This window comes from Streptomyces sp. NPDC003247 (assembly GCF_042888135.1).
Lineage (GTDB): Bacteria > Actinomycetota > Actinomycetes > Streptomycetales > Streptomycetaceae > Streptomyces.
This window is the reverse complement of the sequence record NZ_JBIAPF010000004.1, coordinates 368670-482548: the sequence shown is the minus strand read 5'-3', so window position 1 is coordinate 482548 and position 113879 is coordinate 368670. Positions and strand designations below refer to the sequence as shown.

The following is a 113879-nucleotide window of genomic DNA, read 5'->3' as shown; positions in this document are numbered from 1 at the left end:
TCTTCGAGCACGGAGGTAGCACGTCATGACCACGCCCACCGAGCAGTCCCTGACGGCCGAGTCGATCGGCGAGAACCTGACCGCGTTCCTGCGGCGGCGTACCAGGACGGACGTCGCCCCCGACGTGGACCTCTTCGCCTCCGGGCTGGTCACCTCGCTCTTCGCCATGGAGCTGCTGGTCCACGTGGAGAGCACCTTCGGCGTGCAGGTGACCGGCCCGCACCTGAACATGGACAACTTCCGCACGGTGGAGCGGATGACCGAGCTCGTGCTGCGTCTGCGAGGCGGTACGGGTGAGTGAGCCTCAGCTCCGGGAGCCGGTCCCGGCGACGGCCCACGACACGGCGCGGTCGGAGCTGGAACGGCTGGCCACCGATCTGGTCGCCGACCGGGCCGACGCCTGGGACCGGGCGGGGGAACTCCCCCGCGACCTGCTGCGCGAGCTGGGCGGCAAGGGCCTGCTGGCCGCCCAGGTCCCGGCGGCGTACGGCGGCCCGGGGCTGACCGGCGTCGAGAACGGCGAGCTGACCGCGCACGTCGGCTCCCTCTGCTCCTCCGTGCGCAGCGTGATGACCTCCCAGGGCATGGCCGCCTGGACCGTGCAGCGCTTCGGCGACGAGGAGCAGAAGACCGCCTGCCTCAGCGCCCTGACGTCCGGTCGGCTGGCCGGCGTGGCCTTCAGCGAACCCGGCGCCGGCAGCGACCTCGCGGCCATGGCCACCACCATCCGGCGCGACGGTGACACCGTCGTCGTGGACGGCCGCAAGGTCTGGGTCACCGTCGGCGCCTACGCCGACCTCCTGGTGGTCTTCGGCCGCTACGGTGCGGGCGCGGCCGTCGTCGTCGTACCGGCCGACGCCCCGGGAGTCACCGTGGAGCGGGTGGCCGATCCGATGGGCTGCCGGGCCGCCGGCCACGCCGGCATCCGGCTCGACGGCGTACGGCTGCCCGCCGACAGCCTGCTCGGCGGCGCCGGCCTGCCCACCGACTGGCTGGTGACGTCGGCGCTGACCTACGGCCGGATCTCGGTGGCCTGGGGCTGCGTCGGCATGCTGCGCGCCTGCCTGCGGGCGGCCTGCGGGCACGCCGCCACCCGCGAACAGTTCGGCGCCCCGCTGGCCGAGCACCAACTGGTCGCCCGGCACCTCGCGGAACTCCACGTCGCCCAGGAGGCCGCCACCCGCTGCTGCGAGTACGCCAGCCGCTGCTGGGACGAGGGGGACCCCCGGTTGGTGACCGCCGCCGTGACGGCCAAGCACCTGGCGGCCGGACAGGCCACGCGCGGAGCCGCCACGGCGGTTCAGGTGATGGCCTCGGCCGGGGCCCGCGACGGCGGCCCGGTGGCCCGCGCCTACCGCGACGCCAAACTCATGGAGATCATCGAGGGCAGCAACGAGATCAGCCAGCTGCTGCTGGGCAAGCACGCCCTGGCGGTGTGGTCATGACCATCGGCATCGGCACCATCCACTGCGTGCTCCCGACGGAGCCCACGAGCGTGGCCTCCCTCCCCGAGTACTCCGGACTCGGCGAGGAGGAGGCCGAGTTCGTCCAGGGCAGTGGCATCGCCACGGTCGGCGTCCTCGACGACCGCAGCGCCGGGGACCTGGCGCTCGAGGCCGTCCGGGGCCTGCTGGCCCGGCTGGACGAGGACGACTCCGGTGCCCCGCCGCGGCCGGACACGCTGATGCTGGTCGGCCCGCGCGCGCCGGACGTGCTGCTCGGCTCCGACGTGTGCCGGATCCAGGCCGACGCGAAACTCGACGGCGCGTTCGCGTTCACCGTGGATGGCCTGGGCTGCACCGGCTCCAGCGCGGCCTGGGCACTCGGCCGCGACCTGCTGCTGGCCGACCCCTCCCGGCAGAGCGTGCTGATCGCCCACGGCAGCCGGCCCACCGGCCTGGACCGGGTCCGGTACCCGGTCACCGTGATCGGCGACGGCGCCTGTGCCATGACCCTGGTGCGGGGCGGCCGCCCCGTGCTGCGCGCCCACCGCATGGAGACCGACGGCTCCTTCCACGACCTGTTCCGGGTCGACTACAAGGACGTCCCGTACTACGAGTGGCGCGAGGAGTGCCGGTCCGCGGACCGCTACCGCTTCGACCTGGCCCTGCACAGCCGGATGCGGCTGGGCCGGATGGTGGACGAGGTCCTCGACGATGCGGGCGTGGCCAAGGACGACGTCGCCGCGACCCTCATGCAGAACGTGACGGCGAGCGCCTACCAGTTCTACGCGTCCCTCCTCGGCCTCCCCGTCCACCCGGTCTGCAACGAGCACCTCGCCGCCTACGGACACCTGGGCGCCATGGACGTCGTGCTCAACCTCGACCGGCTGCTGGCGCGGGGCGAGCTGCGCCGGGGCGATCTCGTGCTGGTCCTGAACAACAGCCCGGTCGCCGCCTGGGCCGTGACCCTGTGGGAGGTCTGAACCGTGTCACCGGCGGAAGCAGGAGCAGGAGCAGGAGCAGGAAGCAGAACGGAGAAGGGCAGGATGGACGCGACGGACGCGACGGACGCCTCCGCCCCGACGGGAACGTCCCCGACCGCCCCGACGGGAACGTCCCCGGCCGCCCCGACGGGAACGCCCCCGGCCGTCAAGTGCCTGGTGTGGGACCTGGACAACACCCTGTGGAACGGGACCCTCCTGGAGGACGGCGAGGTCACGCTGCCCGAGCCGATACGCGACGTCGTGCGCGTCCTGGACGAGCGCGGCATCCTCCAGGCGGTGGCCAGCAAGAACGACCACGACCACGCCTGGGGACGGCTGGAGAAGCTCGGGATCGCCGAGTACTTCGTCCTTCCGCACATCGGCTGGGGCCCCAAGTCGGAGTCCGTGCGGCGGATCGCCGAACGGCTCGGCTTCGCGCACGGGACCATCGCCTTCGTCGACGACCAGCCCGCCGAGCGGGCCGAGGTCGCCCACCACCTGCCCGCGGTGCGGTGCTACCCGGCGGAGCAGGCCGCGCAGCTGGCCTCACTGCCGGAGTTCAGCCCCGTGGTGACCCCCGACTCACGGCGCCGCCGCGAGATGTACCAGGCCGGCTTCAGCCGGGAGGCGGCCCGCGAGGAGTTCGCCGGGCCGGACGAGGAGTTCCTGCGCACCCTCGGCCTGGAGATGACCATCCGCCGGGCCACCGAGCCCGACCTGGCCCGGGTCGAGGAACTGACCCTGCGCACCAGCCAGATGAACGCCACGGGCGTCCACTACGGCGACGAGCGGCTGCGTGCGCTGCTGGCCGACCCGGCGCACGAGGTGCTCGTGGTCCAGCTGCGCGACCGGTTCGGCGACCACGGGGCCGTGGGCATCGTGCTGCTCCAGAGGCATCCCGGCGCCTGGCTGCTCAAGCTGCTCGCCACGTCCTGCCGGGTGGTCTCCTTCGGCGCCGGCGCCGTGCTGCTGCGCTGGCTCATCGACGAGGCGGCCCGCTCCGGGGTGCGGCTCCTCGCGGACTTCCGGCGCACCGAACGCAACCGGATGATGGAGGTCGCCTACCGCTTCGCCGGGTTCGCCCCGTACGAGGGCGAACGCTCCGACGTCCTGCCCGGCGAGGCCGGTGCCGCGGACCACGAGGGCGTCGAGCTGCTGTCCATCGAGCCCGTACGGCAGGAGCCGCCCACCACCATGCGCCTCGACGCGCCCGGCCTGGGCACCGACGAGGCCGCCGGGGGGACGGGCCGTGACTGACGTGCTGACGATGTACGAGTGGTTCGAGCGGTCCGCCGCCCGCCACCCCGGCCTGCCGGCGCTGGAGGCGGGCGGCGAACGGCTCACCTACGGAGAGCTGCGCACCGCGGCCGAGGCGGTCGCCGGCCGGCTCGTCGAGGAGCACGGCGCGGTACCCGCCCGTGTCTCCGTGATGGCGACCCGCAGTGTGGTGTCCCTGGTCGGCTACCTGGCGGCCCTGCGCCTGGGCGCCACGGTCACCCCCGTGAACCCCGCCTTCCCGGCCTCGCGCAACCGCATGATCTGCGAACTGGCCCGGAGCGAGGTGCTGATCGCGGACGCCGCCGACGCGGCCCAGCTCGACAAGGAGCTCGGCGGTGTCGTACCGACCGCGCTGCGGCTGGCCGCGGACGAGGTGGCGGCCGCCGGGCGCGCCGGCGCCGCGCCCGCGCACCCGCTGCCCGCACCGGCCTCGTCCCCGGACGACGTGGCGTACGTGCTGTTCACCTCGGGGTCGACCGGACGGCCCAAGGGAGTGCCCATCCGGCACCGCCACGTCTCCCCGTACCTCGCGCACAACATCGCGCGGTTCGGCGTGGGACCGGGCTGCCGGATGTCGCACACCTTCGACCTCACCTTCGACCCGTCGGTGTTCGACCTGTTCGTCACCTGGGGCGGTGGTGCGACCCTCGTCGTGCCCGGCCGGGCCGAACTGCTGTCGCCGGTCGACTACGTGTCGGACAACGGGATCACGCACTGGTTCTCGGTGCCGTCCGTCGTCTCGGTCGCCGCGGAGCTGGGCAATCTGCCGACCGGACGGGCGACCGGGCTGCGGATGAGCGTCTTCATCGGCGAACAGCTCTCGTACGACCAGGCGGACTCCTGGCGCGCGGTGGCGCCGCAGGCGACGCTCGTGAACGTCTACGGCCCCACCGAACTCACCGTCGCCTGCACCGAGTACACCCTGCCGGCCGACACCGGACAGTGGCCGAAGACCTCCAACGACACGGTGCCGATCGGACCCGTCCACGGCTTCCTGGAGCACCTGGTGCTCGACGAGCGGGGCCGCCCCGCCGAGGAGGGCGAGCTGGTGGTACGCGGCTCCCAGCGCTTCGACGGCTACCTCGACCCCGGCGACGACAAGGGGCGCTTCCTGCTGTACGGCGAGGACGGCGTCACCGTGTACGACGGTGAGGGCGGGGTGACGGCGGAGCACTACTACCGCACCGGTGACCGGGTGCGGTGGGAGGACGGACACCTCGTGCACCTGGGCCGGCTGGACAACCAGGTGAAGGTGCGCGGCTACCGCGTCGAACTCGGCGAGATCGAGGCCGTCCTGCGACGGCACCCCGCCGTGCGCCAGGCCGTCGTGGTCGCGCTGCGCGACGGGAACGACACCGAGCTCGTGGGCTGCTACACCGGCGAACCGGCCGAGCCGGGCGTCCTCGCCCGGGCCCTGCGCAAGCAGTTGCCCGTCCACATGGTGCCGCGCCGGTTCCGGCTCCTGGAGGCGATGCCGCTCAACGCCAACGGCAAGATCGACCGGCCCCGCATCACGTCCGACCTCAGGTCACTTCGCCCGGCGCCCACGGCCGGCTAGGAGATTCCGTGTCATTCCTCGACAACATCGTTCCGCCCAAGGGCGTGGTGCGCACCCTGTGTGTGAGCAACCTGGCCAAGACGGCGGGCCACGGCATCCTCATGTCGGTCAGCGTGCTGTTCTTCATCCGGACCGTGGGCATCCCCGCCGAACGGGTCGGTCTGGCCATGACGATCGGTGCCGCGCTGGGCATGGCCGCCAGCATCCCGGCGGGCCGGCTGGCCGATGTGACCGGGCCGCGCAACACCACGGTGGGCTTCCTGCTGCTGCTCGGCGTGTTCGTCGCCGGCTACGGCTTCGTCGACAGCTTCGCCGGCCTGGTGGCCGTCACCAGCCTGGCGCTGATGGCGGAGTCCTCCACGGACGCGGCCCGCGGCGCGCTGATCGCCGGGCTGATCCCGCAGGAGGAGCGGGTGCGCGCCTGGTCCTACATGCGGGCGGTCAGCAACCTCGGTGTGTCGCTGGGGGCCGTGGCCGGGGCGGTCGCCCTGTACGTCGACAACCGCGGCGGCTACGTCGGCCTGCTGGTCGCGGGCGGTGCGATGTTCGTGGTGGCCGGACTGGCCTACCTGGCGGTCCCCCAGGTGGCGCCGGTGCCCAGGGAGCGGTCCGGGTCGGAGTGGGTGGTGCTGCGCGACGCCCCCTACGCCGTGGTGGCACTGCTCAACTCGGTCCTCGTGATGAACGTCGCCATCCTCACCGTGGCACTGCCCGTCTGGCTGGCGGACCGGACGACGGCGCCCGAGTGGCTGTACTCGGCGATCATCGTCCTCAACACCGTCGTGGTCGTGCTGTTCCAGGTGCGGGCGAGCAAGGGCAGTGACGACGTGCCGGGCGGGGCCCGGACGCTGCGCAGGTCGGGAGTCCTGCTCGCGGTGTGCTGTCTGCTCTTCGCCCTGGCGGCGGACCGTCCCGTCTGGCTCGCCGTGCTGATCCTGCTGGCGGGCGCTGCCGTCCACGTGGTCGGCGAGATGTTCTACAGCGCCGGCTCCTGGTCGCTGGCCTTCGGGCTGGCCCCGGACCACGCCCAGGGCCAGTACCAGGGGATGTTCGGCATGTCCACCCAGCTCGGCACGGTGGTGACGCCGGCGCTGGCCACCGCGCTGCTCGCTCGTCTGGGCGCGGGCGGCTGGATCGTCTTCTCGGTCCTGCTGCTGGGCGCCGGCCTGGTCGCCCCGGCGGTGGCGTCCTGGGCCGCCGGGACCCGCCGGACCTCGTCACCCACCGCCGAGGAGCCGGTCGCCTGAGTCCGTCCGCGGCCCGGTCCGTTCGTCGCCCGGTCCGTCCGCGGCCCGGTCCGTTCGTCGCCTGGTCCGTCCACGGCCCGGCCGTTCGTCGCCCAGTCCGCCCGCAGACCGGTCCGCCCGCCGCCCAGTCCGTCCACCGCGTCGCCGCGCGGATCCGTCCGCCGGACGACCCGGTCCCGGCAGCCTGAGGAAGCACCATGGATGTCAGCCTCTTCTACTTCGCCAACGACAGCACCGAGAAGGAGAAGGATCGCTACGAGCTCTTGCTGGAGGGCGCCCGCTTCGCGGACCGCAACGGCTTCTCGGCCGTGTGGACTCCGGAACGGCACTTCCACCCCTTCGGGGGCCTCTACCCGAACCCGTCGGTGACCGCGGCGGCGGTGGCGGCGGTCACCGAGCGCGTCGGGATACGGGCCGGCAGCGTGGTGGCACCGCTGCACCATCCGCTGCGGATCGCCGAGGAGTGGTCGGTCGTGGACAACCTGTCCAACGGCCGGGTCGGACTGTCCTTCGCCTCCGGCTGGCACGCCACCGACTTCGCGCTCTGCCCGGAGAACTACGACGACCGCCGGCAGATCCTCCTGGAGCGCGTCGAGCAGGTACGGGCGCTGTGGCGGGGCGAGAAGCTGTCGGTGACCGACGGCGTCGGGACCACGCGCCGGCTCGGCGTCTTCCCGCCGCCGGTCCAGTCCGAGCTGCCCGTATGGGTGACCAGCTCGGGAAGCGTGGAGACCTTCCGCAGCGCGGGGCGGCTCGGTGCCGGGCTGCTGACCCACCTCCTCGGCCAGGACCTGGACGACCTCGCCCTGAAGATCACCGAGTACCGCAAGGCGGTCTCGGAGCAGGGCAGGGACGGGTGGACCGGTCATGTCGCCCTCATGGTGCACACCTACCTCGGGGAGGACGAGGACACCGTCCGCGAGGAGGTCCGCGGTCCGCTGAGCGACTATCTGCGCAGCTCGCTCGGCCTGCTGCTGGGCTCCCAGCTGGACGGCCGCCGGATCGACGCCTCGAAGCTCGGGCCGGAGGACGTGGAGTTCATCGTCGGCCGTTCCTTCGACCGCTACTTCGACGGCGGCGGTCTGCTGGGAACGGTGGAGAAGGTGCGCGGCAGCATGGCCCGCTTCCGGGAGATCGGGGTGGACGAGGTGGCCTGCCTCATCGACTTCGGACTGCCGACCCCGTCGGTCCTGGCCGGGCTCACTCACCTGAACCGGCTGCGCCTGCTCGTCGCACAGGACGAGGAAGCGCGGTGAGCGGCCGTGCGCCGACGGGCGGACCGGAGCCGGACGGCACGACGACGGAGAGGGCCATGGGCGGCATAGTCGACTTCGAGGTGCGCTTTCCCGCGTCCCGTGTGGACGTGCACCACCTGCACGCGGCATCCGGGGTGGCGGTCGAGGACATCCTCGCCATCACCCACACCGAGCGGTTCCCCGTCCTGGGGGACCACGAGCAGGCGTGGGAGCTGGCGGCCGAGGCCGCACGGGCGGTGCTGGAACGCAACGAGGTCTCGCCCGACGACGTCAGTCACGTCGTCTACGCGGGCTCGGGGGAGTGGGACCTGCCCTTCTGGTCGCCGGCGGCCCGGGTCGCGCAGGAACTGGACATCTCCCGCGCGCACTGCTTCGAGGTGACCAACTTCTGCAACGGCGCCATGACCGCCGTACGCACCGGTCTGAACGAACTCGCCCTGGGCGGCGGCCCGTTCGTGCTGGTGATCGTGGGGGACCGGCTCAGCACGCTCGTCGACCACGAGGACCCCGACTCCAAGGCCCTGTTCAACTTCGGCGACGCCCCCGCGGCGGTTCTGCTCGGCCGCCGTGACCCCGCCTTCGAGGTGCTGGCCTCGTCGATGCGCACGGACCCGTCCTGGGCGGACTACTACTCCGGGGACATCGAGGACGACCGGATCCTGATGCGCCGGCGCGGCCGTCGCCCCGGTCTCGCCGACGCCTACCTGGAGAACTTCCCCGCCCGGGTCCGGGACGTGCTGGACACGCTGGGCAGGGATGTCTCCGACATCGCGTACTTCCTGATCAACCAGGGCGACCGGGGCATGCACGAACGGCTGCTGGGGAGACTGGGCATCCCGGCGGAGAAGAGCGTCTTCAACTACGACCGGCTCGGCCACATGGGCGGTTCCGACCTGCTGATCGCCCTGCGGGACCTCCTGGACGACAAGCGGCTCGCCGAGGGCGACCTCCTGCTGCTCGCCAGCAGCGGCATGGGGTTCACCTGGGCCGTCACGGCCGTGGAGTACCGGGGCCGATGAACACGACCTTCGGGGCGGGGGTGAAGGACCTCCGGCGCCTGCTGGCACCGGTGCCCGCCGGGGACGGGACGGGGAGCGAGGCGTTCACCCTGGTGCTCCTGCACCATGCCGGGGGGTCGGCGGCGTCCTTCGCGCCCTTCGCCCGGTGGCTCCCCGCCGACTGGAACCTGTGGTCCGTCGACCTGCCGGGGCGGCTGATGGCCACCGGGGAACGGGCCTGCCGCACCTCGGCCGAGGCCGCCGCGTACCTGGTGCCCGAGCTCCGCTCCCTGCTGCCCGGCCCCTACGCGGTCTTCGGGCACAGCATGGGCGCGCTGGTCGCCTTCGAGACGGCCCGTGAGCTGTCCGCGCAGGGGCTGACGCCGCGGTGGGTGGGGCTCTCCGGGGCGCCCGCGCCCGGACACCGCCCGGACCGGGCGCAGCGTCACCTGTGGCCGAGAGACCGGCTGATCGCCTTCATGCGGGGTCTGGGGGGCACCCCGGAGCAGGTCTTCGAGATGCCCGACCTGCTGGAGCTCATGGTGGAGGTGCTCCGCCACGACCTGTCGATCGTGGACACCTACGAGGTGCACGCCGGCCCGCCGCTCCAGGCCCCGCTCACCGTCCTCACCGGAGAGGACGACCCCGTGGCCGGTCCGCGGACCGCCGCTCCCTGGGGCGAGCGCACCACGGCGCGGACCACCGCCCGCTCCTGGCCGGGCGGCCACTTCTACCTGTTCGACCACGCGCAAGAGGTGTGCGCCGCCGTACGCGACGAGATAGCAGCGGTGTCCCCCGCGGGCGCCCGCGTCCCCCTCCCCCGTTCCGTCGGACTCCCCTCCCTCAGGAGCACCTGACATGTCCTGTCGCCCGCGCACCCCGGAGTCCGTGACCGAGGGCCACCCCGACACGATCGCCGACCAGGTCAGCGCCAGGCTTCTCGACGCGCTGCCGCACGAGAAGGTCCCGGAGACCGGCTACGACTCCTCCGCGAGGGTCTTCCCCGGGACGGAACCTACGGACGGCCGTCACCTGGCGCCTCCCCGGGTAACTCGGGGGCGACGGGGACGGCGAGCATCTGGTCGGGGAGCAGCCCATGGGTGGCGATGAGATAGCCGAGCTGCGCCCTGCTGACGCTGCCGAGCTGACGCGAGATACGGCTGATGTACTCGGCCACCGTGCGCCGGCTGACGCCCAGCCCACGGGCGATCTTCTCGTCGGTCTGACCGGCGACGAGGAAGCGGATGATGCTCTGCTCGATCTCGGAGACGACGACGCGCGGGCGGCTCCTCACGTTCGGGTCGACCGGCGTGCCCCGCGCCCAGGCGTACTCGAACACGTTGGTCAGGAACCAGACGATCGCCGGATCACGGACCTCCAGCGCCTCGTCGGAGTAGTCCGGGTTGGTGGGGATGTACGCCACCTCCCGGTCGCAGATGATGAGCCGGTCGAACATCTCGTCCACCGTCCGTATTTCCCCGCCGGCCGCCGCGACCTTCTTGATGTATTCGACGGTCGGCGGGTGCGACCACACCGAGTGCTGGTAGAGGGTGCGCTGGCGTATTCCTTTCGCCAGGAGCGCGAGATTGCGTTCCGCCACCGCCTCCAGTATTTCCGGGGGCCGGCGACCTCCGGGCTGCGCGGTGAGCAATGCGGACCGGCAGGCGGCCACCGAGGCGTCGACCGTCCGCGCGATGAGCTCACCGCCACGCAGGATCGTGGCGCTGGGCAGGTCGCCTTTGCGTGCCGCGGCGAACACCTCTCCCGCGGCATGGAAGGACTCCCCGAGATGCAGGAGCCGGCGGCGATCGGCCGCCACTTGCTCCTCGAGGGGGGACATCACCCGGTGGGCGGCGACGCAGGGCGGCACGGGAGCCAGGTACCCGGGGGCGTTCACCGCCGGCTCCAGCAGTCCGAGGGCGATGACGCAGTGTTCGGCCGCCCCTTCGGCGACCGCCCCCGCCGATGTCGTCTCCCGGTACCGGCGCAGCCCGGCCTCGCACAGTTCCGCTCCGCAGTTCATCCGATCGCACCGGTTGGATTCGGATGCGTGCCCTGCGTGATCGTGTGACATGCGTGCATGTTAATGCGGGCTTGCATTGGGCCAATCTGTCCAGAAATGGGAAGATATCGATTTGAGTATTCCGGTATTTCCCGGCGGTTTTCCGAGGATATTCACTGGTATGCCTGACGCAGAAGAAGGACGGGATATGACCCAGAGGCTGCACACCGAGGAGTTCCACAAGGCGGTGGCCGGGCTGAGCGTCCCCGGCATGGGCACCGAGGTCGTGGGCCCGCTGCTCGCGAACCTGATCCAGCTGCTGCGGCCCGAACGCGTCCTGGAGGTGGGCATGGGGTACACCACGCCCTACCTCGCCGCCGCCCTGGCGGACACGGAGGACGCCGTGCGGCAGGAGTCCGTCGCGCTCGCCGCCAAGACCCGGGAGCACCTCGCCCGGGGGGCGGAGCTGGACGACTCGTGGCTGCTGGCCGACCCTCCGCTGGTGTCCCCCTCGCACCACCTGGAGCCCTACCGGCCGCGCCTGGTGGCCGTGGACAACCTGTCCATCGCCGACTCCTCCGCCGGCCGCGTCCAGGAGGTCCTGCGCGAGCTGCACCTCGACGGGTGGGTGACGGTGGTGAACGCCGACCTCAAGGACGCCGCCGAGCGCCTCCCCGACGACTTCCCGCCCATCGACCTCGCCTGGGTCGACGCCTGGGAGTGCCTGTACTTCTTCGACCACTTCTGGGAACTGATCAACCCGGACGGCGGGCTCGTGGTCATGCACTACCTGATGACCTACCCGGAGGGCGAGGCCCTGCTGCGCTACATCGCGAAGTTCCAGCAGGCCCACCCCGGCGAGCTGGAGGTGGTGAACCTCCTGGAGTCGCAGAAGCTGATGCAGAACAGCATCACCGTGCTGCGCCGCACCAGCGGGGTGCGGGCACGCCGCTACGCGGGACCGGGCGGCGCGGTCCGGTACACCGACGAGCTGCGCCAGGACGCCGAGCGCCACCTGGACCTCGTGGCACGCCCCGGTGCCGACTCCGGTGCCGACTCCGACTCCGGCTCCGGCGCCGACTCCGGCTCCGGCGCCGACTCCGGCTTCGGCACCGGTGCGGCCGTACCGGCCCATGGCTGAGGCCGCGCCGGGCAGGGCGGCGGGCCGGGCGCTCGGCCAGGACCGCGCGCGGAGCTTCGCCTTCATGCTGGGCAGCCCCCGGCCGGGCGGTGCGTCCGAGCGGCTGGCCCGCCGCGCGGCCGAGGGGCTCCCCCCGCGGGCCGAGCGGAGCTGGCTGTCGCTGAGCGGGCTGCCGCTCCCCGGAGCGGAAGGCCTCGGCCCCGCCTCCTCCGCCCCGGCCGAGGACGGCTGCCCAGGGGCGGCGGGGCACGAGAAACTGCTGCTGGACGCGACCCTGGAACACACGGACATCGTGGTCGTGTCCCCCCTGTACTGGTACAGCGTCACCGCGCAGGCCAAGCTCTACCTGGACTACTGGGCCCGCTGGATGAGCAGCCCCGAGCTGGGCTTCCGCACCCGCATGGGCGGCAAGACCCTGTGGGCCGTCAGCACCTTCGCCCGCGGCCAGGTCCACGACGCCGAGCCCCTGGTGGGCATGCTCCGGCGTACGGCCCGCTACCTGGACATGGCCTGGGGCGGCGCGCTGCTGCACCAGGTCCGCAGCACCGGCGAACCGGCCGACCCCGGCACCGCGCACGAGGCCACCGCCTTCTTCGGCGCGGCAAGGCCGGACGTGGCCCGGCTCGGCGTGGAGTGACCGAACGGACGGCGGACCCGAGCGGCGCGAAGGGTGCCTGACCCGGGCAGAGGCCCAGGTCAGGCACCCTTTTCGGCCCGTCGAGTGCTACGGCGAGGTGGGCAGCTGCGGGGAGCGGAGCACGAGCAGGGTGATCTCGCTGGGGGCGAAGACACGGAACGGCGGGCCCCAGAAACCGGTGCCGCGGCTGGTGTAGAGGAGGGTGCGGGAGCCGTGCCGGCTGAGGCCGGCGAGGGCGGGCTGGTCGAGGCGGACCAGGTGGTGGAAGGGCCAGATCTGGCCGCCGTGGGTGTGGCCGGAGAGCTGGAGGTCGATGCCGGCGGCTGCCGCCCGGTCGACGAACTTGGGCTGGTGTGCCAGGAGCAGGACGGGCAGGTCGGGGTCGGCGCCGTCCAGGGCTCCGGCGAGGTGGGCGCGGTGGCCCGCCAGGCCGGAGGACTCGGCGGTGACGTCGTCCACGCCGGCGACCACGAGGGTGTCGCCCCCGCGTTCGAGCAGCAGATGGCGGTTGCGCAGCGGCTCCCAGCCCAGCTCGTCCATCAGGTCGACCCAGCCCTGGGCCTCGCTGTAGTACTCGTGGTTGCCGGTGACGTACACCCGGGCCCGGGTGGCCCGCACGGTTCCGAGCGGGGCGGCCTGGGCGCGGCGGCGTTCGGCCGTGCCGTCCGCGATGTCGCCGGTGTGGCAGACCAGGTCGGCTTCCAGGGTGTTCACCGTCTCGCACACCCGTGCCGACCAGCGGGCGCGATCGAGCGGGCCGTAGTGGGTGTCGGTGATGAGGACGACACGGATGCCGTCCAATCCGGCACCCAGCCGCGGGAGTCGCACGTCGAGTCGGCGCACGCGCGGCACGCGGCGGGCCTCGGCGTACCCCCAGGCGAGCAGGACGGCGGTCACGCCGAGGACGGCCCAGGTGACGATGCGGGCCCGGTCCTGACTCCCGCCGACGCCGGCCACGGTCAGGGCGAGCCGCAGGAAGACGCCGAGCAGAACGGACCAGGTGAACAGAACCCAACTGGTCCCCAGCAGGGTGTCACCGATGATCGCCGCCCGGTCCTGCTGACGCCGGCCGTGGCCGCGCACCATCGCGAGCGGCATACCGACGAGGCCGAGGGCGAACAGGGCGGTGCCGACCGGCGTGACGGGCAGCGGCCAGTGCTGGCCGGCGTACAGGAGCACCCAGCAGGGCACGGCCCACAGCAGCACGGGGGCGATCAGGGGGATGGAGCGCATCAGGCGGTGCAGTCGGCTCTGCCGCGGAGCTTGCGCCGCACTGTCGGCGGGTCGGGTGTCGCTGGTGTCGGTCACGCTTCCCCTCACAAACCAGGCTGCCGTCCCGCGCACTGTATCCGGTCGCCCTCGAACCGGCCGGACCGGCGTTCACGGGCGCGGGCCCCTCGGGGCGAAGGGGCTCGGCGCTGCCCCCGGCTGGTGACTGCCACCAGTGGAGCGCCCGCCGGCGGGACGATGGCGCGCCTTGAAGGGCGCCTGCCAACGCAAGCAACTCGCTGACCTGCGAATATGGCAACCGTGGGGATCTTTCCGGGACCGCCGGCCCGGGAATGGTCCGGATCTTGACTGATGCGGACCTTGAGGCAGCGGCACTGTTGGATCGGCCGTAGCCGCCCGCTCCGAGCTGACGGTCCCACCTGGCACAGGTTGTAGAGACCGTCCGGAGGCGTCTACGGCAGTCCAATGCGGGCATGAAATCCCAGGTCAGGGCCCCCTGGTCCTAGAAAGTCCGCCCAGTGCGTGATAGCTGTGTGTAGCGATGCCGGTCTCACCCGCAGGTGAGCCGGAATCCGTGGAAGTCGGCCGTGAAGGCGGCGTCGACGAGGTCCACGGCGTGGATGCCCGCCATCGATCCGGTGAAGCGCAGCTTGCCGCCGTGGTCGTCCGAGAGCCGGGTGAAGTCCAGCGGAGGGCCGATCGGCGTGCGCACTCCCTCCCGCAGCCACCAGAAGCTCGCCTCCGTGCGGTCCACGGTGGCGCCGAGGGTGACCGGGCCGGTGGTGTCCACGTCGGTCACCGCGACCTCCCGGGCCCCGTGCTCGTCGCGTTCCAGCAGACGGAGCACGGTGCGGCCCGAGCCGGCCCACTGCTGGCCGTGCTGTTCCTCCCCTTCGGGTTCCGCCCACGTCAGATCGAGGGAGAGGTACGCCTCGGCGCAGTACCAGAGCACCAGCCCCGCGGCCTGGGTGAAGGTCGACGGCCGTGCCTCCACGGTGACTTCGGCCTCCGCCCGGTGTTCCGTGATCCGCTGGGCGAGCAGGCTGTGGGCCCAGCGGGACTCGGGACCGTGCCGGCCGCGCAGCCTGATCCACCCCGGGCGGGAGACGGCGTCGGCCCAGGACGGGTCGGGAGCCGACCGCGGTGAACTCCACGGCCAGCCCAGTGGGTCCGCGTCGCTTGCCGCCGGCTGCGGCGGAGCGGGGTTCGGACGCGTGGGCACCTCGACCTCGACGTCGGGGTGCCGGCCGCCCTGGCGCAGGCGGGGCCGGCCCTCCTCGTCCCAGACGACCGCCTGGACGGCGACTTCCCGGCCGAGGGTGCAGAACAGACCATCGTGGGTCAGCAGCGGGCGGGACGCCAGATGGCTCAGGATCCACTCCCCGTTCGCGGTCTGCACGAGTTCTTGATCTGCGCGCTGACGGAGTTCGACGGGCTGTGCGGGTTCAGAAGGCCCGAGGAGGCCGCCGACCTGCTGGAAGCGCTCCGCGTCCGGGCGCTGGACGGCTACGTCGGCACCCTGCGAACGGCGCCCCCGGAGCAGGCGCTGCGCACCGTGCTCACCGAAGTGCTCGGCGCGCGGAAGCCGTTCATGGCCGAGGTGGTCGACAAGGCCGCGGCGGCCGCGCGCCGGCTGGGCTCCGTACCGGGACCGTTCCAGGAGGCCTGCGCGCGGTACGCCTGGATCGCCCGCCACCATCCGGGCGACGCCGGGGTGCTGGCCGCCATGCTGCTCAACCACGTACGCCTGCGACCGGGGGAGGCGCTCCACCTCGGCGCCGGTGTCCCGCACGCCTACCTCCGGGGGACGGGCGTGGAGATCATGGCGAATTCGGACAACGTGCTGCGCTGCGGTCTGACCACCAAGCACGTCGATGTCCCCGAACTGCTGCGGGTCGTCGACTTCCGCGCGGCCGAGCCGGCCGTCCTGACACCTGCGGCGACGGACGACGGCGAGGAGCGGTATCCGGTCCTCGCCGGGGAGTTCGCGCTGTCGCGCTATCGAATCAGCGGGGACACCGCGCCGAGCCTCCCGCCGAGCGGCAGGCCACAGATCCTGCTGTGCACAGTGGGGGAGGCCGTGGTGACGGAGGCGGGGGGCGGCTCGCTCACCCTCGGTCGCGGGCAGTCGGTCTACCTGCCCGCGACCAGCGGCGAGTGCCGGCTGACCGGTTCCGACGCGGAGGTCTTCCGGGCCACGACCGGCCTCTCCGCCGCCTACTGACGGAAACGCATTCCCGGGCGTCGCACCGAAAGGCGTGAACCGTCCGTGAGAGCCGGGCGCGCCGAGGACCGGGCCGGGCCGGCTCCGAAGCTCGCCCGACGCCCGCGGACGGCCGGGCGCGGGAAAGTGATATCCGCGGGGCGGTCGATGGGTCTCCTAGACGTACGGACTCATTCCTGCCATGGCGGAGGTTTCATGTCGGACTACAGCGGGCCTCGTGCGGTGACCGCGGCTCAGCGGGGCGATCAGCGGGCGTTGGACGAGCTCATCGCCTCGTACCTGCCACTCGTGTACAACATCGTCGGCCGCGCCCTGCAGGGACATGCGGACGTGGACGACGTCGTCCAGGAGACGATGCTGAAGGTCGTCAACGGCCTGGACGGGCTCCGCGATCCGGCCGCGTTCCGGTCCTGGCTGGTGTCGATCGCCATGCGCGAGGTGCGCGACAGCCGGCGCCGGGGCGGCCCGGTCGACGGTGGCGGGCTGGAGGAAGTGCAGGGCACCGCGGACCCTGGGGCCGACTTCGTCGACCTGACGATCCTGCGGCTCGGCCTGTCCGACCAGCGCCGCGAGACAGCCGAGGCGACCCGCTGGCTGGACGAGGCGGATCGCGACCTGCTGTCGCTGTGGTGGCTGGAGGCGGCGGGCCAGATCACCCGCGCCGAACTGGCGACCGCGCTGGAGCTGACCCCGTCGTACGCCGCCGTGCGGGTGCAGCGGATGAAGGCGCACCTGGAGACCGCCCGCGCGGTGGTCCGCGCGGTGTGGGCCGTGCCCCGCTGCGCCAGCCTCGACCTGGCGATCCAGGACTGGGACGGGCATCCGTCCTCCCTGTGGCGCAAGCGTCTGGCCCGGCATGTGCGGGAGTGCGCCCAGTGCTCCTCGCACCACCAGGGGCTGGTGCCCGCCGAGAGCCTGCTCGCGGGGATGGCGCTGGTGCCGCTGCCGACCGCCGGTCTCCAAGTGATCGGCCACGCCGGTGCCGGCGGCGCGGAGGGCTCCGGGATCGGCCCGGCGTCCGACGGCACCTCGCCGAGGCGATCGCGGCGACGCACTCGCGCCAAGCGGCCCCGGCTGCTCACCCGCAGGCCGGTCGTGGCCTCGGCGGCGGTCTCCGCCGTCCTGTGCGCAGGCTGCCTGATCGCGATATCCGGCCAGCAGGCGAACCCGTCGCCGGACACCGCCCAGGCCGCAGACACCGCCCCCGGCCAGGTGGCGGAAGGGTCAGCCCCGGCCACCGCGTCGCCCTCCGCCACGTCCACGCTCGCCTCGCCCACCGCGAGCCCCCGGACCAAGAGCACCCCCTCCGCCTCCCCGGCCCGGACCGGCCAGAGCCCGACCCCCTCTGCCAAGGCGACCGCGACCGGACCGGTCTACGGGCAGACCGTCGACACCGTCGACACCGTGCCCGCCCCGGACACGCTGCCGGGCACCCTCCCGAAGCGGCCCGAGACCGACCCGGTCACCGTCACCGGCAGTTACTCCGAGCCGTTCAAGGGGTCGCTGGGCGGTCAGTACCTGATGTTCTATTCCGGCCAGTACACCACCATCACCGGCAAGGGGTACTTCGCCGTCCGCTACGAGATCGGCTGGTTCAACCGTGTCGGGCAGATGGTGATGCCGACCTGGACCGGCCTGGAGGGCAAGCTCTTCCACGTCGCCTCCGGCGGCGGCCGGAGAATGGACGACACCCACCCCGGGCAGGCCACGGGCAACACCTGGATGGGCACCGCGGAGACGGGCTACATCACCCTTCCGTCCGGGGCGCAGCAGATGTGGAACAACGAGTACTTCTACCTCGACGGTACGGTCACCCTGCACGAGAACGAGGCGGCGGCCGACTACAACCTGTCGGTGACCCCGTGGACCTGGGACCAGATCAACACGGAGATCAACACGCCTCCCAACGCCGACAAGGGCCTCGTCCGCTACGGCCTGGTCCGCGACACCGGCGACGACGCCGCGCCCGTCCCGCAGTACCTGACCCGCTCGACACCCGCCGAGGCGTCGACCGTCCCGCAGCGCTCCAAGGTGACCCCTACCTCCTGACGAGCGGTCCTTCCGCTTCTGACAACCGATCCTCCTCCCGGCGCCCGCCCTCCGGCGGCGGGGGCCGCGCTGGGCGCCGATGCCGGGAGTGTCCCTGGGGCACCACATGGCTCCGCACAGGCAGGTCCGGCTGTCGTTCCTCGGCTGAGCGGCGCGGCACGGGAGGCCCGGACGGTGTGCCCCGTGTTAGCGTTGGGCTTTTGCTGTGTCGCTGTGTCGGTGCTCCGTTGGGCGTCTCCGGTCGGCGGCCGCGTCCCTGCCGCGCCTTCCTCGGTACGGTCCCTTCGGAGGAAGGCTCTCTGTGAGCGAATCAACATGTGCCGATGCCCGGCAGCAGGACGATGTGTCCGAGGCGTCGGGCGCCACTTCGGCAGTGCCCACGGCGGCGTCCTTCGCCCAGCTGGGGTTGCCGGCCGAGGTTCTGCGGGCGCTCGATGAGCAGGGTGTGACCGTGCCCTTCCCCATCCAGGCGGCGGCGCTGCCGAATGCGCTCGCGGGACGGGACGTCCTGGGCCGGGGCCGCACCGGATCCGGCAAGACGCTCGCCTTCGGCCTGGGGATGCTCGCCCGGACGGCCGGGCAGCGCGCGCAGCCGAAAGAGCCGCTGGCGCTCGTTCTGGTGCCCACCAGGGAGCTGGCGCAGCAGGTCGGTGAGGCGCTCACCCCGTACGTCGAGGCGCTGCGGCTGCGGCTCGCGACCGTGGTGGGCGGCGTGTCCATCGGATGGCAGGCCGCCGTGCTGCGGGACGGCGCCGAGATCGTCGTCGCCACGCCCGGTCGGCTGCACGACCTCATCGAGCGCAAGGGCTGCCGGCTGGGACGGGTGCGCATCGCGGTCCTGGACGAGGCCGACCAGATGTGTGACATGGGGTTCCTGCCGCAGGTCACCGGGATCCTGGACCAGGTGCGTCCCGACGGGCAGCGGATGCTGTTCTCCGCCACCCTCGACGGCGACGTCGACCAGCTGGTGCAGCGCTACCTGCGCGACCCCGCCGTCCACTCCGTGGACCCCTCGTCCAGCGCCGTCTCCGCGATCGAGCACCACGTCTTCGTCGTGCACGGCCCGGACCGGTACGCCGTGACCACGGAGATCGCCGCCCGGGACGGCCGCGTCCTGCTGTTCCTGGACACCAAGCACGGCGTCGACCAGCTCACGCGGCATCTGCGGGCCGGCGGCGTGGCCGCCGCCGCCCTGCACAGCGGGAAGTCCCAGCCGCAGCGCACCCGGACCCTGGCCCAGTTCAAGAACGGGCAGGTCACCGCGCTGGTGGCGACGAACGTCGCCGCACGCGGCCTGCACGTCGACGACCTCGACCTCGTGGTCAACGTCGACCCGGCCACCGACCCGAAGGACTATCTGCACCGCGCGGGCCGCACGGCCCGGGCCGGCCGCTCCGGCACCGTCGTGACACTCGTCCTGTCGGGACAGCGCCGCGAGACGATCCAGGTCATGGAGGACGCCGACGTCGCCCCCAAGGTCACCAAAGTGCGGTCCGGCGAGGCGGAGCTGAGCCGGATCACCGGCGCCAAGGCCCCCTCCGGAAAGCCTCTCGACGGCGGGCCGGCCGTACCCCGCCCCAAGAACCACAACGTCCCGTTCGGCGGCCTGGGCAGCACCAAGGACGCGAAGAGCGGTTCCGGTGGCAGGTCGTCGTCCCGCAAGAGCAGCGAGGCCCGCAAGCTCGCGGAGGCCCGCAAGGCGGCCCGGGTGCGGCGCGGCGGCTGAGACCGGCTTCCTCGGACTGCCGGGCGGTGTCTTCGTCCATGCTGCTGGACGGATACGCGGAGCGGTGCAGGAACGCCTGCCCGAGCAGCCGACCCGCCGTACGAAGGCATTCCACGGTGCGGAATACTCTCCCGATGAGTTCACGCCCTTTTCCGATGAGTCAGCCGATCACGATACGGAGGGCCGTCGCGCGGGATGCCAAACGGCTCACGCGGCTCGTGCGTGGCTCAGGTGCCTACAAGGGCGAGTACGCATCCGCAGTCGCGGGCTACCGGGTCGGTCCTGATTACATCGAGGCCCACCGCGCCTTTGTGGCCGTCGGCGCCGACGAGCAGGGAGGCCGGGTCCTCGGGTTCTACTCGCTCGTCCTCGCTCCACCGGAGCTCGACCTGCTGTTCGTCGCCGACGAAGTGCAGGGACGGGGTATCGGACGGCTGCTCGTGGCGCACATGCAGTGCGAGGCCCGTGCCGCCGGGCTCGACTGTGTCAAGGTCGTGTCGCATCTTCTCGCTGAGGACTTCTACCACCGCGTCGGTGCGGTGCGGACCGGGACCGCGTTCGCGAACCCGCCCGCCGTGCCGTGGAACCGTCCCGAGTTCGAGTTTCGCATCCCTCCGGAATGACGCGGTGTGCCGGTTGGCGGGGCACCGGCTTCGCCTGCAGGGTGGTCGGTATGCAGGAGCCGCTGGACGCCGCGCGCTCCGTGTGTGCCGTCGCCTCCGCCCTGGCGGGGTGACCGCTTGCGCCAGCGGCCTCCCCCGGCTACTGGAACACACGCCCGGCATGGGATCTGATGCGGTGCCAGGAGGCGTTCTCATGAGTGTCAGACAGTAGCGCCAAGGCTCCAGTTGATCACAGAGTGTAGCCGTTGTTGCTGGTTGCCTGGAGCGCAACGATGCCTCCAGGCAACCGACTTCAGGCTCTAGAAGAAGCCCAGCTTCTTCGGCGAGTACGACACCAGGAGGTTCTTCGTCTGCTGGTAGTGCTCCAGCATCATCTTGTGTGTCTCCCGCCCGATCCCGGACTGCTTGTACCCGCCGAACGCCGCGTGGGCCGGGTAGGCGTGGTAGCAGTTGGTCCAGACGCGGCCGGCCTGGATCGCCCGGCCCGCGCGGTACGCCGTGTTGATGTCCCGCGTCCAGACACCGGCCCCGAGGCCGTACGACGTGTCGTTGGCGATCTTGATGGCGTCGTCGAAGTCGTCGAAGGAGGCCACCGAGACGACCGGTCCGAAGATCTCCTCCTGGAAGATCCGCATGCGGTTGTCGCCCTCGAAGACGGTCGGCCGGACGTAGTACCCGCCCTTCAACTCGCCGTCGTACTCGACCCGTTCCCCGCCGGTGAGGATCTTCGCGCCTTCCTGCCGGCCGATGTCGATGTAGGAGAGGATCTTCTTGAGCTGCTCGTCGGAGGCCTGGGCGCCGATCATCGTGTCGGTGTCGAGGGGGTGCCCGGGCTTGATCAGCTCGGTGCGGGCGACGGCCGCGGCCAGGAAGTCGGGGTAGTTGCCGCGCTGGATCAGACCGCGGGACGGGCAGGTGCACACCTCGCCCTGGTTCAGCGCGAACATCGTGAAGCCTTCGAGCGCCTTGTCGCGCAGGTCGTCGTCCTTGTCCCACACGTCGTCGAAGAAGATGTTCGGCGACTTGCCGCCCAGTTCCAGCGTGACCGGCTTCAGGTTCTCCGCGGCGTACCGCATGATCAGCCGGCCCGTGGAGGTCTCGCCGGTGAACGCCACCTTCGCCACGCGCGGGCTGGACGCGAGCGGCTTGCCCGCTTCCTCGCCGAAGCCGTTGACGATGTTCACCACCCCGGGCGGCAACAGGTCCGCGACCAGGCTCATCCAGTAGTGCAACGACACCGGCGTCTGCTCGGCGGGCTTGATGACGACCGCGTTGCCCGCCGCGAGGGCCGGCGCGAGCTTCCACGTGGCCATCAGGATCGGGAAGTTCCACGGGATGATCTGCGCGACGACACCGAGCGGCTCGTGGAAGTGGTACGCCACCGTGTCGGCGTCGACCTCGCTGAGCGTCCCCTCCTGCGCGCGGACCGCGCCGGCGAAGTACCGGAAGTGGTCGATGGCCAACGGGATGTCCGCCGCCAGCGTCTCACGGACCGGCTTGCCGTTCTCCCAGCTCTCCGCGACGGCCAGGGGCTCCAGATGCGCCTCCATACGGTCGGCGATCTTGAGCAGGATGTCGGAGCGCTCGGTGGTCGACGTCCTGCCCCAGCCCGGCGCGGCCGCGTGCGCCGCGTCCAGCGCCCGCTCCACGTCCTCGGCCGAACCGCGGGCCACCTCCGTGAACGGCAGCCCGTTCACCGGGGACGGGTTCTCGAAGTACCGGCCCCGGACCGGCGGCACGTACGCGCCGCCGATGAAGTGGTCGTAGCGGTCCTGGTAGGAGACGATCGCGCCCTCGGTACCGGGCGCCGCGTAACGGGTCATGGTGCCTGCCTCCCTGAGCAGTGCTGCCCGCCATTGGACAGCTCTCCGCCGGAGGCTAGGGAAGCGGACGTTGCGAGGACGTTGCGCCGACGGCCGGGCCGGGGCGTCCGGGCCGGGGCGGCCGGGCCGACGTGGGCGGGCTGCCGTCGGTGGAAGCGCCGGACGACGCGGGCGACCCGGACGACGCGAGCCCCAGAGGACGGGGAGGGGTGGGGCCCGGGTGGCCCATCGGGGGCCGGGAAACGCTCTGTGCAGGAACGTGCACAATCCGGCACCGGGTTCAGTACGCTCACCCTGACACGACCATGTTCCGTGCGAGCAGGCACAGTTCGACGGCGCGGCAGCAGTTCACAGGGGGCCCGGATGTCAGATCCGCGGAATGCCGGTGTACCGGTCATCACCATCGACTACGGCGTCGACGAAGGGGAGAAGTCGTTCCTCGCCCGTACCCGCACCGCCGTTACCCACGTCACGCGGATCAGTTCCGACACACTCGCCCAGAACGTGGCCACGTTGTGCCAGTACGTGGGCGGTGTCTTCGAACAGGCCTCCACGGCCTCGGACACGCTGGAGCTGACCGGCCTGGAGGTGCACGTCCAGGTCACCGCCAAGGGAGAAGTCCGGCTCGTCGGCGCCACGTCCGCCGAGGTCAACGGCGGAATGAAGCTGATCTTCCAGCGGCGGGCGGGAAGCCCGTCGTGAACGTGGCGGTGGCCGTCGGCTGCTCCCGCTACGAGGACGAGGACATCGCGGACCTGCGCTTCGCGCACCGGGACGCGCTGCGGATGCGGGACACGCTCGCGGCGTCCATGGACATCCCGCCGGACGCCGTCTTCGCCTTCGCCGACGGGCTGGCGGAGGCGCTCCCGACCCGCCACAACGTGCTCCGTACGCTCTCGAAGCTGGCCACGCACGCCACCGGCCCCATCGACCGGCTTTTCTTCTTCTTCAGCGGCCACGGGTTCCACTCCACCGTGGACGGCAACGACTACCTCATCACGCGGGAGTCCATCACCTCCGCACTCGAGGAGACGAGCCTCAGGTTCGACCTCCTCGTGCGGATGCTCCGGGCGACGGGTGCCGCCCACGTCGTCCTGCTGCTGGACGCCTGCCGTACGGCTGTGGCGGGCGGCAAGTCGCTCTTCCCGGCCGCCACCAAGGTGGACGTGGAGAAGCTCTGCCCGCCCGGCATGGTGTCGTTCTGCTCGTGCGCACCCGGGACGAGTTCGTACGAAAGCGACCGGCTGGAGTCGGGCATCTTCTCCCAGGCCCTCCACGAGGCTTTCGGCGACGAAGGCCGATGCGTCACCGTCGGACAGCTCGACGCCTATCTGACGGACCGGGTCCCCGGGCTCGCCCGGCAGTACGAGAAGCCGCTCCAGCGACCGTACTCACGCGTCGAACCGGCGGCACTCGTCGACCTCGAACTCGTCTCGCCCCGCAAACGCAACGAGTGGCGGGCCTCGGCGGGGGTGGGCGAGGAGATCAGGCGGCGGTCGGTCGTCCGGGGCGGCAACCCCGAGATCCCGGACCCCGCGATCTTCGCCATCGACTTCGGCACCACGACCTCGGTCATCGGGGTGCCGGACAGCGACGGACAGGTGCACCTCCTGCCGGCGGGGGACGGCAGGAAACTGGTGCCGTCCGTGGTCACCTTCCTCCCGGACTTGAGCTATCTGGTGGGCTCGCACGCCGTCGAGCTGGAGCACTTCTCCCCCGGGCGCACCGTGCGGGCCGTCAAGCGACACCTCGGCACGGACTGGGTCCTGTCCCTCGACGGCAAGGAGCTGTCGCCGGAACTGCTGGCGTCGCTCGTCATCAGAAGCCTGCGCGGCAACGCCGAGGACGCCCTGGGCCGGCTCCCGCAGGACGCGGTGGTCGCCTACCCGGCCAACTTCAGCATCCGGCAGGCCAACAGCCTGCTGCGCGCCTTCGAACTGGCGGGGCTGCGGGTCACCCGGATGGTCGGTGAGCCCAATGTCGCGGCCTATCTGCTGCTCGTGGACCGTCCCGACTGGGAGGGCATCGCCCTCGTGGTGGACCTCGGCGGCGGGACCCTGGACATCGCGGTCGTCGAGTCCGGCGACGGTGTGATCGAGGTCAAGTCGGTCTACGGCGACAACCATCTCGGCGGCCTCGACTTCGACGCGGCGCTCGCGGCCCGGCTGAAGCGGCGACTGTTCGCGTGGAACAGCGCGGTGGTCTTCGACACCGCGCTCGAGGCACAGATCCTCGAGGAGGCGGAGCGCGCCAAGCAGCTGCTGACCACGGACCAGTCCGCGGTGGTGGTGATCCGGGACATCGAGGTCGGGTCGCAGGTCGTGTCGCACCGCTTCACCGTCGACCGCGCCGAGTTCCGGGACGTCTGCGAGGAACTGACGGCACGGTTCGCGTACGTCGCGCGGACGGCCATCGACGACGCGTGGGGCCGCCCCGACATCGACGTCGTCCTGCTCACCGGGCAGGGCGGAAAGACGTTCACCGTCCGCGAGGCCCTCGAAAGGCTCCTGCCCGACGTCGAGTTCATCGAGCTGTACCAGGAGTTCGCCGTCTGCCACGGGCTGGCGATGCAGGCCGGGGTGTTGCAGGGACTGCAGAAGGACGTGCTGCTGCTCGACATGAGCCACCGGGGCATCGGCATCCGGTGCACGCCCGTGCAGGGGCCCGGACCGCAGGGGACGGGAGACGGGCAGGGTCCTCACCGGCAGCGCAAGGAACCGTTCGGGGACGGGGGCAGCCACGTGCTGGTCGACAGGCTCACGACGATCCCCACGAGGCGGTCCGAGCACTTCGTCTTCGAAGGCGCGCGCGGCGCCGACGTCGTCATCCCGGTGATCGAGAGGTCCAAGACGTCCCGCGACGACGTCGAGATCTGCACGATCACCCTGCCCGCCCGGCAGAAGGCGGTGCACGTCGAGCTGACGGTGGACATCGACGCGAACAGCATCATGGTGCTGCACGTGGCGGACAGGACGAACAACACGTACCGGCGTTTCCAGCTGAACCACCACTACCGGCAGTCCCGTTCCACTCCCCGCTTCGACTACGAGGGAGTCGACCTGATGCTGGACGGCTGGGCCGTCCACGACGTGGAGTGGGCCGACACCACCACACGCTCGTCCGAGGAGCGTGCCGCCGCCACGCCACGGACCCTGACCGGCCCCCTTGTCGCGGAGGTGATCGCCAGGCTGGACGAGGACCAGGCCAGGGGGGCGATCGCGGAGGGGAACCTCCCCAGCCATCTCCGGCGCAAGGCCCGCCTCCTCTTCGTCGCCGACCGGCGCGACGAGGCGGCCCGGGCACTCGCCGAGTCCGTACGCCGCCGAGCGTCCAGCCCCGAGTACGACCACCAATGGGGTGCCCTCACCATCGACCTCGATCTCGCCCACCGGGAACTGAAGGGCACCCCCGCGCTCGCCCTGGTGAGAGACGCCGTACAGGGCCTGCTCGCACACGACAGGCGGCCTGGCGCACTGCGGACCCCGGCTCTGATCCGGGCCTTGGAACGCGTCGGCGCCCATGAGGAGGCCCGCCACCTCAGACGGCTCACGGTCGGCTAGCCCGTCCCCGGGGACCGCTGATCGCACAGCTGCCTGCCGACGTCTCTTCGCGCCGCCCGGCCGGACAGCGCACCGACCTTCGTGATCACGGTCCCACCTCCGCGCCCACGAGGGCACCGACATCCACCGCCGGCGGCCGCCGAACGCAGAGAACACGCCCGCATCCGAAGCCTCGAAGCATCCGCCGGGAGGACGCCCCTCGCGACCGCGACCGTGACCGCGGGCTGACCCGGCGCAACCTAGGCGCTCACACCACCAGGAGGCGGCGGACTGTCGCTGCGGGGGCGGTCCGGCGTCAGAGGGCCGGACCGGTGGATGCCGGGCCGTCGGCCCGGCCGTCCCGGTGGTACCGCCAGCTCCGACTCCAGGGCCGCCAGGCGGGCCCGGACCGCCGCCGTCGGGCGGGTTGCCGCCAGTGCCCGCCACACGTCGACATCGTCCTCGCCCCACGGCGCGTGCGCCCAGTCCGCCAGCAGGTCCGGGTCGGCGCGCGCGATCAGCGCGGCACGCACGGCGTCGGCCGTACGGTGCCTGAGCCGCACCACCGCCGGTGCCCCCGACGCCGGCAGCAGGGGCCCGGCGTACGCCGACGCCGCCGCCGTGACCGCGCCGGACGCCAGCCGGCGTTCGACGGCGGAGACGTCCGACTCGACGGGAACGGTGAGCCGGTAGGGACGCGAGGCCAGCAGTCCCGGCCCCAGCACCCCGCGCAGCCGGGCGAGTTCGGCGCGCAGCGTCACCGGCGTCACCGACTCGTTCTCGTACAGCGCGCACGACAACTCGTCGCCGGTCAGGCCCTCGGGGTGCCGGGCCAGCAGGACCAGGATCTCGCTGTGCCGCCGGCTGAGCCGCAGCCGGCGGCCACCCATGGTCAGACACGCCTCGTCCCGCCCCAGCACGGCCAGCACGGGCGGGGCGGTGTCCGCCGGCTCGGGGGCGAGCAGCGCGAGATGGGACTCGGCCGCCCGGGCGACCGCCTGGACGAAGCCCAGACTGTGCGGATGGGCGAGCCGGTCCCCGCCAGTGATGTCCACCGCACCCAGCACCCGCCCGGTCCGCGGATCGTGCACGGGGGCCGCCGCGCACGTCCACGGCTGCACCCGCCGGATGAAGTGCTCGGCCGCGAACACCTGCACCGGCCGGTCCACGGCGACCGCCGTGCCCGGCGCGTTCGTCCCGACCGCGCTCTCCGCCCACCGCGCACCGGGCACGAAGTTCATCCACCCCGCCCTGCGCCGCGTCGCCGGATGCCCCTCGACCCACAGGAGTCTGCCGTGCGCGTCGCACACCGCGACGAGATGCTCCCCGTCGGCGGCGAACGGACCCAGGAGTTCCCGGAACAGCGGCATCACCCGCGCCAGTGGGTGCTCGGCCCGGTAGACGCCCAGATCGCCGTCCGTCAGCTCGACACTCGCGGTGCCGTCGGGCCCGACGCCCGCTCGCGCCGAGCGCCGCCACGAGTCGGCCACCACGGCCCGCACCGGCCGCGCCACCGTGCCGGCGGCGGTGAACGTCTCGTGCGCCCGCCGCAGCACCCGCATGCGCTCGGCAGGGTCGGCCCCCGGCTCCAGGGCCACCCAGGGATCGGTCAACTCGGCCTCCCGGAAGGCGATGCGACTGGGGACATCGTCACTCCGGGTGCGCCCGCCGACAACCGTTCGGACCGGGTCGCGCCGAAGGCGGGACGACGCGTCCGCCCGTCGCGTCGCTACGGCCGGACGGAGGCGACGAGTCTGAGGTAGCGCGCCCAGTCCCAGTGGCGACCCGGATCCGTATGGTCCGTCCCGGGCACCTCGTGGTGGCCGATGATGTGGGTGCGGTCCTTCGGGATGCCGTAGCGGTCGCAGACGGACGACGTCAGCCGGGCGGACCGCTCGTACAACGCGTCGGTGAAGTAGGACGGCTCGTCCACCCAGCCCTCGTGCTCGATGCCGATGCTGCGCGTGTTGAACTCCCAGTTGCCCGCGTGCCAGGCGATGTCGGTCTCACGCACGCACTGCGCCACCTTGCCGTCGGCGGAACGGACGACGTAGTGCGCGGACACCCTCTTCTTCGGGTTCTGGAAGACGGCGAGGGTCTTGGCGTAGGTGGTCTGTGTGACGTGGATGACGACGCGGTCGACGGTGTGGGCGGCGGGGCGGTTCGACGCGGTGTAGTTGGAAGGGGTCGCGGGCTGCCACTGGGCCGAGGCGTAGTCGACGGTCGCGTCCTGGGCACCGGCCCGGGCGTCCGGCAACAGGGCGTAAGGGACGGCCGCGAGGACGGCGCCCTTCAGGATCCGTCGCCTGCCGGGCAGGAGGCTTGCTCGTTCCACGGGGTGATGCCTTTCTGGGAGCGGGAGAGCGGGAGAGCGGGAGAGCCGGGGGAGCCGGGGGAGCTGGGGAGCGTTCGGGGTGCGATGCCGGCCGGTCGCGGGGCCTCAGCCGCGAGGCGCCGCCGCGGACTTCGTCAGCGGAGCCGCGGTGTCCCGCCGTCGCGCACGTCGTCCGCGGTCCGTCTGACGCGTCGCCGGCCGGTGCTCGCGGAGCTCGGCCACGCATGGGTCGTGGTGTCGCACATGGTGTGCCAACGAGAACTCGGCCGTCGGGGTTGCGTACCTTTGTTCACGTACGGGCTATGGAAGGTGGCGCGAGTGTGATCGGCGCCCGGCGACGCTTCCGGCGTGCGGCACGGCCACGAGTCGGGGCCGGCTGTGGCAAGCCGCTGAACGCCGGGACGGCCGCGGCCGATTCGGACCGCGTGGTCATGCTCCGTGAGGCGGTCGTGACGCTGAAGTCGGTCATGCTGCACGGCTCCCTTCAGGGGACGGCTGTCGGAGGCGGGGACGAGGGCGCGGGCGTGGACGGTTGCGCGGAGGGGACCGGTGCGACGAGGGGGAGGCTCGGGCTGCGCCCGCGTGATCACGTTACGGCGGCCGGCCGAGGTACGGGGGGCCACCGCCGGGTTCGGTGGACGAGCGCGGAACTGTGGACAACTCGCTCACCCGAACGGGGAGTTCCGGTCGCTGTGGCCGTGCGGGTGCCTGCGGCCGCCGCGGACACGGAGCCTCCGCGCCGGCCCGCCAGCTCGCCGGCCCGCCGACGCACACCGCGGCGGCCGTCCGAGCCGCGGGAACCGCTGACGCCACGCCCGTTCACCGGCCGGGGCCCGGGACACCGCAGGGCTCAGCCTCGCCCCGCCACCGCCGCCGGATCGTCCAGCACGGTCCGCACCACGGAGTGCGCCGCCCCGAGCAGCGGACCTTCGGGGCCCAGCCGCGACACGGACACCGGACAGGGCGGGCCCGCCGTGCGGCGGGCGAGTTCGGCCTCCAGGGACGGCAGCAGCCAGGGCGCGAGGCCGGACAGAGCGCCGCCGAGCACGACGCTCTCGGGGTCCAGGAGATTGAGCGCCCCGGTCAGGGCGATACCGAGGGCCGTTCCCGCCTCGCGCAGGGCCCGTCGTACGTCCTCGTCGCCGTCGGCCGCCCGGCCGGCCAGCAGGCCGACCCGGCCCTCGCCCGGCGCGAGGCCGGCCGCGCGCAGGACCGCCTCCTCACCGGCGTACTGCTCCAGGCAGCCGCGTCCGCCGCACACGCACCGGGGCCCGTCGGGACGGACCGGGACGTGGCCGAGCTCGCCGGCGAAGCCGCGGGTGCCGCGCAGCAGACTGCCGTCCACGACGAGTGCCGCGCCGATGCCGATCTCGGCCGACACGTGCAGGAAGTCGCGCGGGGTACCGGACCCCAGCCAGAGTTCGGCCAGCCCGCCGAAGTTGGCCTCGTTGTCCACGGCCAGCGGGAACTCCCCGGGCAGCAGCGCGCCGAGGTCGACGTCCTGCCAGCCCAGGTTGGGGGCGCGGACGACGGTGCGGGCGTCGCGGGCCACCAGACCGGGGACGGCGACGGCGAGGCCGGCCGGCCACAGCCCCTCGGCCTCCGCCTCCGCGGCGACCTCACGCACCAGCCGGGCCAGCTCCTCGACGACCGGCCCCGGCGGGCGGCCCCGGTTCGTGCCCTGCCGTTCGGCGCGCACCCGTACGTCACCGCGCAGGTCCACGGCACAGACCGCGAGGTGGTCGACGCCGACCTCGGCGCCTATCCCCGCCGGGCCACGACCGCTGACGGCGAGCGCCGACCCCGGCCTGCCCACCCGGCCGGGCCGCTCGGGGCCCAGCTCCTCCAGCAGACCGGAGCGTATGAGTTCGTCGACGAGGGTCGACACCGCCGCCCGGGTCAGACCGATGCGCGAGGCGACCGCCGCCCGCGAGAGCGGTCCCTCGGCGCTGACGGCGTGCATCACCCGGGCCAGGTTGCGGCGGCGCATGCCCTGCTGGGTGTCGGGCAGCGCACGCCCCGGCCCGGCCGGGCGCGCCTCGTGCAGCGGTGCGGTCATGCCGTCGGTCGACTCTCAGTGGGTGTCCGTGGCCCGCTCCAGCAGCGGGGCCGCGTCGGAGAGTACCCCGGCGATCCTGGCCAGCGTCGCCTCGTCCCGCTGCACAGCGTCGAGCACCGGGCCCCGCGTCGTGTTCCAGCGCCGGGCGACGGACGCCGGGTCCTCGCCGGTCAGCAGCCCGGCCGCCTGCGCCGCCGCGCCCAGCGCGACGAGCTCCTTGGCCTCGGGAATCTGCACCGGCCGTCCCGACAGCCGCCGTACGGTCTGCTGCCAGGCCGTGCCGCGGGCGCCGCCGCCGATCAGCAGCAGGGGGGCGGAGCGGTCCGCGTCCTCGTCGAGGACGAGGTCGAGCGCGCCGAGCAGGGAGTGGACCGCGCCGTCGTAGGCGGCCTGGAGGAGTTGCCCGGCGGTGGTGTCGTGACGCAGGCCGTGCAGGAGGCCGGAGGCGTTCGGCAGGTTCGGGGTGCGCTCGCCGTCCAGGTAGGGGAGGAGCGTGAGCTCCGCGGCGGGCTCCACGGCCTCCCGGTCCAGGCCCAGCAGGGCCGCGACACGGTCGACGGCGAGCGTGCAGTTCAGCGTGCAGGCCAGGGGGAGCCAGTCGCCGTGGGCGTCGGCGAAGCCGGCCACGGTGCCGGTCGGGTCGGCGGGGCGCCGCTTCGCCACCGCGTACACCGTGCCCGAGGTCCCGAGGCTCAGCACCGGTGTCCCGGGGCGCAGGCCGAGGCCCAGCGCGGCCGCGGCGTTGTCACCGGTGCCCGGGGCCACCAGGGTGCCCTTGGAGAACGGCAGGCCGTGGCTGTCGCGTACCGTGCCCGCCACCTCGCCGGGGCGCACCACGCGCGGCAGCAGCGCCGGGTCCAGGCCCACGTGGGCGAGGATCTCCTCGTCGTACGCCTCGGTCCCGGACGCCCACCAGCCGGTGCCGGAGGCGTCACCGCGGTCGGTCGTGCCCTCACCCGTGAGGCGCTCGGTGAGGTAGTCGTGGGGGAGGCGGACGGCCTTCGTGGCGCGCAGGGCCTCCGGCTCGTGCTCGGCGAGCCAGGCCCACTTCGTCACCGTGAACGAGGCGGCCGGGACCGACCCGGTGCGCTCCGCCCAGAACGTCGCGCCGCCCAGTTCCTCGGTCAGCCGACGGGCCTGCGGGGCCGAGCGCACGTCGTTCCACAGCAGCGCCGGACGCACCGGCTCGCCTCGCCCGTCCAGCGTCACCAGCCCGTGCTGCTGTCCGCCGATCGACACCGCGGCGGCCTCGTGCGCCGCGTCACCGCACTGGCGCAGCGCCTCGCACAGCGCGTCCCACCACTGGCGCGGGTCGCTCTCCCGGCCGGCGCCGGAGGACACCGTGTGCGGCGCCTGGCCGCTCGCCACGACCTGCCCGGTGGCCGCGTCGACGACCAGCGCCTTGGTGGACTGGGTGGATGTGTCCACGCCGACGACGAGCGGACCCTCGGCTGCTGACATCGGGCTCTCCTCAAGTTTTTCCGCGGCTCTGCGGGATCTGTCTTCCCAGAGATGCGTCCGCATACTAATTTGTAAACGGCCATGACGAAATAGTCGGCAAGACAGTCTTCAAGCAAGGAGCCGTGGCATGAGCTACCAGCCCACCCCCGACGACAGGTTCACGTTCGGTCTGTGGACCGTCGGCTGGCAGGGACGGGACCCGTTCGGCGACGCCACGCGGCGCGCCCTGGACCCGGTCGAGACGGTCCAGCGCCTGGCCGAGCTGGGCGCCTACGGCGTGACCTTCCACGACGACGACCTGATCCCCTTCGGCTCGTCCGACAGCGAGCGTGAGGAGCACATCAAGCGCTTCCGCCAGGCGCTGGACACCACCGGCATGACCGTGCCGATGGCCACCACCAACCTCTTCACCCACCCCGTCTTCAAGGACGGCGCGTTCACCGCCAACGACCGCGACGTGCGCCGCTACGCCCTGCGCAAGACGATCCGCAACATCGACCTCGCCGCCGAGCTCGGCGCCAAGACCTACGTCGCCTGGGGCGGCCGTGAGGGCGCGGAGTCCGGTGCCGCCAAGGACGTGCGCGTGGCCCTCGACCGCATGAAGGAGGCCTTCGACCTCCTCGGCGAGTACGTCACCTCCCAGGGCTACGACCTGCGCTTCGCCATCGAGCCCAAGCCGAACGAGCCGCGCGGCGACATCCTGCTGCCCACCGTCGGCCACGCCCTGGCGTTCATCGAGCGCCTGGAGCGCCCGGAGCTGTACGGCGTCAACCCCGAGGTCGGCCACGAGCAGATGGCGGGCCTGAACTTCCCGCACGGCATCGCCCAGGCGCTGTGGGCGGGCAAGCTCTTCCACATCGACCTCAACGGCCAGTCCGGCATCAAGTACGACCAGGACCTGCGCTTCGGCGCCGGCGACCTGCGCTCCGCCTTCTGGCTGGTCGACCTGCTGGAGAGCGCCGGCTACACCGGCCCGCGCCACTTCGACTTCAAGCCGCCGCGCACCGAGGACCTGGACGGGGTGTGGGCGTCGGCCGCTGGCTGCATGCGCAACTACCTGATCCTGAAGGAGCGCGCGGCCGCCTTCCGCAACGACCCCGAGGTCCAGCAGGCCCTGCGCGACGCCCGCCTGGACCAGCTGGCCCAGGCCACCGCCGCCGACGGCCTGGACGCCCTGCTGGCCGACCGCTCCGCGTTCGAGGAGTTCGACGTCGAGGCGGCCGCCGCCCGCGGCATGGCCTTCGAGCACCTGGACCAGCTCGCCATGGACCACCTCCTCGGCGCCCGGGGCTGACCGCACGCGCGCGGATGTGAGGCCCGGGCCCGTCTCCGACCGCACCCACGCGGGCTCGGAGGCGGTCTCCGGCGCTCACACGGGCGTACGCGGCGCCGGGGCTCGTGCGCGCGGGGGGGCGTTCGCACCCGCGCGGTGCCGTGCCGCACGCGCGCGTGCCGTCGGCCTCTGCTCCGTCCCGGCGTCGGAACCTGATGCGCCCCGGCGTCGGACGCTGTTTCGTCCCGGCGCCGGACCCTGCTTCGACGGCGGCCGCGTACCGCCGTGGCGGCGGCGGCCCCTTCATCGGATACACCGGAATCGTCCGCTCCGTGGCATGAAGGTGTATCAAGTCCCGTAAGAGGGTCGCGCCCTGGGCGGTCGCGGGCGACGCTGGACACCATGGCCATGCCGCCCGTACCGCCCCAGCCGCCCGGACCGCCGGGTGACACGCCGCCTCCGGGCGGCTTCGGACCGCCTCCCTCGGGCTCCGGTCCCGATCACGGCATGGGAGGGGGCGGTTGGCCGCCCCCTCCGCCCTCTTCGCCGCCGGGCCCGCCCGGTGGCTCCGGGAGGCGCGGAAAACCCCTTTTCGTGGTGCTCGCGCTCCTGGCGGCCGCCGTTGCCGTGGAGCCGTGGTGCTGATGGCCTCGGGAGGCGACGACTCGCCGGACGAGAACCCGCCGACGGGCACCAGCGCCTCTCCCGCGCCGTCCCTCAGCCTCCCGACCGAGCTGCCCAGCGGGTTCCCCAGCGACCTGCCCACCCGGCTGCCCAGCGGACTGCCGACCGAGCTGCCGACCGCACTGCCCACCGAAGTGCCCAGCGACCTTGAGTCGCTCCTGCCGTCCCTGGACGAACTGCTGCCGTAGCAGGGCCGCAGGACCGTCGCACGACACACCGGGGTGAGGGGGTCCTCGTGAGGGGCCCCACGGATGGTTCAGCCCCTCTCGCACAAGCGGAGGAGATCTCCTCACGCGCGGGTGTGTGTGCCGCACGACGCGTCCCCGAGGCCGTGGACCGGCCGACCGACGTCACAGACCCCGCGGCAGCCGCACGTAGGTCACCGTCGTCTCGACGCCGCTGTCGACCAGCCGGCCCTGGGCGTCGAACGCCTCGGCGCCGTCCGTCATCCCGAAGTCGTTGTCGTTGATCAGGGCGAGCGTGTCGCGGTCCACGCGCGCGACGCCCTCGATCTTCCCGGGCACCCCGGCGACCGTGCCCAGGTCGACGACGAGCCGCTTGGACAGGACCGGCACACCCGACGCGGCGGGATCGTCGAGCTGCTCGAGCGACGGCGACGTCGCCTCGTCGTCCCAGCGGCCGCCGAGGATGTTCGCCCGGCGGTCCAGCCGTACCAGGTGCAGGCGCGCCGCCTTGTCCGTCCGTTCCTCGACCAGCAGCCGGTCGCCACCCACCGCGACCACGGACGAGATCTTGAGCTCGGAGGTGTCGTCCTCGCTCGGGTCGACCACGTCCACCGGGTCGAAGCGGTACGCGTACTCGGCGGTGACCGCCTTCTTCCCGGGCGAGAACCGCAACAGACGCACGGTGCGCGAGGCCTCGCCCGCGTCCTGGTCCGGCAGCGACAGCGGGCTCTGCACCGCCAGCACGAGGTCACCGCCCGGCAGCTGGGCCAGTCCTTCGAAGCCGCGGTTGACCTTCCGGTTCAGCAGGACCGCGGGCAGTGCCTCCACGACCGGGTAGCCGGCGCCCTCGAGATGCAGCCCCTCGGGCACGTAGCGCGTCAGGACCTCCCCGCGCGCGGAGACGTGCACCAGCGAAGGGCCGTACTCGTCGACGAGCCAGAAACTCCCGTCCGAGGCCCGCACGATGCCCTCGGTGTCCAGCCCGTTCGGGTCGTACGACAGCGGGGTGCTCGCGTCGTAGGAGTAGGGCGCCTCGTCCCGCCCCGCCTGGTTCGACAGGCCGGTGACGGGCTTCCCGGACGACGTGGTCAGGGGGATCGCCCCCAGGACCTTCACCGTGCTGCCCGTGACCCGGATCCGGACGATCGCCGGGTCGAAGCCGGGCACGGGGAACGTGCGGCGCTTGGTTCCGTCCACCTTGATCTGACCGTTGGGACCGCGGTCCGTGACCGTCCAGAACTCGCCCGCGCGGTCCGCCGGGTAGATGTCGCTGCCGATGCCGCCGAGGTCCACCCCGCGGTCGTCGGCCACCGTGCCCGGGAGCAGCGAGTTGCTGAACGTCCCGAGCGGGATGTCACCGAGCGTCGCGGTCCGGGTGACGTACGCCTCCCCCGACGATGTGTGCGCGGCGGCCGGTCCGGCCGTGGCCAGTGCGGCCAGCACCGCGAGCGGTACGCCCGCCGCGACGGATCGGTGGACGCGGCGCCGGCCGGGGGCGTGCGGGGACATCGGGCCTCCTGAGGGGCATGTTCGGTGACAGCCGCCAGGCTTGGGCCACCCGCGGAACGCCGCACCACGTGCTGGTGAACACCGGGCGTCGGCCATCCGTCGGCCCGGGCGCCGGCACATCCAGGCCGAACGCGCGCCCTGCGCGGCCGAGTGGTCCGATAGTGGGGGAGCAGGCCCTCTCAGGGGCGTCTAGGGGGTGCATGTCAGGGGCGTCTCAGGGATGCCGGTGGAACCGTGCGCCGCGCGGACCCGTTTTCAGAGCAGAGAGCGGCAGTGGCCGCGAAGGAGGCGACGCACATGTCGAGAAACGCGAAGATCGCCGCAGGGGGTGTGGCGGTAGGGCTCCTACTGCTGATCTGGCTGCCCTGGTGGGCGGCTCTGCTGATCGTGCTGGGTGTTCCGGCGGCGGCGTACCTGGCGCTGGATCCCTCGCAACGGCGCAGGCTGCGCCGCGTCACACGCAAGGAGCTCGGTCGCTGACAAGGCGGGGGCCGGGCCGCGGCCCCCGCCCTCCGCGGCGCTCGGTCCCGTGTGCGCGACGCGGCAGCCACCACGCGGGTGCGGCACGGCTGCCGAGGCACGGCTCCGTGCGGCGGCTCAGCTGGGCCGGACCGCCATCTTGTCGAGTGCCTCCAGCAGGCCCGGCAGCTCGGGGCCCCGGCCGACGGGAAGCACCTCGCCGGGCTCGTCGTCGAGCAGCACGAACGCGATGTCGTCGGTCCGGGCCACCAGCGACCAGCCGGGGCCGTCGGCCCGCAGCGTGCGTGCGTCCCCGGGCGCGAACGACGAGCGAACACGGCCCAGAGGGGGCGGTGACTCCACATAGGCACGCGCCTCCGCGAGGACGCGCCGGATGCCGCTGTGCCCCCTCGGACCGCCCTTGCCGTCTTCACCGCCAGCGCCCGCGCCTGCCCCCGCGCCCGTGCTCGCGTCGCCGCCCTCGCCCGTACTCGCGCTTGCGCCCGGTCCCTCGTCCCCGGACGCCTCCCGTCGAGCCGTGAACGCGGCGTCGTCGATCTGCTCGCGCCACAGCGTCCACTGGAGCGCTATCTCGTCCGCTCCCAGCCGCCGCTGTGCGGGACCCCAGGCACTCGTGTCCGGTGGGGACAGCGTGGGACCGTCCTCGCCCTCGGGGGCGGGGTCGTGCGGGGCGGGTACGCCGGGAGCCGCGACGGCCACCTCCAGGGGCCAGCCCGGCAGGGCGGCGACCACCGTGCGTTCGTCGGGCGAGAGGTCGTACTCCATGCCGCAGTCCCACGACGCGACGGCCACGGCCACCAGCGACACGTCGTCGATCACGACCGTCCACCGCGCGCCCGCGCCGTCCTGGCCCAGCACCAGACCGTAACCATCGGCGAACGGCGCCAGGCCGAGCGCCGCGCAGGCCTCCGGGTAGTCGTCGCCCAGCACACTCGGGAACTGCGCCGGCGTCAGCAGCACCGCCGTGAGCACGTAGAGCGCGTCGTCCGCGGCGGCGACGGCGTCCTCGTCCGTCCCGGCCATCTCAGCCTCCCCACAGGTTTCGTCAACGGCGCGCACCCTAGTGGGGTGGCGACGCGGTTGTCACGACTCCCCGACACACCCGGAGCTTGCCGTTCTCCGGCCGGACAAGGCCGAACCGCCCCGGTCCGCCGCCCCCGGCGCTCAGGCGGCCGGCAGGCCGAGGAGCGCGCGGGCGACCGCCCGCGGCGACTCGTCGCGCTCCCGCGCGAGCGCGATGACCGCACGGCAGGCCAGCTCGTTGACCCCGAAGGAGAGCGCCTCCGGCGACACCCAGCCCGCCGCTTCCTCGATGCCGTCCTGGTCGTCCTCCGCGCAGGCCGAGACGTACGCCGCGGCCGCCTCGAAGAGGTTGTGCCGTCTGCCGCCCCTGGACCCCCGTCCCTCGGCGGCCTTGCCGCCGCCGAAGATCCGGCTCCCGCCGGCGGACCGCTCCCCACGCGTGCGCGCCGGTGCGCGCACCGCGCCGAGCACCCTCTCCCACGTCCTGCGCACCTCGTCGACCATGCCGACCACCACCTTCCCCCTGCGTGATTCCCCCTGCCGGGCACTCATCCCCCGCTGATGACCGTAGAGTTTGAATTCCGATGACAGAAGGGGGACGGCGCGGTGAAGCGCTTCGAGCGGCTCGCACGCATCCGGACGATGGACCCCTACGAGCAGGCCTCCGAGATCTACCGGCTCACCGCGGCGTACGAATTCCCCTGGGACTTCACCCGGGCCCTCGTGACCGTCGGCTCAGGTGACACCGGGACTCGTACGAGCAGCCGGGGGTCGATCTTGCCTTCCACCATCAGTTGAGGCAGCTGGTAGATGCCCGGCAGGGGAGTGCTCTCGCTCTCCGCCAGCACCTCCATGGCCTGCTCGAAGAGGCCGGAGGCCACCCATCGCTGGTAGCGGGTGGTCAGGCCGGTGGTCTTCCCGTACCGCTCGGGAAGCTCCCGCCAAGTCATGCCCGTGCGCGCTTTCAGGAGCACGGCTTCGAGCACCTGACGGTGCGGCAGGCGGTCCTTGCGGGCCCGCTGCTCGGAGGCCTCGAAGAGGCCCTGCACGCGACTCCAGGCCGCATCGTCCAGGACCGGTACACCAAGGCCTCGGTCACGGAACCAGGCCGTGAGCGTGTCGTCCGCCCGGACCTTCTTCGGGACCGGGCCGGCGAGCGTGACCTTGAGGTCCAGGAGGTCGCAGACCTCGGCCTTCTCCTCGGGCGTCATGTCCCGCATGCGAGTGCGGGCGACCTCGGCCAGGGCCTGGAGGTCGTGCGCCCGCTGCTCGGCTAGCTCTCCCTCCTTCTGCCAGGCGACGACCTCCTCGCGGAGCTTGATCAGCTCCGCCCGGCCGTCCTGAAGGGTCTTGGTCGCTTTGTTGATGGCCTCGGGGGACTGGCCGCTCTGCGCGGCCACCACCATGATGGTGGCGATGGCGTTGTCCTTGGCCTCGACCTTCTTGTCCAACTCGGCGAGGCGCTCGGCATGGTTGCCCTTCTGGCCACTGGCCATGTCCAGCCAGTCCGCAGCCATCACGGTCAGCCGCTCGGGGTCCTGCAGCAGGCCGCAGACCTCGCCCCAGACGCGCTCTTCCAGAGCGTCGGCGTCCACCTGGGAGCACGTGCACACCTTCGCGCCCGGGTGGGCCTCGATCTTCCCCGTGCACCGGTACATCCGTCCGGGACGGTCACACCGGTCCAGGCCCGTGTAGTACCGCCCGCACGAGCCGTAGACCCGCTTGGACAGCGGGTGGACGCGGGCCTCGTCCCCGCTCCGGCGGGGCCTTGAGTTGCGGGCCAGCGCCTTGTTCAGGCGCTCCACCTCCGACTCCGAGAAGAGCCGGGGGAGGGTGATCGTGACAGTTTGGCCGTTGGCCGGCAGGCCGTTCGGCCCGAGCTTGGTGCCGTGCTTCCAGCCGGCGCTGCCGGGGTCGCGGTAGACCATCAGCGCCTGCTGCACGGCCTTGGACTGCATGCGCGTGCGCAGGTTCCCCGCGGTCCAGGGCTTGCCGGACCGCGTCCGCATGCCCTCGGCGTTCAGGGTGATGGCCGCCTGGCGGCAGTTCTTGGCCTCCCGCACGATCAAATGCCACGCACGCCACAGGACGTCCGTCTCATGGACGGCCGTGCAGTGCTCCTCGGACGGGCATTCGTCCAGGACGAGGCGGGATTCCCCGCGCTTGCCCTGATCCTGGATGCGCCACCCGTACGGCGCGATGCCGCCGGGGTGGCCGCCTTCCTCGGCCTTCTCCTGGATGCCGTTCTGCGTGCGCACCCGGATGCGCGTGTACTCCTTGGAGGCGTAGTTCGCCTCCTCGCGCATCTGGGCTTCGCCCTCTTCGGTGGTGTTGTCGATGTCCTTGTCCACCACGGCGACGAAGATTCCGAGGTCTTGCAGCTCCCACACCCAGCGGTAGAAGGCCCGGTCGGTGCGGCCGATAACCCGGGTCTCGTTCACCACCACGATGTCAAAGGGCTTCGGCTCCTGCCGGGCCAGCTTCATCAGGCGGGGCAGGTCGTCCCGCTCCTGCCAGGGCAGGGAGCCGGACACGCACTCGTCCTTGAAGGTGTCGAGATAGGTCCAGCCCTTGGACTCGATGTACTTCGCGGTCTTCTTGCCGCTGTAGGAGATCCCGTAGCCCTGCTTCTGCTGCTCCGTCGACACCCGGAGGTAGTCGACCGCCCGGAGCGTGGCCGTGAGAGTCTTGGTCACAGTCAGTCCCTTCACGACTGATCAGACACCGGTCAGCGCCTTGCCCGCGCGGCCGGTGTCGTCGTGTACGGCGCGATCCTAGGCCGTACCGGTGTCAGCTCGGGGGCTGAACAAGAGCCTCAACAGTCGCTCGTAGGCGTCCGGGTCGTGCTCTTCGGCCTTCTCCCAGCGGATGCTGATCTCCGGCTTCTTCTTCCTGAGCCACTCGCCGGCCGCTTCGGCCCGCGTGGCGTCCCCGTCCTGCATGGTGCCTCCGTCATGCCGTGATGCGGGAGGCCTGCGCCGCCTTCTCCGGCTCGTGCTGAGCACAGAAGCGCTCGTGGTTACGCCCGCAGCGATGCAGGCGGGCTTGGACCGCAGTCCGCACAGGCATACCGGGACGATGTCCCGGACGATCTGCTCCGCTGCGACCTTCTCGATCACCTGCGCCGGCGCCTCGCCGCGGTAGAAGTCCTAGGCCCCGTTGGGCTTCATGAAAACGGGGGCCAGCATGAAGCGGCCCCGGCTCCGGCCGGTCTTGTAGTCCCAGGCCAGGTTCTGGCCGGCTCGCCGAGCCTCTGCGCCTCCCGGGTCGGCCCGATCAGATCCGGGTGGTCGTTGGCCATGATGCGCTGGCAGTCCGAGTCGAACTGGCGGGGAGGTGATGCCCAGATGAAGGCGTACCGCCGGCGGATCTCGTCCAGGTTCTCCAGGACGTACGCGATGGCGTCGGAGACGTGGTGCTCATCCCCGCAGTAACGGGGCTGCGGGTCCTTGTCCACGCCCGTCACGCGGGCGAAGCCGGCGAGCTTCAGGCCCCAGGTCGCTCCGCCCTGGCACGAGAAGAGGTCCAGGGTTTCAAGCTCCTGGACCTCTCGGCCGTTGCGTATGCAGTCCGGGTAGTGCCCGCAGGCCTCGCAGCACACGCCGCAGTCACAGTCACGCAGCACGTCTGCGCCTCGGCTTGCCCCAGCCCTCGGGCTTCTCCGTGATGGCCAGGCCCGCCCAATGGGCGACCCGCAGGGGATACGTCCGGGGCGACAGGGCAATGCCCTGTCGGGCCCGCTTCAGCTTGCGGTAGCTGGAGTGGCGGTAGCTCGTCTAGAAGATCTGCTTCCAGACGACCAGCGCCTGGCCCTCGCGAAGGTCGTTGACCTTCTGGATCAGCGCCAGGACGAAATCCAGGATCTCGTCGTCCAGGCTCATGTCCAGTTCGGGGTTCTCCGGCAAAGTGCCGTCGACCAGACGGCCCGTCGGGCCATGCTCGATGGGCAGACTCTCTGCCCGAATGTAGCTCAACTGCCCTCCTCAGAAGGGGTGGGGAGGTCCGGCGATGCTGCCGAGATAGGCAGCACGCGTGGTCTCTTGCGGCCTTGCCGCCGGGTCGTAGCGGGGGGCCAGAGGGCCCCTACGGCCGCGCAGGAGGACTGCACGTCGCAGAGAAGCAGTCGCCCGTGGGCGCGGGCCAGGAGCCCGTACGGGCGTACTCCTGGACCTCGTTCCAGGCCTCGTCGAAGATCTGGCCGACGGCTTCCGGCGTATAGTCGGCGAGGTCGTACGGCTTGCCGAGCGTGCCCTTGCGGTTCATGAACGGCACGCCGCTGTCCACGTCGATGCCGTACCTCACCTTGACCAGAGCCCGGTACGTACCGAACTGGTCGGGACTCTTCGGCGGCCTCTTGCCGCTCTTGAGGTCCACGATGTGGTGCTTCTTGAAGACCGGGTCCCAGAAGATCCTGTCCAGGTACGCCTTGTTCTCGACCGGACAGCCGGGCAGGCGCCCGGAGATGTCCAGCTCGATGGCAGGCTCGCCGTCGGGGGTCGTCCAGATCTCCCACGGGCTGCGCTCGCGCCAGTCGATGTACGACTGGACGAACTGCAAGCCCTGCGTGCGCCAGACCTCGATGGGCTCGCTCTGCGAGCGGCCTCAGGCGTGCTCGTTGGGCTCCTTCTCCCCGGCCTTGTGCAGCTGGGCATCGAAGTACGTCTCCCAGATGCGGGCGATGTTCTCCTTCGAGGCGTGCTCGTTGCCGACCACTGACATCAGGTCGTAGTGCTCGGTCGTCTCGTGCACGGCGGAGCCGCCCACGGACCACAGAGCCGGGCGCTTGGGCGCCTTGGCGACGTACTTGAGGAACCAGCTCCGTGCGCAGCGCTGGAGCGTCTCGCGGGCGCTGAAGGACGTGTGCTCAGGCAGCCGGTGCATCGGGCCTCGCTCGGTAGTTGAGGATCACGGCGGCCACGGGGTGGTAGAGCCACGGATGACACCCGAAGAGACGGGCACGCTGGAACTGGCTCTCTACCGCACCTACGCCGTGCCGAGCATCGGCGGGCTGCTGGCGCGCACGGCGGAACTCACGGACCGCACCCAGAAACGCTACGACGACACCTCGCTGCTCCTCGACGCCGTCGTGGAGCACGGCTTCGACAGCGAACAGGGCCGTACGGCCGTCCGCCGCATCAACCAGATGCACCGCAGCTACGACATCGGCAACGACGACATGAGGTACGTGCTCTGTACGTTCGTCGTGATGCCCAAGCGCTGGATCGACTCCTACGGCTGGCGCAGGCTCTCCCGCCACGAGACCGTCGCCTCCACCGTCCACTACCGCACCCTCGGACAGCGCATGGGCATCAAGGACATCCCCGAGACGTACGAGGAGTTCGAAGCCTGCCTCGATGCCTACGAGGCGGCCCACTTCGCCTGGGACGAGGGCGCTCGGCGCGTCTCTGACGCCACGCTCGACCTGATGGCCTCCTGGTACCCGCGGCCGCTCGCCCCCGTGCTGCGCACCGCGACCCTCGCCCTGCTCGACGAACCGCTCCTGAAGGCCTTCCGCTACCCGCCTCCGGCCCCCGCCGTCCGCTCCCTGGTCCGCCGGGCGGTACGCGCGCGTGGACGCGCCGTCCGGCTGCTGCCACCGCGCCGGGCACCGCACTTCGCACGGCAGAACTGGGAGATCAAGAGCTCCCCGGACGGCTACCGGCTGCAGGACCTGGGCACCCGCCCGGTGCCCGGCGCCGGCGGCTGCCCCGTACGGCATGTCGACGGTTCGGCCTCGCAGTGAGGCGGGCCCCCGCGCCCGCTCCCGCCCGCTTCCGAGGCGAGCGCGGCGGTGAGCCCGCGGGCGCCCGAGCGCTGCGAGCGGTGGTCGCACTCGACCTTCACACCTCCCGGACGGCCAGGGCCAGGAAGCGGGTGTCCTCGTCGACGTACGAGGTCAGGCGCCATCCGGAGCCGGCCAGCAAGGGGCGGAGATTCGGCTCTGCACGAAGGTCGTCCGGGGTGATCCGCCGGCCCTGGCGTGCCGCGAGTGCCGCCCTGCCGATCGGATGGAACAGCGCGAGGGTGCCGCCCGTGCGCACGACACGGGCCAGCTCCCGGAGGTTCTCCGCCGGGCGGGGCAGGTGGGAGACGAGCCCCGCTGCGAACACGGCGTCGAAGGCCGCCGAGCCCAGGGGCAGAGCGGCCACGTCGGCGAGCACCAGCCGTCCGTCGCGGTCACGTCCCGCCCGTACGGCCGCCTGCAGCATGGCCGGGGTCAGATCGACCCCGACGACTTCGCCCGAATCTCCCACGGCCGCGCGCAGGGGCGTCAGGGCGCGTCCGGTGCCGCAGCCCGCGTCGAGCACGCGATCGCCCGCCCGCAGACCGAGTTCGGCGACGCAGGCCGCGTAGGCGGGACCGTCGTCGGGGAAACGGCTGTCCCAGGCCGCCGCGCGCGGGGAGAAGAACTCCTGGACGTGTGTGTGGTCGTCGCTCATGTGCGGCATGATCCCTCACCGGCGCGGAGGACGTCGCGGTGCACACGTTCGAGCGCGAGCCGATCGGTCCGGCGCAATTCCCCGTCATTTTGCGGCACCTTTCGAAATGCGCCCCCTTTGTTCCCCTGTGCCCCCACTAGCGTCCCGGAGCCATGGGACACCTGGACCACGCGGCCTTCGGCTGGCTGACCCCCGTGCTGTCGTACGGGATGGCCTGCATCGGCGCCGCCCTCGGACTGCGCTGCACCGTCCGCGCGCTGGGCTCCACCGGACGCTCCCGCCGCAACTGGCTCGTCACGGCGGCCTCCGCGATCGGCACCGGCATCTGGACCATGCACTTCGTGGCCATGCTCGGCTTCGGCGTCGGCGGCACCGGCATCCGCTACGACGTCCCCCTGACCGTGCTCAGCCTCCTCGTCGCCATGCTCGTCGTCTGCGCCGGCGTCTTCGCCGTCGGCTACGGCCGCGACCGCACGCGCGCATTGCTGCTCGGCGGTCTCACCACCGGACTCGGCGTGGCGAGCATGCACTACCTGGGCATGGCGGCGGTCCGGCTGCACGGCGACGTGACCTACGACCCGGTCCTGGTCGCGGTCTCCGTCGTGATCGCCGTCGTCGCGGCGACCGCGGCCCTCTGGGCGGCGCTCAACATCGAGTCGCCGGTCGCGGTCACCCTCGCCTCGCTCGTCATGGGCGCGGCCGTCAGCAGCATGCACTACACCGGGATGCTCGCGGTGGACGTACGCGTCACACCCTCCGGCGCAGCCCTGCCCGGGGCCACGGCGATGCAGTTCGTCTTCCCCCTCGCCGTCGGTCTCGGCTCCTACCTCTTCCTGACCTCGGCCTTCGTCGCGCTGTCGCCCACCACGGGAGAGCGCGCGGCGTCCGCCTCCGCACAGCAGTCGGCGGAGCGCGCCGCGCGCCGCCGACCGGCCCGCACCGTCTGACGGGCCCGGACGGCACGCCCCGAACCACTCCCGAGCGAGGAGGCCATGCGTACACCCCGGAGGACCCCCATGGACGGCGCCGGAACGCCGCTCCCCGTGCGTGGGCGACGTGCCCACGCCGGACCACCCGCCGACGAGGGACCGTACGAAGAGCCGGGCACGCCGGTGGACACGTCACCCACGCGCGCGGGCCGCCGGCGGATACGGCCGCGCACCGTGCGCGCCAGGATCGTCTGCCTGCTGATGGTGCCCGTCGTCTCCTTGCTGGCCCTGTGGGCGTACGCCACCGTCAGCACCGCACAGGACGTCTCCCGACTGCGCCAGGCGCACCGCGTGGACACCGAGGTCCGTACCCCGGTCGCGGCCGCGGTGGCCGCGCTGCAGACCGAGCGGGCGGCCGCCGTACGCCACGCCACCGATCCGGCCGCCGGACACCAGGACGACCTGCGGGAACTCGGCGAACGCACCGACCGCGCGGTGGCCGCACTGCGGCTCGACGACGACAGCACCGTCGCCGACGCCCAGGACCTGCCCGGCGAAGTCGCTCGGCGCCTGGAGGCGTTCGTCTCCGGGGCCGAGGAACTGCGCTCGCTGCGGTCCGCGGTGCTCGACGGCACGGCGGACTGGGCGCAGACGTACGACCGGTACACGCGGACGGTCGCGGCCGCCTTCGCCGTCGGCGGGTCGCTCTCCGGCATCCAGGACGCCGAACTCGGCTCCGACGCGCGCGTGCTGCTCGAGTTCGCCCGCGCGGGCGAGGCCCTGGCGCAGGAGGACGTCGTGCTCGGCAGCGCGCGCCTGGCCGGGCGCCTGGACGGGCCGCGCCTGCGGCTGTTCACCGGCGCGGTCGCCTCCCGCCGTGCCTTCACCGAGTCGGCCGCGGCAGACCTCGGCGGCTCCGAACGCACCGCCTGGCGAAAGCTGGCCGCGGGCAGCGCCTACGCCGCCGTGAACGCCGTCGAGGAGAAGGTGCTCGCCCACGGACCCGGGGCCAAGGCCCTCGCGGCAGCGCCGGAGACGACCTGGAGCACGGCCCACGCGCGCGTGCAGGACGGCATGCGGACCGTCGAGACGGACGCGGCACGCCGGACCGCCGACCGCGCCGCTCCCTTCACCCGGGGACTGCTCACCCCGGCCGGAGCGGCGTTGCTGCTCGGACTCGTGGCCGTCGCCGCCTCCCTCGTCATCTCCGTGCGCATCGGCCGCGGACTCGTCGTGGACCTGGTGGGCCTGCGCAACGGCGCCCTGGGGATCGCCCGCCGCAAACTGCCCGAGGCCATGCGGAGGTTGCGCGCAGGCGAGGAGATCGACATCGAGGCCGAGGCGCCGCCCGGACCGTCCGCCGAGGACGAGACCGGCCAGGTCGCCGAGGCCCTGGGCACCGTGCACCGCGCGGCCCTGCGGGCCGCCGCGGAACGCGCCGAGCTCGCCAGTGGCATCTCCGGAGTGTTCGTCAACCTCGCCCGCCGCAGCCAGGTCCTCGTCCACCGCCAGCTCAGCCTCCTGGACAGCATGGAACGCCGCTCGGACGACCCGAACGAACTGGGCGACCTCTTCCGGCTCGACCACCTCACCACGCGCATGCGGCGCCACGCGGAGAGCCTGATCATCCTCTCCGGAGCCGCCCCCGGCCGGGCCTGGCGCATGCCCGTCCCGCTGACCGACGTGGTCCGCGCCGCCGTCTCCGAGGTGGAGGACTACGCGCGCGTGGAGGTCCGGCAGCTTCCGGAGGCCGCCGTCATCGGCTCGGCCGTGGCCGACCTGACCCACCTTCTGGCCGAACTCGTGGAGAACGCCGCCCAGTTCTCGCCCCCGCACACGCGCGTGAGGGTCACCGGCGAGCCCGTCGGCAACGGCTACGCCGTCGAGGTCGAGGACCGGGGCCTCGGCATGAGCAAGGAGACCCTGGCCCGCGCCAACCTGCGCATCGCGCAGTCCGAGGCGCTCGACCTGTTCGACAGCGACCGGCTCGGCCTGTTCGTGGTCAGCAGACTCGCCGCACGCCACGGCGTCAAGGTCCACCTGCGCACCTCGCCCTACGGCGGTACCACGGCGGTCGTCCTGCTGCCCACCGCCCTGCTGCACGGCACTACGCCGGAACGATCCGCCGACGAGCCGGCGGAGGCGCCGCGGCCGGCCGAACGCGCGTACGCGCGCGTGCCCGCTGCCGACCGGAACCAGGACGCCGTACCCGCCACGGCCGACCGGCCCGCGCTGGTCGCTCCCGTCCGGGCCGCCGCCGAACCGGCGGCGGCCGACACCCCTCCCCCCGGAGTCACCGCCTTGCGCCTGCACCGCCCACCGGACGACCTCGGCGCGTCGGACGACCTGCCGCGCCGGATACGGCAGGCACACCTGGCCCCCCAACTGCGCCACGCTCGCCCCGCGGAGCCGGCTCCGGCGTCCGGCCCGCGCGGCGACGACGGACGCACGCCGGAACTCGTACGGGACCGGATGGCCGCGTACCAGGAGGGGTGGGCACGCGGGGGCGGACGGCAACCCGGCCGAGGCGCCGCCCCGGATCCCGCACCGGGCGGCGACAGCAGCGAAGGAGACCCCGCATGATCCAGGACCCGAGAACGAGAGCGGCCCGGGCGTCCGGCGAACTCGACTGGTTGCTGGACGACTTGGTGACACGCATGAGCGAGGTCCGACACGCCGTGGTGCTGTCCGACGACGGTCTCGCCGTCGGCGCCTCCACCGCCCTGGGCCGGGAGGACGCCGAGCACCTCGCCGCCGTCGCCTCCGGCTTCCACAGTCTCGCCAAGGGCGCGGGCCGGCACTTCGGTGTCGGCGGTGTCCGGCAGACCATGGTGGAGATGGACGACGGCTTCCTGTTCGTCGCCGCTGCGGGCGAGGGCTCCTGCCTCGCCGTCCTCACCGCTGTGACCGCCGACATCGGTCTGGTCGCGTACGAGATGGCACGGCTGGTCACACGCGTCGGCGAGCACCTCCACGCGCCGCCGCGCCGCTCCGTACGACCGCCCGCCGCAGGATGAGGCGAGAGGCGACCCGCGTGATGACCGAGGACGTGACCGACGCCCCCTGCCGGCCGGGCAGCCAGTGGTACGACACGGACGCCGGACCGCTCGTCCGCCCGTACGCCGTGACGGGCGGACGCACCAGACCCGGACCCACCGGAGTCCGTTTCGACCTGATCGCCCTGGTCGCCCTGGACCCGGGCGCCCCGCGGGCCGACGGCGCCGGACTCGGCCCGGAACACCGCGCCCTCATCGCCCTGTGCCGTGCGGAGACCCAGTCCGTGGCGGAACTCGCGGCGGGCTGCGAACTGCCCGTGGGTGTCGTGCGGGTGCTCCTCGGTGACCTGCTCGAACGGGGCTGCGTCACCGTGAACCGCCCGGTGCCTCCCGCGCAACTGCCCGACGAACGCATCCTGCGCGAGGTCATCGACGGGCTGCGGGCCCTTTAGCCGAGCGTTCGATCCCCCGCACCCCTGTCGACCGGTTTCCCGAACTCCTGAGAGAAGTGATCCATGGTCTCCGAACATGTGGACGCCACGGGCGGCGACACGTCCTTGCTGGCGTTGAAGATTCTCGTCGCCGGTGGTTTCGGCGTGGGCAAGACCACCCTGGTGGGGGCGGTCAGCGAGATCAAGCCGCTGCGCACCGAGGAACTGCTCAGCGAGGTGGGCCGGTCGGTGGACGACACCGACGGTGTGGACCGGAAGGTCACGACGACCGTCGCCATGGACTTCGGCCGGATCACCATCCGCTCCGGCCTCTCCCTGTACCTCTTCGGCACGCCGGGCCAGGAGCGCTTCTGGTTCCTGTGGGACGAGCTGTCCCAGGGTGCCCTGGGTGCCGTCGTCCTCGCCGACACCCGCCGCCTGGAGGACTGCTTCCCCGCGGTCGACTACTTCGAGCACCGGCACATCCCGTTCGTGGTGGCCGTCAACTGCTTCCTGGGAGCGCGGACCTACAGCGCCCCCGAGGTGGCACGCGCCCTCGACCTGGACCAGGGCACCCCCGTCGTCCTGTGCGACGCCCGCGACCGCGCCTCGGGCAAGGAGGTGCTGATCCGGCTCGTCGAGTACGCCGGGCGGGTGCACACCGCCCGGCTGCTCGACTCAGTGAGCTGAGACGTCACCACCGTCGGGTCAGTCCGCGATCGCCTTCTCGGCGAGCACCTTGTCGATCCCGACGCGCACGAGCAGTTCCCCCGGAACGCCGTTGCGGGCGCCGAACTCCTCGGCACGTTCCTCGCCCATGTACCGCGCCGCGATCCGGGTCGCCCAGCCGCGGACCTCGTTCAGGTCGTCCGAGACGTCGGCCACGCCCTGCACCACCACGTAGTCGAACGGCGGCCGGTCGTCGTCCACGCACAGGGCGACCCGGCCGTCCCGGGCCAGGTTGCGTCCCTTCACGGTGTTCGCGCCTGTGGTGAAGACCACCTCGTCCCCGTCGAGCAGGAACCAGACCGGCGTCACGTGCGGACGTCCGTCCGCACGCACCGTCGACAGTTTCCCGGTGCGCGTGCCGTGCGAGACGAACGCCCGCCATTCCTCATCGGTCATCTTCTGTGCCATGCCCTCATCCTCCTTGCCCGTCGGCCGGTGGTGGGGAAGGCTGGCGGACGGAGCCACCCGTCGGACGGAGCCACCTGACGGGCGGAGCCACCCGACGGGCGGGGACAGCACACGGGGAAACCTCACACGGGGAGAGGGAACATGGCGCAGAAGCAGACGCTGGGGTGGCTGCTGGACGACCTGACCGAACGGGTCGACCACGTACGGCACGCGCTCGTCCTGTCCAACGACGGGCTCGTGGCGGGCGCCAGCACGGGGCTGCGCCGGGAGGACGCGGAACACCTCGCCGCCGTCTCGTCCGGCCTCCACAGCCTGGCCAAGGGATCCGGACGCCACTTCGGCGCGGGTCAGGTCCGCCAGACGATGGTCGAGTTCGATGACGCGGTGCTGTTCGTCACCGCGGCCGGTGCCGGCAGCTGCCTGTGCGTGTTCAGCGGGGTGGACGCCGACATGGGCCAGATCGCCTACGAGATGGCGCTGCTCGTCAACCGGGTCGGCGAGCACCTCGCGGTGGACGCCCGCCACCCCGAGCGCACTCCACCGACAGACCTCTGACCTGCGCCTCTGTCCCGTTCCATGGAGTTATCCACAGGCTTGCCACGGAATCCGCGAATCCGGCTACGGTTTTTCCGAGGTCCCCGCGGACGGCGCGGGGCCCACCACTCCACGGGGGAGACCGGCCATGTCAGGCGACACCACCACCCGACCCCACGCCCCCTTCACCGCCTTCGGCCGAGCGGCGAGGGAACTGGGCATGAAGCGAAGCGAGTTCGAACTCGCCGTGGACCTCGGCCGGATCAGGACCGTGCCCGACGAAGGGGGAGGGGGACGCCGGGTCCCCCGCACCGAGCTCGACCGGCTACGCGACGCGCCCGGCTTCCCCGAGGCACTCCGCAGGAGCGTCGAGGCCGTCGGCACCGCCGAGGGGGCGGCCGTCATGGAAGTGGCGCCCACCCGGTTCACGCGCCTGGCGCGCCTGGGTCTGGTGGTACCTGTGAGGTTCTATCTGAACCGCTACCGGGCCGTCGTCTGGCTGTATCTCGCCGAGGAGCTACGACAGTTCGCCGCCGATGAGGACAACGCCCCGCTGCTCACCGGCCGGACGCCCCGAGCCCTGCGGCAGCAGGTGGCCGAGGGGCTCGACCTGCGCCCCCGCAACTGGCGGGGCCGCCGTCTCGGTTTCCTGCTGCGGCAGGCCGACGGTCCCTGGCAGCGAGCGGCAGCCGTGGCCTCTCTCCTCGATGCCGCCCACATCGCCGAGATCGTCCAGGACCCCTACGACCGCTCCCACCTGAACCGGTTCCGCCCGGGGCCGCCGGCCCGCGGAGCGCCCGGCTCCCCGGCGGCTCGTCTCGTCGAGAAGATCGCGACGGCGGACGCCCCCGACGAGATCGACTGGCTCCGGGCCGACCTGCTGCAAGCCCTGGACGAGGCCCGCGCCCATCAGCCCGCGCCACGGCCCTCGCCGAAACCGCAACCACTACCGGAACCGAAGCCGCAGGCGCACGCGGTGGGGTGTATCCCGGTCCCTCCGCGGCCGACGGCGGACCCGCGGCCGACGCTGAACGAGCACCCGACGTCGGACGCGCACCCGACGGCGAACCCGCGGTCGTCGGACCGGCACCGGCCCCGCCGGCGCATGAGCGGCCTGCTGGGCCGGCTCCGCCGCAGAAGCACCTGACGCACTGGTCTCCGGCGGACGCACCGGTCCTACAGCGTCCGGAACAGGCCCTCCTGGACGACCGACACCAGCAGACGGCCGTGCACGTCGTAGATCCGCCCACGGGCCAGTCCGCGGCCACCCGTCGCGATCGGCGACTCCTGGTCGTACAGGAACCACTCGTCCGCGCGGAAGGGCCGGTGGAACCACATGGCGTGGTCCAGCGACGCCATGTCGAAGTTCCGCGGACCCCACAGGGGCTCCACCGGGAGACGCACCGCGTCCAGCAGCGTCATGTCACTGGCGTACGTCAACGCGCAGGTGTGCACGAGCGGATCGTCGCCGAGCGGACCGACCGCCCGCATCCACACCGCGCTGCGCGGCTCGGCGTCCTTGATCTCCTCGGGGCTCCAGCGCAGCCCGTCCGCGTACCGGATGTCGAAGGGCTGCCGGCGTGCCATCCGCTCCAACTGCTCGGGCAGCCCGCCCAGATGCTCCCGGACCTCCTCGGCGACCGTCGGAAGCGTCTCCGGGTCCGGGACCTCACGGGCCGGCGGCAACTGGTGCTCGAACGGACCTTGCTCGGGCTTGTGAAAGGAGGCGGTCAGATTGAAGATCGTGCGGCCCTGCTGCACGGCGGTGACGCGGCGCGTGGTGAACGACCGCCCGTCGCGCACCCGCTCGACCTGGTACACGATCGGCACGCCCGGCCGGCCCGGACGCAGGAAGTACGCGTGCAGCGAGTGCACGGGCCGGTCGCCGTCCGTGGTCCGGCCGGCCGCGACCAGCGCCTGGCCCGCCACCTGGCCGCCGAAGACCCGTTGCAGGGACTCCTGCGGGCTGCGGCCGCGGAATATGTTGACCTCGATCTGCTCCAGGTCGAGCAGGTCGACTAGCCTCTCGGCCGGGTTCGTCATCGGTGTGTTTCTCCTGTGCCTGCTTCTCTGCCTCGGCCCGTACTCACAACTGGCCGACGTCGGTGACGCGGACGACCGCGCGACCCTCCGCGTCGGAGGCCGTGAGGTCCACCTCGGCGCTGATGCCCCAGTCGTGGTCACCGTTGGGGTCGTCGAAGATCTGGCGGACGCGCCACAGCGCGTTCTGCGGCTCCTGCTCGATGACCAGCAACTTGGGGCCACGGGCGTCCGGACCCGTACCGAGGTCGTCGTACTCGTCCCAGTACTTGTCCATCGCCTCGCCCCACGCGTCGGCGTCCCAGCCGGACTCGGCGTCCATCTCGCCCAGTTCGTCGACCTGGTCGAGCGCGGCGAGCTCCACACGGCGGAACATCGCGTTGCGGACGAGGACGCGGAAGGCGCGCGCGTTGGTGGTGACCGGCTTGACCTCGTCGGCCTTCTCCTGCGCCTCCTCGGCGGTCATCTCCTCCGGGTTGGCGAGCTGCTCCCACTCGTCCAGCAGACTGGAGTCGACCTGGCGCACCATCTCGCCCAGCCACTCGATCAGATCCTGCAGGTCCTCGGACTTGAGGTCGTCCGGAACCGTGTGGTCGAGCGTCTTGTAGGCGCCGGCCAGGTACCGCAGCACGATGCCCTCGGTGCGGGCCAGCTCGTAGTGGGACACCAGCTCGGTGAAGGACATGGCCCGCTCGTACATGTCCCGGATCACCGATTTCGGCGACAGCGGATGGTCTCCGACCCACGGGTGGCTCTTGCGGTACGTGTTGTACGCGTGGAAGAGCAGCTCCTCCAGGGGCTTGGGGTAGCTGATGTCCTGGAGGCGCTCCATGCGCTCCTCGTACTCGACACCGTCCGCCTTCATCGCGGCGACCGCCTCGCCGCGCGCCTTGTTCTGCTGGGCGGCGAGGATCTGGCGCGGATCGTCGAGGGTGGACTCCACGACCGAGACCATGTCGAGCGCGTAGGACGGCGACTCCGGGTCGAGCAGCTCGAACGCGGCCAGTGCGAAGGTGGACAGCGGCTGGTTGAGCGCGAAGTCCTGCTGGAGGTCCACGGTGAGGCGGACGATCCGGCCCTCGGCGTCCGGCTGGTCGAGCTTCTCCACGATCCCGCCGTCCAGCAGCGAACGGTAGATCGCGATCGCGCGCCGGATGTGCCGCAGCTGCTGCCTGCGCGGCTCGTGGTTGTCCTCGAGCAGGTGCCGCATCGCGTCGAAGGCGTTTCCGGGGCGCGCGATCACGGACAGCAGCATCGTGTGCGTCACCCGGAAGCGGGACGTCAGCGGCTCCGGCTCGGACTCGATGAGCTTGTCGAAGGTGTTCTCCGTCCAGCCGACGAAGCCCTCCGGCGCCTTCTTGCGCACCACCTTGCGGCGCTTCTTCGGGTCGTCACCGGCCTTGGCGAGCGCCTTCTCGTTCTCGATGACGTGCTCCGGCGCCTGCGCCACCACGAAACCCGCCGTGTCGAAGCCGGCCCGTCCGGCCCGGCCCGCGATCTGGTGGAACTCCCGCGCCCGCAGCGTGCGCACACGGTTGCCGTCGTACTTGGTCAGCGCCGTGAACAGCACCGTCCTGATGGGCACGTTGACACCGACGCCGAGCGTGTCCGTACCGCAGATGACCTTCAGCAGACCGGCCTGGGCGAGCTTCTCCACCAGACGCCGGTACTTGGGCAGCATGCCGGCGTGGTGGACACCGATGCCGTGCCGCACGTACCGCGACAGGTTCCGGCCGAACTTCGTCGTGAAGCGGAAGTTGCCGATCAGCTCGGCGATCTGCTCCTTCTCCTCCCGCGAGCACATGTTGATGCTCATCAGGGCCTGCGCCCGCTCCACCGCCTGCGCCTGGGTGAAGTGCACGATGTAGACGGGAGCCTGCTTGGTCTCCAGCAGATCGGTGAGCGTCTCCGTGAGCGGTGTGTACTGGTACGCGTAGGACAGCGGTACGGGCCGGGTCGCCGAACGGACCACCGCGGTGGGGCGGCCGGTGCGCCGGGTGAGGTCCTTCTCGAAGAAGGAGACGTCGCCGAGCGTGGCCGACATGAGGACGAACTGCGCCTGGGGAAGTTCCAGGAGGGGGATCTGCCAGGCCCAGCCGCGGTCGCCCTCCGCGTAGAAGTGGAACTCGTCCATGACGACCTGGCCGACGTCCGCGGCCTTGCCGTCGCGCAGGGCGATCGACGCCAGCACCTCGGCGGTGCAGCAGATGACCGGGGCGTCGGCGTTGACGGAGGCGTCGCCGGTCAGCATGCCGACGTTCTCCGTGCCGAAGAGCTTGCACAGCTCGAAGAACTTCTCCGACACCAGCGCCTTGATCGGCGCCGTGTAGAAGGTGACCTCGTCCCGGGCGAGGGCCGCGAAGTGCGCACCCGCCGCGATCATGCTCTTGCCGGAGCCGGTGGGCGTCGACACGATCACGTTCGCGCCGGAGACCGCCTCTATCAGCGCCTCCTCCTGGTGCGGGTAGAGCGTGAGACCGCGCTCCTGGGCCCAGGACTCGAAGGCGTCGTAGAGGGCGTCGGGATCTGCGGTCGGCGGCAGCTGATCGATGAGGGTCACGACTCCATCTTGCCTGCCCCGGAGCCCCAGGGGGGAATCGGATGCCCGGCCGAAGATCACGACCGCTACGCTGGGGCGCCGACGGAGCGTCATCGCACCCGGTCAACTGGACAGCGGCGAACGAGGAACAGGGCGGGCAACGGCCATGATGGGACCAGCACATTCACTGTCGGGCGCCGCCGCCTGGCTCGGAGTCGGTGCCGCGGCCGCCGCGGCCGGGCACACGATGCCGTGGCCGGTGCTGCTGGCGGGTGCGCTGATATGTGCGGGTGCCGCGCTCGCCCCGGACCTCGACCACAAGGCGGCCACGATCTCCCGGGCCTTCGGCCCCGTCTCGCGCTGGCTGTGCGAGATCGTCGACAAGCTCTCCTACGCCGTCTACAAGGCCACGAAGAAGCAGGGCGACCCGCGCCGCTCCGGGGGACACCGGACGCTCACGCACACCTGGCTGTGGGCGGTCATGATCGGCGCGGGTGCCTCGGTGCTGGCGATCACCGGTGGCCGCTGGGCCGTCCTGGCGATCCTCTTCGTGCACATGGTGCTGGCGATCGAGGGTCTGCTGTGGCGGGCGGCCCGCGGTTCCAGCAGCGACGTGCTGGTGTGGCTGCTGGCGGCGACGAGCGCCTGGATCCTCGCCGGGATACTGGACAAGCCCGGCAACGGCGCGGGCTGGCTGTTCACGGACCCCGGCCAGGAGTACCTGTGGCTGGGGCTGCCGATCCTGCTGGGGGCCCTGGTGCACGACATCGGGGACGCGCTGACCGTCTCCGGCTGCCCGGTCCTGTGGCCCATCCCGATCGGGCGCAAGCGCTGGTACCCCCTGGGACCGCCCAAGGCCATGCGGTTCCGGGCGGGCAGTTGGGTCGAACTGAAGGTGCTGATGCCGGTCTTCATGGTCCTCGGAGGCGTGGGCGGCGCGGTCGCTCTCAACGTCATCTGAATCCCGGCGTGGGCCGAGGCGGCTCAGCTCTCCGTGCCCTCTCCACGGCGGCACTCGCAGCGGGCGACGGCCCTCCGTGCGGGCCCTGCTCGCTGTGCTCCCCGTGCGGTGAGGGCGGGTGGGACGGACCGGGGACGGCCGGGTCAGCCGGGCAGGGAGTCCTCGTCGACGATGTGCATCGCGGCCTCCTCGGCGGAGGCGGCCGCTCCGTCGATGCCCACATCGGTGGCGACCAGGGCGCTCTCCTCGTCCTCGTGGGCCCCCTCGTCCGGTGCCACCAGCCGGCCGGAGCGGACGGAGCCCACCTCGTTGTCCAGGAGTTCCCCGTCGGTGCCGTCGGTGTCTCCGAGACCGTCGCCGTCGGGGGCGGCGAGGTCGGGCAGTTCCTCCGCGAGCCGCTGGTCGAGGGTCTCGCCCTGCCGGCGCTCCGCGGCCGTCACGCCGGTGTGCTCCACGGCCCACGGCCTCTCCGGCGGCGACCAGCCCCGGTCCAGCGGGTCGTCGACACCGTCGTCCACGAGCGTGTCCTCCGCGTCGAGCAGGCCCGCGTCGTCCTGGACCTCGGACGCGTCGGGCTGGTAGACGTCGTCCCCCCATCCTTCGGCGCTGTTCACGGGTTCCTCCAGGGGATGACGGGCCCGTCCTCACCACGGTCGGCGATGGAACACCGCCGCTCGGGGCGCGGGCCGGGGGCGGCAGAGCATGGACGGATCAGGACGTTCTCGGACGGACCGGCCCGCTGCCGTCCACACGGCTGCCGCTCTCCAGCGTTCCACCCCGCTTCGGGGGCGCGCAACGGCAGCCGGGGAGGGCGGCCACGGGCCGGGGTGCCGGGCGCGGCCCGGCCGCCGCGCGCCGAACGCCTTCCGAAGCCCGCTCCGCCTCGGGCCCGGGACGGGTGCGCCGACCCTGGCCCCACCCCGCCCCGTCCTCCGCTACCACCGTTCCTTCCGTACCGCCCGGACGGCGCATCCGGTGCCACGGTCCTCACCCGTGCCAGGACCGCCACAGGGCCGCGTAGGCGCCGTCCGCCGTGACCAGCTCCGTGTGGCTGCCCAGCTCGCTGATCCGGCCGTTCTCGACGACGGCGATGACGTCGGCGTCGTGGGCGGTGTGCAGGCGGTGGGCGATGGCGATGACGGTACGGCCGTCCAGGACGCGGGCCAGGGACCGCTCCAGGTGACGGGCGGCACGCGGGTCGAGCAGCGAGGTCGCCTCGTCGAGGACCAGCGTGTGCGGGTCGGCCAGCACGAGCCGGGCCAGCGCGATCTGCTGGGCCTGCGCCGGGGTGAGCGCGACCCCGCCCGAGCCGACCTCGGTGTCCAGACCGTCGTCCAGCGCCCGCGCCCAGCTCTCCGCGTCGACCGAGGCCAGCGCGGACCACAGTTCGGCGTCCTCGGCCCCCTGCGGGGTGTCCTCGCCGGGGTGCAGCCGGGCGTGGGGGAGCGCGAGGCGGAGGTTGTCGCGCAGCGAACCGACGAAGACGTGGTGCTCCTGGTTGACCAGCGCCACGTGCGAGCGGATGCGTTCGGCGGTCATCCGGGACAGTTCGGTCCTGCCCAGGGTGACCCGGCCCTCGCGTGGCGCGTAGATGCCGGCGAGCAGCCGGCCCAGTGTGGACTTGCCGGCGCCGGAGGGGCCGACCAGGGCCAGTCGGGTGCCGGGGGCGACTTCCAGCGACACCTGGCGCAGCACGTCGACGCCCTCGCGGTAACCGAAGTGCACCCGGTCGGCGAGCACGTCCCGTCCGCCCGGCTCCAGCGAGGCGTCCCCGGCGTCCGGCTCGATGTCGCGCACGCCGACGAGCCGGGCCAGCGACACCTGCGCCACCTGCAGCTCGTCGTACCAGCGAAGGATCAGGTTCACGGGGTCGACGAGCATCTGGGCGAGGAGCGCGCCCGTCGTCAGCTCGCCGACCCCGATCCAGCCCTGCAGGACGAAGGCCCCGCCCAGCATGAGGACCGAGCCCAGGACGGTGACGTGCACAAGGTTGATGACGGGGAAGAGCACCGAGCGCAGCCAGAGCGTGTACCGCTCCCAGGCCGTCCACTGCTGGATCCGCAGGTCCGACAGCCCGACACGGCGCTCACCGAGGCGGTGGGCCTCCACGGTGCGCCCGGCGTCCACGGTCTCGGCCAGGGCGGCGGCGACGGCGGCGTACCCGGCGGCCTCCGAGCGGTAGCCGGCCGGCGCCCGCCGGAAGTACCAGCGGCAGCCGGCCACCAGCAGCGGCACCGCGACGAGCACGGCGGGCGCCAGGGGCGGTGCCGTGACGACGAGCCCGCCCAGCAGCAGCACCGCCCACATCACGCCGATGGTCAGCTGTGGCACGGCCTCGCGCATGGCATTGGCCAGGCGGTCCACGTCCGTGGTGATGCGGGACAGCAGGTCGCCCGTCCCGGCCCGCTCCAGCACGCCCGGCGGCAGCCGGACCGACCGGACGAGGAAGTCCTCGCGCAGGTCGGCCAGCATCCGCTCGCCGAGCATCGCGCCGCGCAGCCGCACCTGCCGGACGAACGCGGCCTGGACGACCAGGGCGACCAGGAACAGCGTGGCGGTCAGCTCCAGACGCAGGTCCCGTGCCCCGTCCGACAGCCGTTCCACGAGGTCGCCCAGGAGCCATGGTCCGATCATCGAGGCGATGGTGGCGATCGTGTTGACGGCGACGAGGACCAGGAAGGCGCGCCGGTGCCGGCGGAACAGGTCCCCCACGTAGGCCCGTACGGTGGCGGGGGCGCCGACCGGCAGTGTGGTGGCCGCGGTCGGTGCCGCCGGGTCGTACGCCGGGGGCGCCACGCCGATCATGCGGTCTCCTCGATCTCTTGCAGCTCGTTCTTCTCGAATGCCGTGAGCACATCGCTCAGAGCGGCTTCCTCGTCGGTCTCCCGGGTCACCACGGCGCGGTAGCGCGGTTCGGTGTGCAGCAGCTCGCGGTGCACACCGACCGCGGCGGCCCGGCCCTCGTGCACGAGGACGACCTGATCGGCCCGGTCCAGCAGCAGCGGGGAGGAAGTGAACAGCACGGTGGTGCGCCCGGCGCGCAGTCCTCGCAGGCCCTCGGCGATCCGCGCCTCGGTGTGCGAGTCGACGGCGGAGGTGGGTTCGTCCAGGACGAGGACCTCCGGGTCGGTGAACAGTGACCGGGCCAGGGCCAGCCGCTGGCGCTGGCCGCCGGACAGCGACCGGCCGCGTTCGGTGATCCGCGCGTCCATCGGGTCCTCGGCGTCCAGCGACCCCTGGACGAGCGCTTCCAGCACGTCCCCGCACTGGGCGGCCGCCAGCGCCGCCGCCGTGTCGACGTCACCCGAGGCGGGCACGTCGAACAGGTCGCGCAGCGAACCGGACAGCAGCACCGGGTCCTTGTCCTGGACGAGGACGGCGGTGCGGGCGCAGTCGAGCGGCAGTTCGTCGAGCGGAACCCCGCCGAGCAGCACCGACGGACCGTCCTGTGTGGCGTGTCCGCCCAGGCGTTCCGCCAGCCGTCCGGCGGCGTCCGGGTCGCCGCACACCACCGCGGTGAGGCGGGCGGCCGGCGCGAGCAGCCCCGTGGCCGGGTCGTACAGGTCGCCGGAGGGGAGGTCCGGCGGGCGGGTTCCGGCAGCTTCCGTGGCGCGTTCCAGGGACAGGACGCGGGCGGCACGTCTGGCCGACGGGCGGGAGAAGGAGTACGCCATCGCGATCTCCTCGAAGTGCCTGAGGGGATACGTCAGGACCGTGACGGAGCTGTAGACGGTGACCAGTTCCCCGACGGAGATCCGGCCCTCGCGGGCCAGGCGGACGCCGTGGAAGACGACCGCGATCAGCAGCAGTCCCGGCAGCATCACCTGGATGGCGCTGATCAGGGACCACATGCGGGCGCTGCGCACGGCCGCGTGCCGGACCTCCTGGGAGGCGTGGCGGTAGCGGTCGAGGAACAGCTCCTCGCCGCCGATGCCGCGCAGCACCCGCAGGCCGGCCACCGTGTCGGAGGCCAGTTCGGTGGCGCGTCCGGCTTTCTCGCGCTGGAAGTCGGCCCGGCGGGTCGCGCGGGGCAGCAGGGGCAGCACCGCGACGGCGAGGACGGGCAGGCCCACCGCGACCACCAGACCCAGGGCGGGTTGATAGACCACGAGGCCGACGCAGACCAGCACGACCGTGAGGGCCGCGGCGGTGAACCGCGACACGGCCTCCACGAACCAGCCGATCTTCTCGACGTCACCCGTGGACACGGACACCACCTCGCCGGCGGCGACCCGTCGGCTCAGCACGGAGCCCAACCGCGAGGTCTTGCGGGCGAGGAGCTGCTGGACGCGGGCGGCCGCGGTAATCCAGTTGGTGACGGCGGCGCGGTGCAGGAAGGTGTCTCCGACAGCGGTGGCGACACCGGCCAGCGCCATCAGCCCGCCGGCGAGGGCGAGCCGCGAACCGGAGCGGTCGACGACTGCCTCGACGGCGAACCCGACACAGAACGGCAGCGTCGAGACGGCCACGAAGTGCAGCAGTCCCCAGGCCAGTGACTTGAGTTGACCGCCCGACTGATTGCGGCCGAGCCACCACAGGAAGCGGGGCCCGGAGCGTACGTCCGGCACACCCGGGTCGGGGTACGGAAGGTCTTGGATCTGCATGACGTCCCAGTGGCTCGTGTCAGGAGGGGAGGGGGAACGCGCTCCAGGGGAGTGCCCGCGAGAGCGGCGGCAGCAAACCGTGCAAGGTTCCCGTCGGAGGCTGGTCGGAATCAACCGGTTTTCCGCGGCACCGCATGGATCCGGTCGGCCCGCACGGACATGCGTCCCGCATCTCGGGCCGCGCCGCCGACGGGCGCTCCCCTCTGCCCTCCGCGCCCGCTCAACAGCGGGGAGCCGCGGTCCCGTCGATGAGCGTGTCCAGCAACTTCCCGAGCACCGCCCGCTCCACGTCCGTCAGCGGTGCGAGCATCTCCCGCGCCGCCGACTGGCGGGCCCGGCGCAGCTCGCCGAGCGTCTCGCGGCCCGCGTCCGTCAGCTCGATCCGTATCACCCGTCGGTTCGTGGGGTCCGGTACTCGGCGCACCTTCCCGCTCGCCTCCAGCCCGTCGACGAGCGTGGTCACCGCGCGTGGCACGACCTCGAGGCGCTCGGCCAGGTCCGCCATGCGCGGTGGCTCGCTGAAGTGGGCGAGGGTGCGCAGCAGGCGGGACTGCGCCGGGGTGACACCCATGTCGGAGTGCTCCAGGTGGCGCTTCTGGATGCGGTGCACCCGGCGGGTGAGCCGCAGCAGCTGCTCGGCGAGCAGGCCGTCGGGATCGGGGGTGGTCATGCGGGAACAATATCAGGACGCCGTTCATTGTGAATATAGGTAACAATGAGCTACGCTCCACGAGTTCCTCCCGCTCGACCTCCCGAAGGAGCCCATGCACCCCGACACGCCAGATTCCTGGACCCCGCCCACCGGCGCCGAGCAACAGCCGCGTCAGGTGCGCCGCATCCTGAAACTCTTCCGCCCCTATCGCGGCCGGCTCGCAGTCGTCGGACTGCTGGTCGCCGCCTCCTCGCTGGTCTCGGTGGCCACGCCCTTCCTGCTCAAGGAGACGCTCGACGTCGCTCTCCCCCAGGGGCGTACGGGCCTGCTGAGCCTGCTCGCCCTCGGCATGATCCTCAGCGCCGTCCTCGCCGGGGTCTTCGGTGTCCTCCAGACCCTGATCTCCACGACGGTCGGCCAGCGTGTCATGCACGACCTGCGCACCGCCGTCTACGGCCGGCTCCAGCGCATGTCGCTCGCGTTCTTCACGCGTACGCGGACCGGTGAGGTGCAGTCGCGCATCGCCAACGACATCGGAGGCATGCAGGCGACCGTCACCTCCACCGCCACCTCCCTGGTCTCCAACTTCACCAGCGTCGTCGCCACGATCGTGGCCATGGTCGCCCTCGACTGGCGGCTGACCGTCGTGTCCCTGCTCCTGCTGCCGGTCTTCGTGTGGATCAGCCGCCGCGTCGGGAACGAACGCCGGAAGATCACCACCCAGCGCCAGAAGCAGATGGCCGCCATGGCCGCCACCGTCACCGAGTCCCTGTCCGTCAGCGGCATCCTGCTCGGCCGCACGATGGGCCGCGCCGACTCCCTCACGCAGTCCTTCGCCGGAGAGTCCGAGCGCCTCGTCGACCTCGAGGTGCGGTCGAACATGGCCGGCCGCTGGCGCATGGCCGTGATCGGGATCGTCATGTCCGCCATGCCGGCCTTCATCTACTGGACCGCGGGACTGGCCCTCCAACTCGGCGGCCCGGACGTCTCCCTCGGCACCATCGTCGCCTTCGTCTCGCTCCAGCAGGGACTGTTCCGCCCGGCGGTCAGCCTCCTGTCGACGGGCGTGCAGATCCAGACCTCGCTCGCCCTCTTCCAGCGCATCTTCGAGTACCTCGACCTCCCCGTCGACATCACCGAACGCGCGAACCCGCTCCACCTCGACAACGTCCGGGGCGAGGTCCGCTTCGAGGACGTCACGTTCCGGTACGACGGCAAGGGCGGACCGGTCCTCGACGGCATCGACGTCACCGTGCCGGCGGGCGGAAGCCTCGCGATCGTCGGCCCGACCGGCGCCGGCAAGTCCACGCTGGGGTACCTGGTCCCCCGTCTGTACGACGTGACGGGCGGCCGGGTCACCCTCGACGGCGTCGACGTCCGCGACCTGGACTTCGACACCCTGGCGCGCGCGGTCGGCGTCGTCTCCCAGGAGACGTACCTCTTCCATGCCTCGGTCGCGGAGAACCTGCGCTTCGCCAAGCCGGACGCCACCGACGAGGAGTTGTACGCCGCGGCGCGGGCGGCCCAGATCCACGACCACATCGCCGCCCTGCCCGACGGGTACGACACGGTCGTCGGCGAGCGCGGCCACCGCTTCTCCGGTGGGGAGAAGCAGCGCCTGGCCATCGCCCGCACCATCCTGCGGGACCCGCCCGTCCTCATCCTCGACGAGGCGACCAGCGCCCTGGACACCCGCACCGAGCGCGCTGTCCAGGAGGCCATCGACGCGCTCTCGGCGAACCGCACCACGCTCACCATCGCGCACCGGCTGTCCACCGTCCGCGGCGCCGACCAGATCGTGGTCCTCGACGCCGGCCGGGTGGCCGAACGGGGGACGCACGAGCAACTGCTGGCGCGGGACGGGCGGTACGCGGCCCTGGTGCGGCGGGACGCCCGGCTGGAGCCGACAAGATGAAGATACGCCAGGTTATGCCGATTTCCTGACGATATGCGGGTTACCGTGCCCGCATGCAGATGAACACTCCGCCACGGAGCACGATTCGACTGACGCGCCGGGGCCGTCTCGCCCTCATCGCGACCGGAGCCGTCGTGGCCGGCACCGCCGTGGCGGTGCCGCTGCTGATTCCGGACAGCCACGAGGAGAAGAGACCGACCTCCCTGGTGATCCCGGAGGGCTGGCGGGCGAACCAGATCTACTCGGCCGTCGACAAGGCCCTCGCCCTGCCCGCCGGCACCACCAGGAAGACCGTGCCCACGGCCAACCTGAGGCTCCCGGTCGACGCCGAGGGCAACCCGGAGGGCTACCTCTTCCCGGCGACGTATCCGCTGGACAGGAAGCCGACGCCGCAAGGGCTGCTGACGCGGATGGTCGACGCGGCGAACGCGAAGTTCAACGGAGCGCCGATCGCCGCCGGAGCCCAGCGCAACGCGATGAACGTGTACCAGGCGGTGACCATCGCCAGCATCGTCCAGGCCGAGGCCGCCACCAAGGCGGACATGGGCAAGGTGGCCCGGGTCGTCTTCAACCGCCTGGAGCGCGGTATGCCCTTGCAGATGGACTCCACCGTCAACTACGCGCTGAACCGCTTCTCGGTGAACACGACGGAGCGGGACACCCGCATCGAGAGCCCCTACAACTCCTACCAGCGCATGGGTCTGCCCCCGACGCCGATCGACAGCCCGGGCGGGGACGCGATGCGCGCCGCGATCAACCCGGTCCCGGGCGACTGGCTGTATTTCGTCACGGTCAAGCCGGGCGACACGCGTTTCACGTCGGACTACGCGGAACACCAGCGCAACGTCGCCGAGTTCAACAGACACCGGCAGAGCGCACAGGTCTCGACGAGCCCGTCGAAGTCCCGGTGACGACGCGCTCCGGCGACCCGGCGGTCCCGGGAGCGGGCGTCGAGGAAAGCGGGACGGACGTCAGGCGGCGGCCGGCTCCTGCGAGCGTCCGGCGAGCAGCCGTCCGATGTCGCGTACCGCGGCACGACCGGCCCGGTTGGCGCCGATCGTGCTCGCCGACGGACCGTAGCCGACGAGGTGGACCCGAGGGTCGGCGACCGCGCGCGTGCCCTCGACCCGGATCCCGCCGCCCGGCTCGCGCAGCCGCAACGGCGCCAGGTGATCGATGGCGGGCCGGAAGCCGGTCGCCCAGAGGATGACGTCCGCGGCCACCCGCCGCCCGTCGCGCCACTCCGCGCCGTCCGGGGTGATCCGGTCGAACATGGGCAGCCGGTCGAGCACTCCGTCCGCCAGCCCCCGCCGGATCGCGTCGTTCAGCGGCAGCCCGGTCACGGAGACGACGCTCCGCGGCGGCAGCCCCTGGCGCACGCGTTCCTCCACGAGCGCGACCGCGGCACGGCCGGCGTTCTCGTCGAAGGGTCCCTCGCGGAAGACGGGCGGGCGCCGTGTCACCCAGGTGGTGGCGGCCGCGAACGGGGCGATCTCCAGCAGATGCTGCGTACCGGACGCCCCGCCGCCCACCACGACCACCCGCTGCCCGGCGAACGCCTCCGGGCCCGGATACCGCGCGGTGTGCAGCTGACGTCCGCGGAACGTCTCCTGGCCGGGGTAGCGCGGCCAGAACGGCCCGTCCCAGGTGCCGGTCGCGTTGATCAGCGCCCTCGTCGCCCAGGGGCCGTCGGAGGTCTCCACGAGCAGCCGCCCGCCGTCCCCCTCACGTACGGACCGTACGTCCACCGGGCGCCGTACGCGCAGGTCGAAGGCGCGCTCGTAGCGGTCGAAGTACGCCGAGATCACCTCGGACGACGGCCGCTGCGGATCCGCGCCCGTCAGCTCGATACCGGGCAGCGCGTGCATCCCGTGCACCTTGCCGTACGTCAGTGAGGGCCACCGGAACTGCCAGGCACCGCCCGGGCCGGGCGAGTGGTCCAGCACCACGAAGTCGCGCTCCGGCGCGAATCCGGTACGCCGTAGGTGATAGGCGCCGGCCAGCCCCGCCTGGCCGGCGCCTATCACCACCACCTGGACCTCACGCATGTCGTTCACGCTTCTACCAACAGTGCCGGGGCGGCGGATCTTCCAGCGGAACAGCGGAACAGCGGAACAGCGGAAACAACGGGACAACGGGACAGCGGGGGCGGTCGCCGGGGTGTGGGGACCGGTGCGTGGGTCAGGATGGGAGCATGTCAGACGCGTTCACCACCCGAGTACTGCACATCGCCTCCGGCTCCCGGGAGCGGGTCGTCGACCTCACCCGTGACTGCGAGGCCTTCCTCCAGGACGCCGCCGCCGGCCGCGACGGCCTGCTGAACGTCTTCGTCCCGCACGCCACGGCCGGCATCGCGATCATCGAGACCGGCGCCGGCAGCGACGACGACCTGCTCGCCGCGCTGCACAGCCTGCTCCCCGCCGACGACCGCTGGCAGCACCGCCACGGCAGCCCCGGCCACGGCCGCGACCACGTCCTGCCGGCCTTCGTCCCGCCGCACGCGACCCTGCCGGTCGTGGGCGGGCGGCTGGAACTCGGCACATGGCAGTCGGTGTGTCTGGTGGACACCAACAAGGACAACCCCGAGCGCAAGGTGCGGCTGAGCTTCCTGAGCTGATCAAGGTCGCTCGGCGTCGCCCCGGACCCGCGTCGCCCCCCGGCGGGGCGCCGGGCGACCCGTCACCCGTCAGCCCAGCGCCCGGTCCAGGTTGAACGCCGCGCTGATCAGCGCAAGGTGTGTGAACGCCTGGGGGAAGTTGCCCTGCTGCTCCCCGGTGTGGCTGATCTCCTCGGCGTACAGCCCCAGGTGGTTGGCGTACGTCAGCATCTTCTCGAAGGCGAGCCGTGCCTCGTCGAGCCGGCCCGCGTGGACGAGGGCCTCGACGTACCAGAAGGAGCAGATGGAGAAGGTGCCCTCGGCGCCGTGCAGTCCGTCGGGGCTGGCCAGCGGGTCGTAGCGGTAGACGAGGGAGTCCGACACCAGGTCGTGGGTGAGCGCGTCCAGCGTGGACAGCCACTTCGGGTCGGTCGGCGCGATGAACTTCGTCAGCGGCATCATCAGCACGGCCGCGTCCAGCACCTCCCCGTCCTCGTGCTGCACGAAGGCCCGGCGGCTCGGCGACCAGCCCCGGGAGTGGATGCGCCGGTAGATCGTGTCGCGGCACTCCTGCCAGCGGGGCAGGTCCGCGGGCAGGCCGCGCCGGTGGGCCATCCGGATGGCCCGCTCGATGGCCACCCAGCACATCAGCCGCGAGTACAGGAAGTTCTTACGGCCGCCGCGGGTCTCCCAGATGCCCTCGTCGGGCTGGTCCCAGTGGTCGCAGACCCACTCGACGAGGGCGCACACGTCGTCCCACTGGTCGCTGGAGACGGGCCGCGCCCACTTGTCGTAGAGGTAGATCGAGTCGATCAGCGCCCCGTAGATGTCGAGTTGGAGCTGCTCCGCGGCGGCGTTGCCGATCCGCACCGGCGCCGAGCCGTGATGACCGCCGAGATGGGTGAGCTCGGACTCCGGAAGGTCCGTGCGCCCGTCGATGCCGTACATGATCTGCAGCGGGCCGGAGGGCCTTCCGTCACCCGGGCTGATGTGCCGGGTCACGAACTCCATGAACGCCTCGGCCTCGTCGGTGAAGCCGAGCCGAAGCAGCGCGTACACGCAGAAGGCGGCGTCGCGCACCCAGACGTACCGGTAGTCCCAGTTTCGGTCGCCGCCCAGCTGCTCCGGCAGGCTCGTGGTCGGCGCGGCGACGATCGCCCCCGTGGGCGCGTAGGTGAGCAGTTTCAGGGTGAGGGCCGAACGGTGCACCATCTCCCGCCAGCGGCCCCGGTACCTGGAGGCGGCCAGCCAGTGCCGCCAGTACGCCACCGTGGCGTTGAACTGCTCCTCCGCCTCGGCCCGCGCACATCCGCGCGGGGTCACCTCGCCGCCGACCTGGTCGAGGGCGAACACCGCCGACTCGCCCTCGACGAGCTTGAACTCCGCGTGAGCGTCCAGCCCGTCGGTCTCCATGGCCACCGTGGCGGTCAGCGCCAACGACAGGTCGTCGGAGGCGAAGACCGCCACGTCATCGGTCATCCGGAGGGTGTGCGCACGGGCACCGTAGGCGAACCGCGGTGCCACGCGGACCCGGAACGGCAGGGAGCCGCGTACGCACACCACCCGCCGGATCAGCCGGTGCCGCTCCGCCTCGACGCCGTCCCGGCCGGTCACCGGCATGAAGTCCTGTACCTCGCCGACCCCGTCCTCGGTGAAGAACCGGGTGATCAGGACGTTGGTGTCGGGGAAGTAGAACTGCTTCGTCCGTGCGGGAACCGCGGCCCCCAGTGCGAAGGCCCCGCCGCGCTCGGTGTCCAGGATCGAGGCGAACACGCTCGGGGAGTCGAAGCAGGGGCAGCAGTACCAGTCGATCGTGCCGTCCGTCCCCACCAGGGCCACGGTGCTCAGGTCGCCGATCAGCCCGTGCTCGGCGACCTCCGGGCAGCGGGCGTCCCCGCGCCGGTACCGGTCGCTCGACGCATCCGTCATGGCAGCCTCCCTGGCCCGGCCGGCGAGCACGATGCCCGCGGCGGCCGCGAACGCCTGGCGAGGCTTCCAGCCTAAGCGCGCTCCCGGGGGACCGCCGTGGGAGGAATAGGAGGAGTGGGAGGAATGGGAGGGAGCGGCGGGGCGACACGGCTGTACGGCACGGCCCGCGGGGAGGCGTCGGCCGCTCAGCCCATGCTCTTCGCCCCGTCCAGGGCCTCCCGGATGATGTCGGCGTGACCGGCGTGCTGGGCGGTCTCGCCGACGATGTGCAGCAGCACCCGGCGGGCCGACCACCGCGCGCCGGGCTCGAACCACGGGGCCGGCGGCAGCGGGTGCGCCGCGTCCAGGTCCGGCAGGGTGGCGACCAGCTCGTCCGTACGGCCGGCCACCCGGGCGTACTCCGCCAGGACCCCGGCGAGCGTCTCGCCGGGCAGCAGCCGGAACTCGTTCGCGCGCCGCTCCCAGTCCGCCTCGGTCATGCTGCTGAAGTCGCCCAGTGCCGACGGACCCTTAAGGATGAAGTCCGACCAGCCCCGCTCGACCGAGGTGACGTGCTTGATCAGACCGCCGAGACACAGCTCGCTCACCGTGGTGCGCCGCGCCGCCTGCTCGTCGGTCAGGTCACGCGTGGTCAGGCGCAGGAAGCGGCGGTGGGCGGTCAGGGACTCCAGCAGGTCCGCCCGCTCGCCGGTGACGGCCGGCAGGCCGGCGGCGGGGGCGGTCGCGGGCGCGGCGGCGGACCCGGCCGTGGTGGCGGAGTCGGTCACGGTGCTCGGCTCTTCGAGGTGCTTCGGCGTGTTCATGTTCTGCGGCCTCCGTCGGTCGTCTTCCGTGGACGAGGAACACGTTAGGAGGGATAGAGGACAGATTCTGACCTAGAGGGGCGGACGGGCCGATGTGGCGCCGACATCGTCCCCCGTCGGCAGGGGTCCGGTTCTTCGTGTCGGCGGCCACCGGCCTACGCGTCGTGGACGGATCCGCCCCATGCCGCCGCGCACAGCGCTCGCTCCACCTCCTCCGTGTAGAGAGCGGCGGCCAGCCAGGCGCGCGAGAACCGGTCCGTGTCCGCCGGGAGCAGACGCCCGAAGACGTCACGGGAACGGTCCGCGGAGGCCGTGTGCAGCGCGTCCAGGAGATCGCCCGCCGTGGCCAGGCCGCAGCGGCGCAGGCGCGCGCTGTCGCCCGCCCCGCCACTGCCGGGGAACGCCAGCACCCGGCGGCCCCCGGACACCGCCTGGTGGACGCGGCGGCGCAGAAGGTGCAAGGGGGCCTCGTCCACCGCGGGTGCCGACGCGTCCGACGAGGAGGCCGTCACCGGGGGCAGGTCGGCGTGCTGGAGACGGTCCAGTCCCAGGTCCACCCGGGCGGTGGGGTCGCTGGGATGCTCGGCGGCGAGCAGCAGGGCGCGGGGAAGCGGCCCCGGGGCGAGGCGGGCGACGATCCGCAGCCGGCTGCCCCCGGCGGCGGCCAGGAGACGGAGGTTGTCGCGGTAGGGGAGAACGGGATCGTCATGGGCGGTGACCAGGCGGACGGCCAGCCCGTCGCAGTCGGCCAGCAGGCAGTCGCCCGCCGTCTCCCGGACCGTGCCCCGGAGCGTCACATCGAGGAACAGCAGGTCGTGGCCGTCCTTCAAGGCCCGGGACACCTGCTCGGGGACGGGCACGGACCACAGCCGGTCCAGCGGCTCGCCGTACCACGACGCGCCGGCCGCGCGCACCGCCCGCACCCCCGCCCCCGCGCCGAGCCGGCCCGTCGGCGAGACGGTCGCGCCGGACACCGCGAGGCCCGCGCGCGACAGTTCGCGGTGGGTCAGGGCGGTATCGCCGATGCGCACCGCCCGGTCGGCGGCGCCGGTCGCGCGTGCCGGGCCGCCCGGGGCCACGTCGGAGACCGTGTAGAGGCGTCCCTGGGCGTCGGCGGTCCAGCTGACGGCGCCCGCGTACCCGGTCGCCGTCAGGACGGGCTCGGAGAAGAGCCCGTACAGACGCAGGGAACCGTCCGGGCGGTACGGCTGCCGTACCGTGCCCCGCAGGTCGGCCAGGTCGGGGCCGCCGGCCCGCGGCAGCCGGTGGGTGAGGTCCAGGACCTCGCGCACGGCGGCCGACAGGTCCGCGAGACGGTACGCGGGGTCGGCGGAGCGCGCCGCGCGCACCCCGGTGACCACGGAGACCGCCGCGGCGGAGGCCCGGGGCAGGCCCGCCAGACGAGCGGTGTGCGCGGCGCGCAGCAGCTCCGCCTGGAGTACGGCGCCGGCCCCGTCGGTGCCCGCTTCGAGGACGGCGGCCGTCGCGTCGTACACGGCCCGTGCGGCGGTGCGCTGGCCGTCGGTGGCGGTCTCGGCTTCCGCCCGCTCCTCACTTCGGGCGTCAGGGGTGCACTTGAACCCTGCTTCTTCCGTCCGTCGTCCGTCCGCCTCCGCTGCGGTCGCGGCCGGGGCTTCGGTACGGGCTCCGGCCGGAGCGCCGGCACGGGCGGCGACGGGTGGGTCGACGGGCGCGCCTGCCGTGGCCTCGGCCACCGGAGCGGCCGAGGCCGCCGCCGCACGGTGCAGACAGTCCGGGGCCAGCAGGCACCCGCACCGGATCGCGTCCGCGGCGGTCACCGTCCCGCCGGGTGCGTGCAGAACGAGGTCGGTGTCGTCGTCGACGGCGATCCGTACGGTGTCGCCCGCACGGACGACCGGCCGCGCCGCGAGCTTGGCCACGCCCGCGTCCAGCCGCTTGCGGAGCCGGGGGGAGAGCGCCTCGACGAGTTCGGCGGTGACGGACGGTTCGACCGGTGGCAGCCCGGAGCCCGGCCCCTCCGCAGTCGGCTCGGGAAGCGACGCGTCCGTCGGCGGCTCCGGAAGCGACGGGTCGGTCGGCGGGCCCGGAACCGACTGGTCCGGGGACAGGCCCGGAACCGACTGGTCCGGGGACAGGCCCGGAACGGACTGGTCCGGAACCGACAGGCCCGGAACCGACAGGCCCGGAACCGATGAGGCGCGATCCGTCCGGTGCGTCGCCTCCCGTGGCTCCCCTGGCTCCCCCGCCTCCCCCGACTGCCTCGTCTCCCTCGACAGGTCCTGGCTCATGCGATCTTCTCCCCTACCCAGCGGGCCAGTTCGAGCGGACTGAGGGCGGCGACGGGCATGCCCGCGGCGACGAGCCGGCCCGCGACGCCCGTGGAGTAACGGGGCCGGCCCGTGTCGTCGAGGCTCGCGCAGCCCAGGACGTGACAGCCCGCCCCGACGAGCGCGCGGACCTCCGCCAGGAGGCCGCCCAGCGGGTAGCCCTCCTCGAAGTCGCTGACGACCACGACGAGGGTCCGCGAGGGCACGGTGACCAGCTCGCGCGCGTGCCGCAGCCCCGCCGCGATGTGCGTGCCGCCGCCGACGCTGACCTCAAGCAGCAGCGACAGCGGGTCCTCCACGTGCCCGGTGAGGTCGATGACCTCCGTGGAGAACGCCAGGAAATGCGTCGACAGGGTCGGCACCCCCGCCAGCACCGAGGCGGTCAGCGCGGCCCACACCGTGGACGCCTCCATGGAGCCGGACACGTCCGTCACCAGGATCAGCCGCCAGTCGGCGGCCCGCCGGGCCCGGGTACGGAAGACCGGGTGCGCGGGGACGACCTGGACGGTGCCGTCCGGGCCGCGGCGCGCGGTCGCCAGGTTGGCCCGCAGGGTGCGGGCCAGATCGAGGCCGCCCCCGGGCCGTCTGCTGGGGCGCGGCAGGGCCGTGCCGTGCAGGGCGGGACGCAGCCGGGTGGCCAGTTGCCGGGTCAGGGCGTCGACCAGTCGTCGGACGAGCGGGCGCAGCGCGGCCAGCCGGGCCTCGGGCAGCCCGCCGGCGTGGCGGAGCACGGTCCGCAGCAGATCCACCGAGGGCCGCACGCTGTCCGCGTCCAGCTCGGTGAGGACGTCCTTGCGGCCCGCGGCGGCGGCCGCCGCCAGCACCTCCTCCCTGATACCGGGCCCGAACAGCGCGGCCAGCTCCTGCGACCACTCCCGCACCCCCGGGTACGGCACCTCCCGGCCGCCGCCGGACCCCGCCCCGGTGAGATCGCCTCTGCTGCCCTCCCCGCGCCCGCTGCCGTACAGCTCGTCCAGCGCGGTCGCCAGCGGCGCCAGGGACGCCGGCAGCCGGTCGGCACGGCGGCCCAGGACGAGCCGCCACCGGTCGGCGGGCGCCAGGCGGCGGTCCTCGCCGGCCGACGGGGCGGCGGCGGCTTCCGTGGTGGTGCCGGTCCCGGGGTCTCCCGGTGCGGGCAGCAGGCCGAGCGAACGCAGGGTGCCGCGGGCGGCGAGGTCCGCCCCGGTCCACACGGCGAGCGCGGCCGGGTCGATCCCGTCGGTGTCGGCGACGCGTGCGGTGTCGAGACGCTCCTCGACGGCCGCCAGGAGCCGGTCGCGCGCCGCGGGACTCAGGGTGTCGAAACCGCCCCGCAGCGCAGGGAGCCGGTCGAGGAACTCCCGGTCGGGCAGTTCCGCGACCCGGTCGAGCAGCGGTTCCAGCGCGGGCGCCGCCGCCTCCAGCAGCGGGCCCGCAGCGGTGAGCAGCCCGCCGAGCCGGGCGGTGAGCGCGGCGCGGGAGTCGGGGTCCACGGCGCCGTCCACCCAGGAGGCCACCCGGTCGCCGAGGACGCGGGCGTCCTCCTGTCCGAGCAGGACACGGACGGCCCCGGCGGCCCCGCGCATCAGGGGCGAGCCGTCGGCGGCGAGCCGGGCGAGGGCGTCGGTGAGCCGGATGCCGCCCAGCAGGTCGGCGCGGTGTGCCAGTTCGAGCAGGGCGTGCGCGTCGGCGGGGTCCTCGGACCCGGTCAGGCCGTCCACCTGCCGTACCGCCGCGGAGGTGAGCAGCTCGGCGGTGGCGGCCGCCCGGACCGTACGGTCCGCGTCGGCGCCGAGGCCGGGGACGTGACCGGCGCGCAGCCGGTCCACCAGGCTCAGACCGGCGAGGAGTTCGGGGAGCGTGCCCGCCGGGGGAAGGGACTCGGCGACATCGTCGAGACGTTCGTCGGTGAGCGCGGGCAGACCGCACTCCGCCGCCCGCGCGAGCCCTTCCAGACACTGCGCGGCCGTCGGGCCTCCCTCGTCCCGCTCCGCGCGCCGCCGTTCCCGCAGCACGCCCTCGGCGGCCTGCGCCGGGGTCACCCCCCGCACGGCGGCCGCGGTCAGCATGGCCGCCGTCGCGGGCGTCCAGCGCACCTCCCAGCGCGAGGTGAGGGCCTCGGCCCCGCCCGCGCCGGTGACCTCCCTGGCCTGCGCGTACGGCACCCCGCACACCGTCAGCCGACGCAGCAGCAGCTCACGGCGCCGGTCGAGGTCGGACCGCAGCGGGTCCAGGCGCAGGTCACGGGCCGTGCCGGGACCGCCCGTCGCGGGACCGGGCAGGCCCAGCTCCGCGACCTCGGCCTCCACCGCCGGGGCGAGACCGCTGCGCGGCGCCTGGGGGGCGGGGCGCCCGGTGCGCGTGCCGACGAGCACCCGCTCCATCGCCCGTGCCACGGCCCGCCCCCGCCCGTACGGCTCGCCCTGGGCCAGCACCGTCTGCACGGCCTCGACCAGTTCGCCCCGGCCCGCCGCGGGCAGCCCGCGCAACCGGGCGAGGTCGGAGGCGAGCCGGGAGATCTCGCGCGCGTCGGCGGGCCCCGACGGATGCCCGAGACTCCGCAGTTCCGCGCAGATCTCCACGGCGGCCCGCGTCAGCGCCTCCTCCAGCGCCGGCGGATCGCCCGCCGCGCGCAGCACCCTGTCCTGCCACTCCGGATCCCGGATGCCGGCCGGGTAGCCGGAGCGCTCGTCGAGGAGGGCGTAGGTGTACGGGATCAGCGAGGTCGTCCAGGCGGTCCGGCGCCCGTCGGGGGCGGCTCCGGCCTCCTCGTCCGCGGACTCTCCCACCAGCGCCGGGGCATGGAACGCGCCGACCACCACGGCGGCCCGCTCCCCGCGCGCGGTGGCCTCGGCCAGCCGGGCCCGCATCCACCGCTCCCGCCGCAGATCCAGTGCGGGCACTCCGTCCGAGGCGGCCGCGTCCTCGCGCAGCGCCCACCCGGTCAGCAGGGCCGCCCGGCGCAGCGCCTCGGGCGGGGAGCCGGGGGCGGTGGCCTCGACGAGCCGGTCCCACAGGTCGTCCCCGGGGCGGCCGGTCAGCCCGGCCCGCAGGGCGGCGGTGAGCCCGGGACCGCCGGCGCCCTGCGCCGGGGCGCGGCGGCCCTCGTCCCATGCCCGGTCCGCGAGCGGCAGGTCGCAGGCGATCACCGGCACACCGTGCCGGGCGGCCCAGCGCACGGCTGCCAGTTCCGGCGAGAAGTCCGCGAACGGATAGAACGCCGGCCCTCCGCCCCCGTCACCCGGGGCCGCGGCGAGCGCGACCGGGGCCCGTGTCTCCTCGTGCCCGAGCCACGGCAGCCACTCCTGCATCTCGGCCGGCAGCTCCACGAGCAGCACGTCCGGACGTGCCCCGTCGAGCAGCGCGGGCATCGCGGCGGCCAGCGACGGCGCGTGGTGCCGTACGCCGACCAGGTAGGGCGCCGCCGGACCGGTGAGGGCGGCCAGGGCCGCGTCGGGCTCACGCCCTGCCCCACCGAGCAGGGCGGATCCGTCGTGCGGGGACCGAGGGGAGGTGGACCTGTCGTGCGGGGACCGAGCGGAAGTGGACCCATCAAACCGAGCGGAAGTGGACCCATCAAGAGGGGACCGAGGGGAAGGGGACACGTCACCGGACGGGCCGGGCACGGCGGCCGGTGCGTCGGCGGAGGTGCCGGGAGACCCGGTGCTGGGGGTGAGGGGCACGGCCGTCAGCCCTCCAGGACCGCGCGCAGGTCCCACAGGGTGCGCCAGGTGGCGGAACCCTGCTCGGCGCGGCGGCGCACCGGGCCGTCCCAGTAGCCGCGCAGGCGGGCCGCGTCGGCGGGGTCGTCCTTGCGGACCACGCCGAGCAGATGCCCCGGCAGCAGGCCGAGCACGTCGCGGTCCCCCGGGAAGTACGCCGCCGCGAGTGCCAGCGCGCCCGCGACGGACACCGCCTCCGCGGTGCTCATCACCGTGGACGGCCGCTCCACCTCCCAGCCCTCCGCCGACCGGCCCTCCCGCAGGTCCCGGAACGCGGTGACGAGGGCCTCCAGCACGGCGTCGTCGACCTGGAACGGCGCCCCCGCCCGCTCCACGGACGCCCGCGCCTGCCCGCGCACCAGCGCGGTCTCCGCGTCGAGGTCCGGAATCGGGCCCACCGTCTCGAAGTTGAACCGCCGCTTGAGGGCGGCGGACATCTCCGAGACGCCCTTGTCCCGCAGGTTGGCCGTGGCGATCAGGCTGAACCCGGGCGCCGCGTGCGCCAACGCGTCCTCCGTGCCCGCCAGTTCGGGCACGGCGATGCGCCGCTCCGACAGCAGCGACACCAGGGAGTCCTGCACCTCGGGCAGACAGCGCGTGACCTCCTCGACCCGGGCGACGGCGCCCCGGCGCATGGCGGTCAGCACCGGCGACGGCACCAGCGCCTGCGGGCTGGGGCCCTGCGCCAGCAGCAGGGCGTAGTTCCAGCCGTACTTGAGCTGGTCCTCGGTCGTGCCGGCGGTGCCCTGGACCGTCAGGCCGCTGGTGCCGCACACGGCCGCCGACAGCAGCTCCGACAGCATGGACTTCGCGGTGCCCGGCTCGCCGACCAGCAGCAGACCGCGCTCGCCCGCGAGGGTCACCACACACCGCTCGACCAGCGCCCGGTCGCCGACGAACTTGCCCTCGACCACCATGCGGCGCGGCACGCCCTCGGGCACCTCGGCTCCCTCGGGCAGCTTCAGCGCCCGGCCGTCGCTGCCCATGACGAACGTGACGACCGCGCGCGGGGTGAGCCGCCAGGCGGGCGGGCGCGGCCCGTCGTCGTAGGCGGCGAGGAAGGCCAGTTCGGCGGCGTGCCGCTCCTCCGGCGGCACGATCTGGCGGGCGGGGGACGAGGTGAGGGCGGTGGTCATCGACGTGGTGTCTTCCAGGTGGGGCGGGACGGCGGTCATCGGCGGCGGCCCTTGCGGGTGGCGCGGGTGGTGAGTTCCTCGTAGGCCGGGGCGTCCCCGGCGCGGACGCGGTCCCACGCACGGGTGAACAGCTCCGGCACCGGCACCAGGGGCACGGCGAGGGAATGGTCGCGGACGGGGTACAGGCCTTCCTTCCAGACCTCCACCGGCAGCGCGGGCGCCTTGAAGTCGTACCAGCCGCACGGCAGGAACAGGGTGCGTCCGGCCCGCGGCCGCTTGGCCTCGACGACGAGAGCGCTGGCCGCGAGTTCGGCGCGCGCCTTCTTCGCCCGGGCGGGCTTCCAGCCGGTCCAGCGGACGCAGTTGCGGTCCGTGGGGTCGGGCAGGGCCAGCAGCTGGAGGTACAGCGCGGCGGCGTCCTCGCCGAGGCCGTGCGTCACGGCGACCTCGGACACCAGCTCCGGCACGCTGACCGTGGGGTCCTGCGCGTACCCGGCGGGCCCTTCGGTGCCGCCACCGGCGGCGAGGGCGCGGGCGAGGTCGTCGCCGAGGACCGTCCGCAGCGCCCGCAGACCGTCGCCGCGGCCCGCCCCGGTCAGCCCTTCGACGAGCCCGAACACGGCGTCGTCCGGCCCGGTGAGCCCGGCCGGGCGCACCAGGACGGCCTCCTCGTCCTGGTACCAGGGGCGCAGCACGAGGGCCTCGCCCAGCCGCGTCAGGCCGTCCGCGCCGGCGCCCCCGGCGGCCGGCAGACCGTACGCCCCGCGCAGCTGGGCCGCGGTCGTCCCGCCGTTCTCCGCCCAGGTGACGTCGAGGTCCAGCAGCAGCCCCGGGTCGGCGACCCGGCGGCGCAGCGCGGCCAGGCCCTCCGGCAGGGCGGTCCGCAGCGGGTGGCCGTACGGCAGGGAGTAGGCGAGCCCCGCCAGTGCGGCCACGCCACGGGTCAGGTCGTACCGTCCCGGCAGCGCGTCGGGATCGTCCGGGACCAGGTCGCCGTCCTTGTCGGGACGCTGGACCGTGGTGCGGCTGAGCCAGGGGGTACGCCCGGGATTGAGGACCTGTTCGGCGGAGACCGTGGGCAGGCCGGCGAGGGACAGCTCACCGGCGAGGTCCTCGGGCAGCCGGACGATCCCGCCGAGCCGCTCCCGCCACACCCGGCCCGCCGCGTCCGTGTCGGGTCCGCGGGTCCACAGGTCACCGGGGGTCTCCGGCAGCAGGGCGCCGGTCAGCGCCGCCAGGTCGTCGGCCGGGAGCGAGCCCAGCAGCGCGTCGCCCAGGTTCTTCTGACGCGGCTTCAGGCCGGTCGCGGCGATCACCTCGTCCGTGAGCTGTCCCGGCTTGCCCGCGAGCAGCAGGGCCGCCTGCACCAGCCCCAGCCCGCCCCCGGTCACCGCGGCGAGGGCGTCGGGCGCCTCCGTCTGCCAGGGCGCGGCCCCCTTGTCCCGTACCAGCCGGGTCACGGCGGCCAGCGCGTCGGCGGCGAACACCGGCGGGTGTGCGGTCTCCCTCTCCAGCGTGAAGTGGGCGACCGAGCCGAACACGCCCGCCGGATCGTGGTCCAGGGCGAGCCAGTGCACGCGCCCGCCCCGCGTGTCGACGTTCCGGCAGTCGAGGACGACCACGGTGCGGCCGTCCCGGCGCAGCACCTGGCCGGACCGCTCCTGCTTGGGCAACGGCTCGCTCAGCACGATCTCGCGCAGGGCGCCGCCCGGTGCGGCCAGCGGCCCCTCCGTGATCGCCTCGAACAGCAGCAGCAACGCCTCCCGGTGCGCCTCCGTGACGGTCGAGGAGGCGGCGCGGTAGGCGAGCGGGCGCAGCGCGTCCAGCACGGACGGCCACATCAGCCCCATGCCCGGCACCGTGAAGTCGTCGCTGTCCCATCCGCCGGCGGCTGGGGTGAGCCTGGCCCCCGCGGGCAGCGGCCTGCCGTCGGCGGGCTTCCCGGAGAGCACGTGGTTCACGGCGCGGATCTGCCGCAGGACGGTGTGGCGCGCGTCGCTGCCCGCCCAGCCGTGCAGGTGCGCGAATCCGCCCACGGCCTCGCGCAGGGTCTGGTCGTCGCCGTTCTCGGGGCGGTAGTCGCCGAACATGCCCTCGGTACGCCGCCGGTCGGCCTGCGGCCGCTCCACCGGAGGCGCCACGAAGGCGGCGGTCGACTCCGCCAGACGTACCACGGCACGCACGAGGGAGGCGACACCGGCGAGCAGGTGCGGCTCGGTGAGCTCGGGCAGGCAACGGGAGACGGCGTCCTTGAGCATGCGGTCGGCGCTCGGGACGGCCGGCTCGGCGTCCGCCGTCCCCGTGGCCGTCACCCCCACCGCCGATGATCCCGCGACCGACGTTCCCGCGACCGACGTGCCGGCAGCCGTGCCCGCCGCGGCCGCGGCCGCGCCCGACGCCTCGGCCGCCGCCGCCACCAGCGCCGCCCGCTCCGCGAGGGCCTGGGCGCCCGCGCGCAGCAGCTCCTCGGCCCGGTCGTCGCCCAGGGCCCGCAGGAGCGCCGACGCCTCCTCGTCCCGGGGCCGCAGCGCGTGCCAGAAGTCGACCGGCGGCACGAGGCGCGTACCGGCGGCGAACTCGCCGCCGCGCTCCAGGGGCGTCACCCGCCCCCACTCCAGTGCGCCCGCCTCCTCGTCCGCCGTGTACAGGGCGATGTGCCGGTGCAGGGCGACCACCAGGGGCTCGGCGCCGGGCAGACGCAGCGCGCCGAGCGGCACGCCCGCATTCCGGCCCCGGCCCGCCGGCAGGCTGACGGTCCGCCCGTCCGGGGTGCCGGCGGTCGTACGGGCCTCGGTGCCCGTGCCCTCCCGGCGCACCCAGCGGCCGAGGACCGTGCCGTCCGTGCCGAACGGGCTGTGCTCCAGACCGGGCTGGAGCGGCAGCACCGCGCAGTGCTGCTGGAGCAGGGTCGTGTCCTCGCGGATCCCGGTCCGGAGGAACGCGGGCAGCGAGGCACGTCCGTGCGTGCCGGTGGCCGGGTCGTACTCCAGCCACACGCGGCGGCGGCCCTCCCTGCCCTGGCGCCAGTACGAGGTGCCGTCCCCGAGGACGGGACGGCCGGGCGGTACGACCGTGTCCCCGGCGTGCAGGGCGCGGCCGCCGGTGGCGCGGCCGCCCCCGGGCAGCGGGATCGACGGCTCGCCCGCGTCGCTGCTGCCGTACCAGTGGGGGAGCTGCTCGCCGCCGAGCGGGAACACCTCGGACGGGCGGGCCGACCAGTAGCCGAACTGCTTGCCGCCCTGCCGCCACATGACCAGCAGTTCCCCGTCCGTGTAACGGAAGACGGGGCGCTGCCAGCGGTCCAGTTCCGCGGGCAGCCGCAGGTCGTGCTCCAGCAGGATCTCCTGCGGGCCGACGACGATCGCCTTGTGCCGGCGGGAGAGGATCAGCGCGGGCCAGGCCTCCTCCACGGCCAGGGTGTCGTCGCGGCCGCTCCGGGTCTCGGCGTCGAGCCGCGCCAGCGCCTTCTCCAGGGCGGGCCAGCCCAGCTCGTCGGGGATCCCGGCCCGCAGGGTGCGGCCGAGCAGCGGCGCCGCCCGGTGCGCGGCGACCTTGGCGACGGCGGCCGGGCTCACCTGGGCGGCGACCGTCCGGAACGGGCGCAGCCGGTCGAGCGCCGTACGGGCCGCGGGCAGGCCGGCCGCGGCGGTCAGCTCCCCGGCCGCGTCGTCCAGCCACTCGCGCAGCACGTCGGCGAGGACCGGGTGCCCGGCCAGGCCGTCCAGCAGTTTCGGTTCGGGGCGGTGGCCGCTCAGGGTGCCGACGGACGTGTACAGCAGCCGCCGGTGGCACGGGTCGGCGGCGAGGGCCGTCAGATCGCGGCGGCCGGGCCGGGCGTCCTGCAACCAGCGGTTCAGTGGCAGGAAGACGTCCTGGTCGGCCGCGGGCGGCGTCAGCGGTACGCCCTGAGCGACGCACAGGTCCAGCAGGTCGAGGTCGGCGCCGGCGTGCCAGCGGCCCGTGAAGAGGTCCACGGCGCGGCCCCGGGCGCGCAGCCGCGGCGCCATCCGCTCGACGAGCGCGAGCGTGGACGGCGAGCGGTCGGAGACGGACGAGCCGTGCTTGCGGTGCAGGGCCCAGCGGCTGAGCCAGTCCGCCGGGTCGACACCGGCGGCCGGGTCCTCCCCGCCCGCGGTCGCCCCGGCGTCCCCGGTCAGCAGCAGGTCGGCGCGGGTCTCGGCGAGCAGCGTCAGCCAGAACTCGTCGTCCTCGGTGGACCGGCCCAGGCCCGCGGGCATGATCTCCAGCAGCCGGGCCCGTACGGCGGGCTGCTGTTCGGCCAGGACGACGAGGGCCGCCCGGTAGGTGTTCCAGAAGGACGCGGGCGCCCGGACCGCCGCCGGGGAGGCGAGCAGGTCGGCGACCAGGGAGCACTCCTCGGTGACCCGGTCGAGCCCGGCGGCCTTGATCAGCCCGCGCGCGTCCTGGGGCAGCGAGGCGTACGGCGGCATGCCGGCCGCGCAGCGTTCCACGGTCAGCTGCCGGAACTGCGCCCAGGCGTCGGCGGGGCTGAGCCGTGCCGCGAGGGCCTTCACGTGTTCCTTGAGCGCCTTGACCGTGAGTGCCCCGGCGAAGGCGAACTCCAGGAACACGGCCCGCTGCCGCTCCTCGTCGACGGCCAGCGCGTGCACCCGCTCGGCCTCGCGGGCCTTGCCGAAGAACGCGGCCGCGTAGGTGGTGTTCTCGTGCTGGAGGAAGACCCGGGCGGCCTGCTCGTAGAAGGTGGGCAGGAAGTGCGGCACGGCCCGGCCGAGCCTCGTGCCGAGCGCTTCGAAGCCCTCCTTGGCGGTGCCGGGGCGGGACTTGGCCTGCCGGGCGAGCCGCTCGACGTCCTTGACCAGGGCCAGCGCGTGGTGCCCGTTGGCCGGGTCGTTGACCAGAGCCCAGGCGGGGAAGCCGAGCGTCTCCCGGCGCACCTGGCCGACCTCGGGGGTCTCCGGCTCGCGGACCAGCCCCAGGAAGTCCAGGGCGAGGTCCTCGGCCTCGCCGAGCGTGCCCGCCACGAGCCGCACGACCTGCCGGTCGTCCAGGACGGGGTGCGTGTACGTGCGGACGGTGAGGACGTCGGCGTCCTCCCGGCCGGTGGTGCCCGGAGGCAGGACGGCACCGGCGTCGAGCAGCGCGGCCGTGGTGGTCTCGTCGTACGTCATGCCGCCTGCTCCTCGTCCTCGATGTCGCGGCCCGCGTACAGTGCGGCCGCCATGCGCATGCCCTCCGACCAGGCCACCGGACCGACCTGACCGAGCTTCAGCGCCCGCCCCGCGCCGTCGGTGAAGACCAGCGGGCCGGTCTCCGTCTCCTCGTAGCCGTCGTAGTCACCGACCCACACCCGGGCCTCGACGCCACGGCCGTCCTCCATGACGGAGCACACGGCGTGGCCGCCGCGCACGCGGTAGCCGAGCTGCGCCGCCCGGCCGTGCAGGAACCGCAGCTGCTTGAAGAGCCCGCCCGCGTAGTCCTCGACGGAGGCGGCCTCCGCGTCGAGTGCGGCGGGCCGGTGCCACACCTCGCGGAAGAGCTGCTGGGCGCGCTGTTCGACGCCGAGTTCGACGGCGAACTCCCGCAGTTCCTCCAGGTCGTCGAGGAGCACCGGGTGCGGGAGCCGGACGAGGTCCGGTGCGATCCGGACGGTGTCGCCGTCCAGGTCGACCAGACCGAGACCGCGCTCGGGGTCGGCGTCCCGCAGGAAACCGGCCACCTCGCCGTCGGCCCCCGTGACGACGAGGTCGCGCAGGGCGGTTCGCCAGGCCGGGTCGGGCCACACCCGGGTGAAGACCGTGAGCGGTACCGGCAGCGAGCGCACCATCCACCGCTCGACGTCGGACAGGCACTGGCGCTCGTGCCGCTCCAGCCACTCGACGAGCTGACGCAGGCCCACCACGGCCGGATCGTCCGCGATCTTGGGCGGTACGGACTTCAACCGCCGCCCGGCCGCGTTGCGGCACACCACCTTGCCGTCGTCGAGGGCGACTTCGTAGTCGCCGGCCGACACCCACCCCATGTGTGCCTCCCGCACCCGCAGTGATCAAGTGACGGGAACTGTAGAACAGGCCACTGACAACGGGTCCCGGGCCGAGGCGGCGGCTCGGCGACGCGCGGCACCACCGGGACAAAGCCACAGGTCAACGACGTGAGAGTGTCTGGCCCGACGAGCGGACAGCCGCCCGCGGAGGGCTCGTTCCGGTCACGAGCCGCTCGTTCCGCCCGGCGTCCCGGCGATGTTCCGCCGACGTTCCGGCGGCGACGTCCCGACGACGTTCCGGGAGACGCGCAGGACGGCAGGCGTCGCCTCGATCATCGAGGCGGTCGACAGGGGGGCCCTGATACCGGCGTCGACGCCCGGGACACCGACGGCTCCGGCACACTTCGAGGCCGCCCGCACCTCCCGCGGCCGGTACACGCTCGCACGGGCGGGGACGGCCGGCACACGCTCGGCACGGGCGGAGACGGCGGGCACACCGGCCCGTGTCCGCCCCGGCTCCACCGGAGCCGGCGCGACACGGAACGTCCGGCCGGGAGGCCCGGCCGGGGATCTCAGCCCTCGACCCAGCCGTGGTTCTTCGCGAACTGGGCCAGCGAGCCGCGGACCTGGAGGATCTGCTCGGCGGTGAGCGAGGGCGCCGCCGTCAGCAGGGCCTCGGTGACGTCCCGGGTGAACTCCTCCGTGCTGAGCACATCGCACAGGACGTCGTCGTCGGCCGCCAGCGGCTTGCCGTCCGCGCCCCGCGCGAGCCGCACCCCGGACGCCTTCGGCCCGCGCTCGCCGTCCTCGATCTCGAACTCCACGACGACGCCCCGCCGCACCTGCGACTCGGGCATCAGCATGTCGTTCACGTGCAGGAAGACATCCTCGCCGCCGTCATCGGGCGCGATGAACCCGTAACCACGCTGGCTGTCGAAGCGCACCACACGACCAGCAACCATCCCGACCCCCAACAACCTCGAAACACCCACGTCGGTGAACCTGACCAGATCGTAGTCAGCCCGACGGCCCCCGAGCGACTCCCGGGGGCTCACTGCGCACGGTACAGCGCCGTGAGCAGCTCCATCACGGCCTGGGTCGCCGGATGGGGGTCGTCGCGCCACCACGCCAGGCGCACGGCGACCGGTTCGGCGTCGCGGACGGGACGGTAGACGATCCCGGGCCGTGGATACTGGTTCGCGGTCGACTCGGCGGTCATGCCGACACCGCGGCCGGTGGCGATCACGGTGAGCCAGTCGTCGACGTCGTGGGTCTCCTCCGTGGCCGGCCGCGCGCCGGCGGGCCACAGGTCGGGGGTGGTGGCGCCGGTGCGGCGGTCGATCAGCAGCGTCCGTCCGCCGAGGTCGGCCAGCCGCACGGACCGCCGCCGGGCCAGCGGATCGTCGGCGGCCAGGGCGCACAGACGCCGTTCGAGCCCCACGAGAGCGGCGTCGAACCGCCGGTCGTCCAGTGGTCTGCGCACCACCGCCATGTCGGTGGCGCCCTCGGCCAGCCCGGCGCTCGGGGAGTTGACGCGCACCAGCTGGAGGTCCGTCGCCGGGTGCTCCGCCGCCCACCGCCGCTGGAAGGCGAGGGTGTGCCGGCCCAGCGCCGACCAGGCGTAGCCGATCCGCAGCCGGGTGTGCCGGTGGGAGGCCTCCCGCACCAGCGCGTCCACCTCGCCCAGCACTTTCCGTGCGTGCGCCGCGACGCGCAGCCCGGCCGCGGTCGGTGTCACCACCCGTGAGGTGCGCATCAACAGCCGTACGCCCAGGGCTCGTTCGAGGGAGGCGAGGGTGCGGGAGACCGCCGCCTGGGAGACGCCGAGCACGGCCGCGGCGTCGGTGAAGCCGCCCTCGTCGAGGATCGCCACGAGACACCGCAGCTGCCGCAGCTCCACGTCCGTCGCACTGCTCACTCCGGTCACCCCACTCCCGTACTCCCGTTCTCCGGTCGGCCCTGCCGCCTTCTCCGCCGCCACCGCCTTCCACGCCTTGCCTGAGCTCCGTGGGTGGCGCGCCATCCATTACTCCATCGTATAGATGGCGCATCGCATGCATTTTGCGCACCGGTGGTCGCGGAGGACGATCCCCCCATGTCCGCCGTTTCCCCGCCCGGAAGGGCTCCCGCGCCCGTGGCTCCGCTCGCACCCCCGGTTCCGCCCGCCCGTCGGCGGCTCGCCGGGGTGGCCGTCATGGTCGGCAGTGGACTGTCCAACCAGACCGGCGCGGCGATCGGCTCCCTCGCCTTCCCCGTGCTCGGCCCCGTGGGTGTCGTGGCGGTACGCCAGTACGTCGCCGCGGTCGTCCTGCTGGCCGTCGGCCGCCCTCGCCTGCGGGCGCTCACCCGGCACCAGTGGGGGCCGATCCTGCTGCTCGCCCTGGTGTTCGGGACGATGAACCTCTCCCTCTACACCGCGATCGACCGCGTGGGCCTCGGGCTGGCGGTGACCTTGGAGTTCCTCGGTCCGCTGACCATCGCCCTGGCCGCAGCGCGCCGCCGCGTCGACGCCTGCTGCGCGGTGATCGCCGCGGTGGGCGCGGTGACGCTGATGCGCCCGCAGGCCAGTACCGACTACCTCGGGATGGGGCTCGGTCTGATCGCCGCCGTGTGCTGGGCGTCGTACATCCTGCTCAACCGGACCGTGGGGCGCCGGGTGCCGGGAGCGCAGGGCTCCGCGGTGGCGGCCGCCGTCTCGGCCCTGGTGTTCCTGCCGGTCGGGGGCGGCCTGGTGCTCCACCACCCGCCGACCGCGTCGGCCGTGGGCTGCGCCGTCGCCGCCGGTGTGCTGTCCTCGGCGGTGCCCTACCTCGCCGACCTCTTCACCCTGCGGCACGTGCCCCCGGCCGCGTTCGGCCTGTTCATGAGCGTCAACCCGGTGCTGGCGGCGCTGGTCGGGTGGATCGGGCTCGGTCAGGGACTCGGCCTCGTCGACTGGACGGCCGTCGCCGCCGTCGTCCTGGCCAACGCCCTCAGCGTCGGCGCGCCACGGCGCGGGTGAGGGACCCGGGCGCCGCACGCGCCACGCCGGGAGCGCCGCCGTCGAGTGCCTCCTCCCGGCCGGGAACCTGCCAGGAACCCGGGCCGCGAGCCGTGCCCCGCGAGCCGTGCCCGCGAACCGTGCCCGCGAACCGTCGGCCGCGAGCCGTGCCCGCGAACCGTGCCCCGCGAACCGTCGGCCGCGAGCCGTGCCCGCGAACCGTGCCCGCGAACCGTCGGCCGCGAGCCGTGCCCGCGAGCCGTGCCCGCGAACCGTCGGCCGCGAGCCGTGCCCGCGAACCGTCGGCCGGGTTCCGGGTCAGCGCTCCGTACGCGCGGCCTGCTCCGCCTGCGCCGCCTTCTCCGCCTTCTCGGCGTTGCGCTGCTTGAGGCGGACCGCCTCCTTGCGGACCTCCGCCTGGGTGGCGCGTTCCTTCGCCAGCCACTCGGGACCGGCGGCCTTGAGGGCCTCGATCTGCTCGGTGGTGAGCGCCTCGGTGACGCCGCCCCGGGCCAGTCCCGCGATCGACACGCCCAGCTTGGCCGCCACGACCGGACGGGGGTGCGGACCGCTCTCCCGCAGCGCGCGCAGCCACGCCGGCGGGTTCGCCTGGAGCTCGTTGAGCTCGGCGCGCGAGACGACACCCTCCTGGAACTCGGCGGGGGTGGCGGGGAGGTACACACCCAGCTTCTTCGCCGCGGTCGCGGGCTTCATCGTCTGGGTGCTCTGGTGCGACTTCATGCCGTCCAGACTATCGGCCGCCGACGGCGCCCCCGACCACAGCCGGTAGCCTGGCGGGATGACCGACTCGGCGGATTTCCCCTCGTTCCGGCTCGCGTACGTCCCCGGAGTGACGCCCGCCAAGTGGGTGCGGACCTGGGAGGAGCGCCTGCCCGACGTCCCCCTCGCCCTCCTCCAGGTGACGGCGGCGGAGGCCTCCGGCGTGCTGCGCGACCGTGCCGCCGACGCCGGTTTCGTACGGCTCCCGGTGGACCGTACGGTGTTCAGCGCGATCCCCCTCTACACCGAGACGAGCGTCGTCGTGGTCCCCAAGGACCACCTGCTGACCGCGGCGGACGAGGTGACCCTCGACGACCTCGCCGAGGAGGTGGTTCTCCACCCCCTCGACGACGTCCTCGGCTGGGAGCGGCTGCCCGGCGAGCCCGCCTTCGAGCGCCCGGCGACCACGGCGGACGCGATCGAACTGGTCGCGGCGAACATCGGCGTCCTGGTCGTGCCCCAGTCGCTGGCCCGGCTGCACCACCGTCGCGACCTCACGTACCGCCCGGTCGTGGACGCCCCGCAGTCGAGCGTCGCGCTGTCGTGGCCCGAGGACGCGACCACCGACCTGGTCGAGGACTTCATCGGCATCGTCCGGGGCCGCACCGTCAACAGCACGCGCGGCCGGGCCCAGCAGGCACCGGTGGAGCGCCGGGGCGAGCGGAGCGGCGACGGCAAGGGCGACCGCAAGCAGGAGCGGAAGGGCGAACGGCGGGCTCCGCATTCCGGCGGTGGCGCCCCGCGCAAGGCCGCGGCGGGTGGGGGGACCCGCGGCCGCGCCGGCGGCGCCCAGGGCGGCGGCCGGCGCGGTACCGGCGGCGGCAGGCCGCGCCGCCGGTCGTAACGGCCGCGCACCGGGCGACGTCAGTCACACGATCCGCGATCCGCGATCCGCGATCCGTCATCCGCGATCCGTCATTTGTGATTCGTGATCAGCCATCTGCGATCCGTCATCCGTCACGGCGCGAAGGTCGCGCTCCGCGCCGTGCTCACCACCGTCTCCCCGTCGGCCTGGCCGAGCATCCCGTCGGCCACCCAGGCGTTCACCACGCTCCGCACCCGGGCCACCAGCGCCGCCTTCCCGCTGAACGGCGCCCCCGCCCACACCTCGTCGAGCAGGGTGGTGCCGTCCGCCTTGGCGGGGTTGGCCACGCCCGAGTCGCTGTTGCCGAAGACCACCCGGGGTTCGGCCCGGCGCACGTAGGCGTGGGTCGGGTCCTCGGCGCCCTCGAAGAACGGGGCGAACTCGGTCCCGTCCAGCGTGTGGTGCAGCGGCTTCCCGTCCACGGGGGTGAGGGAGGGCAGCAGGTCGCCGGAGAGGGCCGCGTTGCGGTAGAGGCCGAACTCCAGGTAGGTGGTGGCGGCGTCGCGGGCGACGAGATGGACCGGGCCGTGGAACAGGGTTTGCAGGGACGGGTCGTCCAGGGCCTTCTCGACGCGCAGCCGGAACGGCGCCTCGATGCGGACGGTGTCCCCGTCGTGCCAGGTCCGGGACACGGTGAAGTAGCTCCCCGGGGTGGGGGTGCCGCCGGCCCCGCGGCCGTTGACCGTCACCCGGAACCCGGCGGTCGCCCAGGACGGCACGCGCAGCCGCAGCGCGAAGGACGCGGTCCGGCCCCGGACGGTGAGCGTGGTGCCCTGCTCGCGCGGGAAGTCCGTGCTCTGCGTGACGGTGACGCCCTTCTCCGCCCAGGTCAGGGTGGAGGGGCTGTACAGGTTGACGTAGAGGGCGCTGCCGTCGGCGGCCGCGAAGTAGACCGAGTCCTGGTACTTGGTGGCGCTCTCCATGCCGGTGCCCTCGCAGCAGGTGGTGCCCTGCTTGGGGGTGTAGTCGCGGACGTGTCCCGGCGTGAGGCCGATGAAGTACGTGACCAGCGGCTTCTCGGCGTCGGGGGTGTCCTGCCTGGAGCCGAGGACCTGGTTGAGCAGGGCCCGCTCGTAGTACTCCATGTACTTCGGGTCCTGCTCGTGGAGGAACAGCAGCCGGCTGAGTTTCAGCAGGTTGTACGCGCAGCAGGTCTCGGCGGTCGTGGCGCTGAGGGTGCCCGCGATGACGTCCCGCGCCCTCCAGAACTCACCCGTGCTGGTGCCGCCGATGCCGTACATGCGGTGCGGTACGACCATGTCCCAGAAGTTCTTCGCGGCGGTGAGGTAGCGCTCCTCGCCCGTCGCGTCGTACAGCCGGACGTACCCGGTGAAGATCGGGATGTGCTGGTTGGCGTGCAGGCCGTCCAGGATGTCGGTGTTCGCGGTGCACGCGTCGATGAGCCGGTCGAGGTCGAACAACTGGGCGAGCGCGAGGTGCTCGGCCTTGCCGGTGAGCGCGTGCAGATCGCAGATCGCCTCCACGATGCCGCCGAACTCGCCGCTGGAGAACAGGCCCCACATCCGCTGGAGCGTGGCCTCGGGCAGGGGTGACAGCCGGGAGTGCATCCAGTCGCCCAGCCCGGACGCCAGGTCGAGGGCGCGGGCGTCGTCGGTGGCGAGGTGGGCGTCCAGCAGGCCTCGCAGGATCTTGTGCGCGGTGTAGTAGGGCGCCCACACCCGTGTGTAGTCGCTGGCGGTCATCGACTCCAGCTCGATGAACTGCGTCTCCGGGTAGGCCGCGAGGAAACCGGGGTGGCTGGGACCGCCCCAGGTGCGGCGCAGGGTGGCGGTCAGGCCGTGCCCGGAGGCGTCCGCGAAGGTGGAGCCCGACGTCTCGTCGAAGGCGTACGAGGCGAGGTCGCCGGCGCCGCGGACGCTCTGCAGGCCCCCGATCTCCGCCGCGCTCAGGACGCGCGACCACACGTCGAAGCCGCCGAAGGCGCCCGCGAAGACGGGGTCGGCGGCGTAGTGGGAGCGGCCGAGCCAGTGGTGGGCGAGGGTGCCCAGGGCGGCCGGGGTGAGGGACATGGCCGTGTTCCGGGCCACCTCCGTGCCGTTGACGTACAGCGTCCCGGTGCTCCCCGCGAGGGTCACCGCCAGGTGGCTCCACTCGTCGAGGGGGAGCGGGGCGGTGCCGTCGAGGCCCTGCTCGGCGCCGGGTCCGCCGGTGGTGACGGCGAACCGGGGAACCCCGCCGGCGTTGCGCGGGGTCAGGTACAGATAGCGGGTCGTGTCGTCGCCGAAGTCGAGGACACGGGCCCAGGTGCCCGCGTGGGTGGGCTTCACCCAGGCGGCCAGGGTGATCTCCGACGCGCCGCCGAGGACGCCGGCGGGCAGGTCGACGTACTGGTAGGAGCCGCGGACGTTCTCCACGGCCGTACCGAACCTGCCGGTGACGCTCAGCACGGCCGGGTCGCGCCGCAGCGCCTCGCGCACCTCGGTCAGCGCGCCGACCACGGTCCCGATCCGGTCCGCGTACAGCTGGTCGCCGGTGCTCGCGTAGGCCTGGGACAGCATCGTCAGGAAGTGGCCGGTGTAGTGGCCGCGAAGATTGCCGTTGGCCTCCCCGTCGAGCCCTTCCCAGCCGCCGGGGGCGACCGCGCCCAGCGTGGAGAGGCCCGCGTTCGCCCGGTACACCTGGAGCAGCCGGTTCACGTCGTAGCCGCGGGCGTGGTCCAGCATCAGCCGGCGCTTGTCGGCGAAGACGCCGGGGCCGAGGGAGACGCTGCCGAGGTCGAAGGGGAGCAGGGTCCAGGCGGCCGGGGGCGGGAGCGCGGCGGTCGGGGCCGCGGTGGCCGCCGAGGCCGCCACGGAGGCTCCACCGGCGATGCCGGGGACGGAGGCCGCGAGGACCGCGCTCTGCAAGAGGGTCCGTCTGGTGAGGGGCTGCGCCATCTACTGCTCCTCCGGAGGCCAGAATGTTCGAAATCACGGACAGTGTGCGAGTGATCGACCAGACGTTAGAGGCGCCGCGGAGGGGCGTCAACGGTGTGGACGGGATCGGCCGCCCTTGTGTGCGGTCGCTCTCCGGCGGCCGGACCGGCCGCCGGGTGCGCTCGGGGTCACTTTCCGGCCGCGGACCGGCCGATCGACTCCACCAGCGGCAGCAGGCGGTACGGCACCCGTTCGCGCAGGGCGACCTCGGTGCGGGTGCGGACCACGCCCGGGAGACTGATGAGCTTCTGGATGACGTCCTCCAGGTGCGCGTTGTCCCGCGCCACCACCCGGGTGAGGAGGTCGCCGCCCCCGGTGATCGAGAACGCCTCGACGATCTCCGGCACGGCGGCCAGCGCGTCACCCACGTCGTCGAGGTGGCCCTGGGTGACCTCGATGTGCACGAACGCCAGCACCGGGTGACCGAGTGCCGCGGGGGAGAGGGACGGGCCGGTGCCGGTGACGACGCCCTCCCGCTCCAGCCGGTCGAGGCGGGCCTGGAGGGTGCCGCGGGCGATGCCCAGGACGCGCGCGTACTCGCGCGCGCTGGTACGCGGCTGCTCCAGCAGCAGGCGCAGGATGCGGGTGTCCAGCTCGTCCACGGCCACGGGGTGCCCGGCCTCCTCGGTCTGCATGCGGGCCTGCGATCTTCCCTCGACTGTACCAATGGCTCAGTGGTGCGCCCTGTGGGTGAGCCGTTCGATCCTGAACCGTTGGCCTCCTGATGGCCTTGCCGGTACGCAAGGTAATGAGCCATTGGCTCACCTCTGGAGCAGACACTTGAGCCAGTGGCGGCCTGGATGCTGTCATGGGGATATCGATGGCGCTGCGGACACCGCGGCGCCTTTTGCGTGCCGGTGTCACGGAGGGGTGGGAAGCAGTGCTGAAGAGGGTGTTCGTGGCTCCGGACCCGGGGCGGGCGCGGCTGCGGTTCGCCGCGCGGGCCGTCCTCGGTATCGGGTCGGCGGTCGTGGCGTGCGGCCTCGCCGGACAGTCCCTGGTCGGTGCCGTCACCGGCGGGCTCGCCGCGCTGCTCGCCCTGTTCACCGTCACCGACGCCACCGTGCGCGGCCAGGCGGTCACCACCGCGCTGCTGCCCGCCGTCGGCCTGCCCGTGCTGGCGGCCGCGGCCCTGCTGCACGACCACCCGGTGGCCCGCGACCTCACCTTCCTCGCCGTCGTCGGCGCGGGCGTGTACGCGCGCCGCTGGGGGCCCCGCGGGCACAGCCTCGGCGTGTTCGCGTTCATGATGTTCTTCGTCGCGCAGTTCCTGCACGCGACCGGCGGCCGGCTGCCCGAGCTGTGCGCGGCCGTCGTGCTGTCCGTGGCGAGCGCGGCGGTGGTGCGCTTCGGGGTCTGGTGCTACGAGCGCCGGCTGCCGCCCGCTCCCGTTCCCGCGCCGCCGGGCGGCCGCGGACTCGTCCGCGTCACCACCCGTCAGGCGGTCCAGGCCACGGCGGGCGCCGGCTTCGCCCTCGTCGTGGGCCAGCTGGTGTCGGGCCAGCGCTGGTACTGGGCCGTCGGTGCCACCTGGTGGGTCTTCGTCAACACCACCTCGCGCGGCGAGACCCTGGTGCGCGGCTTCCGCCGGGTCCTCGGCACGGTCCTCGGCATCGGACTCGGACTGCTCGTCGCCGTCCCCGTGAACGGCGCCGGCGTGCCCACGGCCGCCCTGGCCGCCGTCAGCGTCTTCGGCATCTTCTACACCGCCGCCGTCTCCTACACCTGGATGATGCTCTGGGTGACCCTGCTCGCCGAGCTGCTCTACGGACTCCTCGGCGTCCTCGACCCCGCCCTGCTGGCGCTGCGGGCCGCGGAGACCGGCGTGGGCGCCCTCGGTGCCGTACTGGCCGTCCTGCTCGTGCTGCCCGTCACCACCCACACCGTCACCGACGGCTGGATCCGGCGTGCCCTGCGCTGTGTCCACGCCTGCGCCGCGGAGGCCGCGGCACGCCTCGCCGGCGACCCGGAGGCCGACCCCGCCGCACGGGTCGCCGAACTCGAACAGCTCCTCGGCCGGGTACGGCTCTCCGTCGCCCCGCTCGTCCACCCGCTGAACCCCGTCCTCGTCCGCAAGCGGCGTGCCCGCCGGGTCCTGGCCCTGCTCGACGACTGCGCCCGCGAGATCCGCGGCCTGGCCGCGGTCGCCGCCGACCCCGAGGCCTCCCACGACGCCCGCCTCGCCGCCGCCTGCCGACGCGTGCAGGGCGCGGTGGAGGCGCTGACCGTGGGCGGGCCGGAGCGGGCCGCCCACGCGGAGTGCCCGCGGCCGAACCTCACGCACCCGCGGACCACCTCGTCCGCCGGCCGTCCGCCGGTGCCGCACGCCGACCGTCCGCCGGTGCTCTTGGCCGACGGTCTGCCGGTGCCGCACGCCGACCGTCTGTCGCTGCCGCACGTCGAACGCCCGCCGACGTGGTCCGCCGACCACCTCCCGTCGCTCGGCGGTGCATCCGCCCTCACGCACCTGGACGGTCTGGAACGGGCCCTGGCGGAGCTGGCCCACCCCCTGCGGGCCAGGCGGGAGGCGCCGCTGGTCGGCGCGTGAGGCCGCTTCCCCCGTGACCCCCATGACGCCCGTGGCCCCCGTGACCCTCGCGGGGCTGACGCCGGGTTCGGGCCGGATCCGGCGCCACGCCCGGACCACCGGTGCCCTCGACGTGCCCCGTATCGAGCCCCCGGTCGCGGGCCTGCGGAAACACCCGTCCCGAGCCTCTCGTTTGGTCTAGACCGCGCGAGGTCGGCTGCTACCGTCACCCCGGGACGGCGGTGACACGAGAGGGGACAGCGGTGGCGGAGGTCGGCAGACGGCCCGGGCGGGCGTTCATCGGTTCGTTCACCGCGGCCGGCGGGCCGGGGATCGTGGTGGCGGCCGTGGATCAGGACAGCGGTGCGCTGACCGTCCTGAGCAGGGCGAACGGCATCCCCGACCCCTCGTACCTGGCCCTGTCGCCGACCGGCGGCACGCTGTACGCGGTGAGCGAGACCGCAGAGGGCGCGGTGGTGGCGTACGGCGTGACCGGGGACGTCCCCGAGCAGGCGGGAGCACCCGTGCCGGTCGACGGCAGCGGCCCCACGCACCTCAGCGTCTTCGACGGCCACGTCCTGACCGCCAACTACGGGTCCGGCAGCGTCACCGCGGTGCCGGTCCGGGCGGACGGCACCCTGGCGCGGGCCGCCTCCGGTGTCCTGCGGCACAGCGGTTCCGGGCCGCACACGAAGCGCCAGCAGGGACCGCACGCCCACCAGGTCCAGCCGGACCCGACGGGGCGCTGGGCGGTCAGCGTGGACCTCGGGACGGACTCGGTACGGGTGTGCGACCTGCGCGACGGCAGCCCCCTGCTGCACCGGGAGGTCGCCCTGCGCCCCGGCTCCGGCCCGCGTCACCTGGCCTTCCACCCGGGCGGCTCGTACGCGTACGTCGTCAACGAACTCACGCCGAGCGTCACAACCTGCCGCTGGGACGCCCCGGACGGTTCGCTGAAGCCGCTGGTGGAGCTTCCCGTGCTGCCCGACGCGCCCGCCGGGGACGCCTACCCCTCGGGCATCGCCGTCTCGCCCGACGGCCGGTTCGTGTGGACGGCCACCCGTGGCGAGGACGTGCTGTCCGTGTTCGCCGTGGAGGGCGAGGGGGAGGCGCTGCGCCTGGTCGGCACCGTGCCGTGCGGGGGCCACTGGCCGCGCGCGCTCGCCGTCTCCGCGGGCTTCCTCTACGTCGCCAACGAGCGCTCCGGCGACGTCACCTGGTTCGCCCTCGACCCGGCCACGGGTCTGCCCCGCCGGGCCGGCTCGATCGACGTGGCGGCGGCCTCCTGCGTGGTGCTCGGCTGACCTGCGCCCGCTCACCCGCCCGACCGGGCGCACCGGGGACGTCGGACGCGGCGGATCACCGGCCGCCCCGCACGACGAAGGGCCCGCTCCTCACCCGGAGCGGGCCCTTTCGGCGCCCTGCGACGTTCTGCAACGATGCGACGTTCTGCATGCAGGTTCTGAGACGAACCGTGACGCGCCACGACGAACCGCGATGTGCCGCGCCGTGCCGTGGGCCCGTGCGTGCGGCGCACGGGCTGCCGGGGCGGTCAGCGGACCGGCGTCCCCTGCGGCTGCTGGGGGGCGATGCCCAGGGCCGTCGTGTACTTGGCCAGGGCGAGCTTGCCGATGGCCGGGTACGGGCCGAGGGCCTCGGCGGCGGGGCAGCTCGCTTCCTTGGCCGCCTCCTCGATGAGCGAGGCGTCGATCTCCGGGCCGATCAGGTACGGCGCCAGGGCCAGCTGCTGCGAGCCGGACGTGCGCAGCTGCTCGGCGACGGAGGCGATCGAGCCCTCCTGGTCGAGGGCCGCGGCCATCACCGGCACGGCGAGGCGCGCGGCGAGCAGCATGCCCGTGATGCCGGCGGCCTGCACGGCCTCGTCGCCGCCCACGGAGGCCAGGATGATGCCGTCCGCGGCGGTGGCCACCGTGAACAGGCGGGCGCGGTCCGCGCGGGCCAGGCCCGCCTCGGACAGGCGCACGTGCAGCGCCTCGGCGAGGAGGGGGTGCGGGCCGAGGGCGTCGGTCAGGTCGGCGGCGACCCGGCTGTCCATGACGGCCTGGCGGACCTGGCGCAGCAGTGCGCTGTCCGGCCCGGCCAGCAGCGGCACGACGACTGCGACGGGGCCGTCCGGCTCCTTGACGTCCAGCCCGGCGGCGACGGCCTGCTCGTAGCGGGCGGTGCGCTCCTCACCGGCGTACGCCAGCACGGACTGGAGGCTGGGGAAGTCGCTGTCGTCCCCGTCGAGGTACCCGATGCGCGCGTCGAGGCCGGGAAGCTCCGAGCGGGCGATGCTCACGATCTCCTCGGCGAGGCCGCGGGTGGCGGCGCTCGGCGTGCCCGGCACGGCGAGGACGAGCGCGGGCGCGCCCTCGGGAGCCGCCAGGGGCTCGGGTCGGCGGTGCCGCCCGGGCTGGCGGGGGCGCGGCATTCGTACAGGCAGGCCGGACGCGGGCCCAGTGGGGGAGCTCATGGCGCCGCATGTTACTGGCTTCCTGGGCTCCCCTGTTCGGGGAGGGTGCAGGTGAGCGGTATCCGTCCGCTTTTGTCTGATGAGTTACGTACGGATCAGAAGTGATCAGCGTGTTTTCCGGACGACTTGTCCGCGGAGGGGGCAATCCCCCTTTCGTGTCATGGTGTGCGGTTCACCACGTACAGCACGGTCTCGTCGTCCGGCAGGGTGAGCGCGCCCGCCGCCAGGTCGGTGGCGATCCGCATCGCGCCGTCCAGCGGATCGCCGGCGGCCGTTGTCCGCCGCGCGTGCGGCAGCCGCCGTGCCAGTTCCTCCTCCACGGGGGCGAGCAGGGCGTCGCCCAGCCGGAACAGGCCGCCGGTCAGGGCCACTCGGGGCTCCCCGCCGGTCGGGCAGACGGCGGCGGCCGCGTCGGCCATGTGCCGGGCGGCCGCCCGCAGGATGCCGGCCGCGACCGGGTCGCCCGGTGCGCACGCGGCGACCTGCGGCGCGAAGGAGGCGAGGACGGCCGGCCGGTCGGAGCGCGGGTAGAGCACGCCGGGCAGGCCGGGCATCGGTCCGAACCGCTCCTCGGCACGGCTGAGAAGCGGCACGGAGCCGCCGGGCCGGCCGTCGTGGGCGCGCAGGGCGGCCTCCAGCCCGGCCCGCCCGATCCAGGCGCCGCCGCCGCAGTCGCCCAGCAGATGGCCCCAGCCGTCGGCCCGGTGCCACGCCGTCAGGTCCGTGCCGAGGGCGATCAGGCCGGTGCCGGCCGCGACCACGGCCCCGGGCCGGCACCCGAGGGCACCGGCGTAGGCGGTGACGGCGTCGGAGGCGAGGGCGATGCCGCGCACGCCGAACTCCCGGGCGAGCGCGGCCGGGAGTTCGGCGCGCAGTGCCTCGCCCAGGGTGCCGAACCCGGCGGCGCCGACGGCCGCGGCGACGGGACGGTCGCCGCCGGTCTCCGCCGTCAGGGCCCGGACCATGGGCGTCAACTGCTCCATCAGATGTGCCGGGTCGATGCCCCGCGGGCCGGTGCGCACCGGTACCCGGGAGGAGCGGCGCGCCGGCGCGCCGCGTCCGGGGGTGCCGAGGGCGACCCGCAGCCCGGAGCCGCCCGAGTCCACGGCGAGGACGCCGGGGGACGGCCGCGGGCCGACGGCGTCGGTCACGGCAGGCGCCATTGCACGGGTCGACCGCCCTGACGGATCAACAGGTCGTGGGCGCGGCAGAAGGGGCGCGAGCCGAGGAAGTCCTGGTCCTCGGACATGGGTGACGGGTGTGCCGACTCCACCGCGGGAAGATCGCCGAGCAGAAGGCGTCGCAGATTGCGGGCGTCGCGGCCCCACCCCACCGCGTGCGCGAGGGCTCCGAGGTAGGGGTACCGGCGGCGAGAGGCTGACAGGCCGTGGCGACCATGGCGGAGTGGCTTGATCACTGGATGCAACAGGCTCCCCTCCCTCCCGGCGACCGGCTGGGCGATCTGCTCGACCGGCTCGGTGACCTCGACGAGGAGGAAGAGTAGCGCCGTGTGCCGCGTCCGCGCGTGCCGGGGGTCTGCGTTTGTGCGGGAGCCCGGTGTGTGCCAGTAGGGTGGCGCGCTGTGGCACCACGACCCTTGCATGAACTTGTTGAAGCAGGCTGGGCGAAGGCTCTTGAACCTGCGGCCGAACGTATCGCTGCGATGGGGGACTTCCTCCGGGCCGAGATAGCGGCCGGCCGGACCTACCTTCCGTCCGGAGCGAACGTCCTGCGGGCCTTTCAGCAGCCCTTCGACGACGTGCGCGTCCTGATCGTCGGCCAGGATCCTTACCCCACACCGGGCATGGCCATCGGGTTGAGTTTCGCGGTCTCGCCCGAGGTGCGTTCGTTGCCGGGAAGCCTGGAGAACATCTTCCGGGAGATGCACTCCGACCTCGGGCTGCCCAGGCCGTCGAACGGCGATCTGACGCCGTGGACGCAGCAGGGCGTGCTGTTGCTCAACAGGGCGCTCACCACGGCCCCGCGCAAGCCGGGCGCGCACCGCGGGAAGGGCTGGGAGGACGTCACCGAGCAGGCGATCCGGGCACTGGCCGCGCGCGGCAAGCCGCTGGTGTCCGTCCTGTGGGGCCGCGACGCCCGCAATCTGCGCCCGCTGCTGGGGGATCTTCCGGCGATCGAGTCGGCTCATCCTTCTCCGATGTCGGCGGACCGGGGTTTCTTCGGTTCACGCCCGTTCAGCCGCGCCAACGACCTGCTGCTGCGGCAGGGTGCCCAGCCGGTGAACTGGCAACTGCCTTAGAACGCGGCGCCGTTGAGTGCTGTCCTGTCGACGGTCGAGGTCCTGGTGACGAGGGGCGTAACGGCCTTGTGGAGAGGACGGCCGGCAGCCGTGCGCAGACTGGCTGCTGCGGCGGCGTCCGGCCGTTCCGCAGGTTCCTCGGACAGAGCTCGTCCAGGATCTCCTTCAGTGCCTCGGGTATCTCTTCGAGGTCCGGTCGGCCCGATGTGACGCGGTAGGCGTCCGTTCACGGGGCGGTCACGTCGACCGTTTGCCGAGGCGCCCACTCCCTCCTGGAGCTAGCGGTACCCGCGGGTGTCGGGACCCAGGCGGAGCTGGATGCCGTCATCGTCGTCGGGTCGGGGGTGTGGGGCTGTTCGGCAGCGAGATGCCGGGTTCTACAGCCCGTCCGGGTGCCCGAGCTGGGGTGAGTGAGAGTTTTTGGAACTGGTCGGTCCAGGCCCTACTCCAGTTCTGCCGCGCGTCTCTTGAGGTCCTCGGCGAACGCGTCCCAGTCGGGTCCGAAGCACAGCAGGTCCGCGGCCGCCTCCTGGAGCAGCTGCGGGTCGTCAGGACGTTGCAGGCAAGCCAGGCGGTAGGCGAGATTCCGGGCCCAGGGCGGCAGGGCCATCCAGTCCTCGGCAAGGACGTCCCGGAGCATGGCGAGGATCTCGTCGGCCGTCGCGAACGTGAGCTTCTCGACGTACTCACGGGCCGCTTCGTTGACCTGCTGACTGTCGGTGCCGTCGATCGCCTGGCTGAGGCTCCTGGCCGCGTGGGTCGGATCGGGCATCTATCGGTTCTCCTGACGGACTTCTTCTGGTACATCCCCAACACCGTCGAGCCGGGACACCGCGGTGACGACACGACGACCGGCTGGGGCTCCGTCGAGTACTCCACCGGCCTCGCCCGCGCCGCCGAGGAACACGGCTGGGGTGGGGCACTCCTGGGAACGGGATGGGGACGCCCGGACACCTTCACCGTCGCCACGGCGCTGGCCGCCCGGACCACCACCTTAAAGCCCCTGATCGCGATTCGCCCCGGCTACTGGCAGCCGGCTCACTTCGCCAGTGCGGCGGCGACACTCGACCAGCTCAGCCGCGGCCGGGTCCTGGTCAACATCGTCAGCGGACTGGACAACCTCGCCGCGTACGGGGACACCCACAGCGATCCCGCGCAACGTTACGCCCGCACCCAGGAGTTCCTCCATCTCGTACGACGCCTGTGGACCGAGGAGGACGTGACGTTCGACGGCGAGCACTTCCAGGTCGGCAGGTCCACCGTGGCCCCACGCCCGTACGTGACCGGCACGAAAGCGCATCCGACGCTCTACTTCGGCGGTGCGTCCGAGGCTGCCGAGCGGGTGTCGGCGGCGGAGGCCGACGTCCAGCTCTTCTGGGGCGAACCGCTCGACGGACTCGCCGAACGGATCGACCGGCTCCAGGCGTTGAGCGAGCAGGTGGGCCGCAGGCACCAGCCGCTCGAGTTCGGGCTGCGGATCACCACGCTGGTGCGCGACACCACGGAGGAGGCGTGGCGCGCGGCCGAGGAGAGGGTCGCGAGGATGGCGGCGGACGGAGGGAAGGAGCTGACCTGGGCGGGGGACCGCAGGACCGCCGTCGGACAGCGGCGGCTCTTCGACCTCGCCGCGCGCGGCGAGGTGCTCGACACCTGCCTGTACACCACGCCCGGCAGGTTCGGCGGCGGGGGAGCGGGGACCACCTGGCTGGTCGGCTCCGCCACCGACGTCGCCACGGCGCTGGACGACTACCGCAAGCTCGGCATCACCCACTTCGTCCTCTCCGACACCCCCTACCAGCAGGAGATCAGCCGCATCGGTGACCAACTGCTGCCCCGGCTGCGCTGACCGCGCAGCACGGCGTCCGTGGCGGCCGTCGGGTCCGCCCTCGGCCTTGCGGCAGGCGGCCTTGCGGTCCCGTGGTCCGGCGGCACATCATGGCCGTTGATCAATCGTCATGCCGAGCGATCCGGCTGGTCGCCGCCGCGGCCGCCACAGCCGTGATCCGCGCACTGCCGGGTACTTGAGCCAGGTCCGATGGGAGTCATGGTGAGGGCATCGCACGTCGGACCGGTCGCGGCTGTGCCGCCGGTCTGGACGAAGCGCCGGCACGTCGACCTGTGCCGGACCCACGCCGCGCTCTGTCGCTGACCGTACGCCCCGGTCTCCTGACCGCAGCCCCGTGTGCGCCCGTGATGCCCGGCCGGGCTTGATCGCGCGTGCACGGGTGTCCGCTCATCCCTGAACAGGCTTCCTCCCCCAAGAAGCCGCGCCACCGGAGAAAACCGCCCCACCGGAGAAAGCTGCCCCACCGGAGAAAGCTGCCCCACCAGAAAAAGCCGTACCCCGAATGCCACCGACATCGATGAGAACGGACGAGTAGTGAGCGCACAGCAGCCCAGAACGCTGAAGACCGTGACCGGAGCCGGTGGGACGTCGGAGACGTACGACCTGGCGATCGACCCGATCCGCTCCACTCTGGACACCGCCGTGCGGGTGGCGAAGCTCGCCGAGGCGGCACGGTTCGACGCGCTGTTCACCGCCGATCTGCTCAGGTTCGACGCCCAGGGCGCGATCGGCTCGCAGGAGCCGCTGGTCTTCGTCTCGGCGCTGAGCCAGGTGACCTCGCGGATCGGTCTGATCGCGACGGTGTCGAGCACCTTCCAGCACCCGTTCAACCTGGCTCGACTCTTCGGCACCCTCGATCACGTCAGCAACGGGCGGGCCGCCTGGAACCTGGTGACCTCCTCGGTCGGTGAGGAGAACTTCGGTGCCGGCGAGCTGCCCAGCCCGGAGGAGCGCTACGCGCGCGCCGCAGAGACACTGGACGTGGTCAACGCGCTGTGGGACAGCTGGGAACCCGGCGCGCTGACGGTCGGTGCGGACGGGAAGGCGGTGCTGCGGCGCGACCGGGTGCACCCGATCCACCACTCCGGCCGGTTCTTCACCGTGACCGGTCCGCTGAACATCCCGCCGCTGCCGCAGCGGCGCCCGGTGCAGATACAGGCCGGGCAGTCCGCGGCGGGGATGGCGCTGGGCGCCCGCTACGCGGAGATCGTGTTCACGTCGCTGCCCACCCTTGACCACGCGCTGGACTTCACCCGGAAGATCCGCGACCAGGCCTGGAGCCTGGGACGGGCCGACGGGCTGCCGCTGATCCTCAGCTCGTTCCACGCCACGTACGGCGCCACCGAGGAGGAAGCGAAGCGGCTCGTACGCGAGAAGCGGGAGTCGATCGACTTCGAACGCGGCCGTGCCCAGCTGGCCGACATGCTCGGCGGCGGAGTCGACCTGTCGGAACTTCCGCTCGACGCGACGCTGCCGGAGAGCCTGCTGCCCGACGTGGCGTCGGTGAACGGCCGCCGTGGCCGGGTCGACATCTTCACCGGCTACGCGCGACAGGGCTACACGCTGCGGGAGCTCATCATCGCGGCGCAGGACACCGGACACTGGGCCGCCGCGGGAACACCCGAGCAACTCGCCGACGCCGTCGAGGAGCGCTTCCGCGCAGGCGTCCTGGACGTCATCCTGCTGGGCGGTCTCGCCGACCCGCGCCAGCACGACTTCGTCGTCAACGGTCTCCTGCACGAGCTGCGCAAACGGAAGATCGTCGCCGCCGACTACACCGGCCCCACGCTCCGCGAGAACCTCGGACTCGAACTGCCGGCCCACGACGCCGCACCTGCCCGGGGCTGACCCGGACCGAGAGTCGGCCCGACCGCCGACGGCGTCCGGGACCGGCCGGGTCTCGGGCCGACCGGCCGCGTCCCGGCACCTGGGCCGGTCCGTCCCGTGGGCGCCTGGCACGCCTGGCACACCCGGTCCGACGCACTTGCCGGCCCGCGCCACGGACACGGCGGGCCGCACCCGGCCGGACGCCGCTGAGTGGACCTTCTCCTTCCCTGTCGACAGCGAGACCGGTGGACCTGGAAAGGTCCGGAAAGGAACGGCATGGCCTCCCCGAACGACGATCTTCTGGCGACCATCAAGGCCGAGCGGGAGATCTACCGGACCTTCTACAGGTTCTTCCGGCTGGTGGACACGGGCCGGTACGAGCAGCTCGTGGAGTGCTTCACGAAAGACGCGCTGATCGAGTACGACGTGATGCCCGGGCCCACCCAGCGCTTCCACGGGCGCGGCGAGTTCGCCGCCTTCATGTCCGCGGGCCGGACCGGCCGGCACGAGCCCACGGTCGCGCACGTCGTGGGGCAGACCCTGATCGAATGGACCGACGGGCGGCCCCACCTACAGGCCTACGCCACGGTGTGGCACTGGAGCGCCACCCGCACGGCGGACGGGCGGCACCGGCCCGCGGACTGGACCGTCGTGGGGCTCGTCGAGGACGACTTCGAGCAGGAGGACGGCCGCTGGCTGATCAGCCGCCGCCATGTGGAGCCCGTCGCGGGACTTGTCGCGGCCGGCCAGGGACCGTTGTAGCTCCTCAGTCGATCCCGGACCGTTCCACGCCCGCCACGATCCACCGCTGGAAGCACAGGAACACGACCAGCAACGGCAGGATCGACACGGCCGCCGCGACAAACAGCTCGTGGAGCCTGACGACCTGGGACGTGGTGAAGGAGGACAGCGCCACCCGCACCGTCCAGGCGTTACGGTCCTGCCCGATCACCAGCGGCCACAGGAAGGAGTTCCACGCGCCGATGAACACGATCGTCCCGACGGCGGCGAAGACGGGCCGCGCGTTCGGCACGACGATCAGCCAGTACGTCCGCCAGTAACCCAGCCCGTCTACCTGCGCCGCGTCCTCCAACTCCTTGGGGAATCCCAGGAAGTACTGCCGGAAGACTAAGCAGGCGAAGGCCGGGAAAAGCATCGGGACGATCAGCCCCCGGTAGGTCGAGATCCAGCCCAGCGACGACACAAGCACGAAGCTCGGGACCGGCTCAGGGTCCTTCGGTCGGCGCGGGCTGCGTGCGCGGGCGGAGGCCGACACCTCGTTCCGTGCTGAGGAGGGCCTCCTGCCGTACGCGGGGCGGCGATCGACCGGTGGCCAAGGCCGGGCGGCCGGCTCACGGCGCCGGCCGGGTTCACCCGACCACCGCGGCGCGCACGCACAGCACGTCGGGCAGGTGGGAGGCCAACTGCCGCCAGCTGTCCCCGTCGTCGGCCGACGCGTACACCTCGCCGTTGCGATTGCCGAAGTAGACGCCCGCCGGGTCCGCGTCGTCCGTGCAGAGCGCGTCGCGCAGCACGGTGCCGTAGTGGTCCTCCTGCGGCAGTCCCGCCGACAGCGGCTCCCAGCTCCTGCCCGCGTCCGCCGTACGGAAGACCCGGCAGCGGTGGCCGGCGGGCACCCGGTCCGCGTCGGCGTTGATCGGGAAGACGTACGCCGTGTCGCCCCGGCGGGGGTGTGCGGCGGCGGCGAATCCGAAGGTGGAGGGCAGTCCCTCGCCGATGTCGGTCCAGTGCGCGCCCGCGTCGTCGCTGCGGTACACGCCCCAGTGGTTCTGCAGGTACAGGCGGTCGGCGGTGACGGCGTCCCGCGCGACCTTGTGCACGCACTGCCCGAACTCGGGGTCCGGGTCCGGCAGGAACACCGCGGAGACACCGGAGTTGGACGCTGTCCAGCTCACGCCGCCGTCGGTGGTGCGGAACACGCCGGCCGCCGACACGGCCACCGTCACCGCCTTCGGGTCGCGCCGGTCGGTGAGTACCGTGTGCAGCCCCTCACCGCCGCCGCCCGGCACCCACCGGGAGCGCGTCGGGTGCTCCCACAGGGGGCGGACCAGCTCGAAGCTCTCCCCGCGGTCCTCGGAGCGGTACAGCGCGGCCGGTTCCGTGCCTGCGTACACCACGTCCGGCTCGGCGGCCGCCGGGTGCAGCTGCCACACCCGCTCCAGCGAGGCCTCGGTGTCCGGCGGGAACTTCACGGCCGGTCGCGCCGGTTCGGTCCAGGTCCGGCCGAGGTCGTCGGAGTGGAACACCGACGGCCCCCAGTGGGCGCTGTCACCACCGGCCAGGAGCCGCGGCCGGTCACCGCGCGTGTCGATGGCCACCGAGTAGATCGCCTGCGCGTTGAAACAGGGGGATGCGTCGAACTCCCATGTGCCCGCGCGCCTGCGCCCGATGAACAGGCCCTTGCGCGTGCCCACGGCGAGCAGTACCTCGGTCATGCCGGTCACCTCCGCTGTGCTCCGACGGGACGGCGCTGTCCCAGCCACCGGCCAGTCTGCACCCCACCACTGACAGTCACCTCCGGAAGCGGCGTCGCCGCAGGTCACACCGGCGGTGGCGGCCCCGGGACGACGCCCGCCGGGAGAGCACGTGGCGCCGTTCTGGAGAGGAGACTCCGCTTCGAGGGGCACGGCCTGGGCGAGGCACGGCTTGGGTGCGGCTTGGGTGCGGTGGTGCGGGTGGTGCTTGCGGTGCGGATGGTGCCGGTGGTGCGGCCAGTGTGGGCGGCGGCAAGGTGATACAGGTGGTGCGGGCGGTGTCAGTGCCCGTCCGTCAGTGCCCGTTCCGCCCGCGTATCCGGCGACGCGTCCGCCTCGGCGGCCGCCGGGCTGCTCTCGCCGGGCAGGTGGTTGAAGAGCAGGTTCAGTACGATCGCGGTCACACAACCCGCGCTGATCCCGCTGTTCATCACCGTCTGGAACCAGTCGGGGAACTTCTCGTAGAGCGTCGGGACGCCGACCGGCAGCACGCCCATCGCCACCGACACGGCCACCACCGTCAGGTTGTGGTTGCCCCTGAAGTCGACCTCGGCCAGGGTGCGCAGCCCGCTCGCCGTGACCGTGCCGAACATGACCAGGCCCGCGCCGCCCAGGACGGGCGCCGGGATCGCCGCGACCACCGCGCCCAGCTTCGGCAGCAGACCGAGCAGGACGAGGATGCCGCCGGCCGCGGCGACCACCCAGCGGCTGCGCACCCGGGTCATGCCGACCAGACCCACGTTCTGCGCGTACGCCGTGTACGGGAAGGTGTTGAAGACACCGCCGAGGACGGTCGACAGGCCGTCGGCGCGCAGGCCGTCCGCGAGGGAGCGCGGCTCCACCTTGCGGCCCGTCATCTCGCCGACCGCGATCAGGTCACCCGTGGTCTCGGTCATCGTCACCAGGGCCACCACCAGCATCGAGATGATCGCCGACGCCTCGAAGACGGGCGCCCCGAAGTGGAACGGCGTGCTGATCCCGACCCAGTCGGCGTCCGAGACCCCGCCGAAGTCCGTGAAGCCGAAGGGGACGGCGACCGCGAGGCCCACCGCTATGCCGATCAGCACCGCCACCCGGCTGAGGAAGGCGGGCGCGAACCGCTGCACCCCGAGCACCACCGCCAGCACGAACGCGGCGAGCGCGATGTTCCTCGGCTCCCCGAAGTCCTCCGAACCGGCGCCGCCCGCCACCCAGTTGCCCGCGACCGGCAGCAGCGAGATGCCGATGACCAGGATCACCGTGCCGGTGACGAGCGGCGGGAAGAACCGGAGGAGCCGGCCGAACACCGGTGCCAGCAGCACGATCGCGAGTCCCGCGACGATCACCGAGCCGTAGATCGCGGGCAGTCCGCCGCCCGTCGTCCCGATCAGCACCATCGGCGACACGGCCGCGAACGTACAGCCCTGCATGATCGGCAGCCGTACGCCGAAGCGCCAGAACCCCACGCACTGGATGAGCGTGGCGATGCCGCAGATCAGCAGGTCCGCCGTGATCAGGTACGCCAGGTCGGCGGGCGACAGCTTCATCGCCCCGCCCACGATCAGCGGTACGGCCACCGCGCCGGCGTACATCGCGAGCACGTGCTGGAGGCCGAAGGCGGCCAACTGCCGTGCGGGGGGCACTTCGTCGACGGGGTGGACGGGTGGGGTCGTGGACATGGGCACTCCAAGGCGGCGAGGGAGGGCGGGCTTGAGGGGGTGGCGACATCCGGACAGCACGAGACCGTACGAGCCTTAAACAGTTTGTTGATTTCACGGGTGTTGCCGGTGTGTGTCCTGCCCACCGGACCCGGCCGCGCCCGCCGCCGCCCGCAGGGCCGCCCAGTCCGGCAACTTCACCACGCCCCGCCCCAAGGAGGCCCCCAGCTCCGCCTCGGCGCGCTCGATGGCCAGCCATCCCGCCCACTCGACCGGCTCCGCCCCGGCGGCCCGCAACAGGGCGAGCGGCTCCCCGAGTTCCCGCCGCAGCAGGGCGGGGGCGTCCTCCACCAGGGACGTCACCGTCTCCTTCGCGCACGGCCGGTTGGTGCCGATGACACCCGTCGGGCCCCGCTTGATCCAGCCGGCCACGTACTCGCCCGGCGCCACGGCGCCGTCGCGCAGCACCCGTCCGGCGAGATGCGGCACCGTACCCCGCTCCGCGTCGAACGGCAGCCCCTCCAGCGGCACTCCGCGGTAGCCCACCGACCGCAGCACCAACTGAGCGTCGACGTCCTCGTGCACGCCGGTTCCCGTCACCCCGCCGAGCCCGTCGGGAGCGGTCCGTTCGCAGCGCACCGCGCCCACCCGGCCGCCGGCCGCGAGGAGTTCGACGGGCCGCAGGAAGAAGCGCAGGCGGATCCGGCGCCGCAGGCCCCGTGGCGGCGCGGCCGCCCAGCCGCGCAGCACCTCGATGTTGCGGCGCTGCGCCGCCGGCAGGGCGGACGGGTCGCGGTACGCGGGGTCCAGCGCCAGCTCCGCCTCGTCGACCACCACGTCGGTGTCCGGCAGACCGCCCAGCTCCCGCAACTCCTTGGTGGTGAACCGCGCCTGCGAGGGACCGCGCCGCCCGACCATGTGGATCTCGGTCACCTCGCTCGCGGCCAGGGCCGTCAGCGCCGCCTGAGGCATGTCGGTGGGGGTCAGCTCCGCCGCGCCCCGGGCCAGGATCCGCGTGACGTCCACCGCGACGTTCCCCACGCCGATCACCACGGCCGAGCGGGCCCCCGGCAGGCAGCCGTCGACGACGGCGTCCGGGTGGGCGCTGTACCAGGCCACGAAGTCGGTCGCCGACCAGCTGCCGGCCAGGTCCTCCCCGGGGATCCCCAGCCGCCGGTCCGCCGCGGCGCCGACGCAGTACACGACCGCGTGGTACACCTCCCGCAGCCGCTCGACGGGCACCCCGCCCGCCCCGACCCGCACCCCGCCGAGGAAGCGCACCCGCTCGTGCTCCAGCACCGTGCGCAGGTTCTGCTGGAGCGACTTGATCTTCTCGTGGTCCGGGGCGACGCCGTACCGCACCAGCCCGTACGGGCACGGCAGCCGGTCCAGGACGTCCACGAGCACCTCGGGGTCCTGCTGGACCAGGCTCTGGGCGGTGTAGACCCCACTCGGCCCGGAGCCGACGACGGCGACACGGAGCACGGCCGAACTCCTTACCCCCGGCAGGCGCAGGAGAGCGCTGACGCTTCCAGCATGGCACCGCTGCCGCCGCGCTGACAGGTGCCGGACGCCGGGGACGCGTGCGTGCCGTTCCGCAAGGGGAGCGATCACGCGGTCACGCTGCGTGCGGGCTGGGCGGGTCGTTTCCGCGCGGCAGGCGGCAGGCGGCAGGCGGCAGGCGGCAGGCGGCAGGCGGCAGGTGGCAGGCGGCAAGCGGCAGGCGGCAGGCGGCACGGGGGCACGGGGGCGCGGGCCACAGGGCGGCTCGCTTCTTCGGCGAGGGCGTGCGGGACCGGCCGGTCCCGTCCCCGTGGCCCGGCCGGTCCCGTCCCCCGTCGGCCCGGCCGGGCCGACGAGGCACGGCCGGCGGGTCACAGCATCGCCCTCATCCGCGTGATCTCCGTCGTCTGTTCCGCCACCACGTCGTCCGCCATCTCCTCGACGCGGATGTTGTTCCCCTGCGCCTTGACGTCCGCGGCCATGGTGAGCGCGCCCTCGTGATGGGTGATCATCAGGGTGAGGAAGAGCTCGTCGAAGGTCTTGCCGCGGGCCGCCCGCAGCTTCCCCATCTGCGCCTCCGTGGCCATCCCGGGCATCGCGGCGTGATCGTGCCCGCCGTCCGCCGTGCTTCCGCTCCCGGCGGTGCTTCCCGCGCTCGCGCCGTCGGCCGTGCTCCCGTCGTCCTCGCCGTGGACCGACAGCCAGCTCCGCAGGGCCTCGATCTCCGGCCCCTGGGTGGCGGAGATGCGCGAGGCCAGGGCCTTGACCTGCGCCGAGTTCGCCTGCTTCGGTGCGAGAGCGGTCATCTCCAGGGCCTGGCCGTGGTGCTCGATCATCATGCGGGCGAAGGAGACGTCCGCCGAGTTCGGGGTGTCGTCCTCGGCGCGCTGCTCCGCGGCGTCCTCGGCGGACAGTGTGCGGTTCTCCTCGCCCGGCTTCCCCGGCACGATCACCGAGGGGCCGCCCGCCCCTTCGGGCGTGCTGTCCGTCCCGGAGTCGCAGCCCGCGAGGACGAGACAGCCCGCGAGGACGAGCGCCGGCAGCGAGGCACGGGTGAGGGACGCGCGGCGGAAGAGCACAACGACCTCCAGTCGTGGCGGGTCTGACACCCTGTCGGGACCGGACAGGGGCATGCGTGACCGTCCTAGCACGATTCCTGTCCCGGCCGGCCACGGACCTTCGTGACGAGTGTGTTTCCAACTCTTGATATGTGCATGATGAAGACGATACTTCGGAGGACCGTGAACCGTTCCCCGTGAACGGCAGCAAGGGAGGAAGCAGTGACCCTGTTGAACGATCCCCGAAGGCGGCGCAGACGGCCGGCGGCCGTCGTGGCCTGTGCCGGCATCCTGGCCGCACTGCTCACGGCGGTCCCGGCGGCCGCGACCCCCGACCCGGGGGACGGCCCGGCCGCGGAGCCCAAGGTGTCCCAGGACGTGCGGGCCGAGGTGGCCGAGGCGATAGCCGAGGGAGAGGTGCCGGGACAGGACGAGATCGTCCACTCCGCCAACATCGAGCACCTCGCCAACGTGCCCAAGGACGCGCTCAGCAGCCTCAACTCGGACATCGCCTTCCAGGGCAGGTACGCCTTCGCCGGCAACTTCGACGGCTTCCGCGTCTTCGACATCAGTGACCCGAAGTCCCCGAAGACCGTCGCCCAGGTGCTCTGCCCGGGCTCGCAGAACGACATCTCCGTCTCCGGGAACCTGCTCTTCCTGTCCACCGACTCCTCGCGCAGCGACAGCAGTTGCAACAGCACCACGCAGCCCGCGACCGAGAAGTCCTCCTGGGAGGGCATGAAGATCTTCGACATCAGCGACAAGCGGAACCCGCGGTACGTCGCCGCCGTCGAGACCGCCTGCGGCTCGCACACCCACACCCTGGTGCCCGAGCGCAAGAACGTCTACGTGTACGTCTCCTCGTACTCGCCCAACGCCGCCTACCCCGACTGCCAGCCCCCGCACGACGGCATCTCGATCATCAAGGTGCCGCGCAAGGCGCCGGAGCAGGCCGCGGTCGTGAACTTCCCCGTCCTCTTCCCCGGTGAGGGACCGGACGGCGGCGGCAACCCGGGCGGGCCCACCAACCCGGGCGTCTCCAAGACGACCGGCTGCCACGACATCACGGTGCTCCCGGAGAAGGACCTCGCGGCCGGCGCCTGCATGGGCGACGGCATCCTGTTCTCCATCGAGGACCCGGAGAACCCGAAGGTCATCGACCAGGTCCAGGACAACGTGAACTTCGCGTTCTGGCACTCGGCGACCTTCAACCAGACGGCGGACAAGGTCGTCTTCACCGACGAACTGGGCGGCGGCGGCGCGGCCACCTGCACCCCGGAGATCGGCCCGGAGAAGGGCGCCGACGGCATCTACGACATCGTCGGCAAGGGCGACCACCGCAAGCTCGTCTTCCGCAGCTACTTCAAGATCGACCGGCCCCAGGCGGCCACCGAGGTCTGCGTGGCGCACAACGGCTCACTGATCCCGGTCAAGGGCAAGGACCTCATGGTCCAGGCCTGGTACCAGGGCGGCATCTCCGTCTGGGACTTCACCGACTCCGCCCACCCGAAGGAGATCGCCTACTTCGAGCGCGGCCCGGTGAACACCGAGCAGCTGACCACCGCCGGCTCCTGGTCGGCGTACTACTACAACGGCTACATCTACTCGAACGACATCGCCAAGGGCCTCGACGTGCTGCGGATCGACGACCGGCGCACGGATCCGGCCCAGCGGGTCCGCCTGCCCGAGCTCAACGTGCAGACGCAGCCGGACTACTTCGGCTGATCGCCGGCGGGTCGTCCCGTCGCGAAGAAGCGGGACAGGTCGCCGTCACCGTTCCCGCCGGGCGCCTCGGCGTCCGGCGGGAACCCCTGCTTCCAGTCGAGCCGGTAGCGGGTGAACAGCTCGGCCCGCACCCGGGCGAGCGGTGTCCCCGCGGCGGGCAGCACCATCGCGTAGACGGAGCCCATCAGCAGGGCGCGCAGCACGGGGTAGTCGGCGTCGACGTCCCGCGATCCGTGCCGTGCCACGGTGTCCCGCAGCAGCTCCGCGAGCCGCCGCTGATCCGTGCACGGGACGAAACCCTCCGCCTGGAGCAGCCCCGCCATGTGCTGGCGCATCAGCACCGTCCGGTCCCGCGCCAGGCCCAGGACGGCGTCGATGGCCCGCGCCATGCGCTCCCGGCCGTCCTCCGTGCGCGGCTCCCGCTCCAGCGCCTCCTCCAGCGTGCGGTGCATCAGCCGGTGCACCGCCGACTGCACCAGCCGGCGCTTGCCGGGGAAGTAGTACGACACCAGTCCGCGCGCCGAGCCCGCCCGGTCCGCTATGTCGCCTAGCGTCGTCGCCTCGTACCCGCGCTCGCTCACCAACTCGACGGCGGCGTGCAGCAGCCGCTCCCGGGAACGCCGCCGCAATTCTTCATTGACCGAGGCGCTGCGCGGGGACATGCTGTAACTCCTGCGTTGACTGGCCGACAGCCAACTATACTCAGCGCATCCGCGCCGGTTCCGTGCGTGAGCCGGGCCGGGCGGCCGTCTGCTCTGGGCGACACGGGGGATCGTCCAGAGTCGGCGGGCTCCCCGCCGAGGGGCCCGCGGGCACCGGCCCCGGGCCCGCGGCGGGCGTGGGCCCGCGCGGTCTCAGCCGACCAGATCCAGCACCGGCCGCAGCCCGTCCGGCCGTTCCGCCGCCGGCAGGTGGTCCACGAAGTGCACCGCGCAGCCGAGCGCCGCCGCCCCGCCGTCCGCGCGCCGGTCGTCGCCCACCATCAGCGTCGTCCGCGGATCGGTACCGAGCGCCTCGCACGCCGTCGCGAACAGCCGCGGGTGCGGCTTCTGCACGCCGTGCTCGTACGACAGCACGTACGCGTCGACGAACGGATCGAGGCCGTGCTCGCGGAACACCGGCCTGAGGTCCCAGCCGATGTTGCTCACCACGCCCACCCGGATCCCGCGCTCGCGCAACGCGCCCAGTACGGGCGGGGCGTCGGGGTACGGCGCCCAGGCGGCCGGCGTCATGTGCCGGTCGTACAGCGCGTCGTGGAGCGCCGGATCGGGCAGCGGGACCTGACGGGAGAGCCCGGTGTACGCGGCCCGGTGCGCCTCGGCGCTCGTGTCCCGCACCCGCCACAGCCCGGCCAGTTCCTCGGGCACCCGGCCGGGCGGCGCGCCACCCGGCAGCGCACCGGCCGCCTCCAGCGCCCGCGCCGCGGCGGCCAGGTGCGTCCCGGTGAGTTCGGCGCCCGTCGCGTCGAGCACGGCCCGCAGCCACGACTCCGCGGACTCGATGCGGAAGAGGGTCCCGGAGAAGTCGAACAGCACGGCGGAGGTCATGGCACGGATCCTACGGACGCCCCGCGTCGACGCTTCCCCAACGGGGGAGCCCGGCGTCGCGGAACACGCAGGGACCGCCGGCCCGGTAGGGGCTCACGGCCGCCAGCGCAGGTGGGCCGCGATCGCCAGTGCCACCAGCGTCATGCCGAGGAGCCAGCCGCCGAGGACGTCCGAGGGCCAGTGGACCCCGAGCCACACGCGGGTCAGGCCCACGCCCGCCACCGAGACGACGGCCACCGCCACCGCCGTACGCCACACGGCGGGGCGGACGCCGTGGCGGTACAGGAGCCACAGCAGGAGGCCGAGGACGACCGTGGCCGTGAGGGCGTGTCCGGAGGGGAAGGCCGCGTAGTGGGCGGAGTCGACCGGGTCGGGCCAGCGGGGGCGTTCGCGGCCGACCGCGGCCTTGAGGCCCTGCTGGAGGACGGTGCCCACGGCCGACACCGTGACCAGCCACACCGCCGTCCACCACGCCGAGCGCCGCCACACCAGCCAGGCCGCGACCGCCGCGCACAGCAGCCGCATCGTCACCGGGTCCCAGACCCAGTCGCTGAGGATGCGGCAGACCCGGGTGAGGCCGTGCTCGGTGACGGCCCAGCGGTGTGTCGTGCGCGAGATGTCGCGGTCGGCGGAGAGCAGGGGGTGCCACTCGGCCCACACCGGGACCAGGAGCAGCAGGGAGCACAGCCCCAGGGCGAGGCCGGCGCGGACGGCGGTGCGGAAGGGCGACGGGGCGGGCGGGGAGTCGGCGGACGGGTCGTGCATGAGGTGATCCTTGCCGAACAGCGGCGTTCGAAGCCAACCCGCAAGGCGGCCCGCGACCCCGCGCCGGGTCAGCCCAGCGCCCGCAGCGCCGGCACCAGCGTCACCAGCACCGGGATCACGGGGACCAGCGAGGCCGCCGCCGTCAGCCGCAGCCGACGGGCCGCGGTGAGCCGGTCCGGGGGCGTGAGCAGCCTGTGCACGCGCTGCGGCACGTGCGCCCGCGGAGCGGGGGAGGGGCCGAACACGCCCCGGTCCTCGTTGAGTTCCACCAGCGCCAGCGCGGTCGTCAGCCGGCCGAAGCGCCGGGAGGCCGTGTCGTCGGCGGCGAGTTCGACCAGCCGGTGCATCTCGTCCCGGAACGCGGCGAACACCGGCACCTGCGGAAACCCGTTGGCCAGCGCGGACGAGCAGTGCAGCAGCCAGTCGTGCCGGGCCCGGGCGTGTCCCTGCTCGTGCGCGAGGACCGCGTCGAGCTGACGGCCCTTCAGGCGGCGCAGCGCGGCGGTGGTGACCACCAGCCGGGGTGCCCCGCCCGGCAGCCACCAGGCGTCGGGCCGTTCGCCCTCCAGGACCACGAGCCGCCCGGCCGCGGGCTCCTCGCCCGGCAACAGCGGTGCCCGCGCGTGCAGTTCGGCCCGTCGGCGCCGACGCCGGGAGCCTGCCCGCGCGACTTCCCGCGCCAGCATCGCCCCGCTCCACAGCCCGGCGCTCGCCAGGGCCACAGCGGTCGCCGCCGCCCAGGGGTCCGACGGGCCGAGGGCGTACGCCTCGACGACCGCGCGGGGGGCCGGCGCGAAGACGTGCCCGCGCACCGCCTGCCACGCCGCCGCCGCGCTCAGCGTCATCGACAGCGCGCAGCACAGCAGCACCGCCGCCACCACGCACTGCCACATCCACAGCGCGACGACCGGTTCCCGGTCCGGCCAGTCGGCCCGGGCGAGCGGCCGGGGGGCGACGACAGCGGTCAGCGCGCCGAGCAGCAGCAGGACCGCGGGGACCATCATGGGCAGCACCCTATGAGCGGCGCACCGCTCAGGGGTACGGCTTGTCACGGCAAGTGACGCAGGCCACCACCGCCCGACCCCGGCCCGACCCGGCCCGGAGGCGGCACGGTTCGTCGGGCCGGGGAGACCCGCTCCGGGAGTCCGCCGGACGGGCCGGATCCTCACATGGTCAGCAGCATGGCGAGCATCCCGATCCCCATCGACAGCCGGCAGGCCCGCGCCAGTTCGGGCCGGTCGCTCCAGGCGACGGCCCCTCCCGCCGCCGCCCCGGCGGGCAGCAGCCGCACCCCGGAGACGAGGACGTACCCGGCGAAGTACAGCAGCAGCACGCCCGTCAGCAGCGGGCTCCCGGCGCCGCCGTGGACGTGCCCGTCGGCGCCGGGGGAGGCCGCGGGGGCGGCGGCCATCACGACCGCCATGTAGACCATGGCCGAGGCGCCCACCAGGTGGTGCAGATGGTGGACGCCGCCGCGGGCCGCCCACAGGGCGTGCAGCGCGGCCGCGCCGAAGACCACCGTGTACGCCCCCCACGCCCACTCCGGCGGGGTGAACGCCGCCGCGGGCACCGCCATCACCGCCATGCCGAAGCCCATGAGCGCCTCGCCGCCCGCGGCCCGGCGCTGCTCGTCGTCCCTGCTGCGCATCCGCAGCAGGCAGTAGGCGCCGGTCGCCGCACACAGCGCGACCAGCAGCCAGCCGGGCGAAGCCGGTCCGTGCACGCGCACCTCCCCGGTCGACGGTCGGTCGAGGGATGCGATGCCCAGGACACGCGGTGCGCACGCGAGCGCAAGGGGGTACGCGGGGAGCGTTCGGCGGAGCACGCCGCCGGGTGACGGCCGTCACCTCTGATGTTTTACGAGTAAAACACATGCTAAATTAGTGCCCATGAGAAGTGCGACCCGACTCCCGCTCGCCGGTGTACTGCGCCTCGGCCGGCCCTCCGACATCTGGTTCAAGCCCGCGCTCAGCGTGGTCGCCGCGGTCGCACCGCCGAACCTGATCCTGCTGGCGCTCGGCCGCCTCGACCTGGCGATGTACACGATGGCCGGATCCCTGTGCGCGCTGTACGCCCACAACCGCCCGTACGCCGTCCGCGCCCGTGTCCTCGCCTGGGTCGTGCTGGGCATGACCGGCGGACTGGCCGTCGCCCTGCTCGGCGCCGCGCTCACCACGGACGCCGTCGTCCTCGTCACCGTCGGCGCCCTGCTCGCCGCCGCGCAGAAGGTGCTCTGCGACGTCACCCGCCTCGGCCCGCCGGGCAACGTCGTGCTCACCTTCATCACCTCCGCGTCGCTGTTCGCCCCCCAGACCCTGGGACAGATCCCCGGCCACCTGGGGCTGGCCCTCGCCGCGGGCGCCTGGTCCTGGCTCGTCGGCATGGCCCCCGGGCTGCTGCGCCCGCACGGCCCCGAGCGCCGGGCCACCGCCCAGGCCCTCGACGCGGCCGCCGCGTACGCCGCCACCCGCGGCACCGGCGACGGACACACCCGGGCCCGCGGCGTCGCGGCGGCCGCCGTCCAGGCCGCCTGGCAGACCCTGCTGTCGGCCCGCGAGGGGGAGACGAACCGCGCCCTCGAAAGGCTCGTGATCGGCGCCGAGGTGGCCCTCGCGGCCCCCGCCGACACCGACCCGGAGCGCCTGCGCACCTGGGCCCGCGCACTGCGCGGCACCGGCCGCGTCCCGTGCCCCGACGACCTCGTGTCCCCCGCCGGCCGCCCCGGGCGCAACGGCCCCGGCAGCCCCGGGACCGGCGGTCTCGGGGAGGACGACGAACTGCTCGGCGTCGACGTCGAGCGGGCCGCCGGACGGCCCCCGCTGTGGAGCCGCCTGTGGTCGCTCACCCCGCTCGCCCTGCGCACCGCCCTCGGCTGCGCCCTCGCCGGATACGCCTCCCTCGCCCTCGGCATCGGCCGCCCCTACTGGGCCCTGGTCACCGCCGCCTCCCTCTACCAGGCGAACCTCACCCTCACCTGGAGCCGCGGCGTCCAGCGCGTCGTCGGCAACCTCGTCGGGGTCCTCGCCTTCGCCGTGCTCGTCCCGCTCGCCCATCTCCACCAGGCCGCCCTGGTCCTGGTCTGCGTCGCGCTCAACTTCGGCGCGGAGGCGCTGATCGGCCGCAACTACTGGCTCGGCAGCGTCTGCGTGACCCCGATGGCCCTGCTCATCACCGAGTTCGCCCACTACCAGGACGCGAGCACGCTGATCACCGAGCGGGTCGTGGACACCGTCGTCGGCGCCCTGGTCGGCTTCGCCGCCGCGGTCGTCGTCACCAACCGCCGCGCCGGCGACCGCCTCGGACACGCCCTGACGGCCGCCGAACGCGCCCGCGAACGGGCCGCCCGCCTGCTCGCCGAGCCGAGTCCCGCCCCCGGCGCCCTGGAGTCCGCCCGCCGTGCTCTGGCCGCTGCCCTGGTCGACCTGCGCGCCACCGCCGACGCGGCGTCCGGCGAATGGTGGCAGCGGGCGCTGCCCCAGGAGAGGGTCGTCGCGGCCGAACAGTCCGGACACCGTACGCTCGCCGCTACGGTACGGCGCCAGGGACTCCTCCCGGCCCGGGACACCAGCACGAGAGCGGAGGGCGTACGGCCATGACGGCGACGCAGGGACGGCCTGCCGACGGGGACGGCGCAGCACGGGGACGGCCTGCCGGCGAGGACGGCCCGGCACGGGAACGGTCCGCCGCCGCCCGCCACGGGGGAACCGGGGAACCGGCCGGCGGCGACACCGTCGCCGCGGTCGTACGGCAGTGGCGGTCCGTCCGCCCGGACCTCGACACCGCCCCCATGGAGATCATCGGGCGCGTCAACCGCTGCGCGGCCCTGCTCCAGCAGGCCGAGGACGCCCCCCTGCGCCGGGCGGGTCTGAGCCGTCCCGAGTTCGACCTGCTCGGCGCGCTGCGCCGCACCGGTCACGAGCTGACGCCGGGCGACCTGGCCCGCGAGACCTTCTCGTCGGGCGCGGCCGTCACCAAGCGCCTCAAACAGCTGACCGAACGCGGCCTCGTGGAGCGCCGGGGCGACACCCGCGACCGCCGCGTCGCCCACGTGCGCCTCACCGACGCCGGCCGGGACCTGGTCGACGGCATCATGCCGGAGCAGCTCGCCTACGAGACCGCCGTCCTGTCCGCCCTCGACGCCGACCGGCAGGGCGAGCTGGCGGGACTGCTCGGGGACCTGCTGAGCCGCCTGGAAGGACACATGCAGGCGCTGCGGGTCTGACCGCCCGCGGGCCGACCGGCCGACGCCTTGACGGGGCCTCCCGGCGCTTGG

Annotated in this window: 94 protein-coding genes and 3 pseudogenes (1 of these 97 only partly in view); 45 read left to right on the top strand and 52 right to left on the bottom strand. The window is 73.1% G+C overall.

What is annotated here, in order from left to right; all coding sequences use genetic code 11:
* The 10 genes from ACFYWQ_RS15785 to ACFYWQ_RS15740 form a co-directional block, all read left to right on the top strand.
* A protein-coding gene (locus tag ACFYWQ_RS15785) for a 3-hydroxyacyl-CoA dehydrogenase family protein (protein WP_389517426.1) crosses the window boundary here: on the top strand, nucleotides 1-29 show its end. The gene continues 805 nt to the left of window position 1, outside the view; the window shows 29 of its 834 coding nt (coding positions 806-834); its start codon lies beyond the left edge, outside the window; it ends in the stop codon at nucleotides 27-29.
* Nucleotides 26-301, top strand: a complete 276-nt coding sequence (locus ACFYWQ_RS15780) for an acyl carrier protein (RefSeq protein ID WP_389516718.1) — start codon at nucleotides 26-28, stop codon at nucleotides 299-301. Before ACFYWQ_RS15785 ends, ACFYWQ_RS15780 begins: the two co-directional genes overlap by 4 nt.
* Complete coding sequence (locus ACFYWQ_RS15775; protein WP_389516716.1) at nucleotides 294-1445, top strand: acyl-CoA dehydrogenase family protein; 1152 nt, start codon at nucleotides 294-296, stop codon at nucleotides 1443-1445. The genes ACFYWQ_RS15780 and ACFYWQ_RS15775 overlap by 8 nt, the downstream gene beginning before the upstream one ends.
* Entirely contained in the window at nucleotides 1442-2425 is a 984-nt protein-coding gene (locus ACFYWQ_RS15770) for a 3-oxoacyl-[acyl-carrier-protein] synthase III C-terminal domain-containing protein (RefSeq protein WP_389516713.1), read from the top strand. Before ACFYWQ_RS15775 ends, ACFYWQ_RS15770 begins: the two co-directional genes overlap by 4 nt.
* Before the next feature lie 63 nt (nucleotides 2426-2488).
* Entirely contained in the window at nucleotides 2489-3682 is a 1194-nt protein-coding gene (locus ACFYWQ_RS15765; protein WP_389516711.1) for an HAD-IIIC family phosphatase, read from the top strand.
* The gene (locus tag ACFYWQ_RS15760; protein WP_389516710.1) at nucleotides 3675-5261 is read left to right on the top strand and encodes an amino acid adenylation domain-containing protein; all 1587 of its coding nucleotides are present in this window, start codon (nucleotides 3675-3677) and stop codon (nucleotides 5259-5261) included. Before ACFYWQ_RS15765 ends, ACFYWQ_RS15760 begins: the two co-directional genes overlap by 8 nt.
* 8 nt (nucleotides 5262-5269) lie before the next feature.
* On the top strand, nucleotides 5270-6508 hold the full coding sequence (locus tag ACFYWQ_RS15755) for an MFS transporter (protein WP_389516708.1): 1239 nt from the start codon (nucleotides 5270-5272) through the stop codon (nucleotides 6506-6508).
* Nucleotides 6509-6705: 197 nt separating this feature from the next.
* Entirely contained in the window at nucleotides 6706-7764 is a 1059-nt protein-coding gene (locus ACFYWQ_RS15750) for a MupA/Atu3671 family FMN-dependent luciferase-like monooxygenase (protein WP_389516706.1), read from the top strand.
* On the top strand, nucleotides 7761-8783 hold the full coding sequence (locus ACFYWQ_RS15745; protein ID WP_389516705.1) for a 3-oxoacyl-ACP synthase III family protein: 1023 nt from the start codon (nucleotides 7761-7763) through the stop codon (nucleotides 8781-8783). The genes ACFYWQ_RS15750 and ACFYWQ_RS15745 overlap by 4 nt, the downstream gene beginning before the upstream one ends.
* Complete coding sequence (locus ACFYWQ_RS15740; RefSeq protein ID WP_389516703.1) at nucleotides 8780-9619, top strand: thioesterase II family protein; 840 nt, start codon at nucleotides 8780-8782, stop codon at nucleotides 9617-9619. Before ACFYWQ_RS15745 ends, ACFYWQ_RS15740 begins: the two co-directional genes overlap by 4 nt.
* Nucleotides 9620-9777: 158 nt before the next feature.
* Here ACFYWQ_RS15740 and ACFYWQ_RS15735 read toward each other — a convergent pair whose 3' ends face one another.
* Nucleotides 9778-10785, bottom strand: coding sequence for a LuxR C-terminal-related transcriptional regulator (locus tag ACFYWQ_RS15735; RefSeq protein ID WP_389516701.1), 1008 nt, complete (start codon nucleotides 10783-10785; stop codon nucleotides 9778-9780).
* A 187-nt stretch (nucleotides 10786-10972) separates the two neighbouring features.
* Here ACFYWQ_RS15735 and ACFYWQ_RS15730 point away from each other — a divergent pair, with 187 nt between their 5' ends.
* Both ACFYWQ_RS15730 and ACFYWQ_RS15725 read left to right on the top strand, forming a co-directional pair.
* Complete coding sequence (locus ACFYWQ_RS15730; RefSeq protein WP_389516699.1) at nucleotides 10973-11905, top strand: class I SAM-dependent methyltransferase; 933 nt, start codon at nucleotides 10973-10975, stop codon at nucleotides 11903-11905.
* A complete protein-coding gene (locus ACFYWQ_RS15725; RefSeq protein ID WP_389516697.1) occupies nucleotides 11898-12542 on the top strand; it encodes a flavodoxin family protein in 645 nt (214 codons plus the stop codon). Before ACFYWQ_RS15730 ends, ACFYWQ_RS15725 begins: the two co-directional genes overlap by 8 nt.
* An 87-nt stretch (nucleotides 12543-12629) precedes the next feature.
* On the opposite strand, the gene ACFYWQ_RS15720 is transcribed toward ACFYWQ_RS15725, so the two are convergent.
* Together ACFYWQ_RS15720 and ACFYWQ_RS15715 are read right to left on the bottom strand one after the other, a co-directional pair.
* A complete protein-coding gene (locus ACFYWQ_RS15720) occupies nucleotides 12630-13850 on the bottom strand; it encodes a metallophosphoesterase (RefSeq protein WP_389516695.1) in 1221 nt (406 codons plus the stop codon).
* Nucleotides 13851-14322: 472 nt separating this feature from the next.
* Entirely contained in the window at nucleotides 14323-15171 is an 849-nt protein-coding gene (locus ACFYWQ_RS15715) for a hypothetical protein (protein WP_389516693.1), read from the bottom strand.
* Between ACFYWQ_RS15715 and ACFYWQ_RS15710 the strand changes: the two genes are divergently transcribed.
* The 4 genes from ACFYWQ_RS15710 (at nucleotide 15136) to ACFYWQ_RS15695 (ending at nucleotide 20394) form a co-directional block, all read left to right on the top strand.
* Complete coding sequence (locus ACFYWQ_RS15710; protein ID WP_389516691.1) at nucleotides 15136-15996, top strand: class I mannose-6-phosphate isomerase; 861 nt, start codon at nucleotides 15136-15138, stop codon at nucleotides 15994-15996. The two genes, ACFYWQ_RS15715 and ACFYWQ_RS15710, sit on opposite strands and share 36 nt — an antisense overlap.
* 195 nt (nucleotides 15997-16191) lie before the next feature.
* Entirely contained in the window at nucleotides 16192-18045 is a 1854-nt protein-coding gene (locus ACFYWQ_RS15705) for a sigma-70 family RNA polymerase sigma factor (RefSeq protein ID WP_389516689.1), read from the top strand.
* 343 nt (nucleotides 18046-18388) lie between these two features.
* The gene (locus ACFYWQ_RS15700) at nucleotides 18389-19771 is read left to right on the top strand and encodes a DEAD/DEAH box helicase (protein WP_389517424.1); all 1383 of its coding nucleotides are present in this window, start codon (nucleotides 18389-18391) and stop codon (nucleotides 19769-19771) included.
* A 134-nt stretch (nucleotides 19772-19905) separates the two neighbouring features.
* Complete coding sequence (locus ACFYWQ_RS15695; protein ID WP_389516687.1) at nucleotides 19906-20394, top strand: GNAT family N-acetyltransferase; 489 nt, start codon at nucleotides 19906-19908, stop codon at nucleotides 20392-20394.
* Between the two features lie 299 nt (nucleotides 20395-20693).
* Here ACFYWQ_RS15695 and ACFYWQ_RS15690 read toward each other — a convergent pair whose 3' ends face one another.
* Nucleotides 20694-22217, bottom strand: a complete 1524-nt coding sequence (locus ACFYWQ_RS15690; protein WP_389516685.1) for an aldehyde dehydrogenase family protein — start codon at nucleotides 22215-22217, stop codon at nucleotides 20694-20696.
* Between the two features lie 363 nt (nucleotides 22218-22580).
* Here ACFYWQ_RS15690 and ACFYWQ_RS15685 point away from each other — a divergent pair, with 363 nt between their 5' ends.
* On the top strand, nucleotides 22581-22919 hold the full coding sequence (locus tag ACFYWQ_RS15685) for a hypothetical protein (protein ID WP_389516683.1): 339 nt from the start codon (nucleotides 22581-22583) through the stop codon (nucleotides 22917-22919).
* Entirely contained in the window at nucleotides 22916-25777 is a 2862-nt protein-coding gene (locus ACFYWQ_RS15680) for an Hsp70 family protein (RefSeq protein ID WP_389516680.1), read from the top strand. Before ACFYWQ_RS15685 ends, ACFYWQ_RS15680 begins: the two co-directional genes overlap by 4 nt.
* Nucleotides 25778-26016: 239 nt before the next feature.
* On the opposite strand, the gene ACFYWQ_RS15675 is transcribed toward ACFYWQ_RS15680, so the two are convergent.
* The 4 genes from ACFYWQ_RS15675 to xylB form a co-directional block, all read right to left on the bottom strand.
* Nucleotides 26017-27369, bottom strand: coding sequence for a GAF domain-containing protein (locus ACFYWQ_RS15675; RefSeq protein WP_389516678.1), 1353 nt, complete (start codon nucleotides 27367-27369; stop codon nucleotides 26017-26019).
* 116 nt (nucleotides 27370-27485) lie between these two features.
* Nucleotides 27486-28091: an N-acetylmuramoyl-L-alanine amidase gene (locus ACFYWQ_RS15670; RefSeq protein WP_389516676.1), complete on the bottom strand. Its 606-nt coding sequence runs from the start codon at nucleotides 28089-28091 to the stop codon at nucleotides 27486-27488.
* Nucleotides 28092-28941: 850 nt separating this feature from the next.
* A complete protein-coding gene (locus ACFYWQ_RS15665; protein ID WP_389516674.1) occupies nucleotides 28942-30150 on the bottom strand; it encodes an ROK family protein in 1209 nt (402 codons plus the stop codon).
* A gap of 15 nt (nucleotides 30151-30165) precedes the next feature.
* Nucleotides 30166-31611 (bottom strand): xylulokinase, encoded by a 1446-nt coding sequence (xylB, locus tag ACFYWQ_RS15660; RefSeq protein ID WP_389516672.1) that lies wholly within the window; start codon nucleotides 31609-31611, stop codon nucleotides 30166-30168.
* Between the two features lie 127 nt (nucleotides 31612-31738).
* Between xylB and xylA the strand changes: the two genes are divergently transcribed.
* On the top strand, nucleotides 31739-32905 hold the full coding sequence (xylA, locus tag ACFYWQ_RS15655) for a xylose isomerase (RefSeq protein WP_389516670.1): 1167 nt from the start codon (nucleotides 31739-31741) through the stop codon (nucleotides 32903-32905).
* A 623-nt stretch (nucleotides 32906-33528) separates the two neighbouring features.
* Nucleotides 33529-33756 carry a hypothetical protein gene (locus ACFYWQ_RS15650; protein ID WP_389516668.1) on the top strand — a complete coding sequence of 76 codons (228 nt, stop codon included), beginning with the start codon at nucleotides 33529-33531 and terminating at the stop codon, nucleotides 33754-33756.
* A gap of 162 nt (nucleotides 33757-33918) precedes the next feature.
* Here ACFYWQ_RS15650 and ACFYWQ_RS15645 read toward each other — a convergent pair whose 3' ends face one another.
* Nucleotides 33919-35262 carry an esterase-like activity of phytase family protein gene (locus ACFYWQ_RS15645; protein ID WP_389516666.1) on the bottom strand — a complete coding sequence of 448 codons (1344 nt, stop codon included), beginning with the start codon at nucleotides 35260-35262 and terminating at the stop codon, nucleotides 33919-33921.
* Between the two features lie 297 nt (nucleotides 35263-35559).
* On the opposite strand from ACFYWQ_RS15645, the gene ACFYWQ_RS15640 reads away from it, so the two are divergent.
* Entirely contained in the window at nucleotides 35560-35742 is a 183-nt protein-coding gene (locus tag ACFYWQ_RS15640) for a hypothetical protein (RefSeq protein WP_389517422.1), read from the top strand.
* Between the two features lie 117 nt (nucleotides 35743-35859).
* Here the strand turns inward: ACFYWQ_RS15640 and ACFYWQ_RS15635 are convergent, their stop codons facing one another.
* Both ACFYWQ_RS15635 and ACFYWQ_RS15630 read right to left on the bottom strand, forming a co-directional pair.
* Nucleotides 35860-36765: a hypothetical protein gene (locus tag ACFYWQ_RS15635; RefSeq protein WP_389516664.1), complete on the bottom strand. Its 906-nt coding sequence runs from the start codon at nucleotides 36763-36765 to the stop codon at nucleotides 35860-35862.
* A 141-nt stretch (nucleotides 36766-36906) separates the two neighbouring features.
* Nucleotides 36907-37269 carry a hypothetical protein gene (locus tag ACFYWQ_RS15630; RefSeq protein WP_389516662.1) on the bottom strand — a complete coding sequence of 121 codons (363 nt, stop codon included), beginning with the start codon at nucleotides 37267-37269 and terminating at the stop codon, nucleotides 36907-36909.
* A gap of 102 nt (nucleotides 37270-37371) precedes the next feature.
* Here ACFYWQ_RS15630 and ACFYWQ_RS15625 point away from each other — a divergent pair.
* Nucleotides 37372-37488, top strand: a pseudogene (locus tag ACFYWQ_RS15625) (DUF2236 domain-containing protein); the annotation flags it as partial.
* Here ACFYWQ_RS15625 and ACFYWQ_RS15620 read toward each other — a convergent pair.
* From ACFYWQ_RS15620 to ACFYWQ_RS15595, 6 genes are all read right to left on the bottom strand, one after another.
* Entirely contained in the window at nucleotides 37437-39461 is a 2025-nt protein-coding gene (locus ACFYWQ_RS15620) for a recombinase family protein (protein ID WP_389516660.1), read from the bottom strand. The pseudogene ACFYWQ_RS15625 and the gene ACFYWQ_RS15620 overlap by 52 nt on opposite strands.
* Before the next feature lie 78 nt (nucleotides 39462-39539).
* The gene (locus ACFYWQ_RS15615; protein WP_389516658.1) at nucleotides 39540-39707 is read right to left on the bottom strand and encodes a hypothetical protein; all 168 of its coding nucleotides are present in this window, start codon (nucleotides 39705-39707) and stop codon (nucleotides 39540-39542) included.
* 224 nt (nucleotides 39708-39931) lie between these two features.
* On the bottom strand, nucleotides 39932-40390 hold the full coding sequence (locus tag ACFYWQ_RS15610) for a hypothetical protein (RefSeq protein ID WP_389516656.1): 459 nt from the start codon (nucleotides 40388-40390) through the stop codon (nucleotides 39932-39934).
* Nucleotides 40391-40541: 151 nt separating this feature from the next.
* A complete protein-coding gene (locus ACFYWQ_RS15605) occupies nucleotides 40542-40739 on the bottom strand; it encodes a hypothetical protein (protein WP_389516653.1) in 198 nt (65 codons plus the stop codon).
* A 109-nt stretch (nucleotides 40740-40848) separates the two neighbouring features.
* The gene (locus tag ACFYWQ_RS15600) at nucleotides 40849-41322 is read right to left on the bottom strand and encodes a hypothetical protein (protein ID WP_389516650.1); all 474 of its coding nucleotides are present in this window, start codon (nucleotides 41320-41322) and stop codon (nucleotides 40849-40851) included.
* A gap of 45 nt (nucleotides 41323-41367) precedes the next feature.
* Nucleotides 41368-41646: a PD-(D/E)XK nuclease family protein gene (locus ACFYWQ_RS15595; RefSeq protein ID WP_389516648.1), complete on the bottom strand. Its 279-nt coding sequence runs from the start codon at nucleotides 41644-41646 to the stop codon at nucleotides 41368-41370.
* A 55-nt stretch (nucleotides 41647-41701) separates the two neighbouring features.
* On the opposite strand from ACFYWQ_RS15595, the gene ACFYWQ_RS15590 reads away from it, so the two are divergent.
* Entirely contained in the window at nucleotides 41702-42508 is an 807-nt protein-coding gene (locus tag ACFYWQ_RS15590; protein ID WP_389516647.1) for an oxygenase MpaB family protein, read from the top strand.
* Nucleotides 42509-42605: 97 nt separating this feature from the next.
* On the opposite strand, the gene ACFYWQ_RS15585 is transcribed toward ACFYWQ_RS15590, so the two are convergent.
* On the bottom strand, nucleotides 42606-43205 hold the full coding sequence (locus tag ACFYWQ_RS15585; RefSeq protein ID WP_389516645.1) for a class I SAM-dependent methyltransferase: 600 nt from the start codon (nucleotides 43203-43205) through the stop codon (nucleotides 42606-42608).
* 152 nt (nucleotides 43206-43357) lie between these two features.
* On the opposite strand from ACFYWQ_RS15585, the gene ACFYWQ_RS15580 reads away from it, so the two are divergent.
* From ACFYWQ_RS15580 to ACFYWQ_RS15560, 5 genes are all read left to right on the top strand, one after another.
* Nucleotides 43358-44152, top strand: coding sequence for an MHYT domain-containing protein (locus ACFYWQ_RS15580; protein WP_389516643.1), 795 nt, complete (start codon nucleotides 43358-43360; stop codon nucleotides 44150-44152).
* 45 nt (nucleotides 44153-44197) lie between these two features.
* On the top strand, nucleotides 44198-46717 hold the full coding sequence (locus tag ACFYWQ_RS15575) for a nitrate- and nitrite sensing domain-containing protein (protein WP_389516641.1): 2520 nt from the start codon (nucleotides 44198-44200) through the stop codon (nucleotides 46715-46717).
* Entirely contained in the window at nucleotides 46714-47151 is a 438-nt protein-coding gene (locus ACFYWQ_RS15570; protein WP_389516639.1) for a roadblock/LC7 domain-containing protein, read from the top strand. The genes ACFYWQ_RS15575 and ACFYWQ_RS15570 overlap by 4 nt, the downstream gene beginning before the upstream one ends.
* Before the next feature lie 20 nt (nucleotides 47152-47171).
* Nucleotides 47172-47582, top strand: coding sequence for a DUF742 domain-containing protein (locus ACFYWQ_RS15565; RefSeq protein ID WP_389516637.1), 411 nt, complete (start codon nucleotides 47172-47174; stop codon nucleotides 47580-47582).
* A 63-nt stretch (nucleotides 47583-47645) separates the two neighbouring features.
* Nucleotides 47646-48251 (top strand): ATP/GTP-binding protein, encoded by a 606-nt coding sequence (locus tag ACFYWQ_RS15560; protein ID WP_389516635.1) that lies wholly within the window; start codon nucleotides 47646-47648, stop codon nucleotides 48249-48251.
* A gap of 18 nt (nucleotides 48252-48269) precedes the next feature.
* Here the strand turns inward: ACFYWQ_RS15560 and ACFYWQ_RS15555 are convergent, their stop codons facing one another.
* Nucleotides 48270-48698 carry a PPOX class F420-dependent oxidoreductase gene (locus tag ACFYWQ_RS15555; RefSeq protein ID WP_389516633.1) on the bottom strand — a complete coding sequence of 143 codons (429 nt, stop codon included), beginning with the start codon at nucleotides 48696-48698 and terminating at the stop codon, nucleotides 48270-48272.
* 141 nt (nucleotides 48699-48839) lie between these two features.
* On the opposite strand from ACFYWQ_RS15555, the gene ACFYWQ_RS15550 reads away from it, so the two are divergent.
* Together ACFYWQ_RS15550 and ACFYWQ_RS15545 are read left to right on the top strand one after the other, a co-directional pair.
* Complete coding sequence (locus ACFYWQ_RS15550) at nucleotides 48840-49253, top strand: roadblock/LC7 domain-containing protein (RefSeq protein ID WP_389516631.1); 414 nt, start codon at nucleotides 48840-48842, stop codon at nucleotides 49251-49253.
* A gap of 127 nt (nucleotides 49254-49380) precedes the next feature.
* The gene (locus tag ACFYWQ_RS15545) at nucleotides 49381-50379 is read left to right on the top strand and encodes a DUF6397 family protein (protein WP_389516629.1); all 999 of its coding nucleotides are present in this window, start codon (nucleotides 49381-49383) and stop codon (nucleotides 50377-50379) included.
* Nucleotides 50380-50408: 29 nt separating this feature from the next.
* Here ACFYWQ_RS15545 and ACFYWQ_RS15540 read toward each other — a convergent pair whose 3' ends face one another.
* Both ACFYWQ_RS15540 and ACFYWQ_RS15535 read right to left on the bottom strand, forming a co-directional pair.
* A complete protein-coding gene (locus ACFYWQ_RS15540) occupies nucleotides 50409-51275 on the bottom strand; it encodes an acyl-CoA thioesterase (RefSeq protein WP_389516627.1) in 867 nt (288 codons plus the stop codon).
* A gap of 43 nt (nucleotides 51276-51318) precedes the next feature.
* The gene (locus ACFYWQ_RS15535; protein WP_389516625.1) at nucleotides 51319-53832 is read right to left on the bottom strand and encodes a DEAD/DEAH box helicase; all 2514 of its coding nucleotides are present in this window, start codon (nucleotides 53830-53832) and stop codon (nucleotides 51319-51321) included.
* A gap of 145 nt (nucleotides 53833-53977) precedes the next feature.
* Between ACFYWQ_RS15535 and ACFYWQ_RS15530 the strand changes: the two genes are divergently transcribed.
* Nucleotides 53978-54772 (top strand): metal-dependent hydrolase, encoded by a 795-nt coding sequence (locus tag ACFYWQ_RS15530; RefSeq protein ID WP_389516623.1) that lies wholly within the window; start codon nucleotides 53978-53980, stop codon nucleotides 54770-54772.
* A gap of 143 nt (nucleotides 54773-54915) precedes the next feature.
* Here ACFYWQ_RS15530 and ACFYWQ_RS15525 read toward each other — a convergent pair whose 3' ends face one another.
* The 4 genes from ACFYWQ_RS15525 to ACFYWQ_RS15510 all read right to left on the bottom strand — a co-directional run bounded on the left by ACFYWQ_RS15525 (nucleotide 54916) and on the right by ACFYWQ_RS15510 (nucleotide 60046).
* Nucleotides 54916-55386 carry a DUF5709 domain-containing protein gene (locus ACFYWQ_RS15525; protein WP_389516621.1) on the bottom strand — a complete coding sequence of 157 codons (471 nt, stop codon included), beginning with the start codon at nucleotides 55384-55386 and terminating at the stop codon, nucleotides 54916-54918.
* A gap of 373 nt (nucleotides 55387-55759) precedes the next feature.
* Nucleotides 55760-57577: an ABC transporter ATP-binding protein gene (locus tag ACFYWQ_RS15520; protein WP_389516619.1), complete on the bottom strand. Its 1818-nt coding sequence runs from the start codon at nucleotides 57575-57577 to the stop codon at nucleotides 55760-55762.
* Nucleotides 57574-59376, bottom strand: a complete 1803-nt coding sequence (locus tag ACFYWQ_RS15515) for an ABC transporter transmembrane domain-containing protein (RefSeq protein ID WP_389516617.1) — start codon at nucleotides 59374-59376, stop codon at nucleotides 57574-57576. The genes ACFYWQ_RS15520 and ACFYWQ_RS15515 overlap by 4 nt, the downstream gene beginning before the upstream one ends.
* A 220-nt stretch (nucleotides 59377-59596) precedes the next feature.
* Nucleotides 59597-60046, bottom strand: a complete 450-nt coding sequence (locus tag ACFYWQ_RS15510; RefSeq protein WP_389516615.1) for a MarR family winged helix-turn-helix transcriptional regulator — start codon at nucleotides 60044-60046, stop codon at nucleotides 59597-59599.
* 94 nt (nucleotides 60047-60140) lie between these two features.
* On the opposite strand from ACFYWQ_RS15510, the gene ACFYWQ_RS15505 reads away from it, so the two are divergent.
* Both ACFYWQ_RS15505 and mltG read left to right on the top strand, forming a co-directional pair.
* On the top strand, nucleotides 60141-61943 hold the full coding sequence (locus ACFYWQ_RS15505) for an ABC transporter ATP-binding protein (protein WP_389516612.1): 1803 nt from the start codon (nucleotides 60141-60143) through the stop codon (nucleotides 61941-61943).
* Between the two features lie 53 nt (nucleotides 61944-61996).
* A complete protein-coding gene (gene mltG, locus ACFYWQ_RS15500; protein WP_389516610.1) occupies nucleotides 61997-62854 on the top strand; it encodes an endolytic transglycosylase MltG in 858 nt (285 codons plus the stop codon).
* A gap of 60 nt (nucleotides 62855-62914) precedes the next feature.
* On the opposite strand, the gene ACFYWQ_RS15495 is transcribed toward mltG, so the two are convergent.
* Nucleotides 62915-63991, bottom strand: a complete 1077-nt coding sequence (locus tag ACFYWQ_RS15495; protein WP_389517420.1) for an NAD(P)-binding domain-containing protein — start codon at nucleotides 63989-63991, stop codon at nucleotides 62915-62917.
* A gap of 146 nt (nucleotides 63992-64137) precedes the next feature.
* Here ACFYWQ_RS15495 and ACFYWQ_RS15490 point away from each other — a divergent pair, with 146 nt between their 5' ends.
* Nucleotides 64138-64560: a secondary thiamine-phosphate synthase enzyme YjbQ gene (locus ACFYWQ_RS15490; RefSeq protein ID WP_389516608.1), complete on the top strand. Its 423-nt coding sequence runs from the start codon at nucleotides 64138-64140 to the stop codon at nucleotides 64558-64560.
* A 69-nt stretch (nucleotides 64561-64629) separates the two neighbouring features.
* On the opposite strand, the gene ACFYWQ_RS15485 is transcribed toward ACFYWQ_RS15490, so the two are convergent.
* The 9 genes from ACFYWQ_RS15485 to ACFYWQ_RS15445 all read right to left on the bottom strand — a co-directional run bounded on the left by ACFYWQ_RS15485 (nucleotide 64630) and on the right by ACFYWQ_RS15445 (nucleotide 82297).
* Entirely contained in the window at nucleotides 64630-66468 is a 1839-nt protein-coding gene (locus tag ACFYWQ_RS15485; protein ID WP_389516606.1) for a glycoside hydrolase family 15 protein, read from the bottom strand.
* Between the two features lie 185 nt (nucleotides 66469-66653).
* Nucleotides 66654-67271, bottom strand: coding sequence for a DinB family protein (locus ACFYWQ_RS15480; protein ID WP_389516604.1), 618 nt, complete (start codon nucleotides 67269-67271; stop codon nucleotides 66654-66656).
* A 155-nt stretch (nucleotides 67272-67426) separates the two neighbouring features.
* Nucleotides 67427-69541: a hypothetical protein gene (locus ACFYWQ_RS15475; protein ID WP_389516602.1), complete on the bottom strand. Its 2115-nt coding sequence runs from the start codon at nucleotides 69539-69541 to the stop codon at nucleotides 67427-67429.
* Nucleotides 69538-72930: a DUF5682 family protein gene (locus tag ACFYWQ_RS15470; RefSeq protein WP_389516600.1), complete on the bottom strand. Its 3393-nt coding sequence runs from the start codon at nucleotides 72928-72930 to the stop codon at nucleotides 69538-69540. Before ACFYWQ_RS15470 ends, ACFYWQ_RS15475 begins: the two co-directional genes overlap by 4 nt.
* Before the next feature lie 317 nt (nucleotides 72931-73247).
* Nucleotides 73248-74417: an AAA family ATPase gene (locus ACFYWQ_RS15465; RefSeq protein WP_389517418.1), complete on the bottom strand. Its 1170-nt coding sequence runs from the start codon at nucleotides 74415-74417 to the stop codon at nucleotides 73248-73250.
* Nucleotides 74418-74452: 35 nt separating this feature from the next.
* Nucleotides 74453-79567, bottom strand: a complete 5115-nt coding sequence (locus ACFYWQ_RS15460; protein WP_389516598.1) for a hypothetical protein — start codon at nucleotides 79565-79567, stop codon at nucleotides 74453-74455.
* Nucleotides 79564-80418 (bottom strand): DUF4132 domain-containing protein, encoded by an 855-nt coding sequence (locus tag ACFYWQ_RS15455; protein ID WP_389516596.1) that lies wholly within the window; start codon nucleotides 80416-80418, stop codon nucleotides 79564-79566. Before ACFYWQ_RS15455 ends, ACFYWQ_RS15460 begins: the two co-directional genes overlap by 4 nt.
* A 533-nt stretch (nucleotides 80419-80951) precedes the next feature.
* Nucleotides 80952-81341 (bottom strand): cold-shock protein, encoded by a 390-nt coding sequence (locus ACFYWQ_RS15450; protein ID WP_389516594.1) that lies wholly within the window; start codon nucleotides 81339-81341, stop codon nucleotides 80952-80954.
* A gap of 89 nt (nucleotides 81342-81430) precedes the next feature.
* On the bottom strand, nucleotides 81431-82297 hold the full coding sequence (locus tag ACFYWQ_RS15445; protein ID WP_389516591.1) for a LysR family transcriptional regulator: 867 nt from the start codon (nucleotides 82295-82297) through the stop codon (nucleotides 81431-81433).
* Nucleotides 82298-82564: 267 nt separating this feature from the next.
* Here ACFYWQ_RS15445 and ACFYWQ_RS15440 point away from each other — a divergent pair, with 267 nt between their 5' ends.
* Nucleotides 82565-83380 (top strand): DMT family transporter, encoded by an 816-nt coding sequence (locus tag ACFYWQ_RS15440; protein WP_389517416.1) that lies wholly within the window; start codon nucleotides 82565-82567, stop codon nucleotides 83378-83380.
* A gap of 297 nt (nucleotides 83381-83677) precedes the next feature.
* Here the strand turns inward: ACFYWQ_RS15440 and ACFYWQ_RS15435 are convergent, their stop codons facing one another.
* Nucleotides 83678-84100, bottom strand: a complete 423-nt coding sequence (locus tag ACFYWQ_RS15435; RefSeq protein WP_389516589.1) for a DUF5997 family protein — start codon at nucleotides 84098-84100, stop codon at nucleotides 83678-83680.
* A 58-nt stretch (nucleotides 84101-84158) separates the two neighbouring features.
* Here ACFYWQ_RS15435 and ACFYWQ_RS15430 point away from each other — a divergent pair, with 58 nt between their 5' ends.
* Complete coding sequence (locus ACFYWQ_RS15430) at nucleotides 84159-84983, top strand: LysR family substrate-binding domain-containing protein (protein ID WP_389516587.1); 825 nt, start codon at nucleotides 84159-84161, stop codon at nucleotides 84981-84983.
* Nucleotides 84984-85096: 113 nt separating this feature from the next.
* On the opposite strand, the gene ACFYWQ_RS15425 is transcribed toward ACFYWQ_RS15430, so the two are convergent.
* Both ACFYWQ_RS15425 and ACFYWQ_RS15420 read right to left on the bottom strand, forming a co-directional pair.
* Complete coding sequence (locus ACFYWQ_RS15425) at nucleotides 85097-87901, bottom strand: beta-L-arabinofuranosidase domain-containing protein (RefSeq protein WP_389516585.1); 2805 nt, start codon at nucleotides 87899-87901, stop codon at nucleotides 85097-85099.
* Between the two features lie 167 nt (nucleotides 87902-88068).
* Nucleotides 88069-88548, bottom strand: coding sequence for an Lrp/AsnC family transcriptional regulator (locus ACFYWQ_RS15420; protein WP_385062927.1), 480 nt, complete (start codon nucleotides 88546-88548; stop codon nucleotides 88069-88071).
* 272 nt (nucleotides 88549-88820) lie between these two features.
* On the opposite strand from ACFYWQ_RS15420, the gene ACFYWQ_RS15415 reads away from it, so the two are divergent.
* Nucleotides 88821-90488 carry an FUSC family protein gene (locus tag ACFYWQ_RS15415; RefSeq protein ID WP_389516583.1) on the top strand — a complete coding sequence of 556 codons (1668 nt, stop codon included), beginning with the start codon at nucleotides 88821-88823 and terminating at the stop codon, nucleotides 90486-90488.
* Between the two features lie 242 nt (nucleotides 90489-90730).
* Nucleotides 90731-91771 carry a lactonase family protein gene (locus ACFYWQ_RS15410; RefSeq protein ID WP_389516581.1) on the top strand — a complete coding sequence of 347 codons (1041 nt, stop codon included), beginning with the start codon at nucleotides 90731-90733 and terminating at the stop codon, nucleotides 91769-91771.
* A gap of 248 nt (nucleotides 91772-92019) precedes the next feature.
* Here ACFYWQ_RS15410 and ACFYWQ_RS15405 read toward each other — a convergent pair whose 3' ends face one another.
* The 3 genes and pseudogenes from ACFYWQ_RS15405 to ACFYWQ_RS15395 form a co-directional block, all read right to left on the bottom strand.
* Complete coding sequence (locus ACFYWQ_RS15405; protein ID WP_389516579.1) at nucleotides 92020-92943, bottom strand: sirohydrochlorin chelatase; 924 nt, start codon at nucleotides 92941-92943, stop codon at nucleotides 92020-92022.
* A 158-nt stretch (nucleotides 92944-93101) separates the two neighbouring features.
* Complete coding sequence (locus ACFYWQ_RS15400) at nucleotides 93102-94106, bottom strand: N-acetylglucosamine kinase (protein ID WP_389516577.1); 1005 nt, start codon at nucleotides 94104-94106, stop codon at nucleotides 93102-93104.
* Nucleotides 94091-94270: pseudogene (locus tag ACFYWQ_RS15395) on the bottom strand (uracil-DNA glycosylase); the annotation flags it as partial. The pseudogene ACFYWQ_RS15395 and the gene ACFYWQ_RS15400, both read right to left, overlap by 16 nt.
* Before the next feature lie 255 nt (nucleotides 94271-94525).
* Between ACFYWQ_RS15395 and ACFYWQ_RS15390 the strand changes: the two are divergent.
* The gene (locus tag ACFYWQ_RS15390) at nucleotides 94526-95203 is read left to right on the top strand and encodes a uracil-DNA glycosylase (RefSeq protein ID WP_389516574.1); all 678 of its coding nucleotides are present in this window, start codon (nucleotides 94526-94528) and stop codon (nucleotides 95201-95203) included.
* Nucleotides 95204-95645: 442 nt separating this feature from the next.
* Here ACFYWQ_RS15390 and ACFYWQ_RS15385 read toward each other — a convergent pair whose 3' ends face one another.
* Nucleotides 95646-95975, bottom strand: coding sequence for a hypothetical protein (locus ACFYWQ_RS15385; RefSeq protein ID WP_389516572.1), 330 nt, complete (start codon nucleotides 95973-95975; stop codon nucleotides 95646-95648).
* Here ACFYWQ_RS15385 and ACFYWQ_RS15380 point away from each other — a divergent pair.
* From ACFYWQ_RS15380 to ACFYWQ_RS15370, 3 genes are all read left to right on the top strand, one after another.
* Nucleotides 95958-97049, top strand: coding sequence for an LLM class flavin-dependent oxidoreductase (locus ACFYWQ_RS15380; protein WP_389516570.1), 1092 nt, complete (start codon nucleotides 95958-95960; stop codon nucleotides 97047-97049). The two genes, ACFYWQ_RS15385 and ACFYWQ_RS15380, sit on opposite strands and share 18 nt — an antisense overlap.
* Nucleotides 97050-97583: 534 nt before the next feature.
* Entirely contained in the window at nucleotides 97584-98897 is a 1314-nt protein-coding gene (locus tag ACFYWQ_RS15375) for an NtaA/DmoA family FMN-dependent monooxygenase (RefSeq protein WP_389516568.1), read from the top strand.
* A gap of 255 nt (nucleotides 98898-99152) precedes the next feature.
* Entirely contained in the window at nucleotides 99153-99638 is a 486-nt protein-coding gene (locus ACFYWQ_RS15370) for a nuclear transport factor 2 family protein (protein ID WP_389516566.1), read from the top strand.
* 4 nt (nucleotides 99639-99642) lie between these two features.
* On the opposite strand, the pseudogene ACFYWQ_RS15365 reads toward ACFYWQ_RS15370, so the two are convergent.
* From ACFYWQ_RS15365 to ACFYWQ_RS15345, 5 genes and pseudogenes are all read right to left on the bottom strand, one after another.
* Nucleotides 99643-100098: pseudogene (locus ACFYWQ_RS15365) on the bottom strand (carbohydrate ABC transporter permease); the annotation flags it as partial.
* Nucleotides 100099-100246: 148 nt separating this feature from the next.
* Nucleotides 100247-101332, bottom strand: coding sequence for a WD40/YVTN/BNR-like repeat-containing protein (locus ACFYWQ_RS15360; RefSeq protein ID WP_389516564.1), 1086 nt, complete (start codon nucleotides 101330-101332; stop codon nucleotides 100247-100249).
* A gap of 320 nt (nucleotides 101333-101652) precedes the next feature.
* Nucleotides 101653-103029, bottom strand: a complete 1377-nt coding sequence (locus ACFYWQ_RS15355; protein WP_389516563.1) for a nucleobase:cation symporter-2 family protein — start codon at nucleotides 103027-103029, stop codon at nucleotides 101653-101655.
* Between the two features lie 93 nt (nucleotides 103030-103122).
* A complete protein-coding gene (locus ACFYWQ_RS15350; RefSeq protein ID WP_389516560.1) occupies nucleotides 103123-104493 on the bottom strand; it encodes an FAD-dependent oxidoreductase in 1371 nt (456 codons plus the stop codon).
* A 389-nt stretch (nucleotides 104494-104882) separates the two neighbouring features.
* Entirely contained in the window at nucleotides 104883-105590 is a 708-nt protein-coding gene (locus ACFYWQ_RS15345; protein ID WP_389516558.1) for a DUF305 domain-containing protein, read from the bottom strand.
* A 201-nt stretch (nucleotides 105591-105791) separates the two neighbouring features.
* Between ACFYWQ_RS15345 and ACFYWQ_RS15340 the strand changes: the two genes are divergently transcribed.
* A complete protein-coding gene (locus tag ACFYWQ_RS15340) occupies nucleotides 105792-107294 on the top strand; it encodes an LVIVD repeat-containing protein (RefSeq protein WP_389516556.1) in 1503 nt (500 codons plus the stop codon).
* Here the strand turns inward: ACFYWQ_RS15340 and ACFYWQ_RS15335 are convergent.
* From ACFYWQ_RS15335 to ACFYWQ_RS15315, 5 genes are all read right to left on the bottom strand, one after another.
* The gene (locus ACFYWQ_RS15335; RefSeq protein WP_389516554.1) at nucleotides 107282-107956 is read right to left on the bottom strand and encodes a TetR/AcrR family transcriptional regulator; all 675 of its coding nucleotides are present in this window, start codon (nucleotides 107954-107956) and stop codon (nucleotides 107282-107284) included. The genes ACFYWQ_RS15340 and ACFYWQ_RS15335 overlap by 13 nt on opposite strands.
* Nucleotides 107957-108148: 192 nt before the next feature.
* Nucleotides 108149-108841: an HAD family hydrolase gene (locus ACFYWQ_RS15330; protein WP_389516552.1), complete on the bottom strand. Its 693-nt coding sequence runs from the start codon at nucleotides 108839-108841 to the stop codon at nucleotides 108149-108151.
* Between the two features lie 93 nt (nucleotides 108842-108934).
* On the bottom strand, nucleotides 108935-109606 hold the full coding sequence (locus ACFYWQ_RS15325; protein WP_389516550.1) for a phosphatase PAP2 family protein: 672 nt from the start codon (nucleotides 109604-109606) through the stop codon (nucleotides 108935-108937).
* A 68-nt stretch (nucleotides 109607-109674) separates the two neighbouring features.
* Nucleotides 109675-110610, bottom strand: a complete 936-nt coding sequence (locus tag ACFYWQ_RS15320; RefSeq protein ID WP_389516548.1) for a M56 family metallopeptidase — start codon at nucleotides 110608-110610, stop codon at nucleotides 109675-109677.
* A gap of 161 nt (nucleotides 110611-110771) precedes the next feature.
* Nucleotides 110772-111329 (bottom strand): DUF5134 domain-containing protein, encoded by a 558-nt coding sequence (locus tag ACFYWQ_RS15315; RefSeq protein ID WP_389516546.1) that lies wholly within the window; start codon nucleotides 111327-111329, stop codon nucleotides 110772-110774.
* A gap of 166 nt (nucleotides 111330-111495) precedes the next feature.
* On the opposite strand from ACFYWQ_RS15315, the gene ACFYWQ_RS15310 reads away from it, so the two are divergent.
* Complete coding sequence (locus ACFYWQ_RS15310; protein ID WP_389516544.1) at nucleotides 111496-113202, top strand: FUSC family protein; 1707 nt, start codon at nucleotides 111496-111498, stop codon at nucleotides 113200-113202.
* Nucleotides 113199-113828, top strand: coding sequence for a MarR family winged helix-turn-helix transcriptional regulator (locus ACFYWQ_RS15305; RefSeq protein ID WP_389516542.1), 630 nt, complete (start codon nucleotides 113199-113201; stop codon nucleotides 113826-113828). Before ACFYWQ_RS15310 ends, ACFYWQ_RS15305 begins: the two co-directional genes overlap by 4 nt.
* The last annotated feature ends 51 nt before the right edge of the window (nucleotides 113829-113879 follow it).

What these genes read in the sequence shown, in the direction of transcription:
- ACFYWQ_RS15780 (WP_389516718.1), top strand. Translation starts at nt 26, where the DNA reads ATGACCACGCCCACCGAGCAGTCCCTGACGGCCGAGTCGATCGGCGAG.
- ACFYWQ_RS15770 (WP_389516713.1), top strand. Translation starts at nt 1,442, where the DNA reads ATGACCATCGGCATCGGCACCATCCACTGCGTGCTCCCGACGGAGCCC.
- ACFYWQ_RS15765 (WP_389516711.1), top strand. Translation starts at nt 2,489, where the DNA reads ATGGACGCGACGGACGCGACGGACGCCTCCGCCCCGACGGGAACGTCC.
- ACFYWQ_RS15750 (WP_389516706.1), top strand. Translation starts at nt 6,706, where the DNA reads ATGGATGTCAGCCTCTTCTACTTCGCCAACGACAGCACCGAGAAGGAG.
- ACFYWQ_RS15740 (WP_389516703.1), top strand. Translation starts at nt 8,780, where the DNA reads ATGAACACGACCTTCGGGGCGGGGGTGAAGGACCTCCGGCGCCTGCTG.
- ACFYWQ_RS15735 (WP_389516701.1), bottom strand. Translation starts at nt 10,785, where the DNA reads ATGAACTGCGGAGCGGAACTGTGCGAGGCCGGGCTGCGCCGGTACCGG.
- ACFYWQ_RS15730 (WP_389516699.1), top strand. Translation starts at nt 10,973, where the DNA reads ATGACCCAGAGGCTGCACACCGAGGAGTTCCACAAGGCGGTGGCCGGG.
- ACFYWQ_RS15725 (WP_389516697.1), top strand. Translation starts at nt 11,898, where the DNA reads ATGGCTGAGGCCGCGCCGGGCAGGGCGGCGGGCCGGGCGCTCGGCCAG.
- ACFYWQ_RS15710 (WP_389516691.1), top strand. Translation starts at nt 15,136, where the DNA reads ATGGCTCAGGATCCACTCCCCGTTCGCGGTCTGCACGAGTTCTTGATC.
- ACFYWQ_RS15705 (WP_389516689.1), top strand. Translation starts at nt 16,192, where the DNA reads ATGTCGGACTACAGCGGGCCTCGTGCGGTGACCGCGGCTCAGCGGGGC.
- ACFYWQ_RS15695 (WP_389516687.1), top strand. Translation starts at nt 19,906, where the DNA reads ATGAGTTCACGCCCTTTTCCGATGAGTCAGCCGATCACGATACGGAGG.
- ACFYWQ_RS15690 (WP_389516685.1), bottom strand. Translation starts at nt 22,217, where the DNA reads ATGACCCGTTACGCGGCGCCCGGTACCGAGGGCGCGATCGTCTCCTAC.
- ACFYWQ_RS15685 (WP_389516683.1), top strand. Translation starts at nt 22,581, where the DNA reads ATGTCAGATCCGCGGAATGCCGGTGTACCGGTCATCACCATCGACTAC.
- ACFYWQ_RS15665 (WP_389516674.1), bottom strand. Translation starts at nt 30,150, where the DNA reads ATGACCGCACCGCTGCACGAGGCGCGCCCGGCCGGGCCGGGGCGTGCG.
- xylB (WP_389516672.1), bottom strand. Translation starts at nt 31,611, where the DNA reads ATGTCAGCAGCCGAGGGTCCGCTCGTCGTCGGCGTGGACACATCCACC.
- xylA (WP_389516670.1), top strand. Translation starts at nt 31,739, where the DNA reads ATGAGCTACCAGCCCACCCCCGACGACAGGTTCACGTTCGGTCTGTGG.
- ACFYWQ_RS15650 (WP_389516668.1), top strand. Translation starts at nt 33,529, where the DNA reads ATGGCCTCGGGAGGCGACGACTCGCCGGACGAGAACCCGCCGACGGGC.
- ACFYWQ_RS15645 (WP_389516666.1), bottom strand. Translation starts at nt 35,262, where the DNA reads ATGTCCCCGCACGCCCCCGGCCGGCGCCGCGTCCACCGATCCGTCGCG.
- ACFYWQ_RS15640 (WP_389517422.1), top strand. Translation starts at nt 35,560, where the DNA reads ATGTCGAGAAACGCGAAGATCGCCGCAGGGGGTGTGGCGGTAGGGCTC.
- ACFYWQ_RS15635 (WP_389516664.1), bottom strand. Translation starts at nt 36,765, where the DNA reads ATGGCCGGGACGGACGAGGACGCCGTCGCCGCCGCGGACGACGCGCTC.
- ACFYWQ_RS15630 (WP_389516662.1), bottom strand. Translation starts at nt 37,269, where the DNA reads ATGGTCGACGAGGTGCGCAGGACGTGGGAGAGGGTGCTCGGCGCGGTG.
- ACFYWQ_RS15615 (WP_389516658.1), bottom strand. Translation starts at nt 39,707, where the DNA reads ATGCAGGACGGGGACGCCACGCGGGCCGAAGCGGCCGGCGAGTGGCTC.
- ACFYWQ_RS15595 (WP_389516648.1), bottom strand. Translation starts at nt 41,646, where the DNA reads ATGCACCGGCTGCCTGAGCACACGTCCTTCAGCGCCCGCGAGACGCTC.
- ACFYWQ_RS15590 (WP_389516647.1), top strand. Translation starts at nt 41,702, where the DNA reads ATGACACCCGAAGAGACGGGCACGCTGGAACTGGCTCTCTACCGCACC.
- ACFYWQ_RS15585 (WP_389516645.1), bottom strand. Translation starts at nt 43,205, where the DNA reads ATGAGCGACGACCACACACACGTCCAGGAGTTCTTCTCCCCGCGCGCG.
- ACFYWQ_RS15580 (WP_389516643.1), top strand. Translation starts at nt 43,358, where the DNA reads ATGGGACACCTGGACCACGCGGCCTTCGGCTGGCTGACCCCCGTGCTG.
- ACFYWQ_RS15575 (WP_389516641.1), top strand. Translation starts at nt 44,198, where the DNA reads ATGCGTACACCCCGGAGGACCCCCATGGACGGCGCCGGAACGCCGCTC.
- ACFYWQ_RS15570 (WP_389516639.1), top strand. Translation starts at nt 46,714, where the DNA reads ATGATCCAGGACCCGAGAACGAGAGCGGCCCGGGCGTCCGGCGAACTC.
- ACFYWQ_RS15565 (WP_389516637.1), top strand. Translation starts at nt 47,172, where the DNA reads ATGACCGAGGACGTGACCGACGCCCCCTGCCGGCCGGGCAGCCAGTGG.
- ACFYWQ_RS15560 (WP_389516635.1), top strand. Translation starts at nt 47,646, where the DNA reads ATGGTCTCCGAACATGTGGACGCCACGGGCGGCGACACGTCCTTGCTG.
- ACFYWQ_RS15555 (WP_389516633.1), bottom strand. Translation starts at nt 48,698, where the DNA reads ATGGCACAGAAGATGACCGATGAGGAATGGCGGGCGTTCGTCTCGCAC.
- ACFYWQ_RS15550 (WP_389516631.1), top strand. Translation starts at nt 48,840, where the DNA reads ATGGCGCAGAAGCAGACGCTGGGGTGGCTGCTGGACGACCTGACCGAA.
- ACFYWQ_RS15545 (WP_389516629.1), top strand. Translation starts at nt 49,381, where the DNA reads ATGTCAGGCGACACCACCACCCGACCCCACGCCCCCTTCACCGCCTTC.
- ACFYWQ_RS15540 (WP_389516627.1), bottom strand. Translation starts at nt 51,275, where the DNA reads ATGACGAACCCGGCCGAGAGGCTAGTCGACCTGCTCGACCTGGAGCAG.
- ACFYWQ_RS15530 (WP_389516623.1), top strand. Translation starts at nt 53,978, where the DNA reads ATGATGGGACCAGCACATTCACTGTCGGGCGCCGCCGCCTGGCTCGGA.
- ACFYWQ_RS15520 (WP_389516619.1), bottom strand. Translation starts at nt 57,577, where the DNA reads ATGATCGGCGTGGCGCCCCCGGCGTACGACCCGGCGGCACCGACCGCG.
- ACFYWQ_RS15515 (WP_389516617.1), bottom strand. Translation starts at nt 59,376, where the DNA reads ATGCAGATCCAAGACCTTCCGTACCCCGACCCGGGTGTGCCGGACGTA.
- ACFYWQ_RS15510 (WP_389516615.1), bottom strand. Translation starts at nt 60,046, where the DNA reads ATGACCACCCCCGATCCCGACGGCCTGCTCGCCGAGCAGCTGCTGCGG.
- ACFYWQ_RS15505 (WP_389516612.1), top strand. Translation starts at nt 60,141, where the DNA reads ATGCACCCCGACACGCCAGATTCCTGGACCCCGCCCACCGGCGCCGAG.
- mltG (WP_389516610.1), top strand. Translation starts at nt 61,997, where the DNA reads ATGCAGATGAACACTCCGCCACGGAGCACGATTCGACTGACGCGCCGG.
- ACFYWQ_RS15495 (WP_389517420.1), bottom strand. Translation starts at nt 63,991, where the DNA reads ATGCGTGAGGTCCAGGTGGTGGTGATAGGCGCCGGCCAGGCGGGGCTG.
- ACFYWQ_RS15490 (WP_389516608.1), top strand. Translation starts at nt 64,138, where the DNA reads ATGTCAGACGCGTTCACCACCCGAGTACTGCACATCGCCTCCGGCTCC.
- ACFYWQ_RS15485 (WP_389516606.1), bottom strand. Translation starts at nt 66,468, where the DNA reads ATGACGGATGCGTCGAGCGACCGGTACCGGCGCGGGGACGCCCGCTGC.
- ACFYWQ_RS15480 (WP_389516604.1), bottom strand. Translation starts at nt 67,271, where the DNA reads ATGAACACGCCGAAGCACCTCGAAGAGCCGAGCACCGTGACCGACTCC.
- ACFYWQ_RS15475 (WP_389516602.1), bottom strand. Translation starts at nt 69,541, where the DNA reads ATGAGCCAGGACCTGTCGAGGGAGACGAGGCAGTCGGGGGAGGCGGGG.
- ACFYWQ_RS15470 (WP_389516600.1), bottom strand. Translation starts at nt 72,930, where the DNA reads ATGCCCGCGCTGCTCGACGGGGCACGTCCGGACGTGCTGCTCGTGGAG.
- ACFYWQ_RS15465 (WP_389517418.1), bottom strand. Translation starts at nt 74,417, where the DNA reads ATGACCACCGCCCTCACCTCGTCCCCCGCCCGCCAGATCGTGCCGCCG.
- ACFYWQ_RS15460 (WP_389516598.1), bottom strand. Translation starts at nt 79,567, where the DNA reads ATGACGTACGACGAGACCACCACGGCCGCGCTGCTCGACGCCGGTGCC.
- ACFYWQ_RS15455 (WP_389516596.1), bottom strand. Translation starts at nt 80,418, where the DNA reads ATGGGGTGGGTGTCGGCCGGCGACTACGAAGTCGCCCTCGACGACGGC.
- ACFYWQ_RS15450 (WP_389516594.1), bottom strand. Translation starts at nt 81,341, where the DNA reads ATGGTTGCTGGTCGTGTGGTGCGCTTCGACAGCCAGCGTGGTTACGGG.
- ACFYWQ_RS15435 (WP_389516589.1), bottom strand. Translation starts at nt 84,100, where the DNA reads ATGAAGTCGCACCAGAGCACCCAGACGATGAAGCCCGCGACCGCGGCG.
- ACFYWQ_RS15430 (WP_389516587.1), top strand. Translation starts at nt 84,159, where the DNA reads ATGACCGACTCGGCGGATTTCCCCTCGTTCCGGCTCGCGTACGTCCCC.
- ACFYWQ_RS15425 (WP_389516585.1), bottom strand. Translation starts at nt 87,901, where the DNA reads ATGGCGCAGCCCCTCACCAGACGGACCCTCTTGCAGAGCGCGGTCCTC.
- ACFYWQ_RS15405 (WP_389516579.1), bottom strand. Translation starts at nt 92,943, where the DNA reads ATGAGCTCCCCCACTGGGCCCGCGTCCGGCCTGCCTGTACGAATGCCG.
- ACFYWQ_RS15400 (WP_389516577.1), bottom strand. Translation starts at nt 94,106, where the DNA reads ATGGCGCCTGCCGTGACCGACGCCGTCGGCCCGCGGCCGTCCCCCGGC.
- ACFYWQ_RS15385 (WP_389516572.1), bottom strand. Translation starts at nt 95,975, where the DNA reads ATGCCCGATCCGACCCACGCGGCCAGGAGCCTCAGCCAGGCGATCGAC.
- ACFYWQ_RS15370 (WP_389516566.1), top strand. Translation starts at nt 99,153, where the DNA reads ATGGCCTCCCCGAACGACGATCTTCTGGCGACCATCAAGGCCGAGCGG.
- ACFYWQ_RS15360 (WP_389516564.1), bottom strand. Translation starts at nt 101,332, where the DNA reads ATGACCGAGGTACTGCTCGCCGTGGGCACGCGCAAGGGCCTGTTCATC.
- ACFYWQ_RS15355 (WP_389516563.1), bottom strand. Translation starts at nt 103,029, where the DNA reads ATGTCCACGACCCCACCCGTCCACCCCGTCGACGAAGTGCCCCCCGCA.
- ACFYWQ_RS15335 (WP_389516554.1), bottom strand. Translation starts at nt 107,956, where the DNA reads ATGTCCCCGCGCAGCGCCTCGGTCAATGAAGAATTGCGGCGGCGTTCC.
- ACFYWQ_RS15330 (WP_389516552.1), bottom strand. Translation starts at nt 108,841, where the DNA reads ATGACCTCCGCCGTGCTGTTCGACTTCTCCGGGACCCTCTTCCGCATC.
- ACFYWQ_RS15325 (WP_389516550.1), bottom strand. Translation starts at nt 109,606, where the DNA reads ATGCACGACCCGTCCGCCGACTCCCCGCCCGCCCCGTCGCCCTTCCGC.
- ACFYWQ_RS15320 (WP_389516548.1), bottom strand. Translation starts at nt 110,610, where the DNA reads ATGATGGTCCCCGCGGTCCTGCTGCTGCTCGGCGCGCTGACCGCTGTC.
- ACFYWQ_RS15310 (WP_389516544.1), top strand. Translation starts at nt 111,496, where the DNA reads ATGAGAAGTGCGACCCGACTCCCGCTCGCCGGTGTACTGCGCCTCGGC.
- ACFYWQ_RS15305 (WP_389516542.1), top strand. Translation starts at nt 113,199, where the DNA reads ATGACGGCGACGCAGGGACGGCCTGCCGACGGGGACGGCGCAGCACGG.